This window comes from Myxococcales bacterium (genome assembly GCA_016720545.1).
GTDB lineage: Bacteria > Myxococcota_A > Polyangia > Polyangiales > Polyangiaceae > JAAFHV01.
The window spans coordinates 1-115,343 of record JADKKK010000035.1; the positions used below are offsets into that span (position 1 = coordinate 1).

The 115,343-nt window shown below is 72.0% G+C and carries 89 protein-coding genes and 2 pseudogenes (1 of these 91 running past the window's edge); 33 read left to right on the forward strand and 58 right to left on the reverse strand.

The features are described from left to right. Window positions 1–38: 38 nt before the first annotated feature. The 4 genes from IPQ09_28645 (at window position 39) to IPQ09_28660 (ending at window position 3,929) form a co-directional block, all read left to right on the forward strand. Entirely contained in the window at window positions 39–1,238 is a 1,200-nt protein-coding gene (locus IPQ09_28645; GenBank protein MBL0198114.1) for a hypothetical protein, read from the forward strand. Between the two features lie 11 nt (window positions 1,239–1,249). Next, entirely contained in the window at window positions 1,250–1,735 is a 486-nt protein-coding gene (locus IPQ09_28650) for a hypothetical protein (protein MBL0198115.1), read from the forward strand. 20 nt (window positions 1,736–1,755) lie between these two features. Continuing rightward, window positions 1,756–2,778, forward strand: coding sequence for an endonuclease/exonuclease/phosphatase family protein (locus IPQ09_28655; protein MBL0198116.1), 1,023 nt, complete (start codon window positions 1,756–1,758; stop codon window positions 2,776–2,778). A 296-nt stretch (window positions 2,779–3,074) separates the two neighbouring features. Beyond that, complete coding sequence (locus IPQ09_28660; protein ID MBL0198117.1) at window positions 3,075–3,929, forward strand: Uma2 family endonuclease; 855 nt, start codon at window positions 3,075–3,077, stop codon at window positions 3,927–3,929. 43 nt (window positions 3,930–3,972) lie between these two features. Here the strand turns inward: IPQ09_28660 and IPQ09_28665 are convergent, their stop codons facing one another. The 10 genes from IPQ09_28665 to IPQ09_28710 all read right to left on the reverse strand — a co-directional run bounded on the left by IPQ09_28665 (window position 3,973) and on the right by IPQ09_28710 (window position 16,005). Beyond that, a complete protein-coding gene (locus IPQ09_28665; GenBank protein MBL0198118.1) occupies window positions 3,973–5,199 on the reverse strand; it encodes a DUF4105 domain-containing protein in 1,227 nt (408 codons plus the stop codon). A 152-nt stretch (window positions 5,200–5,351) separates the two neighbouring features. Next, the gene (gene secF / locus IPQ09_28670) at window positions 5,352–6,596 is read right to left on the reverse strand and encodes a protein translocase subunit SecF (protein ID MBL0198119.1); all 1,245 of its coding nucleotides are present in this window, start codon (window positions 6,594–6,596) and stop codon (window positions 5,352–5,354) included. 1 nt (window position 6,597) lies between these two features. Next, a complete protein-coding gene (gene secD / locus IPQ09_28675; protein ID MBL0198120.1) occupies window positions 6,598–8,604 on the reverse strand; it encodes a protein translocase subunit SecD in 2,007 nt (668 codons plus the stop codon). 121 nt (window positions 8,605–8,725) lie between these two features. Continuing rightward, on the reverse strand, window positions 8,726–9,163 hold the full coding sequence (gene yajC / locus IPQ09_28680) for a preprotein translocase subunit YajC (GenBank protein MBL0198121.1): 438 nt from the start codon (window positions 9,161–9,163) through the stop codon (window positions 8,726–8,728). 195 nt (window positions 9,164–9,358) lie between these two features. Then, window positions 9,359–10,369, reverse strand: coding sequence for a hypothetical protein (locus IPQ09_28685; protein MBL0198122.1), 1,011 nt, complete (start codon window positions 10,367–10,369; stop codon window positions 9,359–9,361). A gap of 5 nt (window positions 10,370–10,374) precedes the next feature. Beyond that, window positions 10,375–12,489 (reverse strand): hypothetical protein, encoded by a 2,115-nt coding sequence (locus IPQ09_28690; protein MBL0198123.1) that lies wholly within the window; start codon window positions 12,487–12,489, stop codon window positions 10,375–10,377. Window positions 12,490–12,539: 50 nt separating this feature from the next. Then, a complete protein-coding gene (locus IPQ09_28695; protein ID MBL0198124.1) occupies window positions 12,540–13,532 on the reverse strand; it encodes an SUMF1/EgtB/PvdO family nonheme iron enzyme in 993 nt (330 codons plus the stop codon). Between the two features lie 3 nt (window positions 13,533–13,535). Further along, window positions 13,536–14,003, reverse strand: coding sequence for a hypothetical protein (locus IPQ09_28700; GenBank protein MBL0198125.1), 468 nt, complete (start codon window positions 14,001–14,003; stop codon window positions 13,536–13,538). Next, window positions 14,003–14,602: a hypothetical protein gene (locus IPQ09_28705; GenBank protein MBL0198126.1), complete on the reverse strand. Its 600-nt coding sequence runs from the start codon at window positions 14,600–14,602 to the stop codon at window positions 14,003–14,005. Before IPQ09_28705 ends, IPQ09_28700 begins: the two co-directional genes overlap by 1 nt. 86 nt (window positions 14,603–14,688) lie before the next feature. Continuing rightward, window positions 14,689–16,005, reverse strand: a complete 1,317-nt coding sequence (locus tag IPQ09_28710) for a PhoH family protein (GenBank protein ID MBL0198127.1) — start codon at window positions 16,003–16,005, stop codon at window positions 14,689–14,691. 155 nt (window positions 16,006–16,160) lie between these two features. Here IPQ09_28710 and IPQ09_28715 point away from each other — a divergent pair, with 155 nt between their 5' ends. From IPQ09_28715 to IPQ09_28735, 5 genes are all read left to right on the forward strand, one after another. Beyond that, window positions 16,161–17,276: a tryptophan 2,3-dioxygenase gene (locus tag IPQ09_28715; protein MBL0198128.1), complete on the forward strand. Its 1,116-nt coding sequence runs from the start codon at window positions 16,161–16,163 to the stop codon at window positions 17,274–17,276. Between the two features lie 68 nt (window positions 17,277–17,344). Then, window positions 17,345–18,562 carry an NnrS family protein gene (locus IPQ09_28720; GenBank protein ID MBL0198129.1) on the forward strand — a complete coding sequence of 406 codons (1,218 nt, stop codon included), beginning with the start codon at window positions 17,345–17,347 and terminating at the stop codon, window positions 18,560–18,562. A gap of 123 nt (window positions 18,563–18,685) precedes the next feature. Next, on the forward strand, window positions 18,686–20,164 hold the full coding sequence (locus IPQ09_28725) for a serine/threonine protein kinase (GenBank protein MBL0198130.1): 1,479 nt from the start codon (window positions 18,686–18,688) through the stop codon (window positions 20,162–20,164). A gap of 67 nt (window positions 20,165–20,231) precedes the next feature. Next, on the forward strand, window positions 20,232–22,586 hold the full coding sequence (locus IPQ09_28730; protein ID MBL0198131.1) for a hypothetical protein: 2,355 nt from the start codon (window positions 20,232–20,234) through the stop codon (window positions 22,584–22,586). A gap of 144 nt (window positions 22,587–22,730) precedes the next feature. Further along, window positions 22,731–23,378, forward strand: coding sequence for an NAD(P)-binding domain-containing protein (locus IPQ09_28735; protein ID MBL0198132.1), 648 nt, complete (start codon window positions 22,731–22,733; stop codon window positions 23,376–23,378). 65 nt (window positions 23,379–23,443) lie between these two features. Here the strand turns inward: IPQ09_28735 and IPQ09_28740 are convergent, their stop codons facing one another. Together IPQ09_28740 and IPQ09_28745 are read right to left on the reverse strand one after the other, a co-directional pair. Continuing rightward, complete coding sequence (locus IPQ09_28740; GenBank protein ID MBL0198133.1) at window positions 23,444–25,621, reverse strand: hypothetical protein; 2,178 nt, start codon at window positions 25,619–25,621, stop codon at window positions 23,444–23,446. 167 nt (window positions 25,622–25,788) lie between these two features. Beyond that, window positions 25,789–27,093 (reverse strand): cytochrome P450, encoded by a 1,305-nt coding sequence (locus IPQ09_28745; GenBank protein MBL0198134.1) that lies wholly within the window; start codon window positions 27,091–27,093, stop codon window positions 25,789–25,791. Between the two features lie 147 nt (window positions 27,094–27,240). Here IPQ09_28745 and IPQ09_28750 point away from each other — a divergent pair, with 147 nt between their 5' ends. Next, window positions 27,241–27,978 (forward strand): class I SAM-dependent methyltransferase, encoded by a 738-nt coding sequence (locus IPQ09_28750; protein ID MBL0198135.1) that lies wholly within the window; start codon window positions 27,241–27,243, stop codon window positions 27,976–27,978. 15 nt (window positions 27,979–27,993) lie between these two features. Here the strand turns inward: IPQ09_28750 and IPQ09_28755 are convergent, their stop codons facing one another. The 4 genes from IPQ09_28755 to IPQ09_28770 all read right to left on the reverse strand — a co-directional run bounded on the left by IPQ09_28755 (window position 27,994) and on the right by IPQ09_28770 (window position 31,136). Further along, window positions 27,994–28,317, reverse strand: coding sequence for a hypothetical protein (locus IPQ09_28755; GenBank protein ID MBL0198136.1), 324 nt, complete (start codon window positions 28,315–28,317; stop codon window positions 27,994–27,996). 91 nt (window positions 28,318–28,408) lie between these two features. Continuing rightward, the gene (locus IPQ09_28760) at window positions 28,409–29,395 is read right to left on the reverse strand and encodes a formylglycine-generating enzyme family protein (GenBank protein MBL0198137.1); all 987 of its coding nucleotides are present in this window, start codon (window positions 29,393–29,395) and stop codon (window positions 28,409–28,411) included. 354 nt (window positions 29,396–29,749) lie between these two features. Continuing rightward, on the reverse strand, window positions 29,750–30,217 hold the full coding sequence (locus IPQ09_28765) for a hypothetical protein (protein MBL0198138.1): 468 nt from the start codon (window positions 30,215–30,217) through the stop codon (window positions 29,750–29,752). A gap of 7 nt (window positions 30,218–30,224) precedes the next feature. After that, window positions 30,225–31,136 (reverse strand): hypothetical protein, encoded by a 912-nt coding sequence (locus tag IPQ09_28770; protein ID MBL0198139.1) that lies wholly within the window; start codon window positions 31,134–31,136, stop codon window positions 30,225–30,227. 234 nt (window positions 31,137–31,370) lie between these two features. Here IPQ09_28770 and IPQ09_28775 point away from each other — a divergent pair, with 234 nt between their 5' ends. After that, the gene (locus IPQ09_28775; GenBank protein MBL0198140.1) at window positions 31,371–31,769 is read left to right on the forward strand and encodes a hypothetical protein; all 399 of its coding nucleotides are present in this window, start codon (window positions 31,371–31,373) and stop codon (window positions 31,767–31,769) included. A 41-nt stretch (window positions 31,770–31,810) separates the two neighbouring features. Here the strand turns inward: IPQ09_28775 and IPQ09_28780 are convergent, their stop codons facing one another. The 6 genes from IPQ09_28780 to IPQ09_28805 form a co-directional block, all read right to left on the reverse strand. Then, window positions 31,811–33,154 (reverse strand): FAD-binding protein, encoded by a 1,344-nt coding sequence (locus IPQ09_28780; GenBank protein ID MBL0198141.1) that lies wholly within the window; start codon window positions 33,152–33,154, stop codon window positions 31,811–31,813. Between the two features lie 96 nt (window positions 33,155–33,250). Then, on the reverse strand, window positions 33,251–34,198 hold the full coding sequence (locus IPQ09_28785; GenBank protein MBL0198142.1) for a biotin--[acetyl-CoA-carboxylase] ligase: 948 nt from the start codon (window positions 34,196–34,198) through the stop codon (window positions 33,251–33,253). 17 nt (window positions 34,199–34,215) lie between these two features. Beyond that, on the reverse strand, window positions 34,216–35,073 hold the full coding sequence (gene nadC, locus IPQ09_28790; GenBank protein ID MBL0198143.1) for a carboxylating nicotinate-nucleotide diphosphorylase: 858 nt from the start codon (window positions 35,071–35,073) through the stop codon (window positions 34,216–34,218). 120 nt (window positions 35,074–35,193) lie between these two features. Then, window positions 35,194–35,847 (reverse strand): HAD family hydrolase, encoded by a 654-nt coding sequence (locus IPQ09_28795; protein ID MBL0198144.1) that lies wholly within the window; start codon window positions 35,845–35,847, stop codon window positions 35,194–35,196. A gap of 36 nt (window positions 35,848–35,883) precedes the next feature. Continuing rightward, on the reverse strand, window positions 35,884–36,594 hold the full coding sequence (locus tag IPQ09_28800) for a CPBP family intramembrane metalloprotease (GenBank protein ID MBL0198145.1): 711 nt from the start codon (window positions 36,592–36,594) through the stop codon (window positions 35,884–35,886). A 169-nt stretch (window positions 36,595–36,763) separates the two neighbouring features. Beyond that, window positions 36,764–39,346, reverse strand: a complete 2,583-nt coding sequence (locus tag IPQ09_28805) for a serine/threonine protein kinase (protein MBL0198146.1) — start codon at window positions 39,344–39,346, stop codon at window positions 36,764–36,766. Between the two features lie 180 nt (window positions 39,347–39,526). Here IPQ09_28805 and IPQ09_28810 point away from each other — a divergent pair, with 180 nt between their 5' ends. Continuing rightward, complete coding sequence (locus tag IPQ09_28810) at window positions 39,527–40,168, forward strand: HAMP domain-containing histidine kinase (protein ID MBL0198147.1); 642 nt, start codon at window positions 39,527–39,529, stop codon at window positions 40,166–40,168. Window positions 40,169–40,204: 36 nt separating this feature from the next. Here IPQ09_28810 and IPQ09_28815 read toward each other — a convergent pair whose 3' ends face one another. The 4 genes from IPQ09_28815 to IPQ09_28830 form a co-directional block, all read right to left on the reverse strand. Further along, complete coding sequence (locus IPQ09_28815; GenBank protein MBL0198148.1) at window positions 40,205–41,269, reverse strand: hypothetical protein; 1,065 nt, start codon at window positions 41,267–41,269, stop codon at window positions 40,205–40,207. 121 nt (window positions 41,270–41,390) lie between these two features. Continuing rightward, on the reverse strand, window positions 41,391–42,794 hold the full coding sequence (locus IPQ09_28820; protein MBL0198149.1) for an aldehyde dehydrogenase family protein: 1,404 nt from the start codon (window positions 42,792–42,794) through the stop codon (window positions 41,391–41,393). Between the two features lie 166 nt (window positions 42,795–42,960). Next, entirely contained in the window at window positions 42,961–44,379 is a 1,419-nt protein-coding gene (locus IPQ09_28825; GenBank protein ID MBL0198150.1) for a DUF1565 domain-containing protein, read from the reverse strand. Beyond that, window positions 44,379–45,458 (reverse strand): hypothetical protein, encoded by a 1,080-nt coding sequence (locus IPQ09_28830; protein ID MBL0198151.1) that lies wholly within the window; start codon window positions 45,456–45,458, stop codon window positions 44,379–44,381. Before IPQ09_28830 ends, IPQ09_28825 begins: the two co-directional genes overlap by 1 nt. 171 nt (window positions 45,459–45,629) lie before the next feature. Between IPQ09_28830 and IPQ09_28835 the strand changes: the two genes are divergently transcribed. Beyond that, the gene (locus IPQ09_28835; GenBank protein MBL0198152.1) at window positions 45,630–46,514 is read left to right on the forward strand and encodes an SPFH domain-containing protein; all 885 of its coding nucleotides are present in this window, start codon (window positions 45,630–45,632) and stop codon (window positions 46,512–46,514) included. 1 nt (window position 46,515) lies between these two features. Then, entirely contained in the window at window positions 46,516–46,698 is a 183-nt protein-coding gene (locus IPQ09_28840; GenBank protein ID MBL0198153.1) for a hypothetical protein, read from the forward strand. Window positions 46,699–46,740: 42 nt separating this feature from the next. Here IPQ09_28840 and IPQ09_28845 read toward each other — a convergent pair whose 3' ends face one another. The 4 genes from IPQ09_28845 to hisF form a co-directional block, all read right to left on the reverse strand. After that, window positions 46,741–48,045, reverse strand: coding sequence for a DUF362 domain-containing protein (locus IPQ09_28845; GenBank protein ID MBL0198154.1), 1,305 nt, complete (start codon window positions 48,043–48,045; stop codon window positions 46,741–46,743). A 307-nt stretch (window positions 48,046–48,352) separates the two neighbouring features. Continuing rightward, window positions 48,353–49,270, reverse strand: a complete 918-nt coding sequence (locus tag IPQ09_28850; GenBank protein ID MBL0198155.1) for a DUF2817 domain-containing protein — start codon at window positions 49,268–49,270, stop codon at window positions 48,353–48,355. Between the two features lie 126 nt (window positions 49,271–49,396). Beyond that, window positions 49,397–50,632 (reverse strand): ammonium transporter, encoded by a 1,236-nt coding sequence (locus IPQ09_28855; GenBank protein MBL0198156.1) that lies wholly within the window; start codon window positions 50,630–50,632, stop codon window positions 49,397–49,399. Window positions 50,633–50,737: 105 nt separating this feature from the next. After that, entirely contained in the window at window positions 50,738–51,505 is a 768-nt protein-coding gene (hisF, locus tag IPQ09_28860) for an imidazole glycerol phosphate synthase subunit HisF (protein ID MBL0198157.1), read from the reverse strand. A gap of 277 nt (window positions 51,506–51,782) precedes the next feature. Here hisF and hisH point away from each other — a divergent pair, with 277 nt between their 5' ends. Then, a complete protein-coding gene (gene hisH, locus IPQ09_28865; GenBank protein ID MBL0198158.1) occupies window positions 51,783–52,427 on the forward strand; it encodes an imidazole glycerol phosphate synthase subunit HisH in 645 nt (214 codons plus the stop codon). A 37-nt stretch (window positions 52,428–52,464) separates the two neighbouring features. Here the strand turns inward: hisH and IPQ09_28870 are convergent, their stop codons facing one another. From IPQ09_28870 to IPQ09_28890, 5 genes are all read right to left on the reverse strand, one after another. Further along, entirely contained in the window at window positions 52,465–54,225 is a 1,761-nt protein-coding gene (locus tag IPQ09_28870; GenBank protein MBL0198159.1) for a hypothetical protein, read from the reverse strand. 193 nt (window positions 54,226–54,418) lie between these two features. Continuing rightward, on the reverse strand, window positions 54,419–55,708 hold the full coding sequence (locus tag IPQ09_28875; protein MBL0198160.1) for an FAD-dependent monooxygenase: 1,290 nt from the start codon (window positions 55,706–55,708) through the stop codon (window positions 54,419–54,421). Between the two features lie 145 nt (window positions 55,709–55,853). After that, window positions 55,854–56,663 (reverse strand): hypothetical protein, encoded by an 810-nt coding sequence (locus tag IPQ09_28880; GenBank protein ID MBL0198161.1) that lies wholly within the window; start codon window positions 56,661–56,663, stop codon window positions 55,854–55,856. Window positions 56,664–56,753: 90 nt separating this feature from the next. Next, entirely contained in the window at window positions 56,754–58,013 is a 1,260-nt protein-coding gene (locus tag IPQ09_28885; protein MBL0198162.1) for a protein kinase, read from the reverse strand. Window positions 58,014–58,273: 260 nt separating this feature from the next. Further along, window positions 58,274–59,467: a hypothetical protein gene (locus IPQ09_28890; GenBank protein MBL0198163.1), complete on the reverse strand. Its 1,194-nt coding sequence runs from the start codon at window positions 59,465–59,467 to the stop codon at window positions 58,274–58,276. A 171-nt stretch (window positions 59,468–59,638) separates the two neighbouring features. Between IPQ09_28890 and IPQ09_28895 the strand changes: the two genes are divergently transcribed. Continuing rightward, window positions 59,639–60,841 (forward strand): hypothetical protein, encoded by a 1,203-nt coding sequence (locus IPQ09_28895; protein MBL0198164.1) that lies wholly within the window; start codon window positions 59,639–59,641, stop codon window positions 60,839–60,841. 55 nt (window positions 60,842–60,896) lie between these two features. Further along, a pseudogene (locus tag IPQ09_28900) lies at window positions 60,897–61,274 on the forward strand (pyridoxamine 5'-phosphate oxidase family protein). Window positions 61,275–61,695: 421 nt separating this feature from the next. Here IPQ09_28900 and IPQ09_28905 read toward each other — a convergent pair. Together IPQ09_28905 and IPQ09_28910 are read right to left on the reverse strand one after the other, a co-directional pair. Next, window positions 61,696–62,865, reverse strand: a complete 1,170-nt coding sequence (locus tag IPQ09_28905; GenBank protein ID MBL0198165.1) for a thiolase family protein — start codon at window positions 62,863–62,865, stop codon at window positions 61,696–61,698. Between the two features lie 4 nt (window positions 62,866–62,869). Next, window positions 62,870–65,245 (reverse strand): 3-hydroxyacyl-CoA dehydrogenase/enoyl-CoA hydratase family protein, encoded by a 2,376-nt coding sequence (locus IPQ09_28910; protein MBL0198166.1) that lies wholly within the window; start codon window positions 65,243–65,245, stop codon window positions 62,870–62,872. 150 nt (window positions 65,246–65,395) lie between these two features. Here IPQ09_28910 and IPQ09_28915 point away from each other — a divergent pair, with 150 nt between their 5' ends. Together IPQ09_28915 and IPQ09_28920 are read left to right on the forward strand one after the other, a co-directional pair. Beyond that, complete coding sequence (locus IPQ09_28915; protein ID MBL0198167.1) at window positions 65,396–65,869, forward strand: cupin domain-containing protein; 474 nt, start codon at window positions 65,396–65,398, stop codon at window positions 65,867–65,869. A gap of 112 nt (window positions 65,870–65,981) precedes the next feature. Further along, window positions 65,982–66,731 carry a hypothetical protein gene (locus IPQ09_28920; GenBank protein MBL0198168.1) on the forward strand — a complete coding sequence of 250 codons (750 nt, stop codon included), beginning with the start codon at window positions 65,982–65,984 and terminating at the stop codon, window positions 66,729–66,731. A 175-nt stretch (window positions 66,732–66,906) separates the two neighbouring features. On the opposite strand, the gene IPQ09_28925 is transcribed toward IPQ09_28920, so the two are convergent. Both IPQ09_28925 and IPQ09_28930 read right to left on the reverse strand, forming a co-directional pair. Then, window positions 66,907–67,932 (reverse strand): glycerophosphodiester phosphodiesterase family protein, encoded by a 1,026-nt coding sequence (locus IPQ09_28925; protein MBL0198169.1) that lies wholly within the window; start codon window positions 67,930–67,932, stop codon window positions 66,907–66,909. Window positions 67,933–68,097: 165 nt separating this feature from the next. Then, on the reverse strand, window positions 68,098–68,628 hold the full coding sequence (locus tag IPQ09_28930; protein ID MBL0198170.1) for a hypothetical protein: 531 nt from the start codon (window positions 68,626–68,628) through the stop codon (window positions 68,098–68,100). Window positions 68,629–68,885: 257 nt separating this feature from the next. Between IPQ09_28930 and IPQ09_28935 the strand changes: the two genes are divergently transcribed. From IPQ09_28935 to IPQ09_28950, 4 genes are all read left to right on the forward strand, one after another. Continuing rightward, a complete protein-coding gene (locus tag IPQ09_28935) occupies window positions 68,886–71,402 on the forward strand; it encodes a beta-propeller domain-containing protein (protein MBL0198171.1) in 2,517 nt (838 codons plus the stop codon). A 62-nt stretch (window positions 71,403–71,464) separates the two neighbouring features. Beyond that, on the forward strand, window positions 71,465–72,064 hold the full coding sequence (locus IPQ09_28940) for a pentapeptide repeat-containing protein (GenBank protein ID MBL0198172.1): 600 nt from the start codon (window positions 71,465–71,467) through the stop codon (window positions 72,062–72,064). A 143-nt stretch (window positions 72,065–72,207) separates the two neighbouring features. Beyond that, complete coding sequence (locus IPQ09_28945; protein ID MBL0198173.1) at window positions 72,208–74,541, forward strand: hypothetical protein; 2,334 nt, start codon at window positions 72,208–72,210, stop codon at window positions 74,539–74,541. Further along, window positions 74,538–76,313: a pentapeptide repeat-containing protein gene (locus tag IPQ09_28950; protein MBL0198174.1), complete on the forward strand. Its 1,776-nt coding sequence runs from the start codon at window positions 74,538–74,540 to the stop codon at window positions 76,311–76,313. The genes IPQ09_28945 and IPQ09_28950 overlap by 4 nt, the downstream gene beginning before the upstream one ends. Before the next feature lie 87 nt (window positions 76,314–76,400). On the opposite strand, the gene IPQ09_28955 is transcribed toward IPQ09_28950, so the two are convergent. Further along, entirely contained in the window at window positions 76,401–77,732 is a 1,332-nt protein-coding gene (locus IPQ09_28955) for a hypothetical protein (GenBank protein ID MBL0198175.1), read from the reverse strand. Between the two features lie 92 nt (window positions 77,733–77,824). On the opposite strand from IPQ09_28955, the gene IPQ09_28960 reads away from it, so the two are divergent. Next, on the forward strand, window positions 77,825–78,721 hold the full coding sequence (locus tag IPQ09_28960) for a YdcF family protein (GenBank protein ID MBL0198176.1): 897 nt from the start codon (window positions 77,825–77,827) through the stop codon (window positions 78,719–78,721). Between the two features lie 59 nt (window positions 78,722–78,780). Here IPQ09_28960 and IPQ09_28965 read toward each other — a convergent pair whose 3' ends face one another. The 6 genes from IPQ09_28965 to IPQ09_28990 form a co-directional block, all read right to left on the reverse strand. Continuing rightward, a complete protein-coding gene (locus IPQ09_28965) occupies window positions 78,781–81,018 on the reverse strand; it encodes a sulfatase-like hydrolase/transferase (protein ID MBL0198177.1) in 2,238 nt (745 codons plus the stop codon). Window positions 81,019–81,121: 103 nt separating this feature from the next. After that, entirely contained in the window at window positions 81,122–82,006 is an 885-nt protein-coding gene (locus IPQ09_28970; protein ID MBL0198178.1) for a hypothetical protein, read from the reverse strand. An 8-nt stretch (window positions 82,007–82,014) separates the two neighbouring features. Next, window positions 82,015–83,433 (reverse strand): VWA domain-containing protein, encoded by a 1,419-nt coding sequence (locus IPQ09_28975; protein ID MBL0198179.1) that lies wholly within the window; start codon window positions 83,431–83,433, stop codon window positions 82,015–82,017. 237 nt (window positions 83,434–83,670) lie between these two features. Next, window positions 83,671–85,266, reverse strand: a complete 1,596-nt coding sequence (locus tag IPQ09_28980) for an FAD-binding oxidoreductase (GenBank protein MBL0198180.1) — start codon at window positions 85,264–85,266, stop codon at window positions 83,671–83,673. 30 nt (window positions 85,267–85,296) lie between these two features. After that, window positions 85,297–86,127: a TPM domain-containing protein gene (locus IPQ09_28985; protein MBL0198181.1), complete on the reverse strand. Its 831-nt coding sequence runs from the start codon at window positions 86,125–86,127 to the stop codon at window positions 85,297–85,299. A gap of 62 nt (window positions 86,128–86,189) precedes the next feature. Further along, on the reverse strand, window positions 86,190–86,816 hold the full coding sequence (locus IPQ09_28990) for a LemA family protein (GenBank protein ID MBL0198182.1): 627 nt from the start codon (window positions 86,814–86,816) through the stop codon (window positions 86,190–86,192). Window positions 86,817–87,021: 205 nt separating this feature from the next. Between IPQ09_28990 and IPQ09_28995 the strand changes: the two genes are divergently transcribed. The 3 genes and pseudogenes from IPQ09_28995 (at window position 87,022) to IPQ09_29005 (ending at window position 89,452) form a co-directional block, all read left to right on the forward strand. Beyond that, entirely contained in the window at window positions 87,022–87,636 is a 615-nt protein-coding gene (locus tag IPQ09_28995) for a hypothetical protein (GenBank protein ID MBL0198183.1), read from the forward strand. Between the two features lie 170 nt (window positions 87,637–87,806). Next, window positions 87,807–88,313: pseudogene (locus IPQ09_29000) on the forward strand (M23 family metallopeptidase). 293 nt (window positions 88,314–88,606) lie between these two features. After that, window positions 88,607–89,452, forward strand: coding sequence for an aldo/keto reductase (locus IPQ09_29005; protein ID MBL0198184.1), 846 nt, complete (start codon window positions 88,607–88,609; stop codon window positions 89,450–89,452). 42 nt (window positions 89,453–89,494) lie between these two features. Here the strand turns inward: IPQ09_29005 and IPQ09_29010 are convergent, their stop codons facing one another. Next, complete coding sequence (locus IPQ09_29010) at window positions 89,495–90,136, reverse strand: HD domain-containing protein (protein ID MBL0198185.1); 642 nt, start codon at window positions 90,134–90,136, stop codon at window positions 89,495–89,497. After that, window positions 90,133–90,741: a TIGR00730 family Rossman fold protein gene (locus tag IPQ09_29015; GenBank protein ID MBL0198186.1), complete on the reverse strand. Its 609-nt coding sequence runs from the start codon at window positions 90,739–90,741 to the stop codon at window positions 90,133–90,135. The genes IPQ09_29010 and IPQ09_29015 overlap by 4 nt, the downstream gene beginning before the upstream one ends. 61 nt (window positions 90,742–90,802) lie before the next feature. Here IPQ09_29015 and IPQ09_29020 point away from each other — a divergent pair, with 61 nt between their 5' ends. The 3 genes from IPQ09_29020 to IPQ09_29030 all read left to right on the forward strand — a co-directional run bounded on the left by IPQ09_29020 (window position 90,803) and on the right by IPQ09_29030 (window position 95,461). Next, window positions 90,803–92,401, forward strand: coding sequence for a serine/threonine protein kinase (locus IPQ09_29020; GenBank protein MBL0198187.1), 1,599 nt, complete (start codon window positions 90,803–90,805; stop codon window positions 92,399–92,401). A 70-nt stretch (window positions 92,402–92,471) separates the two neighbouring features. Then, a complete protein-coding gene (locus IPQ09_29025) occupies window positions 92,472–93,161 on the forward strand; it encodes an NAD(P)H-binding protein (protein MBL0198188.1) in 690 nt (229 codons plus the stop codon). Window positions 93,162–93,286: 125 nt separating this feature from the next. Next, window positions 93,287–95,461, forward strand: coding sequence for an OPT/YSL family transporter (locus tag IPQ09_29030; protein ID MBL0198189.1), 2,175 nt, complete (start codon window positions 93,287–93,289; stop codon window positions 95,459–95,461). A 184-nt stretch (window positions 95,462–95,645) separates the two neighbouring features. Here IPQ09_29030 and IPQ09_29035 read toward each other — a convergent pair whose 3' ends face one another. Next, complete coding sequence (locus tag IPQ09_29035; protein MBL0198190.1) at window positions 95,646–96,944, reverse strand: beta-lactamase family protein; 1,299 nt, start codon at window positions 96,942–96,944, stop codon at window positions 95,646–95,648. A gap of 404 nt (window positions 96,945–97,348) precedes the next feature. Beyond that, window positions 97,349–98,596, reverse strand: a complete 1,248-nt coding sequence (locus IPQ09_29040) for a PQQ-binding-like beta-propeller repeat protein (protein MBL0198191.1) — start codon at window positions 98,594–98,596, stop codon at window positions 97,349–97,351. 76 nt (window positions 98,597–98,672) lie between these two features. On the opposite strand from IPQ09_29040, the gene IPQ09_29045 reads away from it, so the two are divergent. Then, window positions 98,673–100,046, forward strand: a complete 1,374-nt coding sequence (locus IPQ09_29045) for an NAD(P)/FAD-dependent oxidoreductase (GenBank protein MBL0198192.1) — start codon at window positions 98,673–98,675, stop codon at window positions 100,044–100,046. A gap of 29 nt (window positions 100,047–100,075) precedes the next feature. On the opposite strand, the gene IPQ09_29050 is transcribed toward IPQ09_29045, so the two are convergent. From IPQ09_29050 to IPQ09_29065, 4 genes are read right to left on the reverse strand one after another with little or no spacing between them, the layout of a single operon-like run. Continuing rightward, on the reverse strand, window positions 100,076–103,513 hold the full coding sequence (locus tag IPQ09_29050) for an Hsp70 family protein (protein ID MBL0198193.1): 3,438 nt from the start codon (window positions 103,511–103,513) through the stop codon (window positions 100,076–100,078). Continuing rightward, entirely contained in the window at window positions 103,402–104,199 is a 798-nt protein-coding gene (locus tag IPQ09_29055; GenBank protein ID MBL0198194.1) for an Hsp70 family protein, read from the reverse strand. Before IPQ09_29055 ends, IPQ09_29050 begins: the two co-directional genes overlap by 112 nt. A gap of 1 nt (window position 104,200) precedes the next feature. Further along, window positions 104,201–104,638 (reverse strand): hypothetical protein, encoded by a 438-nt coding sequence (locus tag IPQ09_29060; protein ID MBL0198195.1) that lies wholly within the window; start codon window positions 104,636–104,638, stop codon window positions 104,201–104,203. Between the two features lie 7 nt (window positions 104,639–104,645). Further along, complete coding sequence (locus IPQ09_29065; protein MBL0198196.1) at window positions 104,646–106,073, reverse strand: hypothetical protein; 1,428 nt, start codon at window positions 106,071–106,073, stop codon at window positions 104,646–104,648. A gap of 479 nt (window positions 106,074–106,552) precedes the next feature. On the opposite strand from IPQ09_29065, the gene IPQ09_29070 reads away from it, so the two are divergent. Continuing rightward, entirely contained in the window at window positions 106,553–107,404 is an 852-nt protein-coding gene (locus tag IPQ09_29070) for a class I SAM-dependent methyltransferase (protein MBL0198197.1), read from the forward strand. A gap of 134 nt (window positions 107,405–107,538) precedes the next feature. Further along, window positions 107,539–108,399: a hypothetical protein gene (locus tag IPQ09_29075; protein MBL0198198.1), complete on the forward strand. Its 861-nt coding sequence runs from the start codon at window positions 107,539–107,541 to the stop codon at window positions 108,397–108,399. A 90-nt stretch (window positions 108,400–108,489) separates the two neighbouring features. Here IPQ09_29075 and IPQ09_29080 read toward each other — a convergent pair whose 3' ends face one another. The 4 genes from IPQ09_29080 to IPQ09_29095 form a co-directional block, all read right to left on the reverse strand. Next, the gene (locus IPQ09_29080; protein ID MBL0198199.1) at window positions 108,490–109,512 is read right to left on the reverse strand and encodes a hypothetical protein; all 1,023 of its coding nucleotides are present in this window, start codon (window positions 109,510–109,512) and stop codon (window positions 108,490–108,492) included. 109 nt (window positions 109,513–109,621) lie between these two features. Next, window positions 109,622–111,628: a M2 family metallopeptidase gene (locus tag IPQ09_29085; GenBank protein MBL0198200.1), complete on the reverse strand. Its 2,007-nt coding sequence runs from the start codon at window positions 111,626–111,628 to the stop codon at window positions 109,622–109,624. Window positions 111,629–111,659: 31 nt separating this feature from the next. Continuing rightward, window positions 111,660–112,838 carry a pyridoxal phosphate-dependent aminotransferase gene (locus IPQ09_29090; GenBank protein ID MBL0198201.1) on the reverse strand — a complete coding sequence of 393 codons (1,179 nt, stop codon included), beginning with the start codon at window positions 112,836–112,838 and terminating at the stop codon, window positions 111,660–111,662. Next, a protein-coding gene (locus IPQ09_29095) for a serine/threonine protein kinase (protein MBL0198202.1) crosses the window boundary here: on the reverse strand, window positions 112,835–115,343 show its 3' portion. It continues 14 nt past the right edge of the window; only the last 2,509 of its 2,523 coding nucleotides appear in the window; the start codon falls outside the window, past its right edge — the gene reads right to left on this strand; the stop codon is at window positions 112,835–112,837. Before IPQ09_29095 ends, IPQ09_29090 begins: the two co-directional genes overlap by 4 nt.

Here is a 115,343-nt window from a genome sequence, read left to right on the forward strand (position 1 = left end):
TTTACGTGAGGCCGACGAGGATTGTAGCTTCGGCACCGATGGCAAGTCGGAAGCGTAGAAAGCTCACCACGTTCCAGGTGGTGTGCGCGGCGTTCGCCGTTCTTTTTGGATGTTTTCTCGTCGCGAAGCGCCTGGAGGCCCAGCCGAAGAAGCCCCCTGTCCCCACGGCCGCTGCGGCGCCCAAGGCAGAGGCGGCCGCGCCGGTCCCCGCACCGTCTGCCGCGGCCGACGCCGGGGCGCCGGCGGCCCCCAAGAAAGACGACAGCGGCGGCGGCGACAAGAAGGACGACAAGTCCGAGCTCCCCGCCGAGGACGCGCTGAGCAGCGCCGTCATCCAGCCGAACGGCTCCCTGATGCACACGAAGGGCCCGTTCAAGTCCCCGTTTGCGAACCCCGACTTCGGCGCAGCCGCGGAGGTCAAGGTCGGCCTCCAGATCTCGGCGATCACCTCGTACGACATCAAGGAGGGCATGTTCGACGCCACCTTTTACCTGTCGCTCACGAGCAAGACGCCGATGCCGGACAAGCTCAACCTGAACTATCCGAACGGCAAGATCGACAACGTCTACGTGATGGCCGATCGCCCCACGTTCAAGCTCTATCGCGTGAACGGGACGTTCCGGTCCCCCCCCGACCTCCGCAAGTACCCCTTCGACAGCCAGGAGCTCACGATCCAGATCGAGGAGAACTCGAAGGGCATCGACCAGCTCAAGCTCGTTCCCGACGAAGAGCACACGCGCTTCGCCGCGAACTTCGAGATCGCCGGCTGGGACCTCAAGTACCTCGAGGCGCGCTCGCTCTCGCGCGACATGCCGCCGCGGTTCGACAACGACGATTTGTACTACGGCCGCTACATCTGCCGCATCGGCATCGCGCGGTTCGGCACGAGCGCCATCTTCAGCGTCTATGTGCCCGCGTTCGTCATCGTCATCATCGGCCTCTTGGCGATGTGGGTCACGCCCGACGAGATGGAAGTGCGCTCGAACGGCGGCGCCCCGATGCTCGCGGGCGCGGTGCTCTTCCACTTCTCGCTCATCCAGTCGATCCCCGCGACGTCGTACCTCACGCGCGCCGACAAGCTGATGATAGGCGTCTACGTGTCCCTCCTGATGAACATGATCTCAACGTGGTTCTTCTTCGTCGTCGATGAAGAGCACCACGACAAGGTCTTCCGAATCGCGCGCGTGGTGGTCCCCACGCTCACGAGCATCCTCATGGCCACGATGTGCGTCATCTGACGGGAGCCACCATGAACATCCAGAAGATCGCCATGTTCGGGCTCGTCGCGCTCACCTCGCTGGGCACCCTCTCTTGCGGCAAGAAGGACGAAAAGTTCGAGAGCAAGGTGAAGCTCATTCGAACGTACGTGAACCGGAAGGACGCCCAAGGCGTGCCGATCGTCACGGACGCCGAGGTGCAGTACACGGCCTGCCCTGGAGACATTCGCAAGGTTCTCCGCGGTGGGGGCGAGTTCGCCAAGTGCATCGCGGAGAAAAAGCCGGGAGAGGAGCTCTCCATCAGCATGGTGCATGCCCTGAAGCGCAACGGCCGCTACAGCGCGCGCGTGGTGAACATCGGCGGCTGCGAGCGAAAGCCCGACCCCACCGACTCCCGGTCGTACGACAGCTTCCGAGACTGCACCGAGCTGAAGACCGACGGGATCTCCGTCGGCTTCCATTGCGAGGCGGGGTCGACCGAGAAGCTCGTGAAGGCGTGCCCCTGGTTCGCGCAGTAGTCGCGACGCGCTCGAGCTGCATGGGCTCCACGAAGCGCGCTCCGTCGTCGGCTGCCGCGCTGTTCGTGGTTGGGCTCGTGGCTTGCGGCGGGGCGGCCACGCCGGCGAGCGACGCGGGCGCCGACGCGCCCCTCGCCTCCCTCGACTCCAGCGTCCCCGACGCCGCGCCCGCGCCCGAGGCCGGGGTCGACGCGGGGCCCGACGCGCGCGACTCCGAGGCCGAGGCCTCGCCCGAGGCCGGGCCGGTCACCTGCGGCGCCGAGAAGCTCCGCGTGGTCGCGGGGAACCTCGCGGGGGCCGGCGGCACCTACGACGACGCGCGCGGCGTGCGCATCCTCTCGGGCCTACGCCCGGACGTGGCCCTGCTCCAGGAGGTCCGCTACGGCGACAACTCGGCCACCGCCCAGCGCGCGTTCGTCGACGCCGCCTTCGGGCCCACCTACACCTACATACGCGGGCGCATCACGGGCGCCGTCGATATCCCCAACGCGGTGGTGTCGCGATTCCCTATTTTGGACTCGGGCGAGTGGACCGATCCGGCCGTGGCCAACCGCACGTTCGTGTGGGCGCGGATCGACGTGCCCGGCTCCGCGGATCTCTACGCGATCAGCGTGCACCTCCTCACGACCAACGTGGGGGATCGCGAGCGGCAGGCGCGGGCGCTGGTCGACCTCGTGGAGCGCCTCCCCGCGGGCACCCACGTCGTGCTCGGCGGGGACCTCAACACGGCGAGCCGCACCGAGTCGACGCTGACGGTGCTCGGGCAGGTGGTGGTCACGAGCGGGCCCTACCCCGTGGATCAGGCCGGAAATGGGAACACGAACACCCCACGATCGCGGCCCTACGACTGGGTGCTCGCCTCGAACGCGCTCGACACGTGCAAGGCCCCGGTCTCGATAGGCGCCGCGTCGTTCTCGGGCGGGCTCGTCTTCGACTCACGGGTCTACTCACCGCTCGTCGACGTCGCGCCGGTGGAGCCCTCGGACAGCGACTCGCCGCTCCAGCACATGGCGGTCGTGCGCGACTTCACGCTCCCACGCTGAGCCTCGGTCACCCGCGGTCGCACCGCGGGGCTCGAGTGGTCGGTGCAAATCCTGGTTCGCACGGTCCCGCGCCCGCGGGCTGAAGCCCGGGGCAGGGAGAGCACGGTGGTGGTGCGCGAAGCCCGCCGCAGCGGCGGGCTCTTTCGGCTCTCGTCGCACCTTCACGGCGAGCCCGCCCCGCGGGCTTTGAGCGGGTTGATCCCTAGATTTCACTGCCCCGGGCTTCAGCCCGCGGGCAGGTATCTTGCGCTTGGCCCGCAATCTGGATTTGCACCCTCGAGTGGTAGACTCGGGGGATGGTGCAGCACATTCCGGCCGCCTACGTGCTCGACCCCGAGGACCCCCGCGCCCCCACGCGCGAGCAGTGGGACGCCATGACGCCGAGAGAGCGCGACCGCGTGGTCGACGCCTTGCCCACCAGCCTGCCCATCGAGCTTCACCCTCCGGAGGGCGATCTTCACCGCAAGACCAAGCAGGGCGCGCTGGGAACCCTGGACGATTTCTTCCGACGCGCGGGGCGTCGCATCTACCTCTCGTCCGAGCTCGCCGTGTTCTATCCGGGCGAGCGGAGCTTCGTCCCCGATCTTCTCGCCGTGCTCGACGTCGACCCCCACGACCGCATGCGGTGGGTGGTGTCCAAAGAAGAGCGCGGGCTCGACTTCGTGCTCGAGGTCATCGTCGCCGGTCGCGCCAGCAAAGATCTCGAGCACAACGTCGAGCGTTACGCGCGCCTCGGGATCGCCGAGTACTTCGTCTTCGATCGCCCGAGCTGCCGCTTGCACGGGCACACGCTCGGTCCGGGTCGTCCGGACGCGTACCGGCGTGTCGTCCCGCAGGCGGGCCGGTACGAGTCGAAGGTGCTCGGGCTCGATCTCGTGCTCGACGGCGACAAGCTCCGCTTCTTCGCGGGCAACGCCGCGCTGGAGGACACGGACGAGGTCATCGCGCGGCTGGGCGGAATGCTCGACAAGGTGCTCGCCCGCGAGGAAGACGCGCTCGCCCGCGCAGAGGCCGAGCGGCGCCGCGCAGAGCAAGAAGCCTCCCGCGCAGAGCAAGAAGCCTCCCGCGCAGAGGCGGCGGAGGCGCGGGCGCAGGAAGCGAAGCGCTTGCTCGACGAGGCCTTGGCGGAGCTCGCGCGACTCAAGCGATGAGCCCGCGAGGTGATGCCTCGCGTCGGCGCTCGTCAGCTCGCGCTCAGGTCGCGTTGACCTTCGCGGGCTCGCCCTTCGTGGGTCCGGCCTTGGGGAGCTCCGCGGCCGTTCGCGGCCCACCTGACGAGGCGCGCAGCGCGCCGATCATCGCGAGCATCGCCATCAGCGCGATGGGGAGGAGCACCTGCGGGATGACCCCGACGACCTCGAGCAGCATGAGCAGCGCGAGCAGCGCGATGCGCCCACGCGTGTAGAGTACACGGACACGCGGGGTGAGCCAGCCGAGCGCGAGATCCGTGGGGAGGAGCGCGAGGAGCACCCAGTTTTTGTGGGTCTCCACGTACGCGCACGTGAGCGCGACCAGATCGATCGTGAGCGCCAGCCCGCCGAGAAAGACCCCGATCGCCTTCAGCGTGAGGCCGAGCGCCTTGCCCGACGGGTCTCGTCGGGAGAGCCCCGCGGCGCCCCACAAGAGCAAGCCGAGCAAGACGAAGAGCACCCGGCCCGCGGCGACGCTCCTGTCGAGGCGATACTCGACGCGCTCGTGGACGGTCACGGGCTTCACCCCGAAGCGGTCGGCGACCGCGTCGCGCAGCTTGAAGGGGAGCATCTGGGCCTCCCACGTGGAGGGATAGCGCTCGTTCGCGACGCCGGACGTGAGCTCCACGGCGGCGAGCTCGAGCGGGTGGCCCGCGAGGCCCTGCTGCATGAGCTCACGCAGCGTGGCGTCTTTGGTCGCGGTCGCGTCTCTCCGGAGGTGATCCCCGCTGGCGTCGTTCAGCACATCGCGGACCCGGGTCGCGCAGTTGGCGGTGGCCGGGTGGTAGGCGTAGGCGTCGCCACGCGCGGCGCTGCCCTCGACCGCCTCGATGAGCCGCTTCGCCTCCTCGGGGCTGAGCGGGAGGCGCTGCCTCTCGATGGTGCGATCTTGCCCGCGGAAGGTGTCGAGGACGACCTGCAGCGGGATCTTCGCCGTGATGAAGATCGGCTTCCCTCGATACGAGTGCCAGAACATCCCGTCGGCGACGTCGGCGCGAGGAACGCCGAAGTCGTAGCAGTCGCCGACGACGTCCTTGGCGAGCCTCGCCGACTTCTCATTGGCGCCCGGCACCACCGTCGCCGCGTCCATGACGCAGAGCAGGCTGTGGCCGTAGCGGGCGTACAGATAAGGCCCTTCACCGATCGTATAGAGCTCGACGATCCGCTCGCCGGCCGCCCGCGCCGTGCCGGCTCCGAGGCCAAGCGTCAGGGTAAGCGTGAACGCGGCCACGACGAGACGGACGAGACGGAAAGGAGCGAGGCGCCGGAGGACGTCTGCCGGCCGCCGACCACGTCCGCGTGACGAGACGACCCATGCGAAGTGCCGAATCATGCGCCCACACCCTTTGTCGGCTTCACCCGCGTGGGGAGAGCGTCCGACCGCTACGCTCGAGCGGGCTTCGCCCCCGCGACGCCCTTGGCTCCCTTTGCGCCGCCGCCCCGCGCCTTCATCTTGCGGTCGATCCACTCGGTGAGCGGCGCGGCCACGTAGATGCTGGAGTAGGTGCCGGCGATGATGCCGATGACCATCGCGAGCGCGAAGTCCTTGATGACGCCGGTGCCCCAGATGAAGAACGCGAGCACGCTCAGCATGGTGGCGCCCGAGGTCAAGATGGTGCGCGACAGGGTCTCGGAGACCGACAGGTTGATGACCTGCGCGAACGTCTTGCCGCGGTGCTTGCCGAGGTTCTCGCGGATGCGGTCGTACACGACGACCGTGTCGTTCATTGAATAGCCGACGATCGTGAGCACCGCGGCGACCGTGGAGAGCGTGACCTCCTTGCGGAGGACCACGAAGACACCGATGACGACGACCGCGTCGTGGACACACGCGATGACGACGCCCGGCGCAAACCGCAGGTCGAAGCGGAAGGCGAGATAGACCATGATGGCCACGATCGCCAGGGCGACCGCGTTTCGAGCGCTGTCGCGGAGCTGCTTGCCGGCCTTGGGGCCGACCCACTCCACGCGGAGCGAGTGGTCGGGCACCATGTCCGCGCCGAGCTCCTTCGTGAGCGCGTCGAGGAGCTGATCGCCGCGCGACTGGAGCTGCACCTCGACGCGGTGGTCGCGCGCGCTGATGACCTGAGGCGCCGAGCCCTTTCGAAGGACCACGGCGGGGACCTTGCCGAACTGCTCGGCGATCTTCTTCGTGTCCGGTTCGGCGTCGTACCGGATGGTGATCTTGTCGCCGCCTTGGCTGAACTTCACCTCGGTGGCGCGAGCGTTCGCCGGACAGGCCTTCTCGTCGCCGCCGGGCGCGGAGCCGTCCACCGTGTAGCAGAGCGCCTTGCGGACGTCGTCCTTCATGGCGTCGTTGATGGCGCTGACCTCTTGAACGCGAATGAGGAAGTGGCGATCGGGGTTCGGCTCGGCGTTGACCTTGACGACGTCGGGCTCGGAGAACTGCTTGCTCGCCACCACGGCCTCGCGAATGCGGCCTTGGTCGATGGGCTGCTTGAACGCGACCTCGATCTCGGTGCCGCCGCGGAAGTCGGTGCCGTAGTTCGGCCCGGGCACGATCATGAGGACGATGGAGGCCGCCATCAGCGTGAAGCTGAGGGGGATCCAGAAGCGCCACGCGAGGCGCATGAAATCGAAGGTGCGACCTGGCTTGAAGAACTCCATCTCAGAACTCCGCGCCAACGCTAAGCTTGTTGGTCTTTCCGCGCGCCCACCAGTCGAACACGATGCGCGTGCAGAAGACGCCCGTGAAGAGGCTCGCGATGATGCCGATGATGAGGGTCACCGCGAAGCCCTTGACCGGACCTGTGCCGGTCTGCGCGAGGATGAGGCCCGTGATGAAGATGGTGACGTGGCCGTCCACGATGGACGAGAAGGCCTTGTCGTACCCCGCCTCGATGGCCGCCCGCACGCTCCGGCCGGCGCGCAGCTCCTCGCGGATGCGCTCGTTGATGAGCACGTTCGCGTCGACCGCCATGCCGATCGTGAGCGCGAGGCCCGCGATGCCGGGCAGGGTCATGGTGCCGCTGAAGGAGGCCAGGATGGCCATCTGCAGCATGAGGTTGAAGAGCACCGCCGCGTCGGCGATGAGCCCGGCCTTGCGGTAGTAGAGCACCATGAAGAGGAGCACGAGGGACGAGCCCACGACCGCGCCCGTGGCGCCCTTCTGGATGGCGTCCTCGCCGAGCGTGGGGCCGATGCGCGAGTCGTTCGACTTGGCGATGGGCGCCGGGAGCGCGCCGGAGCGCAGCACCATCTCGAGCTTCTTCGCGTCCGCGAGCTGACGCTCGGGATCGCCGGAGCCGAGCGTGATGCTCGCGCGGCCTCCGCCGATCTTCGCCTTGATGACCGGCGACGAGTTCACGACGTCGTCGAGGATGATGGCGAAGCGGCGCTGCACGTTGGCGCCGGTGATCTCCTCGAAGCGATCGGCGCCCGCGGGGCTGAAGGTGATCGAGACGTAGAAGCCGCCGAAGGTCGACTGCGTGTCGCGCGCGACCGTCGCGTCGGTGATGTAGTCGCCCGTGACCTCGGCGCGGCCGTAGAGATAGACCGTGCGCCAGCCCTCTTCGGTGGTCTTGCCCGACTCTTGATCGTAGGTGGTGAGCTGCTCGAAGCCGATGACGTGGTCGTCGGGGACCGTGAGGGTCTTGGTCCAGCCCTTGAAGCGCTCGAGGCACTTCTGCATGGTCTCGTTGTCGCGCTTCATCATGCGCGCGAAGTGCGACTTGACGCGCTTGCCGGGGCCCGCGGGGGCCTCCTCCCAGCGGATGTCGAGGTTCTCGCCCTCGGGCAGATCGGTGTCCTTGATCTTGCCGAAGTAGTCGGCCTCGTCGTCGAGGATCTTGAACTCGAGGCGCGCGGTCTTGCTGATGATCTCCTTGATTTCGTCGAAGGCCTTCTCGTCCTTGCCGGCGACCTCGATGATGATGTCCTCGTCGCGCGTGGTGACGCCCGCCTCCTTGAGGCCGAGCCCGTCGACGCGGCGGTTGACGGTCTCCTTCGCCTGGGTGACCGCGCGGTCGCGGATGCGGGACTCTTCCTCGGGGCGGATCTTGAACGTGAACACGTTCGGGCCGCTCTTCAGCATGCTGAGCTCGGTCGCGAACTTCTTCGTGAAGCGCTCGTCGACCTTCGACGTGTCGGCCGGGTCGGCGAACTCGAGGCGCAGGGTGTTCGCCTCGACCAGCGCGATCTTCACCTTCTCGCCGAGCTTCTTGTACTCGTCGCGGGTCACGCGGCCTTCGCCCGAGTGGATCTGGAAGGCGACGGCGAGCTCCTGGCGCATTTCGTCGGCGAAGCGGTCGCGCTTGTCGCGGATGGCCTCCTCGACCTCGACGGTGTACACGAGCCGCATACCGCCTTGAAGGTCAAGCCCCTTGACCATGGCGAACTTGATGTGATCGCGCACGTACGCGGGCGCCTTGACCTTGCCGCCGCTCATCGACTCGATCGTGGGCAAGAGCACCACGGTGGCCCCGAGGAACACCGTGAAGACGAAGCCGGCCTTGAACCGCCACCCGCTGTCCATGACGGGGAGCATGGTGAAGAGGGCCCACGCCGCGATGAGCGCCGCGGTCACCACGCCCCAGAACGCGTCCTCGCGGTAGAAGAAATAGCCCGCCGCGGCGCAGCCGAGGACGAGGAGAAGGGCGTTTCTGTTCTGGGTCATCGTCGGGCGTTCCTCGAGCGAACGTGGCAGCTGCAGCGAGCGGATAAGCAGGGGGTACGCGGGCGCGCGACTCGGCACCTTGAAGCGGCGCCCGGCGCGTCAGCGGGGCGAGGTCACGGGGTCACTTCTTGTCGGCGGAGGCCTTGGCCTCCTTCAGGTCCTTGAGCTCGGCTTCCGTCTTGGACGCCGGCGCCTCGAGCGGGCCGAGGCTGCTCGTGAGCACGCGCACCGTGGTGCCGGGCGCGATCTTGAGCTTGGAGATGCGGTCGTCGGTCTCGACGAGCTCGCCGATGAGGCCGGCCTGGGTGACGACCTGATCGCCCTTCTTCAGCTTGGCCCGCGCCTCTTGCTCCTTCTTCTGGCGCCTCGACATGAGGAAGAAGAAGGGAATCATGATGAGGAACGGCAGGAACATCATGATGGGGCTGCCCTGGCCGCCCGCGCCTGCCGCGCCAGGGCCTCCCGCGCCAGCGGCGGCGGGATCCGCCGCGACGCCGGGCGTGCCGGCCTTCGGTGCAACCTGCTGGAGCGACAACCCGGAGAGTGAGAGCGAGGCCATGGTCCTGGAATCCTTAGCAAATCTGTGACGGTTCGCCGCCGCTGGGGGCCCGCTGGGAGCCCGTGGCGCGCGCGAAAGCCCGAGTGGAGTCCCCGGGAGGGGCGGAATTACCCCCAAGCGCGAGGCGCGTCAACTCGGGAACGGGCCAAACACGGCGCGCAGCGACGCGGCGAGGCGCCCGGCGTGGGGTCCCGATCACTTCCGGGTGATGCGGAGCGGCGCACGCGTGACCGGGTCGGCGTACGTGAGGGCCGTGCACGCCGCGTTCGGCTGGAGGCTCGGGCGCGCCCCGAGGTCGGCGAAGGAGGTGAATGGGCATCCAGGCGCTGGCCGGTACGCCGCGCGGGCCAGCCGGACCATCTCGTCGTAGTAGAAGAGCACCCGGAGATCCCCCGACACGCCCGTGGGCGCGAGGGTGCGCCCATCGCGGGCCTGCAGGTCGGTGCCCTCTACGAGGGGCCCGCGCTCGTAGAAGCCGCCGGCGAGCGCCATGAGCGCCAACGCCGGGGTGCCCACGCCCGGGGCGACGCGCCCGAACCAGAGCGTACCCGCGGTCCCCAACACGGGCGCGCGGAGGCGGTCGCCCTCGAGGTCGAACCGAAACTCGGCGGTCGTCGGAGCTGCGAACGCCGCGCCCACCGCGCCTCGGATCTGCAGCCGGGGGAAGCCGCTGACGGTGCCGATCACGCGCAGCCCGTCCGGGGAGAGGCCGAGCCCGTCCGCGTCGTAGAGGAAGCCGAGAGGCGTCGAGAGCGCGAAAGGTTCCGACGCGGTGGCCCTGTCCCACACGCGCGGCGCGGCGGCGCCCCCGTCCGCGGCGGTGAACGTGAGCAGGTGCAGCTCGTCGTGGGAGAGCGCACCGAACGCCTCCCCCGCCCCAACCCCTACGGCAAACAACGGCAGCGGCTCGCTCCAGGCCGCGCCCGGAGGGCACACCGGCGGACCCGGGTCGGCGCAGGGATCGACGAAGGTGTCCGCCTCGAGGGCCGCGTCTCCGACCTCGGCCACCCGCGCGTCGGCCGCGGCGGCCTCGAGCGGCGTGAGCCCTGGCGAGCTCGCCTCGGGCGGGGGCTTGGTGAGCAAGGGGCCGGAGCACGCCACCACCGCCGCCGCCGGCGCGAGCAGGCCGAAGGCGAACCCGAGCAGGCGGAGCGGTCGGCCCCGCGAGCGAGCGCGAGGCGAGGCACGGCGAGCCGCGGAGCGCACCGAGGCTACTCCGACGGCTCGCAGTCGTAGGTCTGGCTCCACGTGGCCAACGACGGCGCCGACTGCCCATCCGACGAGGGCACGAAGTTCGCGGTGATCCGCAGGAAGGCGCGCGACGATCGCCGCGGGATGACGGTCGCGCCCGTGTCGGCGTCGATCATGACGCCCGGCGCCGGCGGGTTCGGCGCGAGCGCGGTGGCCGACCGGACCGGGAACGAGGGGGCGGTCGCGAGATCGGCGACGACCGGCGCGGTCTGCGCGGTGAAGTCGATGCGCGAGTCGCTCGGGACGGTCGCGCTGTGGTTGTAGAGCCGCCAGCGGGGCGTGAGGCCGGGCGCGCACACGGCCTGGAAGTCACGCGTGAACGCGGTGGCCGAAAAGATGGGCGCGGGCGCCGGCGGCGGGGCGCCGACGCAGGCCGCGAGGTCGAACAGCATGTACTCGAGGGCCTTCTCTCCGCTGTCGAGCGGGGCCCCGGTGCAGTTGGCCGGGAAGGTCGAGCCGCCGTTGCGACGGTACGCCTCCGCCGCGACGTGAGAACCGAAGTAGACGACGCGGCCCGCCTTCACCGGGTTCGACACGGGCGTGTCGAACGTGATGTGGTGGTAGTAGGGATCGGGGAGGAGCGGCCTGTAGTTGCGGAGCCATCCCGTCCCCTGGGCGCCCGGCGAGAGGGCCCGCTTCCGCTGCTCGACGAAGTTGACGCGGCCGTTGCCGTTCAGGCCGAGCACCGGGCCCGAGGCCATCCAGTCGCGGAACTGCTGGGCGCGCGGCGGCGCGACGAGGACGTCGCCCTCTCCTGTCCCGGCGAGGTTGCCCGAATCGCTGGCCATGTTGGCGATCCAGCTCACGGCGCCCGGGTAGATGTCCTGCATCCCACCGCCGCCGTCGGGCACGTGGTCGAGCCACATGTCCGAGAGGTGCGTCGTGAACAGGCGACCGCCCTTGTTCACGAAATTGCGGACGTTGAGGACCTCCTGATCGGTCGGGTAGAAGGCCCTTTCCGGGGGGTTCGCCCACGACTTCAGCGAGCCGACACAGGGCGTCACCAGAATGCTGTGGTCGTTGAGCGGCGCGGAGGGGACCGCGGCGGGGTCCTGGTTCACCAGCGCGCGGCCCTCGACGGGCACGCCGGGCGCGAGCTTCGGGGCCGGCCCCTCGAAGTTGGAGTTGAAGCCCGAGTAGTACATGTGCACGCGGCCCGTGCCCGACGGGTGCGTGAACTCGCTCGGGTCGATGCCCATCTTGAGCAGCAGGCACTCCGTGCCGTCGGAGTTACCGGTAATCACCGCGAACTGGGGGATGTTGCCCTCGAGGTGGTTTCGCGGCAGCCGTGAGTCGGCCGCAGGCACGTTCACCGTGCCGCAGTTGGCCGTGACCGAGATCTCGCGGCGCCAGCGCCCCGCCTGGATGACGATGGGCACCGAGCTGCCGCTCGGGTAGCCCGCGGGGAGCTGCAGGTCGAACGAGCCATCGACGCCCGTGGTGACCCGCACGTCGGGGAGGCCGCCCGCTACGCCACCCGTCAGGATCGTGGCGCAGGTGTCCGCGGCCGGGCCCTGCGCGAGCGGCGCCATCGCGCCCTCGCGGAGAAACACGAAGACGTTGGGGAGGGGCAGGACGCCCGCCGGATCGCGGACCACGCCCTTCACGCGGGTGGAGCAGCCCGCCGAGCCGGAGAGGGTGACGCCCGCGTCGCCGGTGGCGAAGCCCGGCGGCGTGACGCCCGGCGCGGTGTCTTGGTACGAGGTGCAGTACGGATCGCACGACGCGGCGCACGCTCCCGGGCCTCCGAGGCCGAGCGGCGCGAGGTTGCCGAAGCGGTGCGTCGCCGTGGACGTGCCCGGAGTGGTGTCGCAGGCGCCCCACCGGCCCTGCTGGCAGCGACGCGTGCCTGTCATGCACACGAGGTTGCCGGCGGCGTTCGACACCTTCTCGCCGCAGTCGACGGTCAGGCCTTCGGGCTCGCACACGCAGCCCGCCTGGGGCGTGCGGCACTGCGCGGGCACCAAGGGTGCGCCGACCCCGTTGGGCAGGGGCTCTCCGCTGCTGCACGCGGCGAGCATGGCGGCCACGAGCAACCCGGAGCCTATCGCGGCGAGCGGCGTGCGAGGGTTCACGGCGTCAGTTTGACACGACGGGCGGCGCTCCGCACGGTTTCGGTCGAGCGTTAGTGCTCCTTTCTGGACGCGGGCGGCTTCCCGGCGCTGCCGGGTCGTGCGGGGGGCGCGGGCCGCTGCGCGTCACGCGCGCAGCGGAAGCCCACGTTCGGCCCCGCCTCCAGCGCGGAGGCCCAGTCCCGAGCGGCGGCGCGGCTCTGGTTGGGCGTGGAGAGCCACCCACCGCCCCGGAGCGTGTGGCTCGCGCCGCTGAGCGGGGCGAGCGAGCCGAGCCGCTCGGTGTACCAGTCGGCGGTCCACTCCTGGACGTTTCCAGACAGGTCTAACACTCCGTATTTGCTTGCATTTGCAGGCGCCGAGCCGACGGGCCACGGGCGCGTGTGGCAGGTGCGCCCGGAGTTCTCCCGGAGGAGCGTGTTGGCGAGCTTGCAGTCGGGATAGCGAGTGCCCCACGGGTAGCCCCAGCCCTCGGGCCCGCGCGCCGCGAACTCCCACTCTGCCTCGGCGGGGAGGCGCTTGTTGACGCTCTTGCAGTACGTGTCGGCGTCCGACCAGCGGACGCAGGACACGGGCAGCTCCGGATCGCCGAGGTCGTAGGTGCACGTCGCGCTCCTGCGCTGCGGGCGCTCGCAGCGCTTGGCGTCGACGCACGCGCGGTAGGCGCCCACCGTCACCTCCGTGCGATCGAGCCAGAACGCCCCGACGGTCACGACCCGCTGCGGTCGCTCGTTCGGCGTCTTCGGGTTGTTCGTGCCCATCGGGAAGCGCCCCCCGGGGATGAGCAGCATGCCGTCCCGCTCGGGCACGCGCACGCGCGCGCGCTGGGGCGGCGGCTTGGCGGGCTCCGTCGGCTCCTGGCCGTCGCCGTCGCCGTCGTCACCGGCGGCCGGCGGTGGCGCGGCGTGCGCGGCTCCGAGCAGCGCGAGCCACGCCAGCGCGAGGCGTACGGCCCACGCGCGGCGGGCGAACGGCGAGGAGCGCGGCGGGCGCGGCGGGCGCGGCGAGCGCGACGAGCGTGCTCGCGAGGGGAAGGTGCGCGCCACGCCCTACATCCGCGAGTTGGAGGGCAGCGGCTCGATGCGCGGCTGCGGGCCAGGGGGAGCTGGGCCGCGAGGCGGCCGCGGCGGCGAGGGGGCGAGGACAGGCCGCTCGTAGGCGAACCCCGCGGGCGGAGGCCCCACCCACGCCACACACACGCCGGCGGCGTGCGCCCGCGTGTAGCCGACGTCGATCGCCACGTGGACCACGGCGTCGCACCCGAGCTCGGCCGCCCTCGCCACGAGGGCCCCCGCGAGGTCTTCGGGGGTCGCCTTGTTGCCCGAGCCGTAGGCTTGCACGAAGCCGAGCTCGTCGAGCGCCCGCGCCGGGGTCTGGTCTCCGAGGTAGAGGTCGACGGCGGCGCGTGGCCGGGGCGGCCCGGGCGCGCGGAGCATCGCGGTGTGGGTCTCCACCGAGCCACACGCCGTGGCGCAGGCGCCGAGGAGCGCGAGCGTGGCGAGCCCGACGCGGCCCATCAGAGGGTCACCCCTGGAGACTCCGCGGTTGGAGGCGTGGGCGCCGGAGGCGCGGGCACCGGCGCGGACGCGGGGGGCGGCGCGGGCGCGGGCAGCTCGGGTGGCGGCGTGGCGGCAGGGGGTGGCGGCGGGGATGGCGCGGGCGCGGGCAGCGCGGGCAGCGCGCTGGCGGGGGGGCGGTCGGAGTACGCGCGCCCGAGCAGGCTCACCACGACGACCTCGTCGTTCGTGGTGTAGAGGCGCTGGCCGGCGCACTGCGCGCGCTGCCCGCACGCGTAATAGTAGGTCTCGAGGTGCGTGAACGTGACGAGCTCGAAGCGCGCGCGAATTCCGTCAATTTTGGCAATATTTCCGCCAATTTGGGCAACCTTCTGCACGAAGACGGGGAGCAGCGTGGCGACGGTCGACTCGACCTGTGCGCCGCTCACCTCGACCCCCCCGAGGTCGACCGCGTTGGGGGGCACGGCGTTCGCCGCGTAGATGGCCACGGGGCCGCTGTAGGCCGCCACGCGGGGCCCGGTCGCGACCGCGCTGCCGCGGACGGACGAGCAGCCCACTGTGAGCACCAGCGCCGCGGCCGCGAAGCCCGCGCGACACACGAAAGTTAGGGGATGGTGCGGCTCGCGGGGCACGAGCGGAGCCTACCATCGCGAGCGCCCTCGCGCGATCGCGAGTCCCGTCACGGTCACAGCAGGTTGGCAGCCAGGTCGGCGAGCTCGCTGCGCTCGCCCTTCGAGAGGACGATGTGTCCCGCGCACCGCTCGCCGCGGAACTTGTCGGCGGCGATGGTGAGCCCGTTCGAGGCGCTGTCGACGTAGGGGTTGTCGATCTGGCCGGGATCGCCCGTGAGGACGATCTTCGTGCCGTCGCCCGAGCGCGTGATGATGGTCTTCACCTCGTGCGGGGTGAGGTTCTGCGCCTCGTCGACGATGATGAACTGCTGCGGAAGGGACCGACCGCGGATGTACGTGAGGGGCTCCACCTGGAGCTGCCCGCTCTCGAGCATGTCGGCGTACGCCCTCGACCCCTTGCGCTGACCGCCCGAGAAGAGAAACTCCAGGTTGTCGAAGATGGGCTGCATCCACGGGTTGAGCTTCTCGTCGACGTCGCCGGGGAGAAAGCCGATGTCGCGCCCGAGGGGCATGACGGGCCGCGACACCAAGATGCGGGTGTACGCGCCGTCTTCGATCGTGCGCTTCAGGCCGGCGGCGATCGCGAGGAGCGTCTTGCCCGTGCCCGCCTTGCCCACCAGCGTGACGAGGCGAATGTTCTCGTCGAGCAGGAGGTCGAGGGCGAGGCTCTGCTCCTTGTTGCGCGGGCGCACGCCCATGACACCTTCGCGCGGGACGCGGAGCGCGACGACGCCGTTCTTGGCCCCGTCGAAGCGCCCGATCGCCGTGTGCGCGGTGTCGCCTCCGTCCCTCAGGAGCACGCAGGTGTTCGCGACGATGTCGTCCTTCTCGTGGCGCTCGATCGCGAGGAAGCCCTCCTGGAAGAACGCGTCGACCTGCCCCGCGGGGACCTCGAGCTCCTTCACGCCGGAGTCGAGCTTGTCGGCGTCGACGCTCTGGTTCTCGTAGGTCTCCGACACCATGCCGAGCGCGTCGGCGCGGATGCGCAGGTTCGTGTCCATCGTGACGAACACGGTGGGGCGCCCCTGGTCTTCCTCGCGGACGTCGAACGCGGTCTGGAGGATCGCCGCGTCCATCGCGTCGGTGTCGATCGCGCTCGGGAGGCTCGGCCGCTTCCCGGGGACCGCGACGCGGAGCGTGCCGCCGCCCTTCAGCGTGACGCCCTTCGCCAGCGATCCCTGCTCGCGGAGGCCGTCCAGGATGCGGGCGATCTGGCGCGCATTTCGACCGCGCTCCGAGCCCTCGCGCTTGAACTGGTCGACCTCCTCGATCGCGTAGATGGGGATGATGACGTTGTTGTCCTCGAAGCGAAAGATGGCCTGGGGGTCGTGGAGGACGATGTTCGTGTCGAGGACGTAGTTCTTCTTCATGGGGCTGGTGCTCGGTCGCCGCCGCTTTTTTTTGCGTCTCTGCGCCGACCTCGTCCGAGCTTACGCGGACCCGGGCGCGGCGAGAAGCGCCGAAATGCGGGCCGAATGGGCGCCGCCGGCTTCACCCGCGCGCCCTCTTGTGCGACCGTGCGCCCATGGCGCGCCCACCGACCACCTACTGGGACTACATCAAGGTCGAAGAGCTGCTGTCGCTCCAGGCGGGCATCGCCGACTCCGAGGGGGAGCTCGCGAACGACGAGGTGCTCTTCATCGTCGTGCACCAGATCGACGAGCTGTGGATGAAGCTCGCGCTCCGCGAGCTCGTCACCGTCCGCGACCTGTTCGCGCGGCCGCGGGTGCCCGAGCAGGCGCTCGCGGCGGCCGTGCGCGGGCTCCGCCGGATCGATCTCCTCTTCCGCCAAATGGCAGACCACTTCGCGCTCATGGAGACCATGACCACGCGCGACTACCTCGCGTTCCGCGACAAGCTGAGCCCCGCGAGCGGCTTTCAGTCGGCCCAGCTGCGCGAGATCGAGATCCTCCTCGGCCTGCCGGAGGAGGAGCGCATCGCCCTCGGAAACGAGGGGTCGTACAAGCAAGCGCTGCGCGGTCCGGGCGGGGCGGAGTCGCCCGCCTCCCGACGGGTGGAGGCGCGCCTCGCCGACTCCCCGACGCTCCGTGACGCCGTGCACGCGTGGCTCCACCGCACCCCGATCCAGGGCTCGACGCCGGACGATCCTGCGGACCGCGAGGCCGTCCGCGGGTTCGTCGACGGGTACGTCGCCGCGCACGCTCGCGCGACCGCCCACGCCGAGGAGCTCGCCGTCACGTCGGCGCTCACGCCGGAGGACCGGGCGCGCCTCGCCGCACGGTACGCGCGCGAGCGCGAGGGCACCCGCGCGTTCTTGCTCGCGGAGGACCTGGCCGACGAGGCCCGCCGGCCCGAGCTGAGCCGGCTGCGCGCCGCCCTCGTCTTCATCGAGAGCTACCGCGAGCTGCCGCTCCTCGCGTGGCCGCGCGAGGTGGTGGAGGCCGTCGTGGCGCTCGAGCAGGGCTTCGTGGTGTTCAGGCAGCGCCACGCGCGCATGGTCGAGCGCATGATCGGGCGGCGGACCGGCACGGGGGGCTCGGCGGGGGTCGACTACCTCGACCAGACCGCGCTGAAGTACCGCATTTTCAGGGACGTGTGGGCGGTCCGCACGCTGCTCGTGCGAGAGGCCGATCTCCCCCCGCTCGAGCGCCCCGAGCTGTACGGCTTCGCCGTCGAGTAGCCCGCGGTGCGCGGCGCTTCACGGCCGGGAGGCTTCGGGGTACATTACGGATAAGGATGTCCACTTAAGTGAGCCCGCTCCCCCTCCTCGGCGCCCCGCCCGCCCGCCCCATCCCCGCCGGCGGCCCCCTCGCGGCGAAGGGGTTTCGCCCCTTCTTTCTGCTGGCGGCGCTGTTCGCCGCGGGCATCCTGCCCGTGTGGCTCCTGTCGCTCTCGGGCCTCGTGCGGCCCGACGCGTACTTCGACGCGTTCGGGTGGCACGCCCACGAGATGGTGTTCGGCTACGCCGCCGCCGTCATCGCGGGGTTCTTGCTCACGGCCGCGGCCAACTGGACCTCGCGCGAGACGCTCGTCGGTCCGCCGCTCCTCGCCTGCGCGGCGTTGTGGGCCGCGGGACGGGTCGCCCTCGTGCTCCCGGGGCTCCCGCGCGCGGTGCCGGCGGCGCTGGATCTGGCCTTCCTGCCCATGGTCGCCGTGGCGATCGCGCGGCCCATCCTCGCCACGAAGAACCACCGCAACCTCGTCATGGTGGCGGCGCTGACCGCGATGTGGGGTGGCAACCTCGCGATGCACCTCGACGTGCTCGGTGTCCTGCCGCACGTGCCAGGGCTCCGCGCGCGGGCGGCGCTGGTCGGCGTCGACGTGGTGACCGCGCTCATGGTCGTGATGGCCGGGCGCATTTTCCCCATGTTCACGAAGAACGCCACGCGCGTCGCGACCATCCGCTCGCACCCACGGCTCGACGCCGCGGCGCTGGCGGCGATGGTGGCGGTGCTCGCGGTCGATGTGGCGGCGCCGGGCGGACGGGTGGCCGCCTGGATCGCGGGGGCGGCGGCGATCGCCACGGCGGCCCGCGCCGTGCACTGGGGCGCCCAGTACACGGCTCGCGTGCCCCTGCTCTGGATCCTCCACGTGACGTACGCGTGGATCCCCGTGGGGCTCGCGCTGCGCGTCGCCGCTTGGCTGACACCCGCGGTCCCGGCGTCGCTGGCGACCCACGCCCTCACCGTGGGGGCGATCGGCGGGATGACCCTCGGCATGATGGCCCGCGTGGCCCTCGGGCACACCGGGCGCGCGCTGGAGGCGGGGCGCGCCGTCGCGGCGGCGTTCGTGCTCGTGACGCTCGCGGCGCTCGTCCGCGTGGGCGGTCCCCTCGCCCTCGGCGCGGCGCACACGCGGATCGCCCTGCACGTGTCGGGCACCTTGTGGACGGCCGCGTTCGTGCTCTTCCTGGTGGTGTACGCGCCGATCCTCGCGCGCCCGCGCGCCGACGGGAAGCCGGGCTGAGCGGGCCAAGCGCCGGCGGCCCCCACGGACGGCCCAAGCGCCACCCGTTTGGGTGACACGAAAACTCAGGGCGCGCGTGGCATCGCAGCTATCTTAGAGATCGGCGCCCGGCGCCCTCCCACTATGGACCTTGCCGTCGAAAACGAGCTGCTCGCTGGAAAGTACCGGGTCGAGCGCGTCCTCGGCGAGGGCGGCATGGGCGTCGTCGTCCGCGCGATCCACACCCAGCTCGAGCAGCCCGTGGCGCTCAAGTTCCTCCAGCCGGAGGCGCTGAAGCGCCCGGCGCTGGTCGCCCGCTTCGCCCGCGAAGCCAAGGCCCTCGCGCGCCTCACCACCGAGCACGTCGCGCGGGTCATCGACGTGGGCACCCTCGACTCGGGGGCGCCCTACATCGTGATGGAGTACCTCGACGGCGAAGACCTGGCCGCGCTCCTCGATCGGCGCGGGAGGCTGACGATCGAAGAGGCGGCGACCTACCTGCTCCAGGCGTGCGAGGCCATCGCCGAGGCCCACGCCGCCCGGATCGTCCACCGAGACCTGAAGCCGGCGAACCTCTTCTTGGCGCGTCAGCGAGACGGCGGCTCGATCATCAAGGTGCTTGACTTTGGCATCGCCAAGGCGCTCGACGACGGGGCCGCGCTCACCAAGACCTCGGCCGGCCTCGGCTCCGCGCACTACATGGCGCCCGAGCAGATGCGCAACGCCAAGTCGTGCGACGAGCGCGCCGATCTGTGGGCGTGCGGCGTGATCTTGTTCGAGCTCACGACCGGGCTCGTGCCCTTCGAGGGCGACTCGGTCCACGAGGTGGTGGCGGCGGTCATCGAGCAGCGGCGCCACTCGGTGCACGAGCTGTTGCCGAACGCGCCACAGGCGCTCGCCGCCCTGGTCGACCGGTGCCTCCAGGTCGACCCCGCGAAGCGGGTGCCGTCGGTGCTCGAGCTCGCCGAGGGGCTCGCGAGCCTCGCGGACGGTCCAGAGCAGCGCGCCTCGCTCGGCAAGATCCGCCGCGTGCTCGCGACCGCGGCCGGCCCCGTGAGCTCCGCCGAGGAGGAGGAGATGATCCGGAGCCGCGAGGAGATCGCCAACGCCTCGACGATGGCGATGCCCTCGTCCGACGCGACCCAGTCGGGCCCGCAGCGCGCGGTTCGCGACGTGCCGAGCACGCTGCCGGCGCGCGCGTCCCAGCGCCCCGGCGCGGGAGCGCGCGCGGGGTGGGCTCCCTCCACGCTGGGCGCGGGCGCCCTGCTCCTCGGGCTGGCGGGCGTCGGGCTCGGCTACACCGTCTCGAACAAGCCACCGCGCGCCGGGGGCGTCGTGGCCACGCCCTCCGCGGCGACCGCAGCGACCGCGGCGACCTCAGCCGTGGCGACCAGCACAACGGCGGCCACCACAACCGCGGCCACCCCACCGGCGGCGAGCGCTCCCGCGAAGGCCCCGGACCCGCCGCCAAGCGCGACGACCGCGACGACCGCCCCGACCGCGGGCCACCCGACGCACGCCACCCCGAAGCACACGGCGGCACCGGTCGCCTCCGCGGCGCCTCCGCCGATGGTCACGGCTGCGCCCGCCGTGACCGTGGTCCCCACCATGGGGATCAAGTGAGCGGCCCCCTCGCCTCGTCACCGCTCGCCTCGCTCGCCACCGCCTCGCCGGACACCAGGAGATCACGATGAAGCACACCACCTCGAGGATCGGCATGTCTCTCCTAGGGATCACGAGCGCGATCGCCTGCGGGGGGATCCTGGTCGACGGCCTCGGCTGCGCGGTCGCCGAGCCGACGGCCCTTTTCCTGGGGGTCAGCTCGGACATGCGCGTCGCCGACGACTTCGACTCCGTCGGCCTCTTCATTTCGGTGAACGGCGAGGTCAAGTACCAGGGTGTGCACCCCGTGAGCCCCACCGGCGAGGTGCTCTTGCCGGCGTCGCTGTCGATCCTGCAGCCCGACGAGCCGTCCACGCCGGTCCACATCCGCGTCGCTGGCTACAAGGCCTCGCAGGTCATCGCCGTGCGCGACGCCATCACCACCATCCCCTCGGACCAGATCAGCGTGCTCCGCCTGCCGGTGCAGTGGCTCTCGACCGGCGCGACCAAGGGCCGCGCGGCGGGCGCGCCCGGCAGCGCCACGACGACCTCGGTGTCGCTCGGGGGAGTGCAGCCGCGGTCCGCGGCTTCCGACAACGTGACCTTCTCGGAGTTCGCGAAGTTCTTCTCGGGCCTCGAGCTCCCCTGCCCCGCCGGACAAACCTTGGTCGCGGGCGCGTGCGAGAGCGTCCACATCTCGCCGAACGCCCTGGTCATGGCGAAGGGGGGCGCCCACGTGGGCGAGGTCTACGGCGGCGCCACCGGCCTCGACGCGCTGGGCAACGCCGCGGGGGGCGCCTGCTTCTCGGTGGACAAATGCTTCGCCGACTCCGAGGCGGTGCGGCCGGAGGACATCACGGTGCGCCGCGACGGCGCCACAGTCACGGGCTGCGAGATCCCGAGGCCTCGCGGCGCGTCGCTCGACCAGTTCAACATCGCGATCGACCGTGACGGCACGCCCGGGGCGTATGTCGCGCTGAACAGCGAGGCGCCGGAGGAGGCCAAGGAGGGCGGCTGGCGCGACGCGGGCGCGAAGCTCTCGCTGCCCCCGGCGGTGTGCGCGCGCCTCGGCGCGGCCGCCCGCGGCCTCCGCGTGAGCACCCGCTGCGTCGCGAAGCGCGCCAAGGACCCCACCTGTGGTCCGTGGTCGGCGGTGAAGAGCGAGCAGAAGCCCGACTTTGCGGGCGGGCGTTATTACACTGAGGTCGGCCCGGTCGACGCGGGCGCGGTCGACGCGGGCCGCGACGGTCCGCCGGGCGTGGTCGACGCTGCGGAAGGCGGCCCGGTCGACGCGAACTTCGACGCCGGCCCACCGGAGACCATCGACGTGACCGGCAACTCGGTGGTCGCGCCGACTCGCATGGCCTACGACAACGGCACGCTGTGGATCAAGGGCCGCAGAGGCACCACGCGCGTGGTGAACGTGGAGGGCCCGGGCGCACCCCAGGTGGTGCCCATGATCGATAACACGAACTGCGCTTTCGGCTACGTGGGGGCGCGTGGGGGGCTCGGGGCGATCGCCTGCCACGCGGGGAGCCGGCCAGGGTACTTCGGCGTCCAGGTCGACGGCGGGCTGATAAGTGAGCGCGTGCCCAGCCCCAGCGCGCCGACGGGCGCCGTGGTCACCGAGGAGGCGCCCGTCGTCGGCTCGATCGTGTCCCCAAACCAGCAGACGTATCTCGAGTTCCTCCACCCGACGCGCGTGGACGCGGTCGAGCTCCGCGATGGCGGCGCGGCGTGGCCACCCGGCATGAACGATCTGTTCTACCAGCCGGTAGGCCCCAACCCGGTCGCAGGCTCCTTCTTGTTCACCGGCGGTACGCACGTGTACCTCGCCCGGACCCAGGGCAGCGAAGCGACGCTGATGCCGTATACGATCGCCGAGATCCCCTCCCCCTTCTCCGGGGACCTTACCGGCGACGCGCTGTTCGCGCAGGGCCCGCACCTCTTCTTCTACGGGACCAACGCGAAGGTGCCGCCGCCCCCCTCCGTGGAAGGCGTCATCTTCCAGGCCGCGCTGCCCGGCGCGTCGCCGGTCGCGGCGGACGCCGCGGCGCCGGAGGGCGGCACCCTCGAGGCGGGCGTGGATTCCGGCGTGCCCTGCCCGACGCGAGGGCGGACGACGGCGGCGGCGACGCAGGCCCTGCTGTGGCGAGCGCCATCACCGCTAGGTTCGATATGCACGTCGAGAACCCGGGCACCGACAAGCCGGCGCTCGTCGGCGACGATTATGGGATCTACTGGACCGACGGGCGTACGGTGTTCTGGCTGCCCCTCGGCGCCCCGCGACGACGCCGGCGCCGGTGCGGTGCCCCTCAGCGGCACGCCCGACCCGCTCAAGCACACCTACGCCCTCGCGCTTTCGCCCAACTACGTGTATTGGGCCGCGTTCGACGGCGCGGGCGTCTGGTCTCTCCGCCGCGTGGCCAAGCGGCCCCTCTAGCCCCTAGCCCCTCGTGTCTCCCGAGCCGCGTTCGCTCGCGGCGTCGCGGCGTCGCGTCGGGCTGGCGCCCGCGACGCGAGGCACTTACCGTGGTGGCCCTCGGCCCCGGAGCTCCCCGGGACGCCGCGACCAGGAGGTTTTACCATGGCGAAAATTGCGGTGCTCGGCTCAGGTGACGTTGGCAAGGTGCTCGCGAACGGGCTGCTCAAGCACGGGCACGAGGTCATGCGCGGGAGCCGCGAGCCCGCGAAGCTCGCGGACTGGAAGGCGAGCGCCGGAGAGCGCGCGCACGTGGGCACGTTCGCCGAGGCGGCGGCCTGGGGCGGCAGCGTGCTGCTCGCCGTGAAGGGCACCGCCGCCGTGGCCGTGCTCGAGCAGGCGGGCACGGCGAACCTCGCCGGCAAGACCGTGATGGACGCGACGAACCCCATCGCCGACGCGCCCCCGGTCAACGGGGTCCTCAAGTTCTTCACCGATCTCAACGAGTCGCTCATGGAGCGCCTGCAGAAAGCGGCGCCCGAGGCTCACCTCGTGAAGGTGTTCTCGTGCGTGGGCAACGCCTTCATGGTGGACCCCGCGCTGCCCGGCGGCCCGCCCACGATGTTCATCTGCGGGAACGACGCGGGCGCGAAGGCCGAGGTGCGCGGCATCCTCGACCAGTTCGGCTGGGACACCGCGGACATGGGCGCGGTCGAGGCGGCCCGGGCGATCGAGCCCCTGTGTATGCTGTGGTGCATTCCCGGCATGACGGGCGGCGGGTGGACCCACGCCTTCAAGCTCCTGCGCGCGTGAGCCCTGGGGGCCGGGGGGCGCGGCGCGGCGCGCGCTCAGCCGCGCTCAGCCGCGCTTCGGCAGGTCTAATTGGCCTTGGGCACGGCCGAGCGCAGGACGCCCCCGTGCCGCGTGGCGACCCACACGTTCCCGAGTGGCGAGACGGAAGCCGCGACGAACGACGGGTCGAGCGCGAGCCTCGCCTCCTCGAGCTTCTGGCCCTCCCACCGAAAGAGGAGGTTCTCCTCTTTGCGGGTTAGGGTGCCCCGTCGGACGGCGGTGACCCACACGGAGTCACGAACGCCGTCGATGTTCAGGACCTCGACCTCGGGTCCCCAAGGGGGGGTCACGTCCGTGCAGGTGGTGCCCGAAATTCGAAGCAAGCGGCGCTCGCCGAGCTCGCTGCGGACAGCCCACGCCCCGTCCGCGACCGCGTATACGGAGGAGAAGTACCCCTGGGACGACGCCGGGCACTCGATGAGGACGGCGCGGCCGCCCTCCGACCGCACGAGGCTCACTCCGCCGGACCAAACGACCCCGCCCGCGACCGAAATCGCGCCCGAGTCCCAGGTCGCGGGCTCGTCGCCGACTCGCGCCCAGGTCGCGCCGTCCCAGCGGTAGCGGTAGCGGCGGGAGGAATCCAATGTCCCTGTCGCGGACGCCCAGAGATCGCCGTTCGCCCGATCCCGGACAAACGAGAAGACGGTTCCATCGACGGGATGGCTCGTCCACCTGCCCGCCTTCATCAGCCACATCCTGCTGTTTGGGGGGTTCGCTTCGACGACCCAAACGCCCTCCTTCGAGACAATCATCCTCGATCCGTTGGGCGGAGCAAGGAGACGCTCCGACCAGGCCCTCCCGTCGTAGTGGCGCACCGAGGTGCGCCAGGAGACGGCCTCGAGCACCCACACGTCGGCGTCGGAGACGGCGTCGATCGCCCGGATCTCGCCCCCTCCGGTATCTCCGTGCCGTGTCCAGGCATTCTGGAGCCCCCCCGCGAGGTCACTGTAGCGTGGGCGAGTGAACAGCGCGCCGCCCTCCCCCACCACGTGCCGCGTGGACCGCGAGGCGCCAAGCGCCACGGGGAGAGCCCCCATCGGCAAGACCGTGTAGGCCCATGTCCCATCGGGCTCGAGGGAGTCGACGGCGGGGGGAGCATCAGCAAGGCAGCCCCAGCCCCACTGGCTGCAGAACTTCCCGGCGTTGACGAGCGGCGCGTCATTATTCGTAGGCGAGCCGGGAGACACGCCGTAGGACACGGAGCGACCGTGCGGCAGAATGGCGTCAGGCTGAAGCGTTCTGGCGCCCCAGGGTTCGATCGTCTTGACGCTCACGCCGGCCCCCAAGGTGGCAATTTCACGGCGCACATGCCCCGTGGCCTTGAAGACGTCTCGAATGACGCGCAAGCCGGGCGTGTAGTAGCCGTGATTCGGCGCGATCCCGGTCCCTCGAGCGAGCTCGGTTGCGTCGGAAATGACGGGGAACGGGGTCACCTCCGTCCAGGCGGACGAGCCCGCCGTCCAGGCGAAGACTCGGCCCGTCTTCGTCAGAATCCAGGCATGCAGCGCGCCAGTCCTCAGGTCGCGCGCCGCGCAGGCGTCGACGCTCTCGTCGACGATCGGTAGCCTCGGGAGCCGCTGCACTGGCGACAAGTCGGCGTTTACGAGAGCTACGCTCGAAGGGTCCTCGGCCTGGGAGATGATCGCCGCGATCCCCAGGGTCGGCTCGTCGACCCACCGAAGCGCGCCGATGCGGTAGTCGCCGCCGCTCGGGTGAACGTCCCAGCCGCCATCGTGGAGGCGCACGACCGTCGTGTGAGCGGGGGCGCCTTGGGTGGCTGCGCGCCAGAAGAACGCGTACACGTTGTCGGGCCCGGTGCCCCAAATGAGGGCGTCGTCGAACGTGCCAGCGAGCTGGAACTGCTTCGTGAGGCCCACGCCGTCCCAGAGCACGATCTCTCCGTGACGTGTCACGGCCCAGACCTGCTCATCGGCCGAAACGTCCTGGCTAGCCACTGCCCACGACGACACGAACGTATTCTTGGTGACGTCGGCGTTGGCCCAGCAGAGGGGGCCCGTCGGGCAAGGTGTGAGCGACGGCGACTCCGGCCCGGGCGGGGGTGACGAAGGCAGCGCGTTCGTCGGAGACGAAGGCACGGTCGCGACGGGCGGCGGGGCGGCGTCGCCTGTCTGGAGCGAACCACAACCCACTACGATCCACGAGACAAGCGCGAGCAGGGCGGTGTTCGAGCCGTGCATCTTCATCTTCTGACCTTCGCCCCTCCAGCCCAGTTCCGTCACGACCTCAAGCGATTTTGGAACTCTCTTCTTCGACAACCCTCCGAGCACGGCGTCGATCCGCCCTCGAACGCCACTCCTCGAGCATACCGCGGCTCGTGGGTTCGGCGCAGCTTCGCGCTCGACGCCGATCGTCAGCCGCGCTTCGTGAAGCGCACGCGGAGGCCTCCGAGGGGCAGCGGGCCCACGCCCCCTGCCCCGGGGGTCAGGTCTTGCTCCGGCAGGGTGAGATCGCGGCCGCGGAGCAGCGACGCCACGAACAGCGGGAGCACGAGGTCGACGAACGACTCCCCCGGGCACCTGTGCCCCTCCGGCGGGCCGCCGCCCTGCGGCACGTAGGCGTTCTCGGGGAGCTTCCCCACGGCGTCGTCCGTGAGCCGCTCGGGCTCGAACGCGGCCGGATCGCGGAAGGTGTTGGCGTGCTGGAGCGTGGGCCACAGAGCGCCCACGCCCTTCCAGCCCTTGGGGATGGCGTGCCCGTCGAGCTCGAGATCGCGGAGCGCCACGCCAAAGAACGTGCTCGGCGCGATGGGGTAAGCCCGCCGCACCTCGCGGCACACCGCGGCGAGATAGCGCATGCCCATGAGGTCGCCGTACGAGGGCTCGGCGGGGAGCGCGTCGACCTCGGCGCGCACCTTCGCGGTGACCTCGGGGCGCTGGGCGAGCACGACGACGAGCCACGCGAGCGCGCCGCTGATGCCCGCGTGCGCGGCGAAGAAGAAGTGGAGCAGCTCCATCTCGAGCTCGCGGTCGGTGAGCGCCTCGCCCCCGGGCCCGCGCGCGGCCTTGAGGACCGCGAGCGCGGTGCCCGCACCGTCGCGGGTGCTGACGGCCTCGTGGATGTAGGCGCGCAGCTTGTCACGCGCTTTCAGCGCCTTCCCGTAGACCGTGAACGGCAGGTTGATGGGCGGCGCGAAGGCGCCTTGAACCACGCGCGAGAACTCGGCGGCCATGGCCGCGTCGGACAGCTCTGGCGGCGCGCCCGCGAACAGGCGGTTCGCCACGTCGAACGCGAGCTGCTCGAGCACCGGGTTGAGGCGCGTCTCGGCGTCGAGCGCGAGCGCCGAGGTCGCGCGAGCCACCAGCGCTTGCAGACCGGGCACATAGCCGGCGAGCGCGCCCTTGGTGAACGCCTGGAGCAAGAGGCGCTTGCGCGTGCGGTGGACGTCGCCGTCGATGAACGGGACGGCGTCGTGCCCGAGCAGCTCTTGCAGGTGCGGCGGCGAGCCCTTCTCGCGGGTGAAGTTCGCCGGGTCGAGGAAGAACGTGAGCGCGCGAGGGCCTGAGAAGAAGACCACGTTCGAGCCGAGGATGCGGGTCTTCCACACCTCGCCGTGCTGCTGCGTACGGGAGGACTGGAACGTGAACGGGTCTTCGAGGAAAGCGAGCGCCTCGCCGACGAACGGGAGCCCAAGAGAACCGGGGGGTTGGGTCGCCATCGGGCCGCTACGCGCGACCGGCGCCGGCGGATCGGGGAAAAAGGGGAAAGGGAAAGGGGGAGAGGGGAGACGGACGCGCGCGCTTCGGGCCGATTTTGCGCGGCGGGTCCCCGCCGGGCGGGTACGCTCCCGCGCGGAGGTCTCTCCTTGCCCACCGCCGCCTCGACCCACCCCATCGACAACTGGCGCGACTTCTGGAGCGCCCCGGTGGCCCACGAGTTTCAGACCGAGGAGAGCTGGCGGCTCAACGCCGAGCTGTTCGTGGAGCGGTCGCACGCTATCCTGGACTACCGGCCCGACGACATCCTCCTCGACGTGGGCAGCGGGCCGGGCGTGACCGCCGACCTCTTGCGCCGACGGGTCGCCGAGGTTCATTGCGCCGAGGTCTCGCGCACCTTCGTGGAGGCGGCGCGCGCGCGCTTCGTGGACGTCCCGAACGTGGTGCTGCACGAGCTAGGTGCAGATTACACCGATCTCGCGTTCCTCGCGCCACGTCGCTTCTCGCTCGTGCTCTGCAACAACGTCGTGCAGTACTACCGCAGCGTCGAGGAGGTGGAGCGCCTCATCCTCTCGGTGAAGGCGATCGCCGCGCCCGGCGCCCGGCTCCTCATCGGGGAGATCCTCACCGACTCCGGGGTCGCGGTGCGCTACTTCCGCGACAGCCTGCGCGCCGCTCGCAGGGAGCGGTACCTCGGCCTCTTGGTGTCGGGATTCCTCCAGCTCGCCAAGATTCGCTACATGAAATACCGCAACGCGTTCCGCACGTTGGAGCTGCCCGTCACCGAGCTCCAAGGCATCGTGCGCCGCCTCGGTCTCCGCGCCGAGATCCTCGACACGCAGCTCTCCTTCTTCCCGCACCGCGTGCACCTGCTCGTGCACTTCTGAGCGGCGGCAGCGCCGTCAGCGCGTCGGCGCGTAGAGCTCGTCGAGCGGCGGCACCGCGAAGCGCCGGCGGAGGTCGGCGAGGGGCACCGCGAAGTCCTCCCGGAAGTCCCAGTCGCGCGACAGATCGCAGCTCACCCGCGCCCCGCGGCGGTGGTGCGCCATGTAGCTCCGCGGATCGATCTGGCCCGCGATGCCCTTCGAGAACGGCGAGATGCGGAGGCCTACCTGGAACTGCAGCACCGAGGTGAACACCCAGAAGAACGGGTCCTCCTTGCGGAAGCCCGCCATGAAGGCGACGACCTCCGCCTCGCCCGCGGGCGTGACCGGATAACCGCCCACGACGTGGATCGCCGCACGCTCTTCATCACGGCGCGCACGGGGCTCTACCAGGTGCGCGTCAACGTGCCCGGGCCTCCGTGAGCGGCGCCCGCTACTTCGCGTCGCGGCCGGCATCGCGAGGCGCCCCAGACTTCTTCCACGCGGCCACCGAGACGGCGCAGCGCAGGCCCTGGTGGTTCGTGGCGGAGTCGGGGCTCGTCTTCATGCGGGCCGACGGTCGGTAGGAGGCGCAGTAGGTGTCGCTGCAGAGGAACGAGCCGCCGCGAATGACGCGCTTCGGCGTGTGAGGCTCGTCGGGATCCAGGCTGTCGGCGGGGCCCGCGGGGTTGGCGACGACCCCTTTGCGCGCGTCGGTCGCGTAGCTGTCACCTCGGTACCAATCGGAGCACCACTCCCACACGTTGCCAGCCATGTCGTACAGGCCGAAGCCGTTCGCCGGGAAGCTGCCCACCGGCGCGGTGGTCTCGAAGCCGTCCTCGCGGGTGTTGTCGTAGGGGAACGCGCCTTGCCAGATGTTCGCCTGCGCGGCCTTCGGCGCGAACGGGGCGCTGCCCCACGTGTACTTCGTGCCCTCGAGCCCGCCGCGCGCCGCGCGCTCCCACTCGGCTTCGGTGGGGAGCCTGCGCCCCGCCCAGGCGCAGTAAGCGCTCGCGTCGTCCCACGAGACCTGCACCACCGGGAGGTAGTCGCGCCCCTCGATCGTGTCGGTCGGGCCGGAGGGGTGTCGCCAGTCGGCGCCCTGCACATAGTCCCACCACCGCGACCAGTCGGCGCCCGGGCCGAGGGGGACGGGCCCCGCGGTCTTCTTGAAGACGAGCGACGACGGGCGCAGCTTCTCCGGGGACGGCGGCGGTGTGCCCGGGGGGAGCTGTCGCATGATGTCCACGAGCTTCGCGGGCTTCTCGGCGGTGGTCCGGTAGCCGGTCGCGGCGACGAACGCCGCGAACTGCGCGTTCGTGACCTCGACCATGTCAATGTAGAATGCATCGAGTCGCACGCGGTGGACGGGGCGCTCCCAGGCGAGCCCGTCGCCGACCACGTCGCCCATCGCCAGCTCGCCCGCGGGGATGGCCACCATGCCGGGCGGGCCGTCACCCTCGCGCTCGCCGAAGCGCGGCGGGGGCTTGTCGCAGCACGCGCGCGCCCCCCCCTCGCTCGGCGCGGCCGCGGATGAGGAGGCCGCCGGGGTCGCGTCGACCGTCGACGCTGGGAGCGTGTCGGGGGCGGGCGCCGGACGCGCGCCTCGCCGCAGCCACAGGCCGCCGGCGAGGATCAGCGCGAGCGCGCCAAGACCGAGCTCCGTGGAGTAGCGGCGGGCCGTCGACGGCAGCTGTTCCTTGGGCACCCCTCACTCCTACCAGCTCCCGCCCGTGATCGCCTCGGGTGCTCGATCCCCTTCGACGCGGCGGGCGAGACGACCCGCGGCGGGCGATCAGCGCGCCTTGCAGCGCATGACGCAGGCGAGACGCGCCGCGCACGAGGGGTCGCCGCCGCAGTCACGCGCCTTCGCGCAGCACGAGCGCGCGAGGCAGCGATCGCGCGCGACCACGCCGTAGCTGATCTTGCCCGGGCCGATCGCGTCGCAGGCCGCCACGGTGGGATCCTCCATGGGCGGATCGCCGTAGCAGGAGTCCATCATGCAGTCGTCGAGCGCCGTGAAGCGCTCGTCGCTAGTCCCGGTGACCGGCGCGCAGGCGACCACGCAGGCCTCTTCCGGCTCGTGGGCGCGCTGGGGCGTCGTGGCCTGCTGCGGCGCGACGAGCTCGCCCGACGAGAGCGAGGGAGGCGCGTCTTCCTTCTTGCAGCCCGCGGCGAGCGCGAGCGCGAACGCGACGAGGACGAGCCCAAGGGGCCCGAGGTCGGTGGAGCGGCGAGACGTGCGGGACGTGGAGCTCAGCATGGCGACCTCAGTTGCACGCCGGGACGTTGTTCTGCATTACGGCCGCGCGGCTCGGTCCGGACGAGGCGCACGATTGCCCCGACGCGCACTGGTAGCCGAGGGCGATCTGCTGGCCCTTGCACTGGTAGGCGCTGTAGGTGGCGAGCTCGCTGCAGTACCAGCCGTCGGCCCTGCCGGCGCAGCTGTCCTTCTGCACCACGTCGGGGCGCGCGTCCGCCGCGTCGGCGCGCGCGTCCGCCGCGTCGGGCCGCGCGTCCGCCGCGTCGGCGCCGCCGTCTCTCCTGGCGCTGCAGCGCGCGCCTCCGGCGTCGGTCCCGCCGTCGCTCCCGGCGTCGGGCGCCGTCGCCGTGACCGGGATGAAGACCGTCGGCGCGCCGCAGTCGGTGGGGATCTTGCCGCAGAAATCGCTGCAAGCGCGCCCGCCATCGTCGACCACGACCTCGATGTGGCCGTGCTTCGCGCTGTAGCCACACTGCCCGCGCGCCCACACGATGATGGAGCCCTTGGGCGGCCGCTCGTCCTTGCCGAGGGCCACCTCCTTGAAGCCGAGGGCGGCCAGGTCGTTCGGGTTGTTGCGGGCCCAGTTGGAGAACTGGTACGCGCTCGCGCCGTAGGTGGTGCTGTAGAGGCTCTGAGGGACCGCGCGCCCGGTCGCGGCGGCGATGTGGTCCTTCACGTACGAGTAGCAGCGGTGCTGGCTGCTGTGGCCGTCGCGCTTCAGGCCGGCCTTCGCGAGCTTGTCGGCGAAGGTGCTGTCGTAGCCCTCGCACTCGAGCTGCTCGGCCGTGAGGGCCTCGCTCGCCTCCCCCATCTCGGAGCCAGTGGCCGCGTCGCCCGACTCGGCGAAGCAGCCCATCGCAGCGAGCGCCGTGGGGACCACCACCGCGAGCGTCCAGGCGAAGGGGCGACGGAGCGACATGTCTCTGTCTTGTGCATCCTGCATGCCATGACACGCGGGGCTTCATCGGGTCTTCGCAGCCTGGAAAAATGCAGCGTCGCGGCCTGTGGTTCGCGCGACCACGGATCCAGCGGTGCCCATGGCGGGTTCGCCGCTGATCCAAGGGGTCAGTGAAGGCGTTCGTAAGCCACTTACCCACATTTACACACCTGACCCTCTCGCCGTGAGGGGCCGTTGGCGTGCTACAGCTCGCGCATGCTCCCGAGCGCTTCCACTTCGTTTGCGGCCGGGCTCGCCCTCGCCCTCGCGGCGCGCCTCGCGACGCTGACGGCGTGCGACGGGATCACGACCACGTCGCCCGAGTCGCCCAGCGCCGTGGACTCAGGCCTCTACGACTGCGCCAAGTTCGCGGGCTACAAGAAGCTCTGCCCCAACGATCCCACGCCCTCGCAGTCGCCGCAGGCCGTGTGCCTCGACCGCACGCGCCACGCCAAGTGCGGCGAGCTCGGCGCGAAGGTCATGGCGTGCCTCTGGGGCCTTCAGTCGCGGAAGGACCTGTGCGGCGCCGACGGCGTCACGATCGCCGGGAAGGTCTCGGACGCGTGCGGCGCGGCCGACAACAACGACGCCGACTGCCGCGCGCGGAACCCGTGAGCGAAGCTCGAGGCACGGCGCTCGCTCGCTCGCTCGGTGATTCAGGGCGGGAGCACGCGCTGTAGGAACGGGCTCTCGAACACGCGGTCCGGATCGAGCTCGGCCCGGAGCGCCTGGAGCTCCGCGAGGCGCGGGTAGAGCGGCGCGAGCTCCTCCGCGTCGTGGCCGACACGCGCCAGCTCCTTGCCCCAGTGGGGACGCGCCGGCAGCTCGCGCATGACGCGCCAGAACGCGGCGAACGTCTCGTCGATGCCGGGGACCCCTCCCGCATATACGCCAACCTGGCACGTGTCGGCGCCGTGGGCGGGGCTGAGCCACGCGTCGTCGGCAGGCACGAAGCGCAGCTCGACGGGCATGTTCACGTGATGCGCGCGGCCGAGCAGCAGCGGGACGAGGCGCTCGAACGCTTCGCTCGCGCGCGCGAGGGGCACGGCGGCCTCGGTCTCGCGGTGCACGAAGGGCATGGGCGTCGAGAGCGCCAGCGCGCTCGGCGCGACGCGCGGGCCGTGCGTGAGCGTGGGCCCCACGAGCCAGTTCACCGCCGGCACGAGCCGCGGCGCGCGGCCCTCGAGGGCGACGACCGCGGGGAACACGTGGGCGTGGACGAGGTGATCCTCGACCCAGCGGACCCGCGCCGGCCACGGCGAAGAGGGCAGGCGCGTGCGCTCGTAGCGGTAGACGTACGCGTGGCGGGCGTGGGGGAGCCACCAGACCTTCACGTACTCGGCGCTGCGCGCGATGGCCTCGAGACCGCGCACGGCGGCCGACACGGGCACGCGCTCGACGGTGCAGAGGAGCTGGAACGCAGGCTCGACGCGCACGGTGAGCTCGGTGACCACGCCGAGCGCGCCGAGGCTCACGCGAGCGCCCAAGAGGCGCGGATCGGGCTCGGCGAGCGTCGTGAGCTCGCCGCGCCCGTCGACGAGCTTCATGGCCCGCACGAGGCTCGCGAGGTTGCCGTGCACGAGGCTCGAGCCGTGTGTGCCCGTGGCGGTCGCGCCCGCGAGCGACTGGGCCGCGATTGAGCCGACGATGGGGAGCGCGTAGCCGCGCGCGGCGAGGGCCGCGTTGAGGTCGCGGAGGCGCGTGCCGGCGCGCACGGTGGCGAGCCCACGCTCGGGGTCCAGCGACACGAGGCCCGCGAGGCGATCGAGCGACACGGCCACGTCGTTGGGGGCGGCGACCTCCGACCACGAGTGGCCCGCGCCGACGACGCGGAGCCGCCCTCCCCGCTCGCGGGCCTCGGCGACGAGCCCCGCGACCTCGTCCTCCGACGTGGGCTCACGCCACGACGAGGGCCTCGTGCTCACCGTGCCGGCCCAGTTCAGGAAACGATCGTCGGCGGTGCGCGGCGGGCGCGGGGGGAGGCCAGAGGGGGCGGGCACGGTCTCTCTTGGGTAGACGGGCCCACCTGCCGTGGCAAGCCCGGGCGTCTCCTCGCCGGCGCGCCCGCGCGCGTCTCCGCTCGAGCCCCCGCGAGATCAGCGCGAGCCGCTCGACCCGAGGTGCACCTCGCCCGACGACACCCTCCGGAGCACGCCGTCGTCGCCGCGCACGAGGAGCTTGCCCTCGAGGTCGATGCCCTCGCAGGTCCCCTCCCAGGTTGGGCAGGCGCTTGGGTAGGGGTAGGCGGTTGGGCCTTCGGCGAGGACGCGCTGGCCGCGCAGGGCGTCCGCCGCGGTGAGCCGCGCGTGCACCAGCCCGAGGCCCCGCTCCGCCACGAAGGCGACGTCGCGGTGGAGCCCCTCGAGCACGTCGACGAGCACGGCGGCGCGCGAGAGCTCCTCGGCCGGCGCGCCGGCGGCGCGAAGGAGCGCGAGGCTCGTGGCCGTGCTCCCGAGCTCGCCCGGGAAGCTGCGCGTGTGCACGTTGAGGCCCACGCCCACGATGAGCGCGTCGACCTTCGCGCGCGCGCCCGAGCCCGTGATCTGGGACTCGAGCAACACGCCGGCGAGCTTCCGCCACCGGGGGCGGGCGCCGTCCGTCGCCCCAGCGAGCGCGTCGCCCTCGAGCGCGACCACGTCGTTGGGCCACTTCACCCGGAGCCGGCCGGCGGCGTCCCCCACGGCCTTGGCGGCCGCGTCGCGGACGGCGAGCCCGACCACCAAGGACAGCTCGGGGAGGCGCGCCAGAGGCATGGCGCCGCCTGGCCGTAAAAGCACGGAAAACAACAGGTTTTCGCCACGCGGAGAGCTCCACACGCGCCCCTGCCGACCACGCCCGGCCGTCTGCGACTCGGCGAGCCACACCGAGCCGTGGGGCGCCCCGTCGCGGGCCGCGCTCTTCGCGAGGTCGTTCGTGGAGCCCGCCTCGGCCTCGACGTGCAGGGGGAGGCCGAGCGACAGGCCGCGCTCCCGCACGAGGGCCTCGACGTCGCGAAGATCGGGGGCGCGCGGCGAAGCGCCAGGGCGCGCGAGCGGCGAGCGCACGAGGCCGTCGCGCGCGTTCACGACGGCTCGAAGTCGAGGCCCACGTCGGCGGCGGGCGCCGAGTGCGTGAGCGCCCCGACGCTGATCGCGTCGACCCCCAAGGCCGACAGCGCCGCCACCCGCGAGAGCGTGATGCCGCCCGAGACCTCGACGAGCACGCTCGGGGCGACAGCGCGCACCCGCGCCACCGCCTCCGCGCAGAGGTCGTTGTTCATGTTGTCGAGGAGCACGATGTCCACGCCCGCCTCGAGGGCCTCCGAGAGCTGCACGAGCCCGTCGACCTCGCACTCGATCTTGCATGTGTGCGAGGCGTAAGCGCGCGCGCGGGCGATCGCGTTGCCCACGCCGCCCGCGGCGATGACGTGGTTGTCCTTGATGAGGATCGCCGAGCCGAGATCGTCGCGGTGGTTCTTCCCGCCGCCGGCGCGCACGGCGTGGCGCTCGAGCACGCGGAGCCCGGGCGTCGTCTTGCGCGTGTCGGTGATGCGCGTCCTCGCCCCGGGGGTGAGGGCCCGCACGTACTGGTGGGTGATCGTGGCGGTGCCGATCATGCGCTGCACGAGGTTCAAGGCCGTGCGCTCGGCCATGAGGATCGAGCGCGCGGAGCCCCGCACGGTCCACAGCTTCGCCCCCGCGCCGAGCAGCGCGCCGTCGGGCGCGTGGATCGCGAAGTCGAGCGAGTCGTCCACGCGCGAGAACACCCTCGCGGCGACCTGCGCGCCGCAGGCGATCACCACGCCCCGCGCGACGGCGTGCGCGACGGCGCGCGCACCCGGCTCGATGCAGGCGTCGGTGGTGACGTCGCCCCCGGAGAGGTCTTCGGCGAGGGCGCGGTCGATGAGCGGATCGACGAGGAGAGCGGGGAAAGAGAGCATGCGCACTCCATAGCACCGTCGGCGACCGCGCTCACCCCGGCGCGGACGCCGCCGCACCCGCGAGGCCATGGGCTCGCGGGCGGCGCGAGACGCGCGAGACGCGGGCTCCGTCCGGCGCGCTCACCACCGCTCGACGCGCCAGCCGCGGGCGCGGGCGACCCGGCGGAGGCGGAAGTCGGGGTTCACGCACACGGGCTCCGCCACCCGCTCGAGGAGGGGCAGGTCGGTGTACGAGTCGCTGTAGAACGTGGCCTCCGACAGCGAGAAGCCCTGCGCCTTCGAGAGGCTTCGGATGCGCGTGATTTTGCCCTCGGCGTAGCAGAGGGGCGGCACGAAGCGACCGGTGAAGCGCCCGTCGCCGTCCACCTCGAGCTCGCTCGTCACGAGGTGGGGGATGCCGAGGGCCCGCGCGACGGGTCGCGTGGCATAGAGCGAGGCGCCGGTGACCACGGCGAGCACGTCGCCCTTCGCGCGGTGCAGCTCGACGGCGCGGCGGGCCTCGTCGCAGACGTGCCGCTCGACGTGCGAGCGGTACCAGTCGTCGCAGCGCGACGCGAGCACGGTCTCCGGGGTGCCGCGGAGCCGCAGCAGGGCGCGCGCGGCGACCTCGGGGGCGTCGATGACCCCGGCCGTGTACTGGAGCACCCAGTAGAACACCTGGAGGGCGTCCCTCACCGTGGCCTCGCCCAGCTCGCGCTGATACTTGACGTAGAGGCTGGCGGTCTCCTTGCGCACGAGCGTGCGGTCGAGGTCGAAGAGCGCGGCGCGCGGCATGACGGATCTCTTACCAGAACGCCGCGCCAGGGCCCCTCAGTAGAGGCCGTAGCCCTTCCCGAGCACCTCGGAGAACACGTTGCACATCGCGTGAAACAGGCACGAGGCGCCGACGCCGCGCGTGCGCGCGCGGAGCCACCCGAAGAGGAGCGAGGGGAAGAACACGGCGAGCCGCGCGGGCGAGTGGACGGTGGCGAGGTGCCCGAGCGCGAAGAGCGCGCTCGTGACGAGCACGCCAGCGCCGACCTCCGCCCCGAGGATGCGAATACGCGGCCCGAGGGCGCTGTCGAGGCGGGACTGCAAATAGCCACGGTAAAATGCCTCTTCGGGGAGCGCGATGATCACGAGCTGCCCAAAGGCCTCGTTCGCGAACCCCGCTCGCGAGAAGCCGAACTGGAACGATCCGGTGACCTGGGCGTGCCAGTAGCGCCGCCACCCGAAGTAGAACGGGACGAAGACCACCAAGGCCGTGAGCGACGCCCACAGCGCGGCCGAGACGAGGCTCGTCGCGACGCGCCGCGCCGGCAGCGGACCCGGCAGCACCAGGCCGCCGAGCGAGAGCCCGGAGGCCTCGACGAACGCGTCATCGCGCCGCCACGCGAACAGCCATGTCGCCGCGAGGAAGAGGAAGCCCACCACCGTGGCCACGAAGCGCTCGGGGACGAAGCGCGCCGCGGCAGTGACCGCGCCGGTCGTCACCGCGGTGACGGCGAGGGCCTCCGCGACGACGCGGAGGCGCGACGGCACCGGCGATGGGGGCGACGGGGGCGACGCCGGCGATGGGGACGATGTCAGCGATGGAGGCGACGGCCGCGGGGCCGGCGGAGGCGCGCTCAAGGCCGCCCCGTCGTGACCTGGCGAACCTGGCGAACCTGGCGGGCTGGAGAGCGCGGGCGACGGGGGGGGCGCGCGGCCGTCAGGGGCACGAGAGCCGCGCGACATAGGCCTCTTTCACCATCGCGCCTGCGGCCCCGGGCTCCGAGTCTTCCCACGCGACCCACAGCTCGCCCTTCTGAGAGCCCTGCGCCACCGAGGGGTGCGGGTGGTCGCCGCTGATGTGGCCGAACGCGGTCACGGGGCCGAGGCCGTCGCGGCTCACGGCCGCGAGGCGGACCCGCCCGCCCTCGAAGTAGACCAGATAGACCTCGCCCTGCTTCGTGGAGAGGAGCGTGGGGCGGCCCCCCTTCGGCGCGAACTGCTTTCGCCAGATGAGCGAGCCCTTTTCGACGTCGAGGCGCGCGAGCGACGCCCCCGTCGTCTCGCCGTGCCACGCCACGAAGCACCCCTCGCTCCCGCAGGCGGCGGTGGGCACGTCGGCCGAAGCGCGGTCCTCGTTCACGAGGTGCGGCGCGCCGAGCTCGCGATCGACGCGCTTGGGCGCTTTCTCCGCGGGCAGGTCTTCGAGCCCCTTCACGAGCTCTGGGCCGTCGAGCGGAAGGCGCATTCGGTAGATCAGGTGTTTGCCCTCGCGATCGAGGCGGTAGGCGACGAGGAGGGCGTTGGCGCCGACCGCGAGCGCGGGGTAACGGACCGCAGGCCCCGGTCGGCCCTTCACGGGCGGCACGTAGTCGGTGAGGCGCAGCTCGGGGCTCGAGGTCTCGAGCTCGGGCGTGAGGCGGCGGACGAAGAGGTCTTCGCCTTCCTTGTCGCGATCGTCCTGCCAGACGACGAAGTACCCGCCGGTAGGGATACGCGTGATCGCAGGCCAGAAGAGGCCCGGGCGTGGCGAACCGACGAGCACGCTGCCCCCGGCGATGCTGGCGTCGCGGTCCAGGGTGCGGACTCGTACGCCCGCCTCGCGCCCCCTTTGATCCCAGTAGAGGAGCACGAACTTGTCTTCCGCCGGCAGGAGCGACGGGCGCATGACGCTCGCGGCCTCGGGGGTCAGGTCGCGTACGGTCGAGGTGCTCCGACCCGACGCGTCCACGATGACCGAGTACACGTGCTCGCGCCCGGCCTGCTCGTGGTCGTCGGTCCACGCGACGACGGCGCCCTTGCCTGCGCCCGCCACGGTGGGGCGCCCCTCGTTGCCGCCGAGGCCGGTGCGCGGTCGGCCGAGGCCCGTGAGCGCGCAGGGCCCGGTGGGCGCGACCCGCGTCTGCTCGACGAACGCACGGGTCGCCGGCACGCTGGTGGTGCGGTCGAGCGCCTCCTTGAACTTCTTCTGCGCCTCGGGGAAGTCGCGCTCCGCGAGGAGCTTCTGGGCGTCGTGGATGTAAAACGCCCAGCTCGGCTGGTCGGGGGCCGGTGGCGCGCCGGCGTCGGGCGGGGCCGACGGCGCCACGGTGGCGGTGGAGGCCACGGTCTGGACGATGACCTGAGGCTTCAGGTAGCGCGCCCACACGAAGGCGGCGAGCGAGACGGAGGCGACGACGAGCGCGCCCGAGGTGGCCATGCGGACGGCGGACGAGCCCCTGGAGCGAGCCGCAGGCGGCGTGGTGAGCGACGCCGTGGTGGGGGCGGGCGGCGTCTGCGGCTGGGAGGGGTCCTGCGACGAGACATCACGCAAGGGGTCGAGCGGCAGCGCGCTGACGTGCGGCCCGGACGAAGGCGGACCGTCGGCGCGGGCGAACGTGGGGAGCGCCCCGGCCGACATGCGTGGAATCGACGGCGTGTCGCCGAAGACGAGCACGAGCGCGTCGGAGAGCTCCTTGGCCGACTGGTACCGGTCGGCCGGATCCCGGGCGAGGCAGCACTTGAACCACTCGTCGAACGCGAGCGGCAGATCCGTGCGGATGCGCGAGGGCGTGGGGATGGGCCCGGTGGCGATCGCCGCGAAGGTCATCGCGACGCCCTGGTCCATGTTCCACACCGGGCGCCCGAGCAGGCACTCGTACGCCATGCAGCCGAGCGCCCAGAGGTCGGAGCGATGATCGACGGTGCCCTGCCCCTTGACCTGCTCCGGCGACATGTACGCCGGTGTACCGAACACTGCGCCCTCGCGCGTGAGGCGCTTGGTCTTCTCGTCTGGGTTCACCGGCGCGTAGAACTTGGCGAGCCCGAAGTCGAGGAGCTTCACGAGCTCTTCGCCGTTCTCGTCGGTCGTGAGGAAGATGTTCTCCGGCTTGAGATCGCGGTGGACGATGCCCGCGGCGTGCGCCTTCGCGAGCCCCTTCGCGCAGTGCACGATGACCCGGAGCGTGGTGTCGATGTCGATGATGCGCACGCGCGCCATGCGGTCGTAGAGCGACTCGCCGTCGAGCATCTCCATCGCGATGAACGGGCGGCCATCCTCCAGGCGGCCCGAGTCGTAGACGTCGACGATGTGCGGGCTGCGCACGCTCGCCGCCGCGCGCGCCTCGCGGAAGAAGCGCTCGATCACGACGTTCGACGCGGCGAGCTCGGCCGCGAGCACCTTCAGCGCGACCTTCTTGCCGAGCGAGAGCTGCTCGGCCTCGTAGACGGCCGCCATGCCTCCGCGACCCACCTCGCGAATGACGCGGTACTTTCCGAGGAGCAGGGCTCCGTCGGCGATCTTCGACTCGGGCTGATCGGCCATCTCTCGCGTTCCCGTGTGGGCGGGATGGCCCCGAGGATACCGACTTTTCCCGAAAGAAGAACGTCGTAACGTGCGCATGGCCAAGAAAAAAGCCCGCTTCGTCGTGCGCACGGCGCGGGCGGCCGCGCGCGAGGCTTGCACATCAGCGGGTCCTGACCCACGCTCGCCCACGGAGGCCCGATGGAGACCGGCGATCGACTCACGCTCCTTGGCGAGATTGCGGGGGAGATCGCCCACGAGCTGCGCAACTCGCTCCAGGTCATCACGGCGAGCGCGTACGTCGGCCAGAACGCGCCGGAGCGCGCCCCCGCCCAGCTCGCGCGGATCGCGCGCACCGCGGCCGACGCTCAGCGTCTCATCGACGACATGCTCGAGCTCGTCCGTGGCGACCGTGCCCCGCGGGAGGTGGTCGACCTCCACGTGCCCATCCTCGCGGCGCGCGAACACCTCGCGCCGGCGGCCGCGACGTTCGTCGACGAGCTCCCGGCAGACGCGCGCTTCTCGCTCCACCCGCGGCTGTTCGCGCGCGTGCTCGGTGCGCTGTTCGACAACGCCATCGCCGTCAGCGCGCGTCCCCCTACGATCGTCACGCGAGCGCGCCGAGACGGGGAAGCTCTCGTGGTCGAGGTCGAAGACGACGGCCCCGGCGTGAACGAGGCGATCGCCCCGCGCATCTTCGACGCGCTCGTGACCGGGCGCGCCGGCGGCACCGGGCTCGGCCTCGCGCTCGCGCGACGCATCACAGCCGCGCATGGGGGCTCGCTCGAGCTGCTCACGCGGGCCCCGCAGGGGGCTCTCTTCCGCGTCGTGCTCCCCGCGTGAGGCGCCGCCCCCGGCGCTCGCGTTGCTCTCCCTCGCCTACGGCGCGGTGTAGCCCGAGATCTTCGGGAGGAGGTAGCCGGTCCAGTCGTCGCTGTTGCCATCGTGGCCGCCCGCAAGCTCTCGGAATTGCACGGGGAACCCTGCGCCCTGGAGCTTGGTGCGGTCGGCCCGGATGGTCGCGATGGCGAACTGGTTGTCCGAGGTGCGGGCCGTGATCGCGACGTTGAGCTTCCAGCCGGCGGCCGCGAGCGTGGCGTCGGTGTTGGCGCCGAACGTGGACTGGAGGCTCGAGTTCTCGATGAGCAGCCCCGCGAACTTCCGCGCGTTTCGCATGGCCGTGGTGTACGCCATGAGCCCGCCGGACGAGTAGCCCGCCATCGTGACCTTCTTCTGGTGGACGTAGAAGCAGGTGCGGACGTCGTCGAGCACGGCGAGCACCTTCGCCTCGTCGGCGGCGGTGTTCCAGCACTGGCCGTCGCGGCCCGCGCCGACCGACACGGCGATGTGCGCCTGGGTCGCGCGGATCGCGTACGGAGCCATCGCCCAGGTCGCGAAGTTCTTGGCGTTGTCGCCACAGCCGTGGGTGCCCAGCACCATGGGGTAGGGCGTGGTGGCGACGTAGGTGGGCGGGAGGCGCACCCAGTAGTCGACGCCACCGGTCAGGGTCACCATGCGGAAGAAGCCGTCCGCGTCTTTGCTGTAAGCGCAGTTTCGCGTCGGCCGGGGGCCGGGACCGCCCACGGGGGGCGTGCCGGTGTCTGGCCGGCCCGCGTCGACAGGGGGCTTGCCCGAGTCGACCGGAGGGGTGCCCGCGTCGGGGTCTGGCGGATCCGGAGGATCGGGGGGATCGACGGAAGCGTCGGAGCCGCCGCCGTCGAGAGACGGAACGGCCGTGCCGCCCGGTGGGGGCGTGCCGGTGCCCGGGGGCAGGCCCGGCGGCATGCCTGGGATCGATCCGGTGGATGCGCCTTCGGTGGGCGCGCCGGGAGCCGGCTCGCCCTCGTCGGTCGCCGCGTCGCCGCAGGCGCCGACGGCGGTCACGGCCAGGAAGAGCGCACCGGCGCGGGCCGCGCCGACCCAGGTCATGGAAGCGGTTCGCACGCCCCTGGTTCTAGCCTATGGGGGCGATGGCGCAAGCCCTTGATTCTTGTAGGGATCCGCTCACAGCGGAACGCTCGAGCCCCGGACCGAGGGCCGCCTGAACGCAGGCGATGCTCGAGGGCTACAACGCCAGGCGGAAGTGCAGGGCCTTCGGCCGCGTGAGGCCGTCGAACCCGAGGGCGCTCAACGTGGCGCCGCGCCCCGAGTCTCTCGTGCCGCTCCACGGCAGGGCGGGATCGAGGGAGTCGCACCGGTTCATGTACACCGTGCCGAACGACAGCTCGCTGGCGAGGCGCTCGGCGCGCGCGAGATCGGTCGTCCACACGCTCGCGGTGAGCCCCAGCGCGCTGTCGTTCATGCGCGCGAGGGCCTCGTCGTCGGAGGCCACCTTGGCGATGGGGAGGATCGGACCGAACGACTCGCGCCGGAAGAGGTCGGCGTCGTGGGGTACGTCGCGGAGGAGCGCGGGCTGGAAAAACCGTCCCTTTCCAGCGACTTGCACCCCGACTCCGCCGGCGATGAGCCCCGCGCCGCGGGTCGTCGCGTCGGCCACGAACGCCTCGAGCTCGGCGACGTGCCAGGGCTGGGCGATCGGGCCCATGGAGGTGGCGGCGTCTTCGGGATCGCCGAGCACGTAGGCCCGCACGAGCGGCTCGCACGCCGCCACGAACGCGTCGTAGACCGACTCGTGGACGTACACACGCTCCACGGCGCAGCAGCTCTGCCCGGCGTTGTACATCGCGCCGTCCACGATCTGCTCGGCCACCTTCGCGACGTCGACGTCGGCCGCGACGTAGGCCGGATCGTTCCCGCCGAGCTCGAGGCCCACGTGAAGGAAGCGCTCGCTCGCCGCGCGCTGGATGCGATGTCCGCCGAACACCGAGCCGGTGAAGAGCACCTGATCGACCCGCGGGTCGCCGACGATGCGCTCGCTGGTGGGGTGATCGCAGTCGAGGGACTGCACGAGCCCGAGGGGCGCGCCGGCCTTCGCGAAGGCTCGCGCGAACGCCGGGCCCGTGAGCGGCGTGCGCGGCGAGTGCTTCACGACGACCGCGTTGCCCGCGAGCACCGCGGGGAAGAGCGCGTTCACCGCCGTGAGCAGCGGATAGTTCCACGCCGGCAAGTCGAAGACCACGCCGAGCGGCTCGCGGCGGATGCGGCGGACGAAGTTGTCTTTGGCGGGGAGCTCGATGTCGGCCAGGCACTCGCCGGCGATCGCCATCATGTGCCGCGCCCGACCGAGCATGCCGTCGAGCTCTCCGCGCGCCTGCGAGAGCGGCTTGCCCATGGTCCGTGTGATGTCTCGCGCGATGGCCTCCTTGTCGGCGAGCATGGCCTCGCAGGCCCGCTCGCAGAGCGCAACGCGCTCACCCACGGCGACGCGGCGAAAGTCGCGCGCGGCCGCCCGCGAAGCGTCGAGCACGGCGTCGACCTCGGCGGGCCCGGCGAGCGGGACTTCGCAAGCAACTTCAAGGGTATAGGGGTTATCGACGCGGAGCGTGGAGGGGGTCGTGGTCGCGGCCATGAGGCGCGAGGGTACCACGCGCGAGGGCCCTGGCGAGGCGCGCGCAGCCACACGCGCCGGGGTCGGGACCGGTCGGGGCGCCGGCTTCGGGACCGGGCGCGCTCCGAGTCGAGCGGCCGTGTCCGAGCCACACGTCACGGCGCCGCGCGGCCGCGGAGCCGCGTGTCTACGGCGCCTTGAGCACGTCGACGTTGACGCCCGCGACGCCGACCCCCGTGACGCCCGCGCCGCCCAGCGCGGGCGCGTTCGAGGGCGCCCTGACGACGGTCGTGGTGCCAACGAAGCGCGGCTCGGTGCCGGTCCACGCGACCCCCACGGAGGCGCCCCCTGCGCCGCCTCCGCCGAGGCCCCCGGTCCCGCCACGCCCGCCGGAAGCGCCGAGACAGGCGGTGCCGGTCGTCAGGGCCGGGCTGCCGGGCTGGCCTTCCTGCGCGGCGGTGGCCCCTGCGCCGCCCGCGCCGGGCGCGCCCGCCCTGAGGGCGCACGTGTCGAGCGTGACCTCCGACGCGTACACCACGAGCGCGGCGCTGGAGCCGCCCGCGCCGCCGCCGCCGCCGCCCGCGCCACCGCAGCCGCCCGCGCCGCCGCCGCCGCCCGACGGGGTGGGGTCGCCCGTGGTGTAGCCGCCGCCACCGCCGCCGCCACCCGGTGCGCCGGGGGAGCCTGGGCGACCGGCCGTGCCCTGCCACCCCGCCGCCGTGACCTCGCCCACGCTGAGCGCGCTGCCGCCGTTCGGACCGAGCGCGCCGTCGCCGCCGCTCTGCGCGAGACTCCCGCAGTTAGCGCTCGCGGCGCTCCCGCTGGTGCCCGCGCTTGGTCTCGGGAGGCCGTCGCCGCCGGCGGCCCCGGCGCTCGCGCCGCCCTGACCGCCCTGGCTGTTCGCGCCGCCGGGGCAGGCGCCGCTCTCCCCACGGCCCGGGACCGAGGCGGCCACGGGCTCCGGAAACGTGTAGGACGCGAGCACCCCATCGGCCCCGGGAGCTGCGTCCTTCGCGTCGATGGAGAGGCGCACGAGGTTCACGCTCTTCGCGTCCGCCACGACCACGCCGAAGCTGCCCGGAGCGCCGACCGCGCCAGGCGCGGCCTGAATCTCGAGGTCGGTGAGCCGCACGTTCGACGCGCGGAGGACGCGCACCGCGTAGTCCGGCTTGGTGCCCTTCAGCTTGGTGGGGCCACCGCCGCGATCGAACGTGCAGGTCACCTTGCCGTAGAGCTCGACGGGGCTCGTGAGCTCGACGCTCTCGGTGTACTCGCCCTCGCACAGCACGATCCGCGGCTTGCCGGAGGCGAGCGCCTTCGCCAGGGTCTTGAACGGCGCGCCCCTCGTGCCCGGCGCTGAGTCGTCGCCCCTGGGCGACACGAACGCGCCGAAGCCGTCGACGAGGCACTTCTCGGCGTTCTTCGCGGGCTCGGTGGGCGTGTCACAGCCGGGGGGGACGGTCGCGACGTCGGTCGCCGCGTCGGCCGCTTCAGCGCAGAAGCCGTATTCACAGAAGCTCGACGGGAACGAAGCGCAGCCGCCGAAGGCGGCGAGCCCGATCGCGACGAGCCCCACGGCCAGTGCGGCCCGAGCGGAGCGCGTCATCAGTACGCCCCCAAGAGGGCGACGCCCGGCGCGGCGCCGAACACGGGCACCAGCGTCGGCGTCGGCGTCGGCGTCGAGCGCGTGGCCGCCTGGCGCTCACGCCACGGCGTCGTCACGAGCGCCACCACCACCGCGCCGAGCAGAGCCGCGCCCCCGACGCCGTACGCGATGTAGGAGCCCGTCCGGAGACCCTTCCCCGAGTCGTAGACGCTCTGCAGATCGGCGCACTCGGCCCCCGTCGGCCCGCAGGTGCCCGCCCGAGTGGCGCGCGCCGCTTCGAGGTTCGACGCTTTCCCGCTGGACGCGAGCGCGAGGCCGCCGCCCACACCGAGCCCGACGACTCCCAGACCGCCGAGCACGCCCGGAACGAGCCAGCTGCCACGCTCGGCGGGCGCCGCGGGTGGAGGGGTGGGTTGCGGCGAGGCGGGTTGGCCGACGACGGGCGGCGGGGCGGGACTCGGCTCGTCGACGACGAGCTTGGCGGTCGCGACCTGACCCGGGCGCACGGCCACGCTCACCGAGACGGTGCCGGCCGAGAAGGTGCGCTCCCCGACCTTCAGGTCCACGGGGCCGGGAAAGGGCGCGACGCCGAGCAGGTGCCCGTCGACCTCGACGCGAGCGCCCGTCGGAGCCTCGATGACGACGCGCCCCGTGACCTGCTCGAGCTCTCGAAAGATGCCGTCGTGGACCGTCTGCGCCGTCGCGGGATCCGCGTCTTTCGCGGCCAAGAACGCGCGGCAATGCTTGATGGCCTCGTCCTCGAGCTTCATCTGCTGCTCGACGACACAGAGGTTGAGGAGCGTCTTGGCCATAGGGCGCGCCGAGGCCGCCTGCAGCAGCTTGATGCGCGCGGCCTCGAACTCGCCCTTCTTGCCGAGCGCGGTGCCCTCCGCGTGCCTGTCGTCGGCCTCGTCGGCGCGGGCGACCCCGCCGGAGACGAGCGACGTCGCGACGACCGCGAGCGCGAGCGCGCGCGCGCGACGACCGCGTCCGGGCCCCGGAGCTGGACCTGGACCTGGACCACGGCGAGGCGACACGACGCGAGGGCGGGGAGCGGCAGGCATGGCAGCGGCAGGCATGGCAGCGGCAGTGTACCGACTCGCCTGAGAGGGTTGAACAAAAGCGGTCTCCCGAGCCCCGCACGCCCATGAGCGGCGCGCCGAGACGGCGCAAGCGCGCGACTGAAGCGGTGGCGCAAATCGGTCTCGCGACGGCTTGACGAGCTTTCAAAGTGATATCACTGTGAAAGCATGAAAACTCAGCCCTTCAAGGAGAAGATCCTCGACACCGCTCCCGGCGGGCCCATGCTCGCCGCGCTGCTCGGCACCATGCTGGGCTTGCCGGTGGTGCTCGGCGCGGTCAACGCCATCCGCGGGCAGGAGGCCGTCGGCGCGATGGTCGTGCTCGTCGAGGTCGCGTGCATCGTCGCGCTCTCGGGTCTCTTCGTGGTGAACCCGAACGAGGGGCGCGTAATCCAGCTCTTCGGGCGGTACGTAGGCACCGCCCGCGAGCCAGGCCTGCGCTGGGCGAATCCGTTCTTCTCGAAGCGCGCGGTCTCCCTGCGTCTCCGCAGCTTCGAGAGCGCGAAGCTCAAGGTGAACGACCTCGACGGCAACCCCATCGAGATCGCCGCCATCATCGCCTGGAAGGTCATCGACACCGCGGAGGCATGCTTCCAGGTCGACGACTACCAGGCCTTCGTCGCCGTGCAGGCAGAGTCGGCCGTGCGCAACCTCGCGACGAGCTACTCGTACGACGCGCACGACGCCGGGAAGCCGTCGCTCCGCAGCCACACCGAGACCATCGCGGTCGAGCTGAAGCGAGAGCTCGACGCGCGCCTCGTGACGGCCGGCGTCGAGATCGTCGAGGCGCGCATCAGCCACCTCGCGTACGCACCGGAGATCGCGCAGGCGATGCTCCAGCGGCAGCAGGCCGGCGCGATCATCGCGGCGCGCGCGCTCATCGTGGAGGGCGCGGTGGGCATGGTGGAGATGGCGCTGGCCAAGCTCGCCGAACGGCAGGTCGTCTCGCTCGACGACGAGCGAAAAGCCCAGATGGTGTCCAACTTGCTCGTCGTCCTCTGCGGCGAGCGAGCCACACAGCCGGTCGTGAACACCGGCACCCTCTACTCCTGACGTGGCCGAGCGGAAGGCGTTCCTGCTCCGCGTCGACCCGGCGGTGCTCGAGGCGCTCCAGCGGTGGGCGAACGACGATCTGCGCAGCCTCAACGGGCAGATCGAGTTCGTCCTCCGCGGGGCCCTCGCCGCGGCCGGACGCGCACCGCGGGCGGGACCCAAGAGGCCACCCCCGAAAGAGTGACCACGGGCGCTCGACGGCGCGTTCGTGCTCGAAGCGACGATGCTATGTGGGGCCGCAGGGGCCCGGGCTGAGCAGGACCTTGCGGTGGGTGATGCGCGCGAGATCGGAGATCCCGAGGCCCGCCGCGCCCGCGGTGAGCACGTGCTGCGGCTGCCGCTCGTTGTACGCCTCGGCGCCGCCCGGGTTCGTGAGCGCGATGCCCGTGTTCGCGAGCGCGGGGAGCCCGACCTTCGCGCGCTGCTCGTCGAGCAGCTTCCACCCGACACGGTCGAGCGCGACGGGGTCGGTCGCGAAGAAGAGCGACGCGTGGACGAACGTACGGAAGGTCGCGCCGTCGGGCGCGGGGCCACCCTCGAAGCACGCGATGAGCGCGTCCGCGATGTGGAGCACCACCTTCGACCGGAGGGCGGGGATCGACGCTACCGCCGGGACGAAGTCCTTCGTCCAGTTGTCGGGCGCGGAGTGCGTGCGGGAGACGTTGTTCACGCAGCCGTACGTCATGTTCTTCAGCGCGCAGGTGATGCCGGCCGACGCGTGGTCCTTCAGGGCGGGCACGTTGATGATCTTCGTGACCTCCCGGCTCACGACGTCGCACAGGTGCGAGCGTCGCTTGACGGGGTTCGCCGCGTCGTCGCCGGGGGAGACCCGCGGCAGATCGACGAAGACGCCCGTGTCGTAGCCGGCGGTGCCGGTCTGGTCGAGCGCATACGCGGGCGACGCCGCCGCGAAGCGCACCCCGGCGGGGAGCGCCGCCGCGTACCCGCACGCGTCGAGGTAGTCGCGGTAGCGGTCGAACACGACGATCTTGTCGGGCGTGACGCCCGCGAGGCCGAGGCCGCGCACGATCTCCGCGACGGTCGCGACCTGACTGAACACCTTCGGGTACCCGACCGGGCTCACCTTGATGCCGACGACGTCGCCGGGCGCGAACAGCGCCTTCCACGCGGCGTCCTCGGTCGCGCGCCCCGTGAGCTCGGTCATGCCGCGGGCCATGATGGCGCGGACCGGCCCGGCCTGCACCACCGCCCCCGCCACAGCGCCGCAGTGCGTGATCTCGACGACCACGCCCGGGCCGCCCACGACGGGCGTCCCCGCGTCGGGTGAGCTTGCGTCGCCCGCGTCCGGGGGCGTCGCGTCCGCGGGCGTCGCGTCCGGGGGCGTCGCGTCCGCCGTCGCGGCGTCAGGTGGCGGCAGGGGCGTCGTTCCGGTGGTCGGTGGCGTGGGTCCGGGGGCTGCGTCGGCGCCCGCGACCGGATCGGGAGAGCTGCACGCGGCAGCCAGCGGGACCGCCAAAGCGAGCCCTCCGATCAGCACGTCCCGTCGCGACAGGTCTTTGCCGTTCGCCATGATCCCTCCTCGGTGCGCCCGCGAAGGACACTCAGGGCGCAGCTCAGCAGCATCGCACGGCCATGTACGAGAGCAAGCGAAACGAGCGCGGTGCTCCGGAGCTCTGCGGCGACGCCCGCCCGCCCACCGCCTGCGCATCGAGGGACTATGGCTAGAGCGCCGAACCGCTTGATGACCGAGGATTTTCGCCGAGTTGCGAGCCGTGCGAGGCGCGACGACGAGTCCTACTGCTGCCAGGCGAGGAGGAGCAACGAAGTACGGCGACGTAAACCGGCGAAAAGCCGACCGAATCAAGCGGTTCGGCGCTCTAGAGCTCCGCCAACACGCCGCACACGAGGTCGACGTGGGGGCCGACGCGGGCGTCGAGGCTGGTCGCGCGCCACGAGCTCTCGAGCGTGAGCTCGGGGATGGCGCGCTGATCGGCGTAGAAGCCGGTGGGCATCATGCCGAGCGTGCGCGACCACAGCCACGTGAGCGCGTAGGTGGCCGAGTCCATGGGCGCGTGTCCGGGCTCCGGGAGCGCGCGCCCGAAGTAGTCGTGGGCCGCGAGCGTCGCCCCTCCCGCCTCCACGCGCGCGAGCAGACGCGAGGCGAGCGCGGGCGCCACGTGGCGGTTCGAGAAGAAGAACGTCGCGTCCTGCGGGCCCTCGTGGAGCGACACAACGAAGTCCGGCCGAGCCTGGGCCATCACGCGGCGCACGGCGCGCGCCTCGACGGTGTCGAAGCGGACAAAATCACGATTGATATCGTACCCTTCCCCATTGTACCGCGAGAGGTGCGCGGCCCCCACGGGGTTCACCGGCGTCACGATCGTGAGGTCGACGCGGGCCGCGAGCTCTGCGTCGGCGGCCACGCGCTCCAAGATGCGCGGCACCGCCAGGAGCCCCGCGTGCTCGTTTCCATGCACGCCCGCCAGCACCACCACCCGCGGGCGGCGAGGCGGTGTTCGCGGGCGCGAGTCGGGCGCGTCCCACGCACGCGAGCGAATGAAGAGCATGGGGAAGCGCTCGCCCTCGAACCGCACCTCGGCGAGCGTCGACACGGAGAACGGCCCCTCGTAGTCGCGGAGGGTCTGCACGTACGACCGGGGGTCGAAGCCGAGCGACACGACGCCGAGCTCCACCTCTCGCGCCGGGTATCGGACCGACCGGCGAACGAGGTGGTACTTGGCGAAGAGGGACAGGTCGCGACGAAGCGACGCGAGCGTCATGGGAGAGGTGGGCACGCCCTCACTCCATCAGGGGTCAGGGCGACGCATCAAGCGCGCTGGCGACCGCCGACACGATCGGCCACCATCGGCCACCGCGGCTCGATGTATGGCGGGAGCGCTCGACCCCGTCTTGCCGCGGGTTCAGCCGGCGTAGCCGGTCTCGCCGTGCTGGGTCGTGTCGAGGCCCTCGCGCTCATCCGAGGGCGTGACCCGCAGGCCGAGGGTGCGGTCGAGGAGCTTGAGAATGAGCCACGTGACGACGCCGGCGAACACGGCGGCGACGAGGCTCGTGAGCGCCTGCACCCCGAGGAGCCGGACGTTGCCGTAGAGGGCGCCGTCGGTGCCGAACGGCTTCTCGGCCCCCGGGAACACGCGGGCGCGCGCGAACACGCCGGTGAGCAGCGCGCCGAGGAAGCCCCCGACGCCGTGCACGCCGAAGGCGTCGAGCGAGTCGTCGTAGCCGAGGCGGTACTTCAGCAGCACGCCGCCGTAGCAGGCCGCGCCCGCGCAGACGCCGATGAGAAACGCCGCCCAGGGCGCGACGAACCCAGCGGCCGGGGTGATGGCGACGAGCCCGCCCACGAGCCCGGACGCGACGCCGAGGGCGGTGGGCTTGCCCCGGTGGCGCCACTCGACCATCGTCCAGCCGACGACGCCGCCCGCCGCGCCGAGGTGCGTGGCCACGAACGCGAGCGCCGCGAGGTGCCCGGAGGAGAGCGCGCTCCCGGCGTTGAAGCCGAACCACCCAAACCACAGGATGCCGGCGCCGGTCATGGTCATGGTGAGGTCGTGCGGGAGAGGGCGCTCGTGCGGGTACTTGAGCCGCGGGCCGAGGACCTTGGCGAACACGAGCGCCGATACTCCCGCCGTGATGTGGATGACCGCGCCCCCGGCGAAATCGAGCGCCCCCATCGCCGCGAGCCAGCCCCCGTCGGCCCACACCCAGTGCGCCATGGGGATGTAGACGAAGAGCGACCAGAGCGCGACGAACGCGAGGTACGTGGTGAACTTCATGCGCTCCGCGAACGCGCCCGAGATGAGCGCCGGCGCGATGCCCGCGAACATCATCTGGAACGCGACGAACGCGAGCTCGGGCACGGTGCCGTGGTTGGCGGAGGTGAGACGCTCGAGGCCGACTCCGCTCGCGCCGAGCCCGCCGATGAGCCCGCGGTGGGTCGGCCCGAACGCGAGGCCGTATCCACACAAGAGCCAGAGCGCGAGCACGATGGGGACGCTCGAGAACGAGTGCATGAGCGTCGACAGCACGTTCTTGCGGCGCACCATGCCCGCGTAGAACAGCGCGAGGCCGGGGCTCATGAAGAGGACGAGCGCCGCGCTGACGAGCAGCCAGGCGGTGTCTCCGGTGTCGATGCGCATGTCGAGTCCTCCGAGCGGCACGCGGGGCGCGTACGCAGCGACATTGGGCCCGACCCCGCGTTTCGGGGAGGTTTCGCGCCGCCGTGGAGGCGCCGCGGGGCGCGTTCAGCCGTCGGGGAAGAGGCGCGTGAGCTCGGCGCGCGTGGGGTAGTTCGTGAGCACGGCGCGGTGCTTGCCTTGGTAGACGAAGAGGCTGCCGCACGCGACAGCCTGCGCGCCCCCCTCTTTGACCGGCAGCGGGAGATGCTCGAGCTTGCCGGCGCCGCCGCACGCGATGACGGGCACCGAGACCGCTCGGGTGACCTTCTTCACGAGGTCGACGTCGTAACCCTCGAAGGTGCCGTCTCGGTCGACCGACGTGAGCAGGATCTCGCCGGCGCCCATCTTCTCCATGAGCTGCGCCTGCTCCACGACGTCTCTGCCGGTCGCGTTCCGCCCCCCGGCGGTCACGACCTTATAGCGGCCGAAGAAGTCCTTCTTCGCGTCGATGGAAGCCACCACGGCCTGGCTGCCGAACTTGTCCGCGATGCGGGAGACCAGCGTGGGGTTTTCGACCGCGGCGGTGTTCAAGACCACCTTCTCGGCGCCGATCGCGAAGATCTTCTCGGCCTGCTCGAAGGTCTTGATGCCGCCGCCGTACGCGAACGGCATGAAGCACTCGGTGGCGATCTCGCGGATGATCTCGTACGAGGGCTCTTTCTTGTCGGGAGTCGCCGTCACGTCGAGGAACACCAGCTCGTCGACTTCCTTCTCGTTGTAGATGCGCACTGTGTTGATCGGATCGCCGACGTACTTGGCGTTCTCGAACTTCACGGTCTTCACGAGCCCTTGGCGTCGCAAGAGCAGGCAAGGGATCACGCGTATTCGGAGCATCGTGTCTCGTTGGCTCGACGCCGCGCGCGGCCCGCCACCTAGGCCGAAGCGGGGACCCCGAGGGTCGGGCGTAGTGTTTGGTTCGTCCGGGGCGCGCGCGCGAGGGCGCGGCGGCGCTCCAGCGGGCGGCCACGAGTACCACGCCGCTCGAGACATGCAACCTCTTCCGGCGGCGCCTGGCCCGCCCTCGTACGGAGCGCGGGCCCGCTGGGCCCCGCCGGTGCTACCCTCGCCCGAGCGAGCGCGGAGGTCGCGCGAGCGCCAGGTAAAGCACAGCATGCTCGTCATCGTCGACTACGAGGTAGGCAACATCGGTTCGATCCTGAACATGTTGAAGTTCCTACAGATTCCAGCGGTGGCCAGCCGCGACCCGGAGACGCTGCGCGGCGCGTCGCGGCTCCTCCTGCCGGGTGTCGGCGCGTTCGACGCCGGCGTGAGCCTCCTGAGGAAGCACGACCTCATCGGCGTCCTCGACGAGTGCGTGCGCGAGCGCCGCGTCCCGGTGCTCGGCATCTGCCTCGGCATGCAGCTGCTCACGCGCGGCAGCGAGGAGGGAGTGCTGCCCGGCTTGGGGTGGATCGACGCCGAGTGCAGGCGCTTCACGAAGGACCGCGACCCCAAGGGTGCGATGAAGGTGCCTCACATGGGCTGGAACGTCGCGAAGCCCACGACGACCGAGCGCGGGCTCTTCAAGGACATGGTCCAGGAGACCCGCTTCTACTTCGTGCACTCGTACCACGCCGTGTGCGTGAACCCGGAAGACGTGGCGGCCACGACCCCCTACTTTGGGTCGTTCGTGTCGTCCGTCGCGCGGGACCACGTGCTCGGCGCGCAGTTCCACCCCGAGAAGAGCCACCGCTTCGGGATGAAGCTGCTGCAGAACTTCGTGGCGTTCGAGTCGGCGCGCGAGCTCGCGTCGTAGCCGCGGGGCCGTTAGAGGCTGCGGGCGCCGAGGGACCTCAGTCGAAGCCGAGGTTCAGCACGCCGGTCACGGGGAGCACGCCGTTCGACGCGACGTTGACGACGCCGAGCTGAAGGCCCGCGAGGCGTTCGGCGTAGTTGAACACGCCCACCTGGACGCCGGCGACCCGCTCCGCGAGGTTCACGACGCCCAGCTGTGCGCCGAGGGTGCGCTCGGCGAGGTTGACGGCGCCGAGCTGCGAGCCCACGAGCTCGTGCCCGGCGTAGGTGACCGCGCCGACCTGCGCGAGCCCCGCGAACCGATCGACGAAATTGGCCGCGCCCACCTGGAGCGCGCCGTGAAACTCCTTGTCGACGAAGTTGCCGGCGCCCACCTGGGCGACCCCGAAGAAGCTGCCTCCCGCGAGGTTCCCGAGCCCACCGACCTGGAGCACGCCGCGGAAATCGTGGTCTGTCAGCGACAGCACACCAAGCTGCACAACCCCCCGAAAGTCTTCACGATCATTGGCACCGTTGTCGATCGAGACCCCGAGCACCTCCCGGTAGAGGTTGTTGCCTACATAGCTGACGACGCCGGCCTGAACGACTCCCGAATAGCCACGCATGGCGCCCGCGAGCACGCCGACCTGCACGAGGCCCTCGAAGTCGCGGCCGGCGACGCTCGCGAGGCCGAGCTGGAGCCCGCCGCGGAAGTCTGCCCGCTTCGTGTAGTTGCCCGCGCCGAGCTGGAGAGCGCTCGTGACGGTCGCGCTCGATGAGCGGTTCACCAGGCCGAGCTGGAGGCCGACGACCACCGGCTCCTCGGCCTGGTTCAACATGCCGAGCTGCGCGGCGCCGACGAAGCGCGCCGAATCCCGGCTCGAACCCTCGACCTCGTTCCACAGCCCGAACTGGCCCAGCCCCGTGAAGCGCCCTGCGCGGTTGCGGAGGGCGATCTGCCCCAACCCGGCGAGCTCCTCAGCCTCGTTCGACACGAGCGAGACTTGCCCCAGACCGTGCAGCTCGCCGACCTCATTTCCGCGCAGCGAGAGCTGGAGGCCGCCCGTGAACGAGCTCGAGGCGTTGCGCCACAGCGACACGTCCGCGAGCCCCACGAAGTCCTCGGAGCGGTTCCACACGAGCGCGAGACGCCCGAGCCCCGTGAAGGAGTCCGCGTCGTTCTCGTACCAGAGCTGCCCCACGTAGTGGTCGGTGAGCGGGTCGTCGGGCGGTGGCGGTGGCGGTGGCGGTGGCGGCGGTGGCGGCGGCGGTGGCGGCGGCGGTGGCTCGTCGCCCACGTCGACCTCGACGGGCTGGAGCGACTCGAGCGGGACCTCGTGCACGGAGCCCACAGGGGCTCGGCCCGCGAGCTGCGCCACGAGGTCGACGAGGGCCTCGTTGAGCCGCGCCTCGACGAGGTGCGAGGGGGGCGCGGGGAGATCGCAGCGCGCCTGCGTGAGCGCGTGCTGGTCGCGAAGATCCCGCACCTCCGCGGTGAGCACGACGCGACCACCCCCACTCCCGACGCTGACGAAGAGCGCGACATCCGCCACGTTGCGAATGGCGCTCGGGGCGCCCGCGACGGCCATGACCTCCACGCGCTCCTCGGCGGCAAGCAGCGTCCGCAGACGCCGCGAGAGCCGAACGAGCGAGGGCCCCGCGACCACGCCCGGGTCCGACGCGACCGGGGTTACGGCGAGGCGCGGCGGGAGCTCCGCGCGCGCCTTGGTCTCCGTGGCGAGCCACGACGCCGCCGCGACGAGGAGCTGCCCGAGGACGAGGGCGGCCCCCCCTCGAGGATGACCGAGACGCTGGCGCACGCGCTTCGAGGGCAGGGGCGCCAAGCGCGGCGCGCCGTCCGCCGAACGTGCCGCCGTAGGAGCTGACCTGGGAGTCGTTGGGTCCGCCACGAGCCTAGTTGTACCCTCCCCGCGACCGCGCGGCGATTCTGGCGTCGCACCGGCCCCGCCACGTCGACCATCGCGGGTGGCGGAGAGGGCTCCGCCCGACGCCCTACGCCAGGAGCTTCACCGTCCTGCCCGGCTCCGCGACCGTTCCGCCGGCGAAGCCCTCGAGGACACCACACATCGCGAGGGTCATGAGCTTCCGCGTGATCCCCACCCGCGCGAGCAGCGGCATGAAGGTGTCGCGCAGGTGCCCCAGCGCCGGCCGGTCGCCCTGGAAGAGGGGCGTCAGCCAACGTGTCGCGAGCTGGTAGAACGCGAGGTGCGGGCGGCGCTCGCGCGAGTACGCATCGAGCGCGACGGGCAGGTCCTCGTGCGCCGCGAGGGTCTCGGCGAGGACGAGCGCGTCCCACAGCGCGAGGTTGCAGCCCTGGCCGAGCTGCGGGCTCATGGCGTGCGCGGCGTCGCCGAGGTACACGACGCTGCGCGTGTTCCAGCGCTCCATGCGGACGTCGAGGTAGCCGGAGTAGAGGACCTGTTCGGGTTCACGAATCTGGAGCAGCACGGGCTCCGCCTGGGGGCAGAGCGCGAGGGCATCGCGTCGCCACGCCTCCAGGCCGGCGGCGCGCCACTCGCTCAGCCTGTCCGCCCGGAGGCTCCAGAAGAGGCTCACGAGCGGCGTCATGCCCTCGGGCCCCGTCCCGGTGGGCAGGAGCCCGAGCATCTGCCGGGTGCCCCGCACCGCCTGGTGGAGAGTGTGCCCGTACGCGCGCTTCGGGTCCTCCCCGACGAACCAAAGCGCCCCCCACGGGTACACGTCGATGCGCTTCGAGAGGTCGGTGTCGTCGCGGAAGTGAGAGCGCGCGCCGTCGCAGACGAGGATGAGCTCGTGCGGGCCGTGTCGCTTCCCTTCGTCGTCGACGATCCAGTGGCGGCGCGGAGGAGGCCTGGCGGGCCCCCCGGGCACGCTCGTCGCCGGCGCCTCGGCGCGCGCGAGGTCTTCGCCAGCGACGCCGAGGCGAACGTCGATGGCGCGCGCTCGCACCTCGTCGAAGAGCGACTGGAAGACGACGCCGCGGTGAACGCCGAGGCCGTAGAGCCGCTCACCCACGTCACGGTAGCGCAGGTCGAAGAGCGACTTGCCGCGCGCGTCGACGACGCGGAGGCGATCGATGCGGGCGCCCCTCGCGGAGACGTCGGATTTGAGCCCGAGTCGGCGCAAGACATGGATCCCCGTGGGCTGGAGCGTGATGCCTGCCCCCACGGGCCGCGGGTCGGCGACCCGCTCGTACACGGTGACCCTGTGGCCCGCGCGCTCGAGCAGGAGCGCCGCGGCGCTCCCCGCGGTCCCGCACCCGAGGATCCCCACCGACAGCTGCGCACGTCCGAGCAGTATCATGGAGCGCGCGCGGCGGTCGGCCGGACCCGGCGCGCTCGCGAATCGACCTCGTCGAGGGCCACCGGGACAGGGTCCTCCACGATGACCACGACGTCCGCGGTCGACAGCCCGGGGTCAGCGGCCTCGATCGCGGCTCGTGACCACCTCAGAAACCCGAGCAGACCGCGGGCACGGGGCGACCGGCGAGCGCGCCTCGGATGACCCCGAGCTCGGGCGCGTTGCTGTTCGGCCCGGCGGCGCTCACGATGGCGAGGCACTGCGCCGCGGCGGTCCGTAGGAGGCCGGCCTCCGGGGACAGGCCGAGGCGGGCCGCCTCGGCGTTCAAGGCCGCGCAGCACTGGCCGAGGCGGCCGAGGTTGTTGCCGCCGCCGCCGGCCTTCGCGGCGCCGAGGCCGGGGTCGTCGATGACGGCGTAGAGCCGCGTCTCCTCGAAGTCGGGGCAGCCCGAGGTGAACGTACGGCAAGCCGCGCAGGCGAGCGCGCCGGCCTGGTCACGGCAGGCCCGCGAGCCCGCGCAGCTCGCCGGCGTGACATCGACGGCCCCGTCGTTCGCCTTCACGCACTCCTTGTCGGCCTTTCGGTAGCGCGGGGCGTCCGCGAGCACCTGCGGCCCGACCGTCACGCTGGTGGTCTCGTTCGCCTTGCGCTTGCCGACGGCGTCGACGTACGTGAGCGTCGTTGCCCCGAGCGCGGGGATGACAGAGCACGCAGGCGCCACGAGCTGGGCGAGCGGCGCGGTGCACTTGGCGTCGGAGTACACGCCCTCGAACGTCCAGGTCGCCATGGGAGCGAGCTGACAGCCGGTGCATTTGGTGATGTCGACGGGGCCCGCCTCCACCGGAACGGGCGCGGGGGCGGTCGCCTCCGGCACCTGGACCGGCGCGGGCTTGGGGTCTTCGCGGCAGGCGGTCAGGAGCCCGAGGAGCAAGAGGGGCCAAAGAGCCTTCGCGTGCATGGTCCGGACGGTATCACACCCGCTCCGGCCCCGGAGGGCGGCGACCGCGCGACGATGAAGCGTGGCATGGCGCTCCGCGAGCACGTGGGGTCAGCCCTCCTCTCGACGCCGGTCTCGGGGCGGCGGGAGCGCGCCGACCTCCGGCGCCCCCGCCGCGACGGGGGGACGCCGCTCGGCGGCGTTGTCGTCCGTCCCCGTTTGGCGGTGCTCCCACGGGCGCCGCACCGACTCGAAGAGCGCGGCGGAGAGGAGCTCCTCCGGGGTCGGCTCCTCGCGCCGATCGAGCGGCTTCGCCGGCACGGCACGTGGGGGTCCCGGCGGGGTAGGCGCTGCCACGGCGCGCGCGGGCTCCGGGCGGAACGCGAACGCCTTCGTGGCGGTCCGCGCGGCGCGGCGCGGCCGCTCGCGCTCCGCCGTGGGCTCGTCCGACGGCGGAAGATCCGCGAGCACGCGGGCCGCGACGGCCGCGCTCGCCCGGTCGCGCGGCGTGGCGAACGGCGCGAGCGCCGCCGCCAGCACCGCCACGTCCGCGAACCGCTCCGACGCCCCGACACGCAGGCACCGCGACACCGCCGCTTCGAGCCCCGCGGGCACCTCGGACCGGACCTCTCGGAGCGGCCGCTGCGCTCCCTGGAGGATCGCGGAGAGCAGCAACGACGGCGAATCGCCGGCGAAGGGCCGCACACCTGCCAGGAGCTCGTAGAGCACGACGCCGAGGCCCCACTGGTTCGCGCGCGCGTCGACGCTCTTGGGGGCGTTGCGCTGCTCTGGCGCGAGGTAGGCGGCCTCGGCGAGGGGACGCTCCGTGCGCGGCTGGAGCTCGCCGTACGCGGCGTCCTCGAAGTCAACAACCTTGACTATTTCGCGCTCGCCGCGTCGCTCCGCGAGGAACAGGCTCGCCGTCGTGAGGTTGCCGTGGACGAAGCCTGCGGCGTGGGCCTCGGCGAGGGCCTCGCAGGCTTCGAGCACGTACCGCACCGCGTGCTCGATGGGGAGCGGGCCGCGCGCCTCGAGCTCCGCCGCGAGGCTGTGGCCGCTCAGGTGCTCGAGCACCAAGACCTGTCGCCCGTCCTCGAGCATCGCCACGTCGTGCACGCGGGCGGCGTGCTCGCCACGGAGCCGCGCGGCGGCGCGCGCGCCGCGGGCGAAGCGGTCGGCGACGCCGGCGTCGGGCGCGTCGAACGAGCGGCTCAAGAGCTTCAAGATGACCCGCCGATCGAGCGGCTCGTGGCAGGCCACGAGCCGCGTGACCGGGCCGCGCGAGCCGAGGATCTCCTCGACGCGGTACCTGCCGCCGAGGAGCGCGCCTACCGCGGGTACGTGAGACGACGGGACCACATCGCTGCGCATGAGCTCTCCGGGCGAGGGCTCACGGTGAGCGCCTCGTGGAGTCGGGATGCGGCTTTCGTGCCATGCGCCGATCTCCTTCGGCGCCTCGTTACGCCGAGCGCCACGGTTGCGCGGCATGTGCGCTCGAGGCCTGGACACCGCACTGCGTTGCGCCGACCTCGCTGTTCCGAGGCCGCACAACGGCGAGCGAAGCGCAGAGATCTCGCGAGAATGAGAGGCGCCACGTTGCAAAGATGCAAGGTCGAGCGCGCTCGCGGCGACTACTTGAGCTGACCGCTGGTGGCGCAGGCGCTGGCCACGCTCGGAGAGACCGTGCCCGTGAGCGACGGCCCCGCCCCGCGCGTGTTGAAGCGGACGCGGCCGGCGCCGCCGCCACCGCCGCCGCCCGGCCCCGCCACGTACGTGCCGTCGCCGCCGACCGCCGTGTCGCCCGCCGAGCCGTTCCCGCCGGTCGACGGGCCGGTCGCGCCCTTCGCCGGGGTGCCGCTGCCCTGGCCATTCTGGTTGTCGTCGGACTTCGAGCCTCCCCCGCCGCCGTTGGCCGCGACGACGCCTTGCACCGTGATGACGGGAGACTCGAGCAGCAACGCTCCGCCGCTGCCCCCTGCGCCGGGAGGCTGGCTGGAGACTCCGCCAAAGCCCCCGCGGCCGCCGCCCGCGGTGACGACGCCGGTGGTGCCGATCGTGATGAAGTTCTTCGCCACGAGCTGGAGCGCGCCGCCGCCCGAGCCGCCCTTGTCGACGGCCCCGCCGCCGCCCGACGCGCCGCCCACGAGCGGCACGTTCTCCGCCGTTCCCCAAGGGGCGCCGCCCGCGCCCGGCGCGCCCGAGCTGGAGGCGCCGCCGTTGCCGCCCTTCCCGCAATACCCTCCGCCGCCCGGGGCGTTGCTCGGCGAGCCGGCCGCGCCGCCGCCCGGACCGCCGCCCTTTCCGTTGTTCCCCGTCCCGACGAAGCCGCCGGCCGACGCGGAGTTGCTGCCGACCCCCACGCTCACGGTGCCGAGGATGTCGAGCTTGTCGAGCGCGACGATCGCGCCGGCATACGTGCCCCTCAGGGACAGCGCGCCGTTCGGCTCGACGCGGAGCGATCGCACCACGTACATGCCGATCTTGCCGGCGCCTGGTTGGTCAATTTGCTTGAAGACCATCTTCTTCGCGTCACCGCAGCTCGCGTCGAGCGAGGCGGTCGACCACGTACAACCGGTCTTGTCGATGACGATGTCGCCGACGTTGGCCAGGTCGAGCCCCGCGAGCGACAGGTTGCTGGGTGTGAACCCGAGATCGCCGCCCAGCGGCGGGGGCGCGGCGGCCTCCGCCGAGACGCTCGCCTCGGGAGCGCCCGCGTCGACCTCCGCGGCGGGTGGCGCGTCGGAGGAGCAGGCCACCACCCCGACCCCCGACGCCAACGACAGCGCGGCGACGCCGCGAAACACCAAGCCCGACCACTTCTTCATGCAAGCCCCCATCGTCATGGTTCGAGTCCCTCAGACTACCCACGGGCCGCTGGCATTCAAGCGCGCTGGGCCGCGGCGCTAGCCCGGATCCTGCAGGAGGTTCATGCGCCGGAGCCGCCGAGGCGGCGAGTGGGCGACGGGAGTGGGTCGACGGGGTGCTAAGCTCTCTACGTGCCAAGTCGATGGCTCCTCCGCGCGCTCGGCGCCGTCGGCCTCGCCGCCGGGTGCTCTGCCGCGCTCGAGCCCGGAGGTGGAGCCGGAGCGCCCGCGCCCGACCCCAGGCGCCCTGCGAGTCCGACCGCGAGCGGCCCGAACGACGGAGGGCCCACGCCCCGGACGAACGACGCCGCGGAAGACGCCCCCGCCCCCGACTCCGCGGTCGCGCCGCTCGCCCCCTCTCCCGCGCTCCGAGTGTCGCCTCGCGTCGGCGCGCCGACCGACGACGACGCGCGCCCCCTCGGGCCGGGGATCGTCCTCGACGGCGGCTTCGGGGGCGCGAGCGTACGCCAGTGGATGCACGCCACGGCCACAGGGGGGGCCGCCGCCCGCGCCGATCTCGTGCTGCTCACCGCGGGCGCGGGCGACGGCGCCGCGGCGTGGCTCTCCGCAGCGCCGTTCCACTCCGCCCAGACCATCGCGCTCGCGAGCGGCGCCACCGACGCGGATCTGCACATCGCCGCCGACATCGTGCGGCGCGCCGAGGTCGTGTGGTTCACCGGCGGGGACCAGGCGGCCTACGTGCGCTGGAAGGGCACGCCGCTCATGGCCGCGGTCCAGGCCGTGTTCGACCGCGGCGGGGTGGTGGGGGGGACCAGCGCCGGAATGATCATCCTGAGCAGCTCGGTGAACGACGCGTTCCAGGGCCCCTCCGAGAACATCTTGACCTCGGTCGTGGTCGCCGATCCATACCACCCGAGCATGCACTTTACACAGAACGTGCTGCGGCTCCCGGCGCTCGCCCGCACCATCACCGATCCGCACTTCATCGCGCGGGACAGGATGGGCCGGCTGGCGACGTTCATGGCGAGACAAGTCGCCGAGGGCCACGCGCGCCCCGACATCCTCGGGATCGGGGTCGACGACGGGGCAGCGCTCGTGATCGGCCCCGACGGGCGCGGCCAGAGGCTCGCCTCGGGCGCCGGCCCGGGGGTGTACGTGGTCCGCGGCGGGGCGCCGGAGCGAGCCGTGCCTGCGCAGCCGCTCGTCTATCGGGCGCTCCGCGTGTTGAAGCTGTCCGACGCGACGCACATGATAGATCTCTCCCGACGCTGCGGCCGCGGCGCGGTGCGGTCACTCGACGTGGACGGGTCGGCGACGCCGCCGTACCCCGCGGAGGCGTACGCGGACGGCCCGGTACAAGACGACTGTCTTTAGGCCCTGAGGCGGTCGACCTTGCGCTGGGCTCCGCAAAGCCACTACGGTCGCCCGCATGGAACGCGATGACCTTCTTGCATTTCTCCGCGCCCAGCGGTGGGCCGTGGAGGCCTCCGTCTCGGTGCACGGGACCCCGCAGGCCGCCGTGATCGGCGTCGCCATCACCGACGACCTCGAGGTCGTGTTCGACACGAGCGTGGCGTCACGCAAGACCGCGAACCTGCGTCGAAACCCGCGCGTCGCCCTCGTCGTCGGCTGGGACGACGCGCGCACCGTGCAGCTGGAGGGCCTCGCCGACGAGCCTCGCGGCGCCGAGCTCGAGCGGCTGAAGGCCACGTATTTCGCCCGCTTCCCGGACGGCCCCGAGCGCGCCGCCCGCGAGCCGCTGACCTACTTCCGCGTGCGCCCAAGGTGGGTGCGCGTCAGCGATTTCAGCGGACCCGAGCCGACAGTGACCGTGGTCGAGCTCTCCCCCCCGAGGCGCGCGCCGCGCGAGCCTCGGGGGCGCGCCGCGGAGCTCGAGGTCACGCCGGAGCTCGAGGTCACGCCCGCGCTCGAGGTCGCGCCGGAGCTCGAGGTCACGCCCGCGCTCGAGGTCACGCCGGAGTCGCCACCGGCGGTCGAGCTCGTGCCCGACGCCGATCCGCCCACCGGCGACGGCGCGTTCGACGGTGACCACTCCTCCGACCTCCCCGAGGCGCCGCCGACCGAGCCCTGAGGCGCCCGCGCCCGAGCCTCCCCGCGCCCGCGTCGGCCGGGCGGCGCGGCCCGCCGAAGACCAAACGGCGAGGCCCCGGGGGACCTCGCCGCTTCTGTGCGTCCTACACGCTTCGCGAGGCGAAGCGCCGCGCGGCTCAGGCCGGGATCGACTCGAGCAGCCCGGCCGCGCCCATGCCGCCGCCGATGCACATCGTGACGACGGCGTACTTGCCGCCGCGGCGACGGAGCTCGTAGAGCGCCGTGGCCGTCAGCTTGGCGCCCGTGCACCCGAGCGGGTGTCCGAGCGCGATCGCGCCGCCGTTCACGTTGAGGCGCTCCTCGGGCAGGCCGAGGGTCTTCTTCACGTAGACCGACTGGCTGGCGAAGGCCTCGTTGACCTCGAAGAGATCGATGTCCGAGATCTTGAGCCCCGTCTTCGCGAGGAGCTTCTGCACCGCCGGCACGGGCCCGATGCCCATGATCGCGGGGTCGACGCCCACGGTGACGTAGGCGCGCAGGAGGCCGAGGCCCTTGATGCCGAGCGAGTCGGCCTTCTTCCGGCTCATGAGGAGCGCCGCGGCGGCGCCGTCGCTGAGCGGCGAGCTGTTGCCGGCGGTGACGCTGCCCTTCGCGTTGAACACGGGCTTGAGGCCCGAGAGGCTCTCGATCGTGGTGTCGGCGCGCACCATCTCGTCGCGTCGGAACTCGAAGCTCACCTTCTTGTCGCCGTCGAATTTCACGCCGGTGACCGGCACGATCTCCTGGTCGAACTTCTTCGCCTCGATCGCCGCGGCGGCCTTCTTTTGGCTGGCGAGCGCGAACTCGTCCTGCTCTTGGCGGCTGACGCCGAACTTGCTCGCGACGTTCTCGGCCGTGATGCCCATCGGCGTGTACGCCGTGGGGTAGTGCTCCATGACCTCCATCGAGGCCGAGAGCTTGTTGCCCGTCATGGGCACCATGCTCATCGACTCGACGCCGCCGGCGACGACGATGTCGTTCGACCCGATGGCGATGGCGCCCGCGCCCAGCGCGAGCGCCTGGAGGCCGCTCGAGCAGAAGCGGTTGATGGTCATCGCGGACGACTCCTCGGGGAGCCCGCCGAGCAGGCCCGCGAGGCGCGCGATGTTGAGCCCCTGCTCACCCTCGGGCATGGCGCAGCCGAGGACGAGGTCCTCGATCTCCGCGGCCTTCACCTGGGGGACGCGCGCGAGGAGGCCGCGAATGACCTCCCCGGCGAGGTCGTCGGGGCGGCGCAGGGCGAGAGAGCCCTTCAGCGCGCGGCCCACGGCGGAACGAACGGCTTCGACAATGACGATGTCCATCATGGGCTTAGTTCCTGAGCGGCTTGTTGTTCATGAGCATGTACTGCATGCGTTCCTGGCTCTTTGGCTCACCGCAGAGGCTCACGAACGCCTCGGCCTCGAGCTCGAGGAGCTGCGACTCGGTGTTCTCGCGCGAGGCGCCGGCGACGCCGCCGCAGAGCACCTCGGCGACCTTGCCCGCGATCTTCGCGTCGTGGGCGGAGGCGAAGCCGCCGGCCACGAGCGTGTCGACCATCATGCGCAGCGTCGCGATCCCGCTCTCGCCCGGCAGCACGTAGGCCTTGGGGGTGGGCGGGTGGTAGCCCGCGCCCGCGAGGCCGAGCGCGCGGCTCTTCGCGTCGACCAGGACGCGCGCCTTGTCGAACGAGACGCCGTCGGTCTTGCGGAAGTACCCGAGCGCCTTGCCCTCTTCGGCGCTGGTCGCGATCTTGGCGAGCGCGATGTTCTTGAACGTGTTGGTCACGATCTCGAGCACGTTCAGCTGCGCCCCCTCCGGCACGCCGTCGAGCGCGCGCCAGAGCATGTTGAGGTTGCCCGCGCCCCCGGGCAGGAGGCCCACGCCCACCTCGACGAGCCCCGAGTAGGTCTCGGCCGCCGCCTGGACCGCGGCGCCGCCGTAGCAGAGCTCGAGCCCACCGCCGAGGGTCATGCCGTACGGCGCGACCACGACCGGAACGCTCGCGTACTTCATGCGCTGCACCGCGCCCTGGTACCCCTGCACCATCGTGCGGATCTGGTCCCACTGCTGGGCGCCCGCCGCCATCACGACGAGGAAGAGGTTCGCGCCGACGCAGAAGTGCTCGCCCTCGTTCGCGACGACCATCGCGCGGAAGTCGGTCTCGGCCTTCTCGACGGCCTTCGTGATCATGCCGATCACGTCGGGGTCGATGCTGTTGGCCTTGGTCTTGAAGGTGATGCCGAGCACGCCGTCGCCGAGGTCCCACGCCTCCGCGCCGTCGTTCTTGAGCACGGGCGCGGCGCCACGGCGGAGGATCGTGAGCGTCGCGTAGCGAGGATCGGCCTCGCGCGCCTGGTACTCACCCTTGGCGAGGTCGAACACGGCGCCGTCCGCTCGGTAGAAGCAGGTCGCGCCACTCGCCTTCATCTTCAGCACGGACTCGGGGAGCTTCACGCCCTCCTTCACCATGCGGTCGGTGGTCTCGACGAAGCCGAGCGCGTCCCAGGTCTCGAACGGGCCGAGCTCCCAGTTGTAGCCCCACTTCATGGCGTCATCGATCGCCGTCACGTCGTCGGTGATCTCGCCCACGCGGCGCGCCGCGTACGCGAGGCCCTTCGAGAGCACCTTCCAAGCGAACGCGCCCGCCTTGCCCTGGTCGGCGACGAGCTTGCGCACGCGCGCCTTCGGGTCCTCCTCTTTCGAGATGGCCTTCGTGGAGGCCTTGATCGCGTCGTCGCCGCCCTTGGGGCGGTAGGCGAGCGTGACGGGGTCGAAGGTCTCGATGCTCTTGTCGGCGCCCTTCTTGTAGAAGCCGCCCTTCGTCTTGTTCCCGAGGAGCTTCTTCTCGACCATCGTCCGGATGAAGGCCGGCAGCTCGAAGATCTTGCGGTCTTCGTCGTTCTCGAGCGCCTTGAAGCAGTTGTCCGCGACGTGCGCGAACGTGTCGAGGCCGACGAGGTCGGCGGTGCGGAAGCTCGCGCTCTTCGGGTGGCCCATGGGGGTGCCCGTGATGTTGTCGACGTCCTCGGGGGTGAGGCCGTCTTCGAGCATCTGGTGGATGGTCGACATCATGGCGTGCACGCCGATGCGGTTGCCGACGAAGTTCGGGGTGTCCTTCCCGAAGACGACGCCCTTGCCGAGCACGTCCTCGCCGAACTTCTTCACGTGGGCGACCACGGAGGGATCGGTGTCCGGCCCCCACACGAGCTCGAGGAGCTTCATGTAGCGAACGGGGTTGAAGAAGTGCATCACGAGGAAGCGCTTCTTGAAGGCCTCCGAGCGGCCCTTCAGCATGTCGACGATGCGCAGGCCCGAGGTGTTCGAGGCGACGATCGCGTGCGGCGGCACGAGGGCCTCGAGCTTCTCGAGGAGGGCCTGCTTCACGTCGATGCGCTCGAGCACGGCCTCGATCACGAGGTCGCAGCTCTTCACGCCCTCGAGGTCGTCGGTGGTGTTGCCCACGGACACGAGGCGCGCGTTCTGCTTGTGGAAGAACGCGGCGGGGCGCGCCTTCAGCGCCTTGTCGAGGCCGCCGGCGGCGAACGCGTTGCGCGCCGCCTTGGGCGCTTGGTCGGCGTCTTTCAGGTCGGGGGGGACGATGTCGAGGAGGAGGACCTCGATCCCGGCGTTGGCGAAATGGGCGGCGATGCCTTGCCCCATCACGCCCGCGCCGATGACACACGCGCGGCGAATCGGCTTGTTCAGGTTCATGAACGCATCCTTCAATGTGGCGCGCTGCCCGCACGACGCGAGCGGCGGCCGTAGTGAATGACGATTCAGTCAGAAACGCAAGCCGCGCGGCCGAGAAACCGACAGGGCCGCGAAGGCCCCGCAAGCGCGTGGTAGAGCCCGCGAATGCCGCTCACGCCGCCCGCCCTCGACCCCTCGACCCTCACGCCCCGCACGCACTCGACCTACCCGGAGGTCTACCGCGAGCGCGTCCTCCCCCGCGAGAAGCGCGGGCTCGGCGCCGCCCTCGGCCTCACGAAGCTCGGAGTGAACCTCACGACGCTCGCGCCCGGCAAGCAGTCGGCGCTCCGCCACTTTCACACCCGCGAGGACGAGCTCGTCTACGTCGTCGAGGGCGAGGTCACGCTCGTCACCGACGGCGGCGAGCAGACCCTTGGCGCCGGCATGTGCGCCGGTTTCCCCGCCGGCGTGCGCGACGGACACCACCTCGTGAACCGGACCGGGAGCTCCGTGCGCTACCTCGAGATGAGCAGCCGCGATCCCGACGACGGCGCCGAGTATCCCGACGACGACCTCGCGTACTCGCGCGGACCGGACGGCCCGGTGTTCACGCGTAAGGACGGCTCGCCGACGCGCTGACTCGCACGTGAGGCCCGCGCGAGGCGCGCAGGCCACGTCATGCGCGCCCCATGACCGCGCGGCGCGGTCGCCGGAGAGAGCGCGAGGGCGCGCGCGTGCTACGCTTGCTGGCATGAAGCCCCGCGGCGCGCTCTTCGTACTGCTCTCCCTGCCCGCACTGGCGATCCCCTTCGGCGCGTGTGGCGGCGCCACCGCGCTCGACGCGGATCCCGACGCCGCCTCGGTCCCCACGAGCGCGGTCACGGGCACGCCGACGACCACCTCCACGCCGACGACCACCTCCACGCCGACCCTCACGCCTCCACCTCCCCCGCCGCCTCCGCCGGACGCGTCCCCCCCGGGCGACGGTGGCCCGCCGGACCCCGACGCGGGGCCTCCGCCGATCGACGCCGGCCCGCCGTTCGACGCTTCGGTGGACGCCAGCCCGCCCGTCGACGCCTCGTTCGACGCAGCGCCCGACGCGAGCTCCGACGCCGGTGGCGTGTGTGTGTCCGGCCCGGTCGAGCGCGCGGCCTGCAGGCCGGGCGTCGACGTCGCGTGCAACCGCACGGATCTTTGCTGCTCGGGCACCAAGTACGAGTGCGACGCGGCCACGTCGCGGTGGAGGAAGGTGCCCGCGGGCATCCTCTGTCTCCTATGCCCCCAAACCCCCTGCGGCGGCCGTGGGTGCCCCGGCGGCCAATTCTGCCTCGAGCGCGTGGGCCCGGCGGGTTCGCGCTTCTCGTGCGTCGACTACCCGACCGCCTGCTCCGACGACTGGACCTGCGCCTGCGTGACCGGCGCCGCTCCGCCCGGCTGCGGCGCGCCCGCGTGCCGCGAGAACCCCTCGCGGCACGTGCAGGTGCGCTGCCAGGCGCTCTGAGGCCGCGCGCTCCAGCGACGCGCTCCCTCACCCGTCGTCGGGCGCTGGAGAAGCGCAGCGCGAAGAATGCACCCCGCCGCCTTCGGCTTGGTCCGATCACCTTCACGGCGCACGATTGCGCGCGCGGTCTCGGCGCCTCGTCGCACCAGCCTCGCGAACGATCCGGGCTAGCTTACTAGGGGGCGCGGCCGAGGGCGGTCAGCACCGCGTCCGGGAGATCGGTCTGCAGGGCGTCAGCGCCCTTTCCGTAGAGCTCGAGGTAGACCTTGGGATCGCCGCCGAGCTTCACGCCGAAGTCGGTCGCGAACACGTCGGTGAAGGCTCGCGAGCCGCCCGCGTGCACCTCGACGACCCCGGCCGGGAACAACGCCTGATCGAGCTCGACGAAGAGCGGTGGGTGACTCTTGTATTTTACAAGCACCTCCGTGGCGGCGGCCGCCGTGGCGACGCGCGGCATGATGAGCAGGCGAGGCTCGAGGGCGAGCGCGCGATCGATCTTGTCGGTGCTCGAGGTGTCGAACACCGCCCAGTCCAGCGCCTTCGCCTCCTGGATGGCCGCGACGAGCAGATCGACCCGGTCGGTCTTGTTCGCGTCGACCAGCACCATCACCCGACCGACCGACGTCTCGAGCAGCTCGCGCAGCGTGGGCACGCGCTCGCAGGAGAAGTCGCCTCGGAGATCGCCGGTGCGCAGCGACAGCGCGCGCAGCTCGGCCAACGTAAGCTCCGAGACCGTGCCCTCGCCGAGCGTGGTGCGCTCGACGGTCGCGTCGTGGTGGTTCACAAGCACGCCGTCTTTCGTAGGGCGAGGGTCGGTCTCGGCGAGGTCGAGGCCCATGGCGATCGCGGCGCGGTACGCCGCGAGGGAATCCTCCGGGGCGACGCGCCCGAGCTGCCCGCCCGCGCCGCGGTGTCCCGCCACGAGCCGTGTCTTGCACCGAGGATCGCGCAGGCACTCGGCGGGCGTGGCGGTCGCGCGCCGGGCCAGCGGCGGCCGAGAGAGAGAGGTGCAGTCGAAGAGCGCCGGATCGAGGGTCGGCGGCGACACGCCCGCGTCCGTCGCCTCGGTCCCGTCGGGCGCGCCTGCGTCGGGTAGGGCTCCTGCCTGCGTGCCGGAGCACCCGAGCACGGTCGCGAGGACGGCCAGGACCACCAACTGCGCCGCAGGGCCTGCCCAGATCCGTGGGGATGCAGCGTGCATGCAACTCGTGGCGTCACTCACGGGTCGCAGCGTAGCAGTCGCCGAGCGACCCCGCGCGAGACGCGGGCCGTACCCTGGGCGAATCGCTCGCACCCCGCACCTCGACGACGACGCCGCCGCAGCATCGGCGCGGGCCGCGTTGCGAGCCGATGAAGCGGCGCCGCGCTACCGTCCGGAGAAGTCGGAGATCGCGACGGCAGCGAGGATCGTGACCCACAGCACGAGCCCGACGGCGATGACTCCGCGCACCGTGTTCGTCCGACGCGAGGACGGTTCCAGCGATCCGTTGCCGACGGCCGGGACGGGTTCGGGGAGCTTCGCCGGGACGACCGCGTCCTCGGCGCGTTGGCCCATGAGCTTCTCGAAATCCTCCGGAACTCGGGGGGGCTTGAGGGGGTCAGGGTCGAGGGGCGCCACCTTCGCTGCAGGAGCGGGCTCTCCGGCGCTGTCCTCCGGAGCTTCGACGCCGGAGCTGTGGGACGACGCCGTCTCGGGCGCGACGATGGCCTTGTCTTCGGCGTGGGCGGCAGGAGCTTCGGCCTTCCCCTCGTCTCCCCGCTCGCGCCGGAGCGCCTCGAGGATCTCGCTCGGGGCTGCCCGTACGACCGTCGCGCTCCCATACGCGTCACCTCCCTCGGGAGGCGGGACGGTGTCGAGCTCGTTGAGACGCGGTAAGGCGCCTGGATCGAAACCCATGGGGAACTCTAGCATGTCCTGGCGCGCGAAGGAAGAAGGCCAGTCTTCACCCGCGGGCCAGGGGCTCTTCCGATCACGCGCTCGACATGCCCAGCGCGACGGGGCGGAGTCGGCTGCGCGCTCGTGGCGCACTCTGACACGGAGGCGCCGCGGTGGCTCACTGGCACACCTGCAGATTCCTAGGGGAATTCGACCAAGATCGCTTGGCACGAGCTGTGCAAAAGTTACGTTCGAAGACACCCAAGGAGACCCGGATCATGAACGCCAAAACCGCCTTCGTCATGCTCGCCGCCAGTGGAATCGCCGCCTTCGCCATGGGATGTGGCGGGGCCGTCGCCCCTGTCCCGGACGACGACGCCATCGGACGCGACGAGGCCAGCCTTCGGCGCATGAAGAGCTGCGGTGAGCTGCTCACCGAGCTGCGCAGCGACTCCAAGTTCAAGCTGAACAAGGGCATCGATCTGCAGATCGCCGCGATTCGTCGCTTCGGTGCCAACGGCGGCTACTACGGGGGCGTGGGCATGGGAGGCTTCGGCGGCGACGCGCGCGCCGAGGGCTCGAGCAGCCCGACCGCCCCGCCCGCGCCGAACGCGGGCTCTGGCTCGGGCACCGGCTCCACGCCGGCCACGCCCCAGGCGACCGACCACTCGGGCACCACGACGCAGGTCGCGGGGGTCGACGAGGCCGACTTCGTCAAGGCCGACAACCAGAACCTCTACCTGCTGCACGGCGCCGACCTGAAGGTCCTCCGCGCGTGGCCGAAGGAGAGCATGGCGGAGCTCGGCTCGGCGAAGGTCGAGGGGACGCCGACGGAGATGTTCCTCAGCGGGCAGACCCTGGTCGTGTACTCCCAGGTCAACGGCGCGAAGCTGTTTCAGGCCGCCGGCGTGCCGATGCGTGAGACCTACAACGACTGGGGCGGCTCGTACGGCGGCGGCGTCGACGTCGCGGGCGGCGCACCCGAGCCCTCCACGGCGCCCCCGCGCCCCGGCGGTGGCGGCGCGCCCGAGCCGTACTACCCCCTCACCAAGATCACCGTGTTCAACGTCGTGAACAACGTGCCCCAGGTGGCCCGCGAGCTCTTCTTCGAGGGCCACTACGAGGACTCCCGCCGCGTGGGCAGCCACGTGCGCACCGTGCTGAACGGCGGCGCTCACGGACCGAAGCTGAAGTACGGCGTGGAGCTCGCGCCCGGCGAGTCGTATCCCACCGACGCGAACGGCATGATCGCCAAGCTCGAGGCGCTCCGCGCGGCCAACATCGCGATCCTCGACGCCAGCACCGTCGCCGACTGGCTGCCCGTCGCGTTCGAGCGCAACGGCACGAGCGTGACCGCCGCCTCGCCCCGCTGCGAAGACTACTACGTGCCCACCACCGGCTCGACGACCTTCGGCCTCACGCAGGTCGAGTCGCTCGACCTCGCGGCGCCCACCGCCCCCATCAAGAGCGCGGCCGTGACGGGCATGACCAAGGTGGTCTACGGCAACGGCGGGAGCCTGGTGCTCGCGCAGCAGGCCTACGTCGATCTCCCCTGGCTCGACATCTACGCCTCGTGGCAGGCGCAGTCGGGGTCGAGCGGGTCGGGCGGCGGCGGAGTCTCCACGCCCCCGTCGGTCGGCAGCGCCGAGCCAGCTCCCGCCCCGGACACCCCGGTCCCCCCGCGCCCTTCCGTCCCCGGTCAGGTCGGCCTGAAGGAGTCGCCCGCCGCGCCGACGGCCGCGCCGCTCCCCACGCGCTTCGCCACGGACCGCACCCACCTCCACAAGTTCTCGTTCGCGAGCGATCCGACCTTCCCGCTCTACGTGGGGTCGGGCTCGGTGACCGGATCGGTCGACGACCAGTATTCGCTCGACGAGTACCAGGGCAACCTTCGGGTCGCCACGACCGACCACTTCCTCTACCTCCGCAGGGCCACGAACGAGGCCGAGCGCCTCGCGCAGCCGGAGACCGAGAACCACGTGCGCGTGCTCGGCGCGCCCACGTCGGGCGGGCGCCTCCCGCGGCTCGGCGACACGGGCAAGCTCGCCCCCGGTGAGCGCATCTACTCGGTGCGCTTCATGGAGTCGAAGGGCTACGTCGTCACCTTCCGCCAGGTCGATCCGCTCTTCTCCCTCGACCTCTCCGTGCCCACGAACCCCCGCGTCACGGGCGAGCTGAAGATCCCCGGCTTCAGCGAGTTCATGGTGCCGATGGACCAGAACCACCTGCTCACGATCGGTCGCGACGCGACGCCCCAAGGCCGCGTGCAGGGCCTCGCCCTCCAGATCTTCGACGTGACGAACCCTGCGCGCCCCACGCAGTCGCACAAGTTCTCCTACTCGGCGAGCGAGTACGGTCACTCCGAGGCGCTCTACGACCCGAAGGCGTTCACCTACTTCAAGGAGCGCGGGCTCCTCGCCTTCCCGTACATGTCCTCGGGTGGCTCCGGCGGCATGCGCAGCTCTCTCGAGATCTTCCGGGTGAGCGTGGGCTCGGGCTTCTCGAAGGCCGGCAGCCTCGACCACACGTCCCTGGTGAGCTCGAACCCCGGCGGCTACGGCTGCGGCTACTACGGCCCGAGCGTGCGACGCGGCGTGTTCCTCGAGGACGTGGCCTACTCGATAAGCTACGGGGGCATCATCGCGAGCAAGGTCGATCAGCTCGCGAGCCCGCCCCAAGTGCTCCGCCTCGGGGCGCCCGTGGTCCCCGGCGGGGGCTACTGCGGCGGCGCCGAGACGGGCGGTGGCGCGGTGCCCCCCTCGCCCGGCGGCGTGCCGGTCCCGGATCCCAACTGACCGGGCCTCGACAGCCTGACATTGTCTGACCGCCCGAGGGCGCTCCCCATCGCGACCGCGATGTGTGTGGGCGCCCTCGGCGCGTTCCGGGGCCGCGTCCACGCGCGACAGCGCTCCCGGCCCTCCCGCGCCGCCCGCTCGCGGAGCTGCGCGGGCACTTTGGATTCTCGTATGGCACCTACCTCGGCGCCACCTACGCCGACATGTTCCCAGGGCGCACGGGCCGCGTCGTGCTCGACTCGGCGATGGCCCCGACCAACGACTACGTGAAGCTCGGCCACCCCCTCGCGGGCGCGAAGCTCGGCGAGAGCTCGTTCGCCCTGTCGCGGCTGTCGTTCGCGGAGCTCTGTGGCGCCGACCTGACCTCCGCCGACTTCTCCGGAGCGCGCTTGCCGCAGGCTCGCCTCGGCGTGGGCCCGGTGCCCTCATGCGCACCGACGTTCGGCGTCGACGCGACCTCGACCAACTCCCATACCGTGTGTCCTTCCGGGCTGCGTGGCCCGTGCACGCCGAGCGCGTGGGCCCGGGAGGCCCTCCCCTCGGTGTGCTGCGATCCGCGCCTAGGCGTCTGCGGCCCCGACTCGCCGACCAGCGCCGCCTGCACGCAGTCGTGCCAGTGCGAGTCGGCCAGCTGCGTCGCCGGCGCGTGCGAGGCCCGATGAGGCGCTCACGCACGCCGACCCTCGGCCGCCGCGATCTCCTGAAGGCGCTCGCAGCCGTGGGAGCCCTCGGCTCCAGCGCGGGGGGCGCACTCGCCGGTTGTGACGACTCCACTCCGCCCCAAGCTTCGGTATCCCCGCGCGAGGTGCGGCGTCGCGAGAAGACGCTCCACTTTCACCTCGGAGGGCTAGGCATTCGCGAGAGCGCGCTCGCCGCGTACATGCGTCCGCGCCTCCAGCTCCGCGTGGGCGGAGAGACCTATGCACTCACCGCCCACACCCCGGAGACGTTGCGGGCTCGAGAGTCGCTGCACATCGACGGAGTCGCGCCGTCTCACTTCGCCGAGAACGTGTCGCTGTCCATTCAGGGAGTGCAGAGCTACCACCTCACGTTCGCAGGCCATCACGGCCCGCCCGCCCCGATCTTGCACGGCATCCACATCCCGTCGCTCGACGACCGCGCGCTCCTCGCCGCGCCCGCCACCAGCGTTCCCGACGAAGACCCCGCGCACCTCGTCAGCTACGTCGACTGCGCGGTCTGGTGCGTATTTCATCATCCCAGCATCATGGCCCTCGACGCGGCGGTCGCCACGGCCGTCATCGACCACATCAAGCGATGCGACAGCTTCGACGCGCTCCGCAAGAAGGTCGAAGACCTCGCCTACATCTCGACTCCGGAGGACGTCGAGAAGGGCTATGCCGGCTGGGCCGAAGCTTCGTACGTGCGCGACGCGACGGGCGCGCCCGTGCCGCTCTACGATCAGGTCCGACGCACGAGCGCCGATGGCTCCCCTACGTTCGAGAGCGTACTGCGCTCCCCGGCGGCGTACGAGTACAGCTGGCAACCGGATCCGAGCATCAAGCCCACGATTGACCTCGTCGTCACGCAGACCTTGGAGCGCCTGCACAACGACGCATCGATGGAGGCGGTGGGCAAGTACACGACCCTCGAAGGGACGGACGCGTATCAGGCACCTTCCGCGCTGCGAGGGGCGCTCGGCGCCTCCAAGGCCGATGTCCTCTTGGTGGACGAGAACGTGTCACGCGGGGGGCGACGCCTCAACATCCTCAAGGTGGAGGAGCGCGAGGTCGAGCTCAAGGTCACCAATCACCTCGCCATCGGCGTCTGCGTTGGGGCTTCGTATTTCGACGATGACGGCGCGCTCACCTCCACGGCCTTCCTGGGCTACGTGCCCGCCACGTCGTACCCGTCCGTAACGAAGGCCTTCACGAGCGCTTCGAGTGAGGAATACAAACTCCCACTCAAGGACTCGGCCTATGCCGAGCTATGGACCGTCGCGGGGACCCTCCGCGCGGGGGACGGGCAGGTTCGCGCTCCGGCCGGCAGCACCGCGCTCGACAACTACGACGTCGCGCGGAACGTCGCCATCATTCTCGAGATCGTGCTGGATGCGCTCCTCCCGACCTGGTCTTTGATGGCGGGCACCGGCGGAGGCGAGGCGGCCCACACGCTCAGCCACACGTTCTTCGAGGCCCTCACGGAGGAGCGCTACGGCCTCGTGATCGAGCTCATCAAGGCCGCGTGCGGCGCGAGGTTGGGGAAGGACAAAGCGTTCGACCACCGTGAGCGAGTGGTACCCGCAGAGGGGAGCGCCCTGATGCCAAGGCCACCTCGAGGGCGGGCGCTCGTGCCCCGCTTCGCCCGAGAGCGCAGGGCATGCAGCGAGCGCGCGCCTCTCACGGGAGTGCTCGGGCTCGCGCTCGCGCTCGCGCCCGCGCCCGCTGGCTGCGGGTCGACCCCGGCGGCCGAGCCGTCGTGCAGCGCGAGCGCGGCCGCCCATTACGCGGAGCTGCGCGCTTCGAGTCGCCCGCTCTGCGACCATCAGCACCTCGTCGCCGCGCTCACGCCGCGGGCCGCGAGCGAGGCGGGGGTCGGTACGTTGCGCCTCCCGATTCGAGTGACGCGCGAGGAGTCGCGCGCCTACTGCTTCCGCGACGACAACGGGGAGCCCCACTCGGCGACGCTCATGCGCCAGGACCTGACCCCGGTGGTCTCCTTCTCTGCGGGCGGCCCCTGCATCGACGCCCGGCTGCCGGTAGGCACCTACGTGCTCGACGTCCGTCACGCGCTCGCGCGAGCCGGCGGCCAGGACGCGACGCCGGACGTCATCCACACCCAGCTCGTCGCCGGCGGCCCCGATCGAAGAGAGTTTCGGGTCAGCTCCAACGAGTGCGAGGGATGCCAGCTCACCTCCGGGGACGCGTGGCCCCAGCTCGCCCCGGGTCGCTACGGCTACATTGGCAAATACAAGGGCGCCACGCTGGGTGGCACATGTGGCGTGAACGGCACCGGGAAGGACGAGTGTGTCCTCCAGGGGGACTTCACTCGGGCCTCCGTCGAGGGGTACGTCGCTTATGGCCTCACGGCGTCGGCCCGGGCGCGCCCCGGGAGTTTCGTATCAGCACGAACGAGTGCGCGGGCTGCGACCTCGGGGCGGGCGCCAACTGGCCCCTCTTGAAGGTACCCACCGGCCCCGAGAGCCCGAGCTTCGTCTACGGCTACATGGGCGACTATCGAAACGCCACGCTGGGTGGGACATGCACCCGCTCGAGCTCCGATCCTGACAGCCCGTTCGGCGGGCTCGCCGGGCACGAGTGCCGCCTCGAAGGGTCGCTCGGAGGCGCCACGCTCCGCGCCGCGACGAAGGAGCCCCTGGCCCTCAGCGGCGATTTTGTGGGCGCGAGCCTCTCCTCGCTCGCCGTCTCTTTCGCGGAGGATTACAGCCGCGGCGAGGTCACCCTGGAGGGTGACTTCCGCGGCGTGAAGGGCGTCCCTTCCGTCGCGCGGTCGTTCGTCCTCGATCTCCGCGCTCGCCCGCGCATGTCGAGCCCCGACCTCGTGGAGGGCTTGCGCTCGCAGGGCGTCGCGAAGTCGGTGGGGCGCGCGGTGTTGGCCGAGGGCGCCAAGACCGGCTCGCAGTACGTCCACGCGGATCTCCGCCTCGATCTCGCTGTCTTCGAGCTCGACGATCGCGTCTTCGCGGTGGATCCGGTCACGAACGTCGTCGACCTCTCGGCTTTCACGTGTCGTCGCTGCGCACTCCTGAACGGTCCCCTCCACGCGAAGGGCGCGCCGGTCGTGCTCTCTCGGCCCGATCTCACCGATTCGGCGCTCTCCGGGGGCACGTTCGACGTCGCTTCGCTGCTCGCCTCGGTCACCCCGCCCCTCAGGTTCTCCGACCTGACCCTTCGCTTCTGGCCGAGCCGCGACGGCGCGGACGTCGGGTCGGGATTCTCGGGCGCCACGTTCGAGAACGTCTCGTTCACTTCCGTCGACACGCAAGCCTTCGCGACGCAGTACGGGGTCTTCGACCGCGCGACCCTACGAGAATGCAGCTTCAAGAACATCTCGTTCCCCAGGTCGACATGGCGAGGGGCGACCGTCGCGCGCGTCGCGTTCCTTGCGGTGAACGTCGACGAGAGCGACTGGGAGGGCGCTCAGGTGGACGCGACGATCGAGGCGTTCTCGGCGAGAGACGCCAAGCTACGCGGGCTGCGCAGCCTCTCGCTCGTCGGTCGCGGAAGTCAGCTCGATCGCGCCGCGATCAGCGTGGTCTCGGGCGCCCCCCAGACACGCATCGCCCTCCAGCAATCCTCACTGCAGGGGCTGGCTCTGAGTGGCATTCAGGTTCGGCTGGACCTCGCCTCGTGCGGAGCCGCGGGCGCGAGGCTGAGCGAAGTGTACGCGGACGGCTCGGCGCTCACCGACGTTGACCTCACGGGCGCGACGATCTCGAACACCCACCTCCGGAACGGCAACCTGTCGGCGTCGCTCTTCACACGTAGCGACCTCCGCGCGGTCCACCTCGAGGGGAGCGAGATCGAGTACGCGAGCTTCGCCTCCGCCACGGCGGCGTCCCTCTATCTCGACGACACGAAGCTCGACGGGACGGTGTTCTGCGGCATGTCTCGGAGCGACCTCGTCCCGATTCCGCTCCCCCGCGCGGATCTGAGCGGCGCCATCTTTCGCGCGGACGCCAAGAAGTACCTCACGTGCGACGACGCCACGTCGGTCTTCCAGACCGGCAACGCGACGGTCTGTCCGGACGGCCGCTTCGGTCCGTGCAGCGGCGCGGCGTGGGTCGCGCCGCCTACCCCCGCGGAGTGCTGCGTGCCTGTCCCCGGTCAGCCGCCCTGCCCGCGGCGGCTCGTCGGCGGCAGGCCCTGCGACGACGACTGCCAGTGCTTGTCTGGGGTGTGCTCGCTGGGCCTTTGCGCCTCGCCTGGCTGATCCGCGCGCCGTCGCACGGCGGCTGTCAGCGCGGTCCACAGGCTGCGGCGGCGAACGCCACGCCGCCGAAGAGACGTCTCGAACGACTCACTGGCAGCGTCGGAACGGGAGGCCCTCGACGTCGGGGGCGCCCCCGGCCACGCACGACGAGCCCGTGGGACACACGCCGTCGGCGGTGCAGTCGCGCGAGCACTTGCCCTGCGCGCAGTAGCCGAAGGCGCAGTCGCCGTCGCGCGTGCAGGCGCTCCGCACCTCGCCTGCGCCCTGGGCCGGCAAGCAGAGGCCGATGCGCTGGCCGAGCACGCTGCCCACGCTGGTGCAGGCGTAGCCGTGGGCGCAGCCGCCCGCGGCGCGGCACGAGTCGACGCACGAGTCGCCCACCACGCCCGGCACGCTCACCGCGCTCGGGCACGCCACGAACGGCGCCGCGGGGATCGTGAAGCGGTCGAAGTCGATGTGCTGCGTGTCGTTGCAGAGGTTCACGACGGCGTTGTTCACGTCGCACGCGTACTCGGCGCGGCTGCCCTGCGGCAGCGGGCCCTTCACGTCGCCCGGCCGACGGCAGCTCCCGCCCGCGCAGGTCCAGGGGGCGAGGGGCAGCGCGCGTTGTGGGCAGTCGGCCGCGCTCACGCACCCGAACGTGCAGCCCGACGCGAGGATGCTCTGATCGCACTGCGCGCCCGTGCACACGGCGCCGCCGCCGCAGTACTCCTCCGCGCGGACGCACACGCGCTTTCCGCCCACGGTGCCGCAGCCGTAGCCGTTCGGGCAGCCCGCGCCGGAGCCGCACTCGATCGTGCAGTACCCCGGGCTCACGCAGCCCCAGTTGCACGCCGCCGGCGCCGCGACGTCGCACGGGCGGCCAACGTCGCTCGCCGCGCAGTAGGTGTCGGGGCCGAGGGTCATGCACCGCGTGCCGCTCATGCACTGCGCGGTGGTCGCGCACGACGGCGAACAGCGCGCCGGGCCGCCGCGGGTGAGCGGCCGACACAAGAGCCCTGACGCGCACTCCGCGTCGCTCGCGCAGAGGTCGAGGCGCGCCTTTGTCCCGCCGCCGTCGGGGCGGCTCGCGTCGCTCGCGTCGGGCACCACGGCCCCGTCCGCCGCGTCGGCGACGACGGGCGCGTCCGACGTGGCGTCGACGCCGCCCTCGCCGACCGCGCCGTCCCCGGGCGCGCCGCCGTCAGCGGGAACACATTTCCCTACCACGCCGCACACAAAGCCTGGATCGCAGTCGAGGCCGTCGAAGCAGTCGCGCTTGCACACGCCCGCGGCGCAGTAGAAGCCCGCGGCGCAGTCGCTGTTGAACTCGCAGGGGGCGGCCTGCGCGCAGCTGCTCGCCGCACCCGCGAGGGCGAGGCCAAGGCCGAGGGCGGCGAGGGCAGCGAGGGAGGACCGGGCAGCGGCGCGGCGGGACATGCCCCTGAAGTGTACCCAACTCGGGGGACAGCGGATGCAGGCTCATGCAGGGTCGCCCCCGAGTGACTCGCGTGAGCTGCTAAGGTGCCCGTGTGCTCTGGACGCTCTGCGCCGTCGCCTCCGCGCTCCTCGGCGCGAGGCTGTGGAGCCGACGAAGGCTCGCGAGGACGGCCTCGTGGCGGCTGGAAGCGCTCGTGTTCGCGCTGCTGATCGTGGCGTGCGGGGTGTTCGCGCCTTCGGTCATGTTGCTGAAAAAGTTCGTCGCGAAGCTCGTCATGCCCGCGGGTCTCGTCGCGTGCGGGCTCACCCTCGTGGCCGTGCGCAGCTGGCGTCGCGGTCGCTGGCGGGAGCGAGCGCTGTCCTTGACGGTGCTGCTCGCCTACGTCGCCCTCTCCAACGAGTGGCTCGCGAGCGCCCTCACCGTGCGGCTCGAGCGCGACTACGCAGCCATCGACCCGTTCGACTCGGGCACGTTCGACGCGATCGTCGTGCTCGGCGGCGGCACGGGCCTCACGCCGCGAGGCGGCCCCGAGCTCGGCAGCGCGGGCGACCGGGTGGCGCTCGGGGCGGAGCTCTACCGCGCGGGCGTCACCCGGACGCTCGTGACCTCGGGCGCCTCGATCGCGGGGCTCGACGTGGCTCGCGATCTCAGCTGGGAGACCGAGACCGTGTGGCGAAGGCTCGGCGTGCCGCAGGAGGCGATCGTACGCGTCGAGGGCCCACGGAACACCGCCGAGGAAGCGGAGGCCTACCGTGCGCTCATCACAGCGCGAGGGTGGCGCCGCGTGGGGCTCGTCACCTCGGGCACGCACATGCGCCGCGCGCTCCTGCAGACGCGCCAGCGAGGGCTCACTCTCCTGCCGCTCCCGGCCGATCTGCGCGGCCGCACCCCGCAGCTCTCGGCGCCCGCGATGGTGCCCGACGCGCAGGCGTTCCTCACGATGCAGCAGGGGCTCTGGGAGGTGCTCGGGGGCGCGCTGGTGCGGTAGAGCGAGAGGCGAGTCGTCACGCGGTGGTCGGCAAGGACGACGCGCCGCCGCCTCTCGGCTCAGGGAGCGCCGCGCGGACACGCGGCCGCGTAGCCGCGGAGGAAGCTGCCCCACAGCGCGACCGCCGGGGCGTCGAGGGGGCGGGCCTGCACCACGTCGAGCCGCGAGCGGAGCGCCTCCATGGGCGCGGCGCCGGTGCGCACGACGCCGGGCGCGAGGACGTGGAACGGGTGCGCGTGGGCGTCGATGCCAAACACCGCGCCCTCCCCTGTCGGCGAGCGAAAGTGCGGGCTCGTCGCCTGACCGCCCAGGGTGTGCCACCGGCGCGCCGGCGGGAGGTTCTTCATGGGCTCGCTGTCGCCGACGAGCGCGAGCACGAGCGACGGCAGGTCGGAGTTCGACACCGGGCGTCTTCTCGCGAGCTCCCGGAAGCGCGCCCACGCGGGCTCGAAGGCGACGGGGTCCGCGGCACGCCGCAGCGCCTCCGGGAGCCACACGACGAGCGGGACCCGGGTGAGGGCGTCGACGCGCGGTGCGTCGGTCCAAGGCGCCCATACGTGGGTCGTGTGATCGGCCGCGAACACGACGAGGGTGCGCGACGCATCGACGCTCGCCTCGACCCCCGCGACGAACCGACCGAGCGCGTCGTCGGCGTACGCGAGCGTGTGCAGGCGCGCGCAGTTCTCGCCCCCGAGCCCGCGCGCGTCGCACACCGCGCGGGCCGCGGCCTCTACGGGCGCGGGGGCGTCGGCGGGGATCGTGTACGGGTTGTGGTGCGAGAGGGTGAGGACGAAGTTGTATTGTGCACGCGCTTCGCGCCCGGCCGCGTCGAGCGCGGCGGCGTACACCGGGCCGTCGGTCACTCCGCCCCACACGCCGCGCGGGGCGCCGCTCGGGAAGTCTCGCCGCTCGTGTGCGCGCAGGCCTCGGCCGCGCAGGAAGGTGCCCATGTCGTCGAACACGAGCTCGTGCCCGTAGAAGACCCGCCCGACGAAGCCCGCGTCGCCGAGCACCTCGGGGAGGCACCGGAGCGGCAGCGCCCCGAGATCGCGCCCGAGCGCGAGGTGGAACGGCAGCGCCCCAACCCCGCACACCACGGCCGACAGGGCCTGCGCGGTGCGCACCCCGCTCTGGTGCGCGCTGGAGAAGCTCGCGGAGCTCGCCGTGTCGGGCCGCGTGGCCTGCGTGAGGAAGGGAGTGAGCGAGGCGGGCGCGTCCTCCGAGAGGCCGTGCACGTCGTCGGCGCGCACGCTCTCGAGGGACACGTGGTGGACGATCGGGGCGACGGCCCTGGCGCGAAATAGCGCGCGCGAGAGCCCGCGCGCGGCGTCGAGCAGCTCGGTGCCGTCTTCTGCGAGTGGACGCGCGAGCGGGTGCTGCATGCAGTCTGCATGCGTCTCGGCGAGGGCGAGGCGCGCGCCAGCCGCCGGGGGTAGGCCCATGTGCGCGGCGCCGAGCGCGAGCGCGTCGGGCGAGACCGGCGCGGCGACGAGGAGCTTTCTCACGGCGCCGGGCGAGCCGTCGTAGTCGCCCGCGACGAAGAGGCGCACCATCAAAGTGCGGGCGGGTGAGCCGATCGCGCCAGGGTTGTGGAGCCGCGCGCCATAGGCGCTCGACTCGCGCGCCCCGAGCCCAAGGGTGACCGACACGAGCACGCCGAGGCACACGAACGCGAGCGGCGCGCGACGCCGGAGCCACGCGCGCGAGCTCGAGGCGAGTTGTCGACGCGCGACGACCGCGAGCGCGAACGCGAGCGCGGCGCAGACGATGTTGCCCGGCAGAAAGCGACCGCCCAAGAGCGCGGGCAGCTCGGCGAGCACGAAGTCGCCGTGGCCAAGTCCCTCGCGCGCCTCGACCGGGCCCGGAAAGACGCCGCGCTGGATGCGAAACTCCATGGCGGCGTTGTGGCCCAACCAGGAGAGCGCGAGCAGCCCGCCGAGGAGCGGGGCGCCGACGCGCAGCAGCGCTGGGCGACGCACGCCGATCCACGCGAGCGTCGCGATCGAGGCGGTCACGATCGGCGCGACGAGCGCGGCGTCCGTGAGGAGGCCCCCCCCAAACGACAGCCACCGGGTGGCGCCCTCTTGCTCGAGGAAGAGGGCCACGCGCGCGGGGAGCACCGTCGCGACCGCGAGGCCCACCGCGCACGCGACGAGCAGGCCGGACGAGCGCGCGACGCTCGCCTGTCCGGCGGGAGCGCCGGCCGGGTCGTCGGCGTGCCCCCGCGACAGCGGTGGGGCACTCGAGGCAGGCGGGAGAGGCGGCGACGCGCGGGCCGCGGAGACGGGAGTGCTCAAGCGCTGGAGCCTACCAGCGCCCGCGAATGGGCCGCCAGCTCAGCGGCCCGATAGACTCCCGTCGCCCCTGCCCCGCCGCCTCGGCACGGGCTTCGTTGCGGTCCTAGCTCGCGCGCTCGGAGAGCGTGTCGGCCCGCAGCGCGGCCTCCACCTCGGCGAGCGCCTCGCTCTCGTCGTCCATGGCGGCGTGGTCTTCGGCGACGCGCTGGAGGGAGCGGTCATCGGCCCCGGCCCGGACGGCGTGCGCCGTGTCGACGGCCGTGTAGGCGCGCGCGAGCACGTCGACGTGGCGCCCGATGCGCTCATCGAGCTTGGCGAGGATGGACTCGGCGGCCGGCGACACGACGCGCTCTCGGCGGTCGAGGCGGAGGCGCGCCGTCGCGAGCCCGAGGAGCGCCCGCCACGTGTCCTCCACCTCGCGCGCGGTCTCCCGGTCCAGAGGGACGTCGGCGGCCACGCGGCGGAGCTCGGCGCCGCGCGCGAAGAGGGCCGCGACGGGCCCACGAGTCTCGCGCGAGGCGAGGCTCAGCGCGTGGGCCATGGGGTCGTCCGCCTCGATGAGGAACGGCGCGGCCACGAGCACGGCGGCGACGAGTCCGGCGACCGCCAGCGTGGCGGTCCCCGCCCCGCGGTAGGCCTGCACCACGAGGCCGGCCGCTCCGCCCGACGCGAGCGCGAGCCCCACGTGGGCGAGGCGAGCGCCCGCGACGCGCACGCGGAGCGTGCGCTCGCCAAAGACGAGCGCGACGAACACGGCGGTGGCCAAGGGCGGCGAGACCGCCCCCATGAGCGTGCCCGCGAACGCCGCGCCAGCTCCGAACATCACGGCCACCGCGTCGACGGTGCCGGAGGCGAGGAGCGCCAGCAGGGCCGCGAGCACGACGGTGACGAGGGAAGCGGGCAACGCGCCTAGGCGATGCAGGAACGGCGCGAACACGAAATAGGTGGCGCTGAGCGCGACGTAGCCGAGGCGTTTCATGGTGCTCATCACTCCCCTTAAAACGTGTTCTTTCGCATATTTGCGCTGTCGCGTTCGAAGACCGCCTTCGCGGCGGCGTTGCCCTCGGCGCTCTTTGGAGGCGCACGCCCGAACTCGCGCTTGGCGTCCCGGAGCGACTCCACTTGGCGGAGCAACGGCGCGGCCGCTGCGGGCGCGGCCTGGATGGCTTGCGCGAGCTCGCGCTCGTTCGTGTCGAGCAGCGCGCCGGCGCGGGCCAGGTCTCCCCGCGCGTATGCGGAGGCCGCCTCGAGCTGCCGTAGCGAGGCGAAGGCGCTCGTGGCGCTCGCCAGGGTCCCCAGGTCGCGGGAGCGGTCCACCGCGGCGAGGTCGTCGGTCGCGGCGACCTCGAGCCCGGCGAAGCCCACGCTGACCGGGCCGCCGCGCACGGTTCGCCACGACACTTCGCCGCCGAGCGAAGCGCGCTGGCCAAGCTCGAGGGAGGAGGCGAGCTCGAGCACGACGCGGCGGGTGTCGCCCGCAGAGATGGAGCCCACGTCGACCTCGACCGCGCCGTCGGCGAGGCGCGCCGCGCCGCCGACCGCGCGCACGAACGACACACCGCGGGGGAGCTCCACGCGCACCTTCGTGCCCTCGACCATGGTGGTCGCGGCCTCGACGAGCTCACGATCGAGGAACCGCGCGAGGGAGCCGGCGTCCTTCACGAAGCCGAAGTTGCCGTGACCAATCTCGGCGAGTGAGGCCATGTACGACTCGTCGAAGTCGAGCCCCACGCCGAGCGACGAGACGGTCACTCCACGGGCGAACGTGTCGCGCGCGAGGTCCTCGGCGCGCGAGCGTGAGGTGTCGAGGCCGTCGCTCACGAGGACGACGCGCTTCACCCGCGAGAATCCGGCGCGCGAGAGCTGACGTTCGCCTTCGGCGAGACCGCTGGGGATGTTGGTGCCGCCGGTCGCCTCGAGCTGCGAGAGCCGCGCCACGAGCTCGGCGCGCACCTCGCGCACGCGGGCGAGCGGCTGGATGAGCTCGGCGTGATCCGAGTAGCGAACGAAGGTCACCTCGTCGTCGTCGCGCATGCCCTCGAGGAGCTTGCGCACGCTGCGCCTCGCGTCCTCCATCTTCGCTCCGCTCATGGAGCCCGAGGTGTCGAGGACGACGGCCAGCGAGAGCGGCGCGCGCTCGACCTCACCGGCCCCGCGGTCGGCTTCGAGGTCGAGCTCGGCGTAGAAGGTGCCCGCCGCGCCGGCCGCGAGCTGCGTCTGGCTCATTCGCAGCGTGCCGTGGGCCCCGCGCCCCGCGAGGGTGACGAGGCCACCACTCACCGTGGTGCCGAGGGAGAGCGACGGCCGGGCCGCCTCGGCGCGCAGCAGGTAGAGGCCGCTCACGGAGAGGACGAGCGACGCCAGGGCGAGAGAGCGGCGGAGCCGCGGGATGCGTAGCCAACGGGGTTGAGACATGAGCGGTCCTTCGCGCGACGCGCGCGGGTTCGGAGTGGCCGCCACGTCGCGCGAGGTGGGCGCGGCGCGACAGGTGAAAGGCAAGCGTCGACGCCCCCGTCGCGTGCCAGCGCAGGCGAAAGGCCGTCGCGGCGCGTGGCGCTCGTGGCGCGCAGGCCGCGAAGTGTTCTCGCGGTCGTACGGGCGTGCGCGCAGAACGATCTGCGGGAGTGAATATTTGGCGCGCCGGAGACGCCGCTAGATCAGGACGCCGGGGTTCAGGATGCCGCGCGGATCGAGCTTCTGCTTCACCGCGCGCAACGCCTCACCGAAGAGCGGGGAGCGCTCGGCCTCGTACCCTTCCTTGTGCCACCGCCCGACGGCGTGATGGTGGGTGATCGTGCCGCCGGCCCTCCCGATGGCGCCCGAGGCGGCGGCCTTGATGGCGGCCCACTGGGCGAGCTCGTCGCCGCGGCGGCCCGCGCCGAGGAAGGTGTAGTAGGGCGCGGGGCCGTCGGGGTACACGTGGGTGAAGCGGCACGACACCACGCCGCCGCCGCACTCGCGCTCGAGCGCCGCGCCGACGTCGGCGCGGATGGCACGGTCGAGCTCCGGGAACGCCGACCACGTGCACGCCGTCTCGAAGGTGTCGACGACCACGCCGAGCGTGACGAGCGCGCTCTGAAGGTACGGGGCGGAGAGGAACGCGGCCTTCCACGCGGCGGCCTCGCCCGGGGCCGCCGCGCGCTCGCTCGACGAGTAGCGGCCGTCTTCATCGCAGGTGCCGCCCAGGTCGGTCGCGATCGAGAGGCTTCGCTCGAGCCAGGCCTCGAGGGGATGGTCGGCGCTCTCGAAGGCGAGGAGGAGGACGGCGTCGCCGCGATCGGAGACGCGGTGCATGAGAGCCTCGACGGGGTCGAGCAGACGGCAGTTCGAGGGGTGAAGCCCCGACTGCGCGAGGGCGCGCGTGGCGCGCACCCCGTCCTCGAAGCGCGCGAACGAGACGTTGGCCGAGGCGCGCCAGCGCGGGGTCTCCTGGAGGCGGAGGGTCGCCTCTACGATGACGCCGAAAGCGCCCTCGGAGCCGAGCATGAGGCGATCGGCGGAGGGCCCCGCACCGGAGGCGGGAACGTGGCGGGTCTCCATGCGTCCCCGCGGCGTAAGCATGCGGATCGACTGCACGAAATCGTCGATATGGGTGTGCAGGGTCGCGAAGTGTCCGCCCGCGCGCGTGGCGATCCAGCCGCCGAGCGTGGAGAACTCGAAGCTCTGCGGATAGTGCCGGAGGGTGAGCCCGTGAGGAGCGAGCCCCTCCTCGATGGCGGGACCGCGCGCGCCGGCTTGGATGCGCGCGGTCCGGTCGGTCGCGTTCACCTCCAGCACACGATCGAGCTTCGCGAGGGAGAGCGTGGCGACGCCGCGGAAGCCCTTCTCCAGCACCGACTCGACGCCGCCGACGACGCTCGTGCCGCCGCCGAACGGCACGACCTGGATGTCCTCCCGCTCGCAGAAGTGGAGGAGAGACGCCACCTGGTCTTCGCTCTCCGGGAAGAAGACCCAGTCAGGCGGGCTGGGGAACTGGCCGCGAAAGGCCCGCACGAGATCGCGGTACCCGCGACCGTAGGCGTGGCTCACGCGGTCGGCCGGGGCGTCGGAGCCGAAGGCCCGCAGCTCCTGTGGGGGCGTGAACCTCGGCGCCGGCACGTCGACCGACGCGAGGGGCACGGGCGCCTCGTCGGTGAGGGGGGTCCCCAGCGTCGCCTCGACGCGAGCGCGGAGGCGGCCTCGGCTGGCCTCGTCAGGGAACGCGTCGCTGTATCCCCAAGCCCAGTGGCTCTTCTCGCGCGAGACCATGAGCGAGCTTATGCACGGGCGCGCCCGCAATCAATAATCCCCGCTCGACCCGCCGCCGCCGAAGTCGCCGCCGCCGCCGCCGAAGTCGCTCCCCCCGCCTCCGCCGGAGTCGCTCCCGCCGCTGCTGAAGCTGCTGCCCCCGTCGTAGTAGTACACGCCGCCTCCGCCTCCGCCTCCGCCTCCGCCGCCTCGCTTGGCGGCGACGATGAGCAGGACGACGACGAGCAAGACGAACAACAGCAAGAAGGCGACGACGAAGAGACCGCCTCCACCGCCTCCGCCCGTCGGCTTCGGGGGGGGCGGCGCTCCGGCGATCTTGGCCATGATGGCGTCGACGCCCGCCTCGATGCCCTTGGCGTAGCGCCCGCCCTTGAGCTCAGGTCCGATGTATTCGCGGATGATGCGCGCGGACTCGACGTCGGTGAGCTCGCCACCGACGCCCTTGCCCGTCTCGATGCGGATCTTGCGCTCGCCCGTGGCGATGAGCAGCAGCACGCCGTCGTCGGTGCCCTTGGCGCCGAGCCCCCACGCGCGGGCGGTCTTGTAGCTGAAGTCCTCGACGGTCTCGCCGCCCAGGGTCGGCACGGTGAGCACGGCGACCTCGTGCCCACTCGTCGCCTTGTAGGCGATGAGCTTCGCCTCGATGCGAGCCTTGTCGGCCGCCGAGAGCACCCGCGCCCCATCGGTGACGGGCCCCTGGAGCGCGGGCGGCGTGAAGGCGTGCGCGAACGGAGAGAACGCGACGCCGATCACCCACACGAGCGCCGCCCACGCGAGCCTCAACAGGGCCGCGCGGGCGGGATGCGAACGGTGGGAGGCGCGGATCAGGCGGGCGGGCTTGCGGGCGCTCGGGGTCGACATCGGCTTCGCTCCGGGGGAGCGGACGCCGCCGCTCAGCGTGGATCAGCGCGCGATCGGCGCGCTCAGAACGCGACCTTCGGCGCGGCCTGCGACTCGGCGGACGCCGTGAAGTAGACCCGCTCCTTGAAGGGCTTGCCGGTGGCCTTGTTGATGGCCTGGCCCCTGATCTTCTTCAGCTCCGAGTTGTACTGCTTCACGGCCTCGTTGTACTGCTCGCGCGACCGGAGGATGCGGTTCTCGGTACCCTCGAGCTGCACCTGGAGGTCGCGAAACGACTGGTTCGCCTTGAGGTCCGGGTACTGCTCGTTCGCGACGAGCAGGCGCGAGAGCGATCCCTTCAGACCCTCCTGGGCCTTCTGGAACGCCGCCATCTTCGCAGGATCGGTGAAATCGTCGCCCGTGAGCTTGATCTGGGTCGCCGAGGCGCGCGCCTCGGTCACCTTCGTGAGCGTCTCGGCCTCGTGCTTGGCCGAGCCCTTGACGACGCTGACGAGGTTCGGGACGAGGTCGTACCGGCGCTGGAGCTGCGCCTCGTAGTCGGCCCAGCGCTGCCCGCAGAGCTCATCCTTCTCGACGAGCTGGTCGTAGCTCTGGCAGCCCGGCAGGCTCACGACGCCGACGAGCCCCACGACGAAGAGGAGAAAGGAGAGCGCCCGAGGGAGTGACCAAGTGGTCGTCGAGTGGTTCATCGCCGAGCAGGGTAGGCACTCCACCGGTGCGAAGCAAGGAGCCCCCAAGCGCGACGCCGCACCGCGTCGACGGCACCGGGGGGCTGGCTGCGCGGATCCCTGGCCCTTGGGCGGCGGCTAGAGGGGCCGGATCAGCGCGGAGAAAACGCCCGGACACGCGCAGACCAGTTGCCTCGATCCCGGTGGCCTCGCTACGGTCAAGGGCGTGAATCACCTACTCTTTCGCGCTCGTTCGCTGCGCGGGGCGCCCTTCGCGGTCGCCGCGGTCGCCGCGCTCGCCGGTTGCTCGGAAGAGCGCACGCCGTCGCGAGGAACCGCGAGCGTAGCGCCGGTCTCCGCAGGTCCCCTCGCGCGCACGCCCATCACCTTCCCCGCCGGCCCGCTCGACGAGGCCGCGCTCGCCACGCTGCCGCCCGCCGAGGCCGTGAAGGTTGGCGCGTCGCCGGTGCCCGTGTGGGTGCCGCGGGGCCGCTTCGCCGAGGTGCGCTTCGTGGCGGAGCCCGGCTTTTACACGTACTTCGGCGTGGCGGACGCGACCCTGCCCGACGGCCGCGTGTCGCGCGCGACGGTGGCCGTGCAGGGCACGCGCTTCGCGCACGAGCACGGGGAGTTCCCGCGCGACCTGTCGACCCACAGCATGCGCGCGACGCGGGGTCTCTTCACTATCAACGAGGGCATCGCGACCACGACCTGGGTCGAGGGCGGCGCCAGCTACTCGGTCGACGTCGAGTGCAGCGTCCCGGGCGACGCTCGCTGCGCGGACGAGCGCTTCGTGCTCGAGCTTACCAACGGCCTCGCGTTCGTCGGGGGTCGGAAGTGAGCCGCGCTCGTTTTCGTGGGCTCGTCCTCGCGGCCGCGGTCGTTGGGGCGCTCGGGCCTGCCTCGGCGCGCACCGCGCGCGCCCAAGCCTTCACGTATGACCCGCCCGGCAAGCTCGTGCCGACGACCTCCGGGCGCGGACGCGTCGACACGAAGGTCTACGCGCCCACGATGCGCTTCCCGATGGAGGTGCCGAGAGCGTTCGCGAACTCGCAGGTGTACGGCAACGGTGGCGGGCAGGGCCCCGGCGGCGGTCAGTGCGACGCGGTCAACTACGCGTACCCGTGGCACGACAACTTCTGCGAGTCGCGCTCGTACTCGATGCCGCTGTGCCCGGCTGGCACGGGCCACCAAGGGCAGGACATTCGTCCCGGCACGTGCGTGAAGGACATCCACTGGGTGGTCGCCGCGGAGGCGGGCACGATCACGAGCATCGGCTCGTACTCTGTGTATCTGACGGCGGCGGACGGCACGCGCTTCGACTACCTCCACATGAGCAACGTGGCGGTGAAGGTCGGCGACCGGGTCACGCGCGGTCAGCGGTTGGGCCAGGTGTCGAACGTGTTCGGCGGCACGCCCACCACCATCCACCTCCACTTCAACTTGCGCCAGACAGTGTCCGGCGTGGGCGCCGTGTACGTGCCGCCTTATCTCTCGCTGGTCGAGGCCTACAAGCGGGGCACCGCGCCGGCGGACGCGGGCGCGCCCGACGCCGCGCCCCCGAGGAGCGACGCCGCGTCCGCGGACGGCGCCGCCCCGGGGCCGACCCCTTCCCCCACTTCCCCCATCCCGCCGCCGGGGCCTGACGAGCTGCCCACTCCGGAGGGCGAGCAGGCCGCGGAGAACGGTCTGGTGGGCCCGCCAGAGGAGTCCGGGTGCAACAGCGCGGGCGAGGCTCCGTCGCTCTTCGCCGTCGGCGCCGCGGGCGTCCTCGCGATGGCCCTGGCGCGACGGCGGCGCTCGCGCGGGCGATGAAGCGGCGCGCGCTCGGGAAGTCCGGCGCGACACTGCCCGTCATCGGCCAGGGCACGTGGCGCCTCGAGGCCTCGCCGCGCGGTGACGCGGTGCGGGCGCTGCGCCGGGGCTTCGAGCTCGGCATGACCCACGTGGACACGGCCGAGGTGTACGGCCGCGGCGTCGTCGAGGAGATCGTGGGGGAGGCGATCGCGGGCCGCAGGGCCGAGGTGTTCCTCACCTCGAAGGTGCAGGCCGACCACGCGACCTACGCGGGCGTGATCCTCGCGTGCGAGCGCACGCTTCAGCGCCTCCGCACCGACCACCTGGATCTCTACCTCTTGCATCGCCCGAGCGAGATCCCGTTCACCATGACGTTGCGCGCCCTCCAGACCCTCCGGCGCGAGGGAAAGATCAGATATATAGGCGTGAGCAACTTTGACATCGCCGAGCTCGAGGAGGCGTGTGCGCTGGCCGAGCCGGGTGAGATCGTCGCGAACGAGCTCCTCTACAACCTCGGCGAGCGAGACATCGAGCACGTGCTCCTCCCCATGTGCGAGCGGCTCGGCATCGCGGTGATCGGCGCGTCGCCCTTCGCATCGGGCGAGCTCGTCGCTCCCAGCAGGGAGAGCGCCGAGGTGCTCGCCGACGTCGCCTCCGACCACGGCGTGAACCCGCGCGCCGCGGCTCTCGCGTTCCTCGTGCGCCGCCATTCTCTGTTCACCATCCCGAAGGCGGCGACGCTCACGCACGTCGACGAGAACGCCGCGGCGGGCGACGTCACGCTGAGCGAGCGCGAGCTCGTCGAGCTCGACCTGGCCTTCCCGCTCGCGGCGCCGCGCTCTCGTTTGCCCACGGTCTAGCGATGACGACGCGGGTGCGCGCACGGCGCGGAGCGCGCCGCGCTACGGGTCGAAGGCCACCTCGCGTCCGAGCTGCGCGACGAAGGCTCGCATGAAGGCGACGCGCTCGTCGGCGAGGGCACGCGCCGAGGAGGTGTGGAGCAGCGCGGGGATCCGGAAGAGCTTCCGCTCGAAGTGGTCGAGGGCGTACGCCTTGTCGTCGAGCGCGCGCGCTCGCGCGAGCGGATCGCCTGGGTGGTAGAGGCGCGACCCCATCTCCGCGGCGGTCGCGACGCACCTGGCGACCCCGATGGCCCCGATCGCGTCGAGGCGATCGGCGTCCTGGAGGATCTTGCCCTCGAGCGAGTCCGGGACCACGCCCTTCGAGAACCCGTGGTCGCGAATCGCGGCGGCGACGCGCACCACCAAGCGCTCCGCGGCGCCCGCGCCGCGCAGGACGCGAGCCGCCTCCTCGGCGCACAGGTCGCCGGAGCGCGCCGAGTCGGGGTGGTTCTTCGGCAAGCTCACGAGCTCGTGGAGCAGCGCCGACGCCCGGCACACGTCGCGATCCGCGCCCTCGCGCTCCGAGAGCCGCTCGGCGGTCCGGAGCACGCGCTCCACGTGGGCGAGATCGTGGCTCGGAGGCGCTCCCTCGAGCGCGCGCGCGACCACGCCGCGCAAGATCGCCTCGAGCGCGGGCGTCACGGCTCGCGGCGCGGCTCGGGCCCGTCGACCCACTTCGACCCGTAGATGGGGCGCTCGAAGCGGATGAGATCGTCGAGCAGCGCGTCGGGCTCCGGGTTCGAGACGAACAGGCCCTCGTGCTCCGACGTCGCGAAGCCCTCGGCGACCGTGTGCCGGACGAGCGCGCGGAGCGGCCCGAAGTATCCGGCGACGTCGAGCAGACCGATCGGCTTCTCGTGGAGCCCGACCTGCGACCAGGTGAGCACCTCGAAGAGCTCGTCGTAGGTCCCGAGCCCGCCGGGGAGGGCGATGAACGCGTCCGCGCGCTCGATCATGCGCGCCTTGCGAGTGTGCATGGTGTCGACGAGGTGAAGCTCGGTGAGCCGGGGGTGGCCGACCTCCTTCGCCTCGAGCCACCGCGGGAGGATGCCCACGACCTCGCCCCCCCCCTCGAGGACGGCGTCGGCGACCTTCCCCATGAGACCCACGCTCGCGCCCCCGTAGACCAGTCGGATGCGCCGGCGGGCCAGGGCCCGGCCGAGCTCGACGGCCGCGCGGGAGTATTCCGGGCGGTTTCCGGGCCTTGACCCGCAGTAGACGCACACGCTCTCGAGGGATCTTCGCAATGGGTACCTGCCACCATCCTACGCTGGTCCCACCAGCACACAAACCGCGTATCCTGCCACCATGCCCGCGGATGACTTCGGCCTCGTCGGCGCGACGATCGACCAGCTTCGCTTCGAGAAGGTCGTCGACGGTGGCGGCTTTGGTCTCGTCTACAAAGCGACCCACGAGGGCCTCGGTGAGCCCGTCGCGGTGAAGTGCCTTCGGCTGCACTCCTCGGTCGACGACGAGATGACCGAGCAGTTCATGCAGCGCTTCAAGGACGAGACGCGCATTTTATACCGGCTGAGCCAAGGCTCGCTCGACATCGTGCGCGGTATCTCCAGCGGCACGCTCACCTCCCCGAAGACCGGCGAGAGCGTGCCCTACATGGTACTCGAGTGGCTCGACGGGCACCCGCTCTCGCGTGAGCTCAAGACCCGCGTGAAGGCCAAGAACCCGTACACCCTCGAGGAGGCCATGCAGCTCCTCGATCCAGCCTTCTCCGCGCTCGCTCACGCGCACGCCCAGGGGATCGTTCACCGCGACATCAAGCCCGGCAACCTGTTCTTCACGCGCACGCGCGACGGATCCATGCGCATCAAGGTGCTCGACTTCGGGCTCGCCAAGATCTTCGAGCCCACGCTGGGCGTCGTCGCGAGCGTGCAGACCATGGGCGGCATCGCCCTGTGCTCGCCCTCGTATGGCGCGCCGGAGCAGTTCCTTCGCCGCTTCGGCCCGCTCGGCCCGTGGACCGACGTCTACGCGCTCGCGCTCTTGCTGCTCGAGCTCTTGTCGATGAAGAAGGTGCGCCACGCCGACGGCATCGCCCAGGCGCTCGCGAAGGCCATCGAGAAGGAGACCGCGTCGCCCACGCCCGCGAGCCTGGGCATCACGGTCCCGCCGCAGGTCGCCGCCGTGCTCGAGCGCGCGGTCGATCGCGAGACCCACGTGCGCCCAGCCGACGCGGGGAAGCTCCGCGACGAGCTGCTCGCCGCCATGGCCGAGGCGAAGTCCGAAGCGCAGCGGAGCATGCCGCCGCCCGCCGCGCCGAAGGCCCCCAGCGACTCGGCGGGCCTCAACGTGACGGTCGCGATGGCCGACCGCGACCGCGCCTTCGCGCTCGCGCGCGCGGGGGCCTTCGGGGCGCCCGCGGGAGGCGGAGCCGCCAACCTCGCCTCGCTCGCCCAGACCGCGATGCTCCCGTCGGGCGCGTTCGGCTACGCGGCGCCTTCGCCGTCGACCCCGCCGCCCGCGATGGCGCCCGAGCACCGCGCGCCCACCCCCGCGGCGGGGCGGCGCCCGTCCGTCCCGCCGGGCGCCACGACCACGGCACCGCTCCTCGCTCCCGCCATCGTCCCGGCCGCGACGGAGCCCGCCGCGATCCCGCCGCCGCCCCAGCCGGCTCAACCCGCCGCCGCGCCGCCCGCGCTCGCGCAAACCGCCCCGCTCGCGGCGCCGTCGCCCGAGCCAGCGAGGCCATCGCCCGTGGCACAGCTCGCGCTCGCGTCCGTCGCCGACCTGCCCGCGCGCCCGTCGGAAGGGCCGGGCCGCGCCCGCTCGATCGTCACCGCCGTCCTGGTCGTGTTGGCCGCGGCGGCCATCGTTGCAGCCTACATCTACTTCGACAAGAAGGGCCGCGGGGGCTACGTCGCCCCGATCTCCGCGCGGGCGCCCGCGTGAACCGGCGAGTGAGCCGCGCAGGAGCGAACGATGGTCGATGGCGAAGCCGCGCCGAAGGCGAGGTGTCGCCATGAAGCTGTTCGTCGCGGGCGCGACCGGCGCCACCGGGCAGGTGTTCGTCCCGCTCGCGGAGGCCGCGGGGCACGAGCTGACGCTACACGTCCGACCGGCGTCGCGAGCGCGCTCGCCGTTCGGCGACGATCCACGCGCGGCCGTGTTCGAGCTCGGCGACGCAGACGCCACCCTGGCCGCGCTCCGCGGACACGACGCCGTCGTGTCGTTCGTCGGCACCATGCGCGAGCGCTTCTCGCGGGGGGACGACTACACGTCGAGCGACCTTGGGAGCGCCCAGCAGCTCGCGCGCGGCGCCCGGCGCGCCGGGGTCCCGCGGATGCTTCTGCTGAGCTCGGTGGGCGCGGGCGGCCTGGGCGCGTACCTCAAGATGAAGCTCGCGTGCGAACAGGCGGTCCGCGCCGAGGGCATCGGCTGCACCTTCTTTCGTCCGAGCATCCTCGTCAGCCCGTCGTGGGCCGCGGCGGGCTCGCACGGTGCGCGGCGTGCGCCCCTGGGCACGACGGCGCTGTTCGGCGGGCTCGGGTACCTGCCCGGGCTCTCGGGGCTCTCCCTCGACTACAAGCCGATCCCGATCGAGCGCGTGTGCGCCGGGTTCCTCGACGCGCTCGCCAAGCCCGAGCCATACGACGGCCGCGTGGTCCTCGGGCGCGACCTCTGGCGCCTCGACGTGCCGGAGCGGGGCTAGCGAGACCGAGGCAGAGGTCCATCCCCGTCCGCTGGCTTTCTGGCGCGTCGCGTCGCCGAGCCAGCGATCCGCGCGCAGCGGGTTGCGCGTACGAAAGCAGCGCGAACCCTGCTAGGACCGACGCGATGGCGTTCTTTCAGCAGCCCCCCGTCACCCCCGAAGAGCTCGAGGCCGCGAAGCCCCTCGCCATCCCACCCGAGAAGGTCCTCGAGTTCGACGAGCGCGAGTGGTACGAGCGCGCCTACCGCGGCGACGCGCCCCAGCTCACGTTTCGGGCCATCGCGATGGGCACGGGGCTCGGCTTCTTCCTGTCGTTCACGAACGTCTACATCGGCCTGAAGACCGGGTGGTTCCTGGGCGTCGCGCTCACCGCGTGCATCCTCTCGTACGCGATCTGGTCGTTCTTGCGGACCGTCGGCGTCGCCAAGACCGACATGACGATCCTCGAGAACAATTGCATGCAATCTACAGCTTCCTCGGCGGGCTACGCCACGGGGAACGTGGTGGTCTCGGCCATCCCCGCGCTGCTGTTGCTCACCGTGACCGACGAGAACCGCAAAGGCGTACAGCTCGCGTGGCCGGTGCTCGGCCTGTGGGTGCTGTGCCTGGCGACCTTCGGCGTGGTGCTCGCCATCCCCATGAAGCGGAACCTCATCAACCGCGAGAAGCTGAAGTTCCCGTCGGGCACCGCAGCGGCGGTGACCCTGCAGGGGCTCTACAGCAAGGGCGATGAGGCCATGAAGAAGGCCCGCGCGCTGCTCTACGCGGCGCTCTTCGCGGGGCTCGTCCCGCTCGTGAAGGACCTCGACATCCTCAAGGTGAAGAAGGGCGCGATCGTCGTCGGGCGCGAGGCGCTGATCTCGCAGGGCTCGAACGTCTTCAACTGGCTGCCCGCGCCCGGCGCCGCCGGCAAGCACTACAAGTGGAGCGACTGGAACGTGAAGATCGACCACGGCGTCGTGCTCCTCGCCGCCGGCGCGATCATCGGCCTCCGGGTGACCCTGTGGATGGTGCTCGGCGGGATCTTCGTGGCGGTCTTCCTCGGGCCCATGGCGCTCGAGACCAAGTGGGCCTCGCCGGCGGCGGTCGAGGCAGCCGCGCACGCCAGGGTCGTCGCGGTGAAGCTCCTCGGCGTGAAGGCCTACAACACCGGCATGGCGGACGCGCTCGTCGCGGTGAAGATGTCCGGCGCGGCCTCCAAGCCCCAGTCGGCGTGGAAGGAGATCGGCGTGTGGCTCGGGGCGCCGCTGCTCGTCGCCTCCGGCCTCGTGCAGCTCGCCGCCCAGTGGCGCACGATCGTGCGCGCGCTTTCAGGCCTCTTCGGCGGGCGCGGCAAGGCCAAGAGCGAGGGTGCCCCCGACGACGACAAGAAGACCGCGTACCGCGAGCCCGGCGAGCGCGACGGCGACGCGAAGCCCGCAGCGAAGGTGCGCCCCGAGGACGTGGAGGTGCCGACGAAGTGGTTCGTGTTTGGGCTGCTCGGGTCGGGCACCGCCATCGTGGTCGTCGCCGCGACTTTCTTCGACATACCCCCGCACTTCGGCGTCCTCGCCGTGGGCATGACGTTCGTGCTTGCGCTCGTCGCCGCACGCGCGACCGGCGAGAGCGACATCACGCCCGGCGGCGCGATGGGCAAGATCATGCAGCTTACCTACGGCGTGCTCATCCCGCAGAGCTCGACCGCGAACCTCATGACCGCCTCCATCACGTCGGGCGCGGGCCTCGCGACGGCCGATCTGCTGAACGACCTCAAGTCGGGCTACCTGCTCGGGGCGAACCCCCGCCGGCAGTTCATCGCGCAGGCCATGGGCATCGTCACGGGCACCATCGCCACGACGCTGGGCTATTTCCTGCTGGTGCCCGACGCGACCGTGCTCACGGGCACGCCTGCTACGGACGACATGCCCGCGAAGGACGCCACGTTCCCCGCGCCGGGGGCGCAGCAGTGGCTCGCGGTCGCGAAGCTCTTCCGCTCGGGCATGCGCAACATGCACCCGATGGCGCAGCAGTGCGTGAAGGCCGGCCTCGTGCTCGGCGCCGTCCTCGCGCTGCTGGAGGCCACCGTGCCCAAGAACCGCAAGAAGTGGATCCCCTCACCGACCGGGCTCGGCCTGGGCATGATCCTCCCCTTCTTCTCGCCCTTCTCGATGTTCATCGGCGCGCTCCTCGGCGAGATCGCCACGCGCGCCAGCAAGGCCTGGGCGGAGCGCTACGTCGTGCCGCTGGCCGCGGGCGTCATCGCCGGCGAGAGCATCATCGGCGTCATCGTAGCCGGCGTGAACAACTTCGTCCTGAACTGACGCCATTCAGTCGAATGGTTGCACTTTACATTGAAGTCGGCCCGGGTCGAGCAGGTCGTCTTGCCCACACCCGAGCGCGTCGCGGTTCAAGCGAAGGTTGTATTCTTCATCAAAACAAGATCCAGTAGGTGTCGGGGGTGGGGTCGAGGGTGCGTCTCAGAGGTGACCGTCGCCATCGTGCCTCTCACTCCGCCGCTTCGCCGCCGACGCCCGCCCGCCGCTGGTCCGCCGCGACGGGCCGGGCCCGGCCGCGCGCCTCGTCGCGCACGGGCTCGCAGTCGTAGAGCGCGTGGCACAGCCCGAGCGCGCGCGGCGAGCGCACGCGCCAGTCGAGGCGGTTCATCACGTACCCGAACGTGAGCTCGTGCACCGGATCGCACCACCCGAGCGAGCCCCCGATGCCCGCGTGCCCGAACGACTCTCGGGTCGGGGAGAACAGCGAGGTCTCCTCTTTCAGGAAGCCCTGCGACCAGCCGAGCGCCTTCTGCAAGACCCGGTCGCGCGCCGACCAGCCCTGCCGCTCGTACACGGGCGCGAGGGTGCGCGGGGCGAGGTACGCGCGCCCGAAGGCGACGCCGCCCATCGCGAAGGGGAGGTACGCGCGCGCGAGCCCGTGGGCGCTCGCGGTCGCGCCACCCGAGGCGAGCTCGGCCCGCCGCACGGGCAGCTTGTTCCACTCTTGAGGGGCCGCGCCGGTGGGGTTGAAGAACGCGCGGCGGGTCATCGAGTCACGCGCGAGCGTGGCGCGGAGGACGCGCTCCTCGTTGTTGTGGCCGACGATCGCCGACGCGAACATCTTCGCGAGCCGCAGCGGCGCGGGCGGCGGGTAGAGCTCCGCGATCCGAGCGTCGGCGGAGGCGGGCGTGCCGAGCGAGACGTCGGCCTCGAGCGGCCCAAACAGCTCGCGCTCGAGGAACGCGCCGAGGCGCTCGCCCGCGATCCGCTCGAAGAGCTCACGCGCGTACATGCCAAACGTAATGGCATGATATCCCTGGTCTTTTTCTGGTTCCCAGAGTGGGCGCTGCCGCTCGAGGACGTCCAGCACGAACGCGGCGCGCTCCGGCAGGACGAGGTCGTCGAGGGTGAGCTTGGTGTCGAGACCCGCGAGCCCCGCCCGGTGGTTGAACAGGGTGCGGCACGTGATGCGCTCCTTGCCGGCGCGGGCGAAGCCCGGCCAGTAGGTCGCCACCGGCGCGTCCCACTCGAGCTTCCCGCGGTCAGCGAGGAGCGCCAGCGCCATGGCGGTGAGGCCCTTCGTGACCGAGAAGACGACCGCTCGTGTGTCGCGTTGCCACGGGGTGCGCCGCGCCTCGTCGGCGAGGCCGCCCCACAGGTCCACGACGCACCGGCCGTGGTGGTACACGGTGAGGCCCCCGCCGAGCTCGCGGCCGTCGCGGAAGTGGCTCGCGAACGCCTCCGCGAGCGGCGCGAAGCCATCGGCGTACGAGCCCAACACAGGAGCTGGGCTCGGGGTCAGGTGCATGGCGACACCTCGCCTTCGGCTCGGCGGCGCCATCGTCCTTCGTTCGCCCCTTCGGGCCTCACTTTCAGCTGCGCGAGCGGCGGGGAGGGTCCCATGGCCGCCGATCATAGCAGGGCGTGACCCGCACGCCGCCACGGTCGACCACGGTGTACCCTTCAGACATGACCGCCCACGGCACCCCTCCGCCCGCGATCCTCGCGCCCGTCCCGCGGAGCGGCCGCTTCCTCACGTTCAGCCTCGCGCCCGGCGCCATCCTCGCGCCGCTCTGACCGCGCTCGCGGCGGTCACGCGCGTCGTCGACGGGCCCTTCCGGTTCACGCGCCCCGTGACCGGTGGCTACTACTGGTGTCCCCCGACGATCGCCGGCACGCTCGACCTTCGCGCGCTCGGCGTGTAGCCGCAGCTCACGGCCCGACGCTCACCACGCCGCTCTCCGTGGCGAGGTACACGGCGCCGTTGGCCCCGAGGGCGGCCGGCGAGGTCGCGCGTGACCGCAGCGACGCGGCGAACAAGATGCGCCCGGAGGGCTGCACCGCGTAGAGCTTCGTATCTTCAGCGCCGAAGAGCACTGTGCCGCCCCCGGCGACGATGGGCGGCTGAGCGACGCCGAGCGGCTCGAACGCGAACCCCTCCTTGCCGTCACGGTCGAACCCGCGCACCTTCCCCTCGGAGGTTGCAACATACACGGATCCGTCGGGGGCGACGGCCGGCGCCCCTACCGCGGTGCCTTCCAGCGCGGCGGACCACCGCTCCGCGCCATCCGCGCTCACGGCGTGGAGTCGACCCGCCGCCGACGCGACCAGCACCACGCCGAACGGAGACAGCGCGGCCGAGGAGGTGAGCGCCGACGACGCGCGAAACCAGACCTCGGGGGCCCGCCCACGCACGACCTTACGGAGCGCTCCGTCCCGACCGGCGGCGAGGATCGCGCCGCCCACGCCGAGCGTGAGCGGCACGGTGCTGTCGACGTCGACGGCCTCGAGCTCGGCGAGGTCGGCGCTCGCTGCGACATGCATCTTCCCGTCGAGGGCGGTGTAGGCGAGCGTCCCGTCGGCCAGCGGGAGGAGCGCCGTGGGCCCGGGCGCCCCTGCCGCCGAAGGTCCCGCGACGCCGTCGGCCACGCGGACGCGCCCGAGCTTGCCGGCCGTGGTCGCGTACGCGACGTCACCCCCGGCGAGGACGACGGGAGACGCCGCCACGGGGCCGCCGGTCGGCGCCGACCACAGCAGCGAGCCCGACGCGGAGAAGGCGAGCAGGCGTCCGTCGGAGGTCCCGACCACGACGACGCCGCCCTCGGCCACGACGGGCGCGGTGGCGCCCAAGGACGACGCGTCCGACGAGAAGCCCAGGGCGGGCCCCGAGGGGGCGCGTGTGTCCTTGCGCGAGCCGGGGCGCGCCGCGCAGCCGCCGAGCATCGGCCACGGCGCGGTCGCGGAGGCTCCGGAAGGGAGCCCGCACGGGTCGACGCTCGTCGGCGCCGCGTCAGCGTCGGCGTCGGTCAGTGGGGGCCCGCCGTCCTTCGGGCCCGCGTCGAGGGAGCTCGCGTCGACCGTGGGGCGCGCCACCTCGCCACACCCGCCGAGCGACTCGACGAGCAAGAGCGCAGCGGATCCGGACGCGAGGGCGAGGCTCGAGACGAGTCGGCGGACCATATACGCCGACTATAGCGCGACCAACCTCGCGCGTTACCCACTGGGCGGGGTGTACCAAAGGTCCTACAAACCGCGCATGAGCGACGCGCCGCATGTAGTCATCGTAGGGGCCGGGTTCGGTGGGCTCACGGCCGCGCAGAGCCTGGCGGGCGAGCGCGTCAAGGTGACGGTGATCGACCGGCAGAACCACCACCTCTTCCAGCCCCTGCTCTATCAGGTGGCGATGGCGGGGCTCAGCCCCGCAGAGATCGCCGCGCCCATCCGCGGCGTCCTCGCGAGCCAGAAGAACGCGCGCGTGCTGCTCGGCGAGGTGAACCGCATCGACCTCGCGACGAGGCAGGTGTTCCTCGACGGCGAGCCCCTCTCGTACGATCGGCTCATCCTCGCGGTCGGCGCGAAGACGAGCTATTTCGGCCACGACGAGTGGGCGACGTACGCGCCGGGCCTCAAGTCGCTCGAGGACGCCCTGGAGATCCGGCACCGCGTGCTGTTCGCCTTCGAGCGGGCCGAGCGCGAGCCCGATCCGGCGACGCGCGCCAGGCTGCTCACGTTCGTGGTCATCGGCGGCGGCCCCACCGGGGTGGAGCTCGCCGGCGCGATCTCGGAGCTCGCGCGGCACGTGCTGAACGACGACTTCCGCTCCATCAACCCGCGGGACGCGAAGGTCGTCCTCGTCGAGGCGGGCGCGCGTGTCCTCTCCAGCTTCTCGGAGGCGCTCTCCGCGAGCGCGGCCGAGCAGCTCGGGGAGCTCGGCGTGGAGGTGCGCACGCTCACACGAGTGACCGGCATCGACGCCCACGGCATCGGGTGGGAGGGCGCGTCGGAGGACGCGCTTCCCGGGCTGGGCCGGGGCGAGCGCGGCCGCATCGAGGCGAGCACGGTCGTATGGGGCGCGGGCGTGCAGGGCACGTCGCTCGCCGCCTCGCTCGGCGTCCCGCTCGACCGCCAGGGCCGCGTGAGGGTCGACGAGCACGGGCGCATCCTGGGCCACCCGAGCGCGTTCGCCATCGGCGACATGGCGCACATGGAGCAAGACGGCGCGCCGCTCCCTGGGCTGTCGCCGGTCGCGATGCAGCAGGCTCGGCACGTCGCCAAGCTCATCCTCGCCGAGCGCGACGGCGTCGCGCTGCGACCCTTCCGGTACGTCGACAAGGGCACGATGGCGACGATCGGACGCTCGCGCGCGATCGCGCGGGCCATGGGACTCGAGCTCTCCGGCTTCCTCGCCTGGCTCGCCTGGCTCTTCATTCATCTCATCTATCTGGTCGGCTTCCGCAGCCGCAGCGTGGTGCTCTTCACCTGGACCTGGTCGTACTTCGCCTACGATCGGGGCGCGCGCCTCATGACCCACCCGATGAAGGCGGAGGGCTCGCGCATCCTGTTGCCCGAGGTGATCGAGCATCGACCGGTCTCCCAGCGCAGCCCGAGCGCCGCGCGCGAGCTCGCGTAGCCGCGGGGCTGAGGGGCTCTCCGTGCGAGTCAGCGCTGCGCGCTCGCTCGGCGCGCCTCGCGGAGCCAGCGCAGGGCCGCGTCGCGATCCCCGGCGGCGGCCGCGCGCCACCCGCGCTCGCGCGCGGCCTCCAGGTAGGCCTCCGCGGCGCCGACCTCGCGCGCGCTCGACGCAGCGCGGAGCAGCGAGAGGGAGAGCTCGACGCCCTCGTCGGACGCGGCGGCGAGGCACGCCCGCGCCAGCCCCGCGCCCCCGCGCGGCGGCGGGGGGATGGGCACGGCGAGCTGGAGCAGGGCCGCCACCACCGCGAGCGCGGCGCGCTGGACGGGCGCGGCGTCGCAGTGGAGCCCCAGCGCCGTCGCCTCCCATGCGGGCGCGCGCTCACCGGGCGGAGCTGCCTCGAGCGCGCCCGGGAGCCGCGAGAGCGCGGCCTCGGCGCGCGCGAGGTCGGCGTCGCGGAGCGCTGCGCACGCGGTCAGCGCGAGCGCCGCCGCGTCTCCCTCGGGCAGCGCCACGCGAGGCTCGAAGCGCCCGCGCACCACGTCGGCGGCGCGGCGCCCCAGCGCGAGCGCGCGGTCGTCCGACGGGCGCGCGGCCTCGAGGGCCCGGAGCGCCGCGTCGAGGTCCCCGGCGCGCGCCGCGAGCGCCAGGGCGCGACGGTGCTCGAGCCGCGCGGAGAGTCGCGCCGCGCGCGCGAGATCGGGGAGGCGCCCGAACACGGCGAGGAGCCGGTCCTCCTCCATGGGCGTGAGCGCGAGCCCAAGCCTGTCGGCGTGGGCGCAGGCGAGGGCCAGCGCCCGCTCCGCGACCTCCGGGTCACCGGCCGCGACACGCTCGGCGAGCTCGCCGAGCCACGCAGACCGGGAGAAGCGGCTGGCCGAGCCGAGACCATGCGGGGCGAGGCGGAGGGCGAGCTCGGCCGACAGGCCGCGGAGCGCGAGCCCCGCCGCGACCCGTGAAGCCGCCTCGGCGTCCCCACGCTCGTAGAGGAGCGCGGCGCGGAGGGCGCGTGCACTCTGCACGATTTCGGAGGCGCCCTCCCGCGCGGCGCGCTCCTCGGCGCGGCGCAGCGCCTCGGGCGCGCCCGAGTCTCCCGTGTGCTCGAGGCAGCGCGCGTGCAGGTACGCGGCGCGGGCGCGGGGGAAGCGCTCGGCCTCCAGCGCCGCGAGCCCGGTGGCAGAGAGCGACCAGCCACCTAGGCGCCCCGCTCCCGCCGCTCTCGCCTGCGCGCCGAGCCCCGGCGGGCTCGCGCCCGATCGCGCGGAGAGCGCGAGCATCGCGAGCACCTGTCGGCGCACGTCGGCCTCGAAGAGGCCCGTAGTCACGCTCGCGTAGAGGCCCACGAGGCCCTCCGCCGCCGCCTCGTCGTCGAGCTCGATCGCGCACGCGAGGCCGGCGAGCACGGCGCGCCCGCGCGTCTCGGAGTCGGAGGCGTTGCCCGCGAGCGCGCGGTAGGAGAGCAGGCCGGCGCGCGGCCCGAGGCTCCGCCGAACCCTCTCCGCGGCCCCGATCGCGACGTCGCCCGCGAGGCTCACCCGCCGCCCCCGGTGCCGCCCCCGCTCCCGCCGCGATCGGTGACCATGCCGAGCTGAGGGATGCGCTCGAGCGCCGCCTCGATGCGCTCGAGCTCGTCGCTGATCGCGTCGGCGCGCTTGCGGGCCGTCGCCCTCGCCGCCGCCCTCGCCGCCGCCCTCGGCGCCCGCGCGCTCGAGGTCGACCAGCGGGGCGCGCACCGAGTCCTTGAACCACGCACGCACTCGCGCAAGCTCCGCGTCTTGGAGCTTCCGCAGCTCGCCCTCGCTCGTGAGCGTCACTGATTCGAGCTCTCCGTCGACCCGGTTCGCCCAAGAGACCGCGCGCGAGACGCGCTGCCGCACGTAGGCGGGGTCGTCGAGCTTCATCGACGCGAACTCTTCCTGCCACGCGGTCTCGAGCAGCGCCTGCACCTCGTTGAACGCGCGCCTCCACGTCGTGCTCTCGCGCGCCTCGTAAGCCCTCCGGGCGCGGCGGTCGACGTCGTCCACCCGCTCCTCCCACTCGAGTCGGGTCATGCCCACGAGGGTGTCGCGCGTTCGATAGACGATGCGCCTGAGGGTGTCGAGGGTCTCCTCGTAGCGCGCGAGAGGCGGCGAGAGGTCCTCGGCCGACGAGCCGGCGAGCTCGTCGATGAGGTGGCGTAGCCGCTGGCTCAGGGCCGCGAGCTTGTCGGGATCGGTGAGCGCCGCCTCGCGGATCGCGACGACGAGGCGCTCGGCCTCACGCTGGTAGATGGCCCCGAGGCCTCCCCACACGTTGCGCTTCGCGCGCTCGGCCTCGTCGAGGAGCGCGTCGAGGTCGACCCGCACGTGCGCGGTCTCCTCGGGCGCGATCAGCGCCTCGATGCGCTGGCTCCCGACCTGCGCCGTGGCTTCCATGCGCATCGACTCGTCGCACCGGATCACGAGCTCGACGGGTGTGCCCACGGGGAGCCCGCGCGGCACCTCGAGCATGAGCACCTTGATGGGCACGCGGTTCTGGAGGAGGCGGAGCACCACTCCGCCCGACTGGTCTTGGGTGTAGAAGAGCTGCGTCGCTTGCGTGGGCAGGCCCGCACCCCGCGGAATGAGCACGCGTCGATCACGGCGGCCGCCGCGCACCACCTCGAGCGCGATGTCCTTCGCCACCACCGCGGCGCGCGACAGCGCCGAAGGCCGCGGCCGGAGATCTCCGCGGTGGAGCGAGAGCGGCAGCTCGGCGAGCGGCGCCCCCACCGCCGACTGGAGGCTCAGAGTGACGCGGGTCTCTTCGCCTTCTCCGAGCTCGAGGTCGAGCCGCGCGGGAGCGCTCGTGGGCGCGGCAATCTCGGCGAGCAGCTCCTCGCCGCACCACACGGCGAGCTGCTTGGCCTTCTCGGGCATTCTCTCGGCCAACACCTGGATTCGTATGCTTTTTCCGTGGGCTACGAGGGCGCCGTCGACGCGGATCCGCGCCGCGTCGTCACCCACGGTGTGACCCCCGAGGTGGGCGGCGTGGATGGCTGCGCCGAGCGCGACGCAGGTGTCTACGTCGTCGCGGAGCGGCTCGCCGCCGGGCTTGCAGAGCTCCTCGGTGACGCGACGCACGACGAGAGGCACGCGCGTGGAGCCGCCCACGAGCACCACGTGGTCGATGTCGTCGGCGCCAACCTTCGCCACCTCCATCGCGCGATCGAGGGCCCTCCGGCAGCACGCGAGGGTCGTCTCGACGAGGTCGGACACGAGCGCGTCGTAGTCGGCGCGGGCGAGCTCCGCCGTGTACGAGACGCTCTCGCCGGCCTTGTCGACCAGCACGTCTTGCTTCGACACGCTCAGCACGTCGGCCGTCGAGAACGACTCCTTCAGGTCCTGCGCGAGGTGGACGAGCCGCTGAAAGCGGGCGCGGTCTTCGGGTCCCCTGCCACGTCGAGGTCGAGCGAGTAGCCGCGCCCCGCGAGCTCCTTGCGAAGCCACTCCGCGAAGCGCCGGTCGAAGTCGTCGCCGCCGAGGAAGTTGTCGCCGTCGATGGCCAGCACCTGGTACTCGCCGCCCACGCAGCGGAGCACGGAGACGTCGAACGTGCCGCCGCCGAGGTCGTAAACGAGGAAATGCCCGTCGCCGAGCTTGCGCTTCCACGTGTGGTAGATCGCCGCCGCCGTGGGCTCTTGCAGCACGCCTATCACCTCGAGGCCCGCGAGCTCGCCCGCCTTTCGCGTCGCCTCGACCTGCGGGGCGTCGAAGTAAGCCGGCACGGTGATCACGGCCCGCGTGACGCGCACCTCGGGGCGGGCCTCGCCCTTCGGGGCCTCGCGATCGGCCCGCGCCGCGAGGTGCTCGCGCATGCGGGCGGCGAGGTCGGCCAAGATCTTGCTCGACACCTCCTCAGGCAGCAGGTCATGGGGACCGACGCTGACACGCGCGCGCTGGCCCATCTTGCGCTTCACGGACTCGACGGGCGGCTCGGCCGACGCGCGCCGCTGCCTGGCGGCGTGCCCCACGACGAACGCCTTCGCCTTCTCGTCCCACGCGACCGCGCTCGGCACGGTGCGCCGGCCGAACTTGTCGGCGTAGAGCACGACCTCGCGCTCCGACGCGGCGAGCTGCGCGATCTCCGAGTTCGTGGTGCCGAGGTCGATGCCTACGGGGCGGTCGATGTACATTTTACTCTTTCTCCGAGAGGACGGGGTCGGCGGAAAGCCAGGAGGCGCGCGGCGGGTGGGCGACCCCGCCCAACCTCGCAACGGACGCGCGCGGCTCGCCCGCGAGCAGCGCCGTGAGGGACGGGAGCACGAGCAGCCCGAGCCACGAGGCGTGCGGCTCGTCGGCCGCGGGCGCGGCGGGCGGCGCGCGGCGGCGGCGGGGCGCGGCGCCGATGGGGGGCCGGGTCTCGGGGTGCGCCAAGAACACCGCGCGAAGGCGCTCCTCCGGGTGCAGCGTGAGCCTGTCCCACGCCGCTCGCAGCGCGTCGCGCTCGGCCTCTGGCGCCTCGGCCACGAGCTCGCGGAAGCGCTCGGTGATGGCCTGCGGCCCCGCGCTCGGATCGATGTCGTAGCGGTCGAAGGGGCTCTCGGTCTCGGTCTCGTCGTGCGGGTGGCTCACGGCGGCCTCATGGTAGCCGAGGCAGCGCGCCGGTGCGCCTCGCGCGGACGAGCGCCGCGGTCTCCTCCACCTCGCGCGCCGAGGGGAACAGATCCCGCGCGCGCGCGACGAGCGCCTCCGCCTCGTCGATCTCTGCCCCGGAGGCGACGAGGGTCTCTACCTTCCGACGCGCCTTCTGGCACAAGAAGCTCGCGAGCACGGCCCGGCCGTTGCGGTGCGACGGGCAGACGGCGACGGCCCGCTCCACGATCGCGATCTGCCGATCGAGCGTGGTCGCGGCGTTGGTGTAGAATACAAGGAATTGCGCGCACGCCGCCGCGTACGCGACGCGCCCGCGATCGCCCGTGACGCGCGCGATGAGGCTCTCGACCAAGCGGAACGTGTGCGCCCGCGCAGGGGCGCCGTGCGGGCCCGCGTCGGGGCCGAACAGCTGAGCGAACTTGTCCCACTCCCTCCGCCGCTGCAGCTCCCAGCACACGGGCTCGGCGCGCTCGACGAAGAAGCGCTCGACCGCCTCGTCCTGCCCCGAGAGCTCCCACACCTCGACGAGGCCCTGGAGGGCCGCGATGCCGCGCGTGGTGAGCTCGTTCGCCAGCGCCGCGTCGTCGAGCGCCTGTGCGGTGGGCTCGAGGGCCTCCTCGATCGCCCGCGCGTGCGCGGCGGCGCACCTCGCCACGGCGGCCCCGCGCGCCGCCTCGTCGAGCCCCGCCCGCGCCGCGGCGGCTTCGGCCCGCGCGAGGGCCATGAGCGCGATCCTCGCGCGCGCGTCGCGTGCCCGCGCGCCGGCCAGGGCTCGCTCGCCGAGCTCTCCGACGTGAAGGAAGGGGAGCTCCGCGGAGAGCCGCGCCACGTCGGCCGCGCGCGTCTTGACCGCCCCGCTGGTCGCCGGGCCGAGCGCGCGCGTCACGAGCTCGGCGACGTAGTCGGTGCAGCGAGAGAGCGCAAAGAACGCGGCGAGCGAGAGCTCCCACGCCTCCACGGGGCCGAGCTCGCGTCGCGCTCCCCCGCCCTCGCGCTCACGCGCCCCGCGCTCCTCGCGGCTCGCGTCGAGCGCGTCCTGCGCCGCGCGACGCGCGAGCTCACGCTCGCGGCAGCCCGCGACGCGCGCGAAGTGGAGCCCGAGGTGGTGGAGCAGCGCCGGCGGGTACCCCGCGAACGACGGGGCCGTCAGGAGCGCGGTGAGCCCGTCGAGCGCCGCGCTCGGCAGCTCCAGCGGATCGCGCTCCGGCGCTGGGCCATCGGGGCCCGCGGCGAGGCCCGCCATCACGAGCGCGTCGCGCCCGCCCGGCAAGGCGCGGAGCTCGTGGAGCAGCCCGGCCGCCCGGCGCGGCGGCTCCGGCGCGGTGGGGCCCGCGTGTTCGCGGAAGAGGCGCGCGTAGACCGCCTCCTCCTCGAGGCGCGCGACCAGGGCCTCGTCTTCGGGTCGGAACGGCATGCGCGGTGTGCATGATGCCTGAGTGCTGCGGTTCCATCGAGTCGATGGGTGCTCCGCGCGCTGGGCTTCGCCCAACAACGCAGCACTCTTCCAGTTTTTGTTGGGCTCCACCCAAACCCGCGCCCCTCGATTCAAGGCGAGACCTCGCCTTCGGCTCGGGCCCGCCTTCGACCTTGGTTCGCCCCTGCGGGGCTCACTTGCCGGTTGAAGAGAATCGAGGCGCGAGGAACCGCCCACTGGCGACGCGGGCGCGCAGCGCGCTACGCGGCTCCCCACCCGCACAATTCGCGGAGCGCCGCCCTCGCGACGCTTCCGCCCACCTCCTCGGTGGCAATCGGCGGGGGTTCGTGGCAAAACCCGCCGGTCCGGGCCCCTCGGGGCCCACCACCCTGGCGGTGATCCCCGACGGGGGGCCCCCGCGCAACTTGCCTCGAGGCGCGCCGCTCCTCGATGTCCCCGACGGGGGGCGAGGTACCCGAGTGACTTCCACCCAAGCGCAGATCGAAGTCTCCTACGACGTCTCGAACGAGTTCTTCCGCCTCTGGCTCGACGAAAAGATGCACTATACATGTGCAGTCTACGACGCCGAGCACGACACCCTCGAGAAGGCGCAGGAGAACAAGAGCCGAATCCTGTACGAGCTCGCCGAGATGTCGCCCGAGAAGAGCATCCTCGACATCGGCTGTGGGTGGGGCGCGAACCTCGAATACGTCTCGCGCCGCGGCTCGCGCGCTGCGCACGGCGTCACGCTCTCACCCCTGCAGACCGAGGAGATCCAGGCGCGGGACCTGAAGAATGTCCGTGTATGGTGCAAGGACTACAAGGACTTCACGCCCGACGAGCCGTACGACGCGCTCGTGTCGATCGAGATGGTGGACCACGTCGTCTCGCCCGCGCAGGCCGCCAAGGGGCTGGCCGTCGACCTCTACCGCGACTACTTCGAGAAGTGCTGGAAGCTCGCGAAGCCTGGGGCGCACTTCGCGTTCCAGTCGATCCTGCGCAACCGCGTCCCCCGCACGAAGAAGGACCTGGAAGACCTGCGGTTCACCGCCGACGTCATCTTCCCCGGCGGCCTGAACGCGCGCATCGAAGAGCTCGTGATGGCCATCAGCCCCTACTGGGAGCTGAAGGAGCTCTACATGCGCCGGGAGGACTACGGCAAGACCACGGCCGAGTGGCTCCGCCGCATGAAGCTGCACGAGGCGCACATCCGCGCGACGTGGGGTGACGCCATCTACGACGACTACGATCGCTACCTGTCCACCTGCGTCCGCGCCTTCGAGAACCACTGGTCGGGCGACGTGCAGATGAAGCTCCGCCGCATCGGCTAGATAGGCGCCTCGCCGTTCGACGGATCCCGCGGGCTGGAGCCCGACCTCGTAGGTCTCCGTCACGGTCTTGGTCGGGGGACGCGCACACGCGCTTCCCGCTGGCGCGAGTCTCCTCCGTTTGCAACAGTTCCGGCGTGGGTCCCTTTCGCCAAGGCAAGCCGCTCGTCTTGCCCACGCCGGAGCTCGACGCGTACGAGCGCGAGCTGCGCACGAGGGCGCACCGCAAGGTGATCTACACGGTGATCGGCTGCGTGGTGCTCGTGGCGCCGCTCGTGGTCCTCTTCCTCATGGCCACGGTGCCCGAGGCGCTCTACAGGCTGAAGCACCCGCTCCGCGGCGTGTCGCCCGCCGCCGCGGCGCTCGCCCAGGCGAGCATCACGCGCGCCCGCGAGGTGGCGCGGCGGGAGGAGCAAGCCGCCCGCACGGGGATCGAGCGGGCCGTGGCAGAGGGCCTCGACCCGCACCCCGAGCTCGGTCGCTGCCCCTCGCCGGGCGTGTTGCAGGGCGCGTACTCACCCGGCTTCCGCCGCCTCGCCGAGGCGCACGTGTGCTTGGCGTGCGACGCTCTCGCGAGCCAGGCGTCGCTCCTCGAGGGCTCGCTGAGGGAGCGCTCCCGCGAGGCGGACCTCGACGAGGGCGTCGCCCGCGGGGCGAGCGCGCTCGACCGCAGCGCGGCGCGCTTGGGCGCTGTCGTCGTCATCCAGATCACGGCGGAGGCGGCTCCGCGCGGGGTGCCCCACGCGGGCTTCACGGCGGGCCACGTGCGCGGCCGCTCGTACTTGTGGGACACGCAGGGCCACCAGGTGCTGTGCGTCGGCGACTTCGCGGCGGAGAGCTCCGTGGCCGTCGACTACAAGTACATGACCCGCGGGCCACTCGATCCCGGTGGCCCGATGGAGCTCCACTACGCCCTCGAGCGTGACCTCGCCGATCGGACGCGCGAGGCCGTGCACGCGAGCCTCCGCTACAGGGCCGGCCCTCACATCGTCGACTGACGTCGACCGACGCGAGAAGCCAAAACGACCGAGGGCCCGCGGTCACCCGCGAGCCCTCGCCTTCTCACTTCGTCGTCGCTCGCGCCGCGCTCAGCCGCCGGTCGGCTCCCACGGGACGATGATGGCGAGAATGCCCACGATGAGGCCGATGAACATGCAAACGCCGAGGCCCGCGCGCGCCCACATGGGCGCCTTCGACCCGTCCGCGCTCTTCCGAGGCTGACCCGTGATGAGGAGCCACAGGCCACCCCACCAGAAGATCGCGCCGATCGAGTAGAGGTATGGGTAATAGAAGTGCGCGAGAATGAGCACTGTGTTGATGATGAAGAACAGGAACCCGAGGCCGAACATCGCGCCGCCGACCTTGCGGGGCGATTCGAAGCCGTTGCCCTGAATCACCGCCGCCAGCAGCGCGTCTTTCGAGAAGTCACCGCCGCCGAGGTTCACGCCGCCTATCGTGGGCGCCTGGAAGCTCATGCCGCCAATGCCGACCTGCATGTTGCCCATACCGCCAGCCGGGGGCTGACCGTAGCCGGGCTGACCGCCCATGCCGGGCTGGCCCATGCCGGGCTGACCCATGCCGGGCTGACCCATGCCGGGCTGGCCCATGCCGGGCTGGCCCATGCCGGGCTGGCCCATGCCGGGCTGACCCATGCCGGGCTGGCCGAAGCCCTGCTGCGGCTGACCGTACGCGCCTGCGTTCGGATCGAAGCCCGCCTGAGCGCCCGGCATGCCCGGCGCCACGCCGTAGCCACCCGGGGCCTGGCCGGGCGGCTGCCCGTAGCCCTGGCCACCGCTCGGATCGAAGCCTGGCTGCGGCGGCTGACCGTACTGCGGCTGCTGCGGCTGGCCGTACTGCGGCTGCTGCGGCTGGCCGTAGTCGGGCTGCGGCTGGCCAAACTGCGGCTGAGGGGCCTGGCCGAACTGCGGTTGCGGGGCCTGACCGTACTGCGGCTGCTGCGGCGGCTGACCGTACTGCGGCTGCTGCGGCTGACCGTACTGGTCGGGGCTCGGGCCGCCAAACGCGCTGCCTGGCATGAGCTGGGTTTGGCCGAAGCCGGGCTTCTGCCCGGGACCTGGGGGGAATCCGTTTCCGCCGGGAGGCTGATTCATGATGGCAATCCTACATACGTCAGGGGGTCAGGGCCAGCACTGTACCCAACGGGTCCGGGCGTGCAAGCCCTGTGCGGTCGTGCGTCGAGCGTCGACGCGGAGAAGAATCTCAGTAACCGCAGGTCTCGCCCTTGTTCTGCTCGTCGAGCCACTTGGAGAGCGGCGCGAAGTACTCGAGCATCGCCGACGCGTCCGCGCGAGACTCGCCCGAGAGCGACGCGAGGGCCTCGGGCCACGGGCGGCTCGCGCCGAGCGACAGCATCGTGCGGAGCTTCTCGCCCGCGGCCTTGTTCCCGTAGATCGAGCAGGTCTCGAGCGGGCCCTTGTGCCCGGCCACACGGCACAGCGCGCGGTGGAACTGAAACTGGTAGATGCGCGCCAGGAAGTAGCGAATGTACGGGGTGCTGCCCGGAATATGGTACTTCGCGCCAGGGTCGAAGTTGGCCTCGGTCCGCGGCGATGGCGGGGCGACGCCCTGGTAGCGACGCTTCAGGTCCCACCAGGCCTTGTTGTAGTCGGCGGGCGCGACCTTCCCCGAGAACACGTCCCACCGCCACTTGTCGATGAGCAGGCCGAATGGCAAGAAGGCGACCTTGTCGAGCGCCTGCTTCATCTGTACGTTGAGCTTGGCCTTATCGTTCTTCGGCACCTCGGCGATGAGCCCGAGCCCCTTCAGGTACTCCGGGGTCACGCTGAGCGCGAGGGTGTCGCCGATGCCCTCGTGGAAGCCGTCGTTGGCGCCCTGCTGATAGAGCACGGGGAGCCTGAAGTAGTAGTGAAAGTAGTAGTCGTGGCCGAGCTCGTGATGAATCGTGATGAGATCGTCCTCTGTCGGCTCGATGCACATCTTGATACGAAGATCGTTCGACCAGGTCACGTCCCAGGCGCTCGCGTGGCACACCACCTCGCGGTCCTTCGGGCGAAGGAAGAGCGACCGCTCCCAGAATGACTGCGGCAGGGGATCGAGGCCGAGCGACGTGAAGAACGACTCGCCGAGCTTCACCATGCCCTTGGGGTCGAAGGCGCCCTCCGCCGGGCGCCCTCCGCGCTTCGCTGGCGCGCTCACCTGCGTGAACTTCGCCTTGAGGCGCGCGTCGACGTCGAGCGAGCCCTGGCCCGGGTACGGCTCGACGATATCGAAGATGCCGTCCCACTGCTGCGCCCACATGTTCCCGAGCAGGTGCGCGGGGAGCGGCTTGCCGGCGGGCACCTTGTCGGCGCCGTACTTGCCGCGGAGCTTCTTCCCCACGAAGCAGTGGAGCTTGTCGTAGAGGGGCTTCACCTCGGTCCACAGACGCTCGATGTCCGCCTCGAACGCCTGTGGCGTCATGTCGTAGCCCGAGCGCCAGAGCGCGCCCATGTCGGCGAACCCGATCTCCTTCGCGCCCTTGTTGCCGAGCTCGGCGTAGCGCGCGTACTTCTCGCGCATCGGCGGGGAGATGGCGTGCCAGCCGGTCCAGGCCTCCTCGAGCTCCGCGGGGTTGCGGCTCTTGCGGAGCGTGCGCGAGAGGTCGTCGAGCGTGAGGCAGCCGCCGTTCAGGCGCTTCGGGCAGTACTTGCCCTTTCCGTAGATGCCCGTCATCGACGACTGGAGCTCGGCGAGCTCGCGGCGCTCGTGCGCGTCGAGCGGCGCGGGGACGACCTGCGCCAGCTTGAGGAGGTGGAGCTGCCGCGCGGCGTCGGCCTCGAGCTTGAGACCATCGAACCGCTTGGACTCGAGCACCTTGCGCGTCACGTATTCGGCGGTGGCCTCCTCGCCCGCCGCGCCCATGGCCTCGGTGTCGTCCGTGATGAAGTTCTGGTTCACCCACGCCGCGCGGTCGCGCATGATCCACAGGCGGCGAAGATCGCGGTCGACCTCGGCGAGGAAGCGCCTCGCGTCGTCTCCGGTGGGCTCGACCGCGAGACCGCCGCCGTCGACCGCGGCGAGCGAGGGGCCGCGCGGGGCCTCTGGGCACGGCACGACGGGCGCCGGCGCCTCGCCGCCGCAGGCCTGAACCAGGGACGCGAGCGGCGCGACGGACGCGACGGACGCGACGGACGCGGCGGAGGCGATGAGCGCGGAGAGACGGCGAGCAAGCTTCACGGGGGCTCCTTCCTTCGAGGGCCCCGTCATACTCGAATTCCGACGCCTTGAGGCGGGCGCGTCAGAACGAGCGGAGCGCGCGGCCGAGCGCGGCGATGCCGTCGAGAGTCGCCTCGTGCGGAGCGCTCGTGAAGCAGAGCCGCGCGCGGGTCCCGAACGCGCGACCGAACGCCTCGCCTGGGGCGAGCAGCACCCCGTGGTCGACGCCATGGAGAAGCAGCGCGGACAGGTCGCGGCCGCGGAGGAACCCGCCGAGCTCGAGGAAGAAGTACACGCCTCCCTCGGGCAAGGTGCACTCTACACCCTCTCGTGCGAGGGCCGCGGCCGCGGCGTCGCGCGTGGCGCGGTACGCGGCGAGGGTGGGCGCGAGGAAGTCGTCGGGGGCGGCGAGCGCCGCGAGGGCCGCGCGCTGCGACGAGAGCGGCACGTTGAACACGGTGTGCATGCCCACCCGCAGCGCGGCGGCGACGACCTGCTCGGGCGCCACCGCGAAGCCGACGCGCTGCCCCGCGAGGGCGAAGCTCTTGGAGAACGAGTAGAGGAGCACCGCCCGCGCGCGCGCCCCCGCGAGCACCCCGAGCGAGGTGTGCGGGACGTCGTACGTGACGTCGGCGTACACCTCGTCGGCGAAGAGCCAGAGGTCGTTGTCCTCGGCGAAGGCCAAGAGCTCCCCGAGGTGCGCGGCCCCGAGCACCTTCCCGTCGGGGTTGTTGGGCGAGACGAAATACACCGCGCGGGTGCGGTCCGTGCGCGCGGCCTCGAGCCGTAGCCGCAGAGAGCGCTGGGGCTCGGCGTAGAGATCGACCGGCACCTCGACGCACGCCGCGCCCTGCGCCTCGAAGACGCCGGGCGCGAGCGGCCAGTACGGGGCGAGCAGCAACACCTCGTCGCCCGGATCGAGCAGCACGCTCGCGGCGCAGTGGAGTGCGTGGGTGCCTCCGGCGCCGACGAGCACCTCGCGCGGGCTCGTACCCTCGAGGCCGCGGCGGGCCGCCACATAGGCCGCGAGGCCTTCGCGCAGCGTCGCGAGACCGGCCGTGGGCCCGTAGCGGTGCACGGCCGGGTCGAGCTCGGTCAGCGCGGCGGTCGCGGCGGCCGGCGGCGCCACGTACGTGTCGCCGATGTGGAACGGTACGAGGGCCTGCCCCTCGCGCGCCGCTCGCGCGAGGCGCTGCTCGAGGGCCGCGAACACCCCGGGGCGCAGGTTCGTCGCCCTGCGGGCGAGGCGCGCGCCGCTCATCGCTTCTTCGGCGCCACGATGCACGGGGCGAAGAACAGGCTCCCTCCGGTCACGTCCGCGCTCGAGAGCGCGAGGCGCGTGGTGCCGCCCGGGCCCTCGCTCGCGACGTCGCAGCGCTTGGAGGTGATCTCGACCCGCACGCCCTTGCCGCGCGAGTCGATCGCGCCCGTCGCTTTGCCTCGCGTCGGGCCGAGGAGGAGCGAGCCTTGCGTCACGTCCAGGACCCCCTCGCCCGCGCGGCCCAGCGCCGCGGTGAGCTCCGCGTCGAGCGGCGCGCCGCCCACGCCGATGCGAAGCGCGCTCGCGCCGAGCGTGAGCTTCCCCTCTGCGCGAGGCTTGTCGCCGCGCTCGACGGTCAGCTCGCCCGTGACCTCGAGGCGGGTCTCCTTGGTCGCGAGACCGCCGAACAGGGCCTCGGGGACATGGTGCTCGGCGAGTGTACGCTTCGGAATTCTGAAGGATATCAAACGTTTGATATCCCCATGAGTGTTCATGCCCACCTCCGCGCCCGTGGAGCCGTAGGGGTCGAGCCGCAGCGTGTAGGCGCGGTCGTCGAGCTCGCGGGACACCTTCAGCTCGTAGGGGCCGAACACCTTGTCGTTCGCGTCGTTGGCGACCTTCACGATCCCGGCGACGAACGCGTAGTGGTTCGGCCACAGGCTCTCGGGCTCCGCGGTGAACGCGCCGCTCACGTTCTCGAACGAGGCGCGCATCCCGGGCCCCAGCGGGGCGGCCCACAGCACCTTCGCGTCGCGGATGGTCACCTTCGCGAAGCGGCCGCCCGGGGGCTCGCCGCCCGCGGTGACCTTCGTCTTCATCCACTGATCGAAGGCACGATCGAGGTCCTCGTAGCCACCCTGGAGGCCTACCTCGAGCTTGTCGATGGTGACGGTGTTGGCGTCGACGCCGCGCATGCCGAGCACGACGACGGGCGCCTTGAACGTGGCGCCGGGGAGGTCTTGCACGGAGCCCTCCACGTCTTCCAGCGTGATGCCCGTCGACGAGAGCGACACTCGGCCGATGGCGAGGGTGACGCCCTTGCTCGCCGCTTGCTTCACGTAGCTGTCGCGGAGCAGCCGGGGAAGGAAGAGCGCGAGCGCGGCCAAACCGAGCAGCAGGAACGCCACCGCGAACAGCCCGCCGCCGATGCGGCGCGGCCGCTCCCGGACGGCGAACACCTCGCCGGTCGCGACGTTCGGAGGCAGCCAGCCCACGTTGGCCATCTGGATGTCCGGCCCACGCAGCGCGCCGGGCGGCGGGGGACGGGGCGCGTCGGGCAGCGAAGGGAGCGTGGCCGGCACGACGCGGGCAGAGGGCGGCGGGGGACGCGGCGGCGGTGGCGTGGGCGCGGGCGGTGGGCGGGTCGAAGGAGGCGACGCGCCGAACGACGCGAACGAGGGCGGCGGCGGCGGCGCGCGCGGCGTAGGCGGCGGTGGACCGAGGTTTCGCTGCGTGGCGGTCGACACCGAGAGCGCCTCGGAGAGGTCGATCTGCCGGCGCGAGCTCGAGAGCGACATCGCCAGCTCGTCGGCAGGAATCGAGGGCAAGGCCTCGAGGCGCGCGAGCTTGGCCGCGCGCTTGGCGAGGTCCTTCTCGGCGAGGCGCTCGACCCAGCCGCCGACGACCGAGGGGTTCGCCAGCTGCACCACCTGCTCGATGGCGAGGGCCATCTCGCGCGCCGTGCGGAAGCGCTGGGAGGGCTCCCGCGCGAGCCCGCGGAGCACGATCGCGTCGACCTCCGGCGGGCAGGGCACGTGCGCGCTCGGGGGATCGACCTTGCCGCGCAGGATGAGGCCCACGATCTCGTGATCGTAGTCGGCGTCGAACAGCCGCTGACCGACGAGCGCCTCCCAGAACACGAGGGAGGCCGCGTAGATGTCGGTCTCGACGGTCGCTTGGAGGCCGTGGAGCTGCTCGGGGGCGAGGTAGGGCACCTTGCCCTTCACCATGCCGGCCTGGGTGGCCTCGGAGCTCGTCTTCGCCTTCGCGATGCCGAAGTCGATCACGCGGGTGACCCCGTCGGCGCCGACGATGACGTTGTGGGGCGAGATGTCACGATGGACGATGTTGAGCGGGCGCCCGCGGTCGTCCTTCGCCTCGTGCGCGGCGTGCAGCCCGTGGAGCATGCCCACCATGACCGACGCGCAGATGGCGAGCGGGATGGTCTCGCCCTGCTGATCCGACACGCGAATGAGCCGCGCGAGCGCCTGCCCGTGCACGTACTCCATCGCGAGGAGCACCTCGTCCTCGAGCTCCATCACGTCGATGGGCGAGACGACGTTGGGGTGGCGAATGCGCGCGGCGAGGCGGGCCTCGTCGAGGATCATCGTGCGGAAGTCGGGGTCGGACGCAAACTGCGGGTGCAGGCGCTTCACGGCGACCGACTTGGCGAACCCGCCGGTGCCCTCCATGCGCGCGAAGTACACCGCGGCCATGCCGCCCGCGGCGATCTCGCCGCAGAGCGTGTACCGCCCCAGGGTCAGAACGGCGTCGCGTGCGCTGGTG

Coding starts and splice junctions, on each gene's coding strand:
- IPQ09_29080 (MBL0198199.1), bottom strand. CDS start 109,512: ATGAATCAGCCTCCCGGCGGAAACGGATTCCCCCCAGGTCCCGGGCAG.
- IPQ09_28650 (MBL0198115.1), top strand. CDS start 1,250: ATGAACATCCAGAAGATCGCCATGTTCGGGCTCGTCGCGCTCACCTCG.
- IPQ09_28825 (MBL0198150.1), bottom strand. CDS start 44,379: ATGACGCGCTCCGCTCGGGCCGCACTGGCCGTGGGGCTCGTCGCGATC.
- IPQ09_28985 (MBL0198181.1), bottom strand. CDS start 86,127: ATGTCGACCCCGAGCGCCCGCAAGCCCGCCCGCCTGATCCGCGCCTCC.
- IPQ09_29065 (MBL0198196.1), bottom strand. CDS start 106,073: ATGCCGTTCCGACCCGAAGACGAGGCCCTGGTCGCGCGCCTCGAGGAG.
- yajC (MBL0198121.1), bottom strand. CDS start 9,163: ATGGCCTCGCTCTCACTCTCCGGGTTGTCGCTCCAGCAGGTTGCACCG.
- IPQ09_29045 (MBL0198192.1), top strand. CDS start 98,673: ATGAGCGACGCGCCGCATGTAGTCATCGTAGGGGCCGGGTTCGGTGGG.
- IPQ09_28715 (MBL0198128.1), top strand. CDS start 16,161: ATGGCGCGCCCACCGACCACCTACTGGGACTACATCAAGGTCGAAGAG.
- IPQ09_28970 (MBL0198178.1), bottom strand. CDS start 82,006: ATGAGCACCATGAAACGCCTCGGCTACGTCGCGCTCAGCGCCACCTAT.
- IPQ09_29035 (MBL0198190.1), bottom strand. CDS start 96,944: ATGCACCTGACCCCGAGCCCAGCTCCTGTGTTGGGCTCGTACGCCGAT.
- IPQ09_28855 (MBL0198156.1), bottom strand. CDS start 50,632: ATGCGCATCGACACCGGAGACACCGCCTGGCTGCTCGTCAGCGCGGCG.
- IPQ09_28725 (MBL0198130.1), top strand. CDS start 18,686: ATGGACCTTGCCGTCGAAAACGAGCTGCTCGCTGGAAAGTACCGGGTC.
- IPQ09_28845 (MBL0198154.1), bottom strand. CDS start 48,045: ATGGCGAACGGCAAAGACCTGTCGCGACGGGACGTGCTGATCGGAGGG.
- IPQ09_28890 (MBL0198163.1), bottom strand. CDS start 59,467: ATGAAGAAGTGGTCGGGCTTGGTGTTTCGCGGCGTCGCCGCGCTGTCG.
- IPQ09_28905 (MBL0198165.1), bottom strand. CDS start 62,865: ATGATGGACATCGTCATTGTCGAAGCCGTTCGTTCCGCCGTGGGCCGC.
- IPQ09_28805 (MBL0198146.1), bottom strand. CDS start 39,346: ATGGCCGATCAGCCCGAGTCGAAGATCGCCGACGGAGCCCTGCTCCTC.
- IPQ09_28830 (MBL0198151.1), bottom strand. CDS start 45,458: ATGCCTGCCGCTGCCATGCCTGCCGCTCCCCGCCCTCGCGTCGTGTCG.
- nadC (MBL0198143.1), bottom strand. CDS start 35,073: ATGCTCTCTTTCCCCGCTCTCCTCGTCGATCCGCTCATCGACCGCGCC.
- IPQ09_28655 (MBL0198116.1), top strand. CDS start 1,756: ATGGGCTCCACGAAGCGCGCTCCGTCGTCGGCTGCCGCGCTGTTCGTG.
- IPQ09_29085 (MBL0198200.1), bottom strand. CDS start 111,628: ATGACGGGGCCCTCGAAGGAAGGAGCCCCCGTGAAGCTTGCTCGCCGT.
- IPQ09_28760 (MBL0198137.1), bottom strand. CDS start 29,395: ATGGTGGCCATCCCCGCGGGCGAGCTGGCGATGGGCGACGTGGTCGGC.
- IPQ09_28710 (MBL0198127.1), bottom strand. CDS start 16,005: ATGAAGAAGAACTACGTCCTCGACACGAACATCGTCCTCCACGACCCC.
- IPQ09_28645 (MBL0198114.1), top strand. CDS start 39: ATGGCAAGTCGGAAGCGTAGAAAGCTCACCACGTTCCAGGTGGTGTGC.
- IPQ09_28700 (MBL0198125.1), bottom strand. CDS start 14,003: ATGGGCCGCGTCGGGCTCGCCACGCTCGCGCTCCTCGGCGCCTGCGCC.
- IPQ09_29005 (MBL0198184.1), top strand. CDS start 88,607: ATGAAGCGGCGCGCGCTCGGGAAGTCCGGCGCGACACTGCCCGTCATC.
- IPQ09_28935 (MBL0198171.1), top strand. CDS start 68,886: ATGAACGCCAAAACCGCCTTCGTCATGCTCGCCGCCAGTGGAATCGCC.
- secD (MBL0198120.1), bottom strand. CDS start 8,604: ATGACCCAGAACAGAAACGCCCTTCTCCTCGTCCTCGGCTGCGCCGCG.
- hisH (MBL0198158.1), top strand. CDS start 51,783: ATGCTCGTCATCGTCGACTACGAGGTAGGCAACATCGGTTCGATCCTG.
- IPQ09_28735 (MBL0198132.1), top strand. CDS start 22,731: ATGGCGAAAATTGCGGTGCTCGGCTCAGGTGACGTTGGCAAGGTGCTC.
- IPQ09_29020 (MBL0198187.1), top strand. CDS start 90,803: ATGCCCGCGGATGACTTCGGCCTCGTCGGCGCGACGATCGACCAGCTT.
- IPQ09_28930 (MBL0198170.1), bottom strand. CDS start 68,628: ATGGGTTTCGATCCAGGCGCCTTACCGCGTCTCAACGAGCTCGACACC.
- hisF (MBL0198157.1), bottom strand. CDS start 51,505: ATGCTCCGAATACGCGTGATCCCTTGCCTGCTCTTGCGACGCCAAGGG.
- IPQ09_29055 (MBL0198194.1), bottom strand. CDS start 104,199: ATGTACATCGACCGCCCCGTAGGCATCGACCTCGGCACCACGAACTCG.
- IPQ09_28920 (MBL0198168.1), top strand. CDS start 65,982: ATGAAGCCCCGCGGCGCGCTCTTCGTACTGCTCTCCCTGCCCGCACTG.
- IPQ09_28745 (MBL0198134.1), bottom strand. CDS start 27,093: ATGGCGACCCAACCCCCCGGTTCTCTTGGGCTCCCGTTCGTCGGCGAG.
- IPQ09_28925 (MBL0198169.1), bottom strand. CDS start 67,932: ATGCACGCTGCATCCCCACGGATCTGGGCAGGCCCTGCGGCGCAGTTG.
- IPQ09_28775 (MBL0198140.1), top strand. CDS start 31,371: ATGCTCCCGAGCGCTTCCACTTCGTTTGCGGCCGGGCTCGCCCTCGCC.
- IPQ09_28770 (MBL0198139.1), bottom strand. CDS start 31,136: ATGTCGCTCCGTCGCCCCTTCGCCTGGACGCTCGCGGTGGTGGTCCCC.
- IPQ09_28990 (MBL0198182.1), bottom strand. CDS start 86,816: ATGAACCACTCGACGACCACTTGGTCACTCCCTCGGGCGCTCTCCTTT.
- IPQ09_28835 (MBL0198152.1), top strand. CDS start 45,630: ATGAAAACTCAGCCCTTCAAGGAGAAGATCCTCGACACCGCTCCCGGC.
- secF (MBL0198119.1), bottom strand. CDS start 6,596: ATGGAGTTCTTCAAGCCAGGTCGCACCTTCGATTTCATGCGCCTCGCG.
- IPQ09_29040 (MBL0198191.1), bottom strand. CDS start 98,596: ATGGTCCGCCGACTCGTCTCGAGCCTCGCCCTCGCGTCCGGATCCGCT.
- IPQ09_28795 (MBL0198144.1), bottom strand. CDS start 35,847: ATGCCGCGCGCCGCGCTCTTCGACCTCGACCGCACGCTCGTGCGCAAG.
- IPQ09_28955 (MBL0198175.1), bottom strand. CDS start 77,732: ATGTCCCGCCGCGCCGCTGCCCGGTCCTCCCTCGCTGCCCTCGCCGCC.
- IPQ09_28820 (MBL0198149.1), bottom strand. CDS start 42,794: ATGGCCGCGACCACGACCCCCTCCACGCTCCGCGTCGATAACCCCTAT.
- IPQ09_29025 (MBL0198188.1), top strand. CDS start 92,472: ATGAAGCTGTTCGTCGCGGGCGCGACCGGCGCCACCGGGCAGGTGTTC.
- IPQ09_29090 (MBL0198201.1), bottom strand. CDS start 112,838: ATGAGCGGCGCGCGCCTCGCCCGCAGGGCGACGAACCTGCGCCCCGGG.
- IPQ09_28880 (MBL0198161.1), bottom strand. CDS start 56,663: ATGCACGCGAAGGCTCTTTGGCCCCTCTTGCTCCTCGGGCTCCTGACC.
- IPQ09_29030 (MBL0198189.1), top strand. CDS start 93,287: ATGGCGTTCTTTCAGCAGCCCCCCGTCACCCCCGAAGAGCTCGAGGCC.
- IPQ09_28875 (MBL0198160.1), bottom strand. CDS start 55,708: ATGATACTGCTCGGACGTGCGCAGCTGTCGGTGGGGATCCTCGGGTGC.
- IPQ09_28975 (MBL0198179.1), bottom strand. CDS start 83,433: ATGTCTCAACCCCGTTGGCTACGCATCCCGCGGCTCCGCCGCTCTCTC.
- IPQ09_28810 (MBL0198147.1), top strand. CDS start 39,527: ATGGAGACCGGCGATCGACTCACGCTCCTTGGCGAGATTGCGGGGGAG.
- IPQ09_28885 (MBL0198162.1), bottom strand. CDS start 58,013: ATGCGCAGCGATGTGGTCCCGTCGTCTCACGTACCCGCGGTAGGCGCG.
- IPQ09_28765 (MBL0198138.1), bottom strand. CDS start 30,217: ATGCTGAGCTCCACGTCCCGCACGTCTCGCCGCTCCACCGACCTCGGG.
- IPQ09_28660 (MBL0198117.1), top strand. CDS start 3,075: ATGGTGCAGCACATTCCGGCCGCCTACGTGCTCGACCCCGAGGACCCC.
- IPQ09_28915 (MBL0198167.1), top strand. CDS start 65,396: ATGCCGCTCACGCCGCCCGCCCTCGACCCCTCGACCCTCACGCCCCGC.
- IPQ09_28740 (MBL0198133.1), bottom strand. CDS start 25,621: ATGAAGATGCACGGCTCGAACACCGCCCTGCTCGCGCTTGTCTCGTGG.
- IPQ09_28980 (MBL0198180.1), bottom strand. CDS start 85,266: ATGGTCTCGCGCGAGAAGAGCCACTGGGCTTGGGGATACAGCGACGCG.
- IPQ09_28730 (MBL0198131.1), top strand. CDS start 20,232: ATGAAGCACACCACCTCGAGGATCGGCATGTCTCTCCTAGGGATCACG.